Origin of the sequence: Bacillus sp. FSL H8-0534, assembly GCF_038005885.1 — a bacterium.
GTDB lineage: Bacteria > Bacillota > Bacilli > Bacillales > Bacillaceae_G > Bacillus_A > Bacillus_A pseudomycoides.
In genome coordinates this window covers 1-115,343 of the sequence record NZ_JBBOUC010000003.1, presented here as the reverse complement: position 1 = coordinate 115,343, position 115,343 = coordinate 1, and the positions used below count along the sequence as shown (strand labels likewise).

At 33.3% G+C, this 115,343-nt stretch carries 102 protein-coding genes and 16 pseudogenes (1 of these 118 running past the window's edge); 69 read left to right on the top strand and 49 right to left on the bottom strand.

The genetic code is table 11. The annotated features are described in order from the left end of the window. Positions 1–1,090, bottom strand: the 5' portion of a protein-coding gene (locus tag MHH71_RS28940) for a YhgE/Pip domain-containing protein (RefSeq protein WP_006097447.1). The gene continues 119 nt to the left of window position 1, outside the view; the window shows 1,090 of its 1,209 coding nt (coding positions 1–1,090); its start codon is at positions 1,088–1,090; the stop codon falls past the left edge of the window. Between the two features lie 63 nt (positions 1,091–1,153). Then, positions 1,154–1,738: a TetR/AcrR family transcriptional regulator gene (locus MHH71_RS28935; protein WP_006097448.1), complete on the bottom strand. Its 585-nt coding sequence runs from the start codon at positions 1,736–1,738 to the stop codon at positions 1,154–1,156. Positions 1,739–2,078: 340 nt separating this feature from the next. On the opposite strand from MHH71_RS28935, the gene MHH71_RS28930 reads away from it, so the two are divergent. The 5 genes and pseudogenes from MHH71_RS28930 (at position 2,079) to MHH71_RS28910 (ending at position 5,387) form a co-directional block, all read left to right on the top strand. Continuing rightward, positions 2,079–2,207, top strand: a complete 129-nt coding sequence (locus tag MHH71_RS28930) for a hypothetical protein (RefSeq protein ID WP_018765182.1) — start codon at positions 2,079–2,081, stop codon at positions 2,205–2,207. 5 nt (positions 2,208–2,212) lie between these two features. Then, positions 2,213–2,296, top strand: a pseudogene (locus MHH71_RS28925) (helix-turn-helix transcriptional regulator); the annotation flags it as partial. Positions 2,297–2,659: 363 nt separating this feature from the next. Then, positions 2,660–3,610 carry an ABC transporter ATP-binding protein gene (locus MHH71_RS28920; protein ID WP_033799483.1) on the top strand — a complete coding sequence of 317 codons (951 nt, stop codon included), beginning with the start codon at positions 2,660–2,662 and terminating at the stop codon, positions 3,608–3,610. A gap of 1 nt (position 3,611) precedes the next feature. Further along, complete coding sequence (locus tag MHH71_RS28915) at positions 3,612–4,352, top strand: ABC transporter permease (RefSeq protein WP_033799484.1); 741 nt, start codon at positions 3,612–3,614, stop codon at positions 4,350–4,352. 903 nt (positions 4,353–5,255) lie between these two features. Beyond that, positions 5,256–5,387 carry a hypothetical protein gene (locus tag MHH71_RS28910; protein ID WP_257143714.1) on the top strand — a complete coding sequence of 44 codons (132 nt, stop codon included), beginning with the start codon at positions 5,256–5,258 and terminating at the stop codon, positions 5,385–5,387. 184 nt (positions 5,388–5,571) lie between these two features. Here MHH71_RS28910 and MHH71_RS28905 read toward each other — a convergent pair whose 3' ends face one another. Both MHH71_RS28905 and MHH71_RS28900 read right to left on the bottom strand, forming a co-directional pair. Next, the gene (locus tag MHH71_RS28905) at positions 5,572–6,033 is read right to left on the bottom strand and encodes a VOC family protein (RefSeq protein ID WP_141441918.1); all 462 of its coding nucleotides are present in this window, start codon (positions 6,031–6,033) and stop codon (positions 5,572–5,574) included. Positions 6,034–6,069: 36 nt separating this feature from the next. After that, a complete protein-coding gene (locus tag MHH71_RS28900) occupies positions 6,070–6,522 on the bottom strand; it encodes a VOC family protein (protein ID WP_006097477.1) in 453 nt (150 codons plus the stop codon). A gap of 588 nt (positions 6,523–7,110) precedes the next feature. On the opposite strand from MHH71_RS28900, the gene MHH71_RS28895 reads away from it, so the two are divergent. From MHH71_RS28895 to MHH71_RS28875, 5 genes are all read left to right on the top strand, one after another. Then, the gene (locus MHH71_RS28895) at positions 7,111–7,539 is read left to right on the top strand and encodes an Imm44 family immunity protein (RefSeq protein ID WP_033799482.1); all 429 of its coding nucleotides are present in this window, start codon (positions 7,111–7,113) and stop codon (positions 7,537–7,539) included. Positions 7,540–8,177: 638 nt separating this feature from the next. Continuing rightward, a complete protein-coding gene (ltrA, locus tag MHH71_RS28890; protein WP_006096946.1) occupies positions 8,178–9,827 on the top strand; it encodes a group II intron reverse transcriptase/maturase in 1,650 nt (549 codons plus the stop codon). Positions 9,828–10,152: 325 nt separating this feature from the next. Further along, positions 10,153–10,350: a hypothetical protein gene (locus MHH71_RS28885; protein WP_006097374.1), complete on the top strand. Its 198-nt coding sequence runs from the start codon at positions 10,153–10,155 to the stop codon at positions 10,348–10,350. 141 nt (positions 10,351–10,491) lie between these two features. Next, the gene (locus MHH71_RS28880) at positions 10,492–10,689 is read left to right on the top strand and encodes a hypothetical protein (RefSeq protein ID WP_006097375.1); all 198 of its coding nucleotides are present in this window, start codon (positions 10,492–10,494) and stop codon (positions 10,687–10,689) included. A gap of 1,480 nt (positions 10,690–12,169) precedes the next feature. Further along, positions 12,170–12,856, top strand: a complete 687-nt coding sequence (locus tag MHH71_RS28875; protein WP_006097376.1) for an MBL fold metallo-hydrolase — start codon at positions 12,170–12,172, stop codon at positions 12,854–12,856. A gap of 382 nt (positions 12,857–13,238) precedes the next feature. Here MHH71_RS28875 and MHH71_RS28870 read toward each other — a convergent pair whose 3' ends face one another. Together MHH71_RS28870 and MHH71_RS28865 are read right to left on the bottom strand one after the other, a co-directional pair. Then, positions 13,239–14,120, bottom strand: coding sequence for an IS3 family transposase (locus MHH71_RS28870; RefSeq protein WP_006097496.1), 882 nt, complete (start codon positions 14,118–14,120; stop codon positions 13,239–13,241). A gap of 8 nt (positions 14,121–14,128) precedes the next feature. Then, on the bottom strand, positions 14,129–14,425 hold the full coding sequence (locus tag MHH71_RS28865; RefSeq protein ID WP_033799504.1) for a transposase: 297 nt from the start codon (positions 14,423–14,425) through the stop codon (positions 14,129–14,131). A 708-nt stretch (positions 14,426–15,133) separates the two neighbouring features. Between MHH71_RS28865 and MHH71_RS28860 the strand changes: the two genes are divergently transcribed. From MHH71_RS28860 to MHH71_RS28850, 3 genes are all read left to right on the top strand, one after another. Next, entirely contained in the window at positions 15,134–15,640 is a 507-nt protein-coding gene (locus MHH71_RS28860) for a GNAT family N-acetyltransferase (RefSeq protein WP_006097033.1), read from the top strand. A gap of 439 nt (positions 15,641–16,079) precedes the next feature. Beyond that, positions 16,080–16,682 (top strand): recombinase family protein, encoded by a 603-nt coding sequence (locus MHH71_RS28855; protein ID WP_078212112.1) that lies wholly within the window; start codon positions 16,080–16,082, stop codon positions 16,680–16,682. Between the two features lie 403 nt (positions 16,683–17,085). Then, entirely contained in the window at positions 17,086–17,661 is a 576-nt protein-coding gene (locus MHH71_RS28850) for a hypothetical protein (protein ID WP_078212110.1), read from the top strand. Between the two features lie 219 nt (positions 17,662–17,880). On the opposite strand, the gene MHH71_RS28845 is transcribed toward MHH71_RS28850, so the two are convergent. Continuing rightward, positions 17,881–19,527, bottom strand: coding sequence for a hypothetical protein (locus MHH71_RS28845; RefSeq protein WP_006096828.1), 1,647 nt, complete (start codon positions 19,525–19,527; stop codon positions 17,881–17,883). 505 nt (positions 19,528–20,032) lie between these two features. On the opposite strand from MHH71_RS28845, the gene MHH71_RS28840 reads away from it, so the two are divergent. Further along, positions 20,033–21,244, top strand: coding sequence for a hypothetical protein (locus MHH71_RS28840; RefSeq protein ID WP_006096829.1), 1,212 nt, complete (start codon positions 20,033–20,035; stop codon positions 21,242–21,244). A gap of 292 nt (positions 21,245–21,536) precedes the next feature. Continuing rightward, positions 21,537–22,424 carry a DUF4238 domain-containing protein gene (locus MHH71_RS28835; protein ID WP_006096830.1) on the top strand — a complete coding sequence of 296 codons (888 nt, stop codon included), beginning with the start codon at positions 21,537–21,539 and terminating at the stop codon, positions 22,422–22,424. Positions 22,425–22,627: 203 nt separating this feature from the next. On the opposite strand, the pseudogene MHH71_RS28830 reads toward MHH71_RS28835, so the two are convergent. Further along, positions 22,628–22,795, bottom strand: a pseudogene (locus MHH71_RS28830) (IS1595 family transposase); the annotation flags it as partial. A 192-nt stretch (positions 22,796–22,987) separates the two neighbouring features. On the opposite strand from MHH71_RS28830, the gene MHH71_RS28825 reads away from it, so the two are divergent. The 3 genes and pseudogenes from MHH71_RS28825 (at position 22,988) to MHH71_RS28815 (ending at position 26,486) form a co-directional block, all read left to right on the top strand. Further along, a complete protein-coding gene (locus MHH71_RS28825) occupies positions 22,988–24,868 on the top strand; it encodes an ATP-dependent nuclease (RefSeq protein WP_006096832.1) in 1,881 nt (626 codons plus the stop codon). A 191-nt stretch (positions 24,869–25,059) separates the two neighbouring features. After that, positions 25,060–25,857, top strand: a pseudogene (locus MHH71_RS28820) (transposase); the annotation flags it as partial. Between the two features lie 44 nt (positions 25,858–25,901). Further along, positions 25,902–26,486: a GrpB family protein gene (locus MHH71_RS28815; protein ID WP_033799304.1), complete on the top strand. Its 585-nt coding sequence runs from the start codon at positions 25,902–25,904 to the stop codon at positions 26,484–26,486. Positions 26,487–26,863: 377 nt separating this feature from the next. Here MHH71_RS28815 and MHH71_RS28810 read toward each other — a convergent pair whose 3' ends face one another. The 4 genes from MHH71_RS28810 to MHH71_RS28795 all read right to left on the bottom strand — a co-directional run bounded on the left by MHH71_RS28810 (position 26,864) and on the right by MHH71_RS28795 (position 30,600). Next, positions 26,864–27,676 (bottom strand): alpha/beta fold hydrolase, encoded by an 813-nt coding sequence (locus MHH71_RS28810; RefSeq protein ID WP_006096835.1) that lies wholly within the window; start codon positions 27,674–27,676, stop codon positions 26,864–26,866. Between the two features lie 437 nt (positions 27,677–28,113). After that, entirely contained in the window at positions 28,114–28,563 is a 450-nt protein-coding gene (locus tag MHH71_RS28805) for a GNAT family N-acetyltransferase (RefSeq protein ID WP_006096836.1), read from the bottom strand. A gap of 423 nt (positions 28,564–28,986) precedes the next feature. Then, complete coding sequence (locus tag MHH71_RS28800) at positions 28,987–29,316, bottom strand: YolD-like family protein (RefSeq protein WP_078212108.1); 330 nt, start codon at positions 29,314–29,316, stop codon at positions 28,987–28,989. 12 nt (positions 29,317–29,328) lie between these two features. Next, a complete protein-coding gene (locus MHH71_RS28795; protein ID WP_097814793.1) occupies positions 29,329–30,600 on the bottom strand; it encodes a Y-family DNA polymerase in 1,272 nt (423 codons plus the stop codon). A 476-nt stretch (positions 30,601–31,076) separates the two neighbouring features. Between MHH71_RS28795 and MHH71_RS28790 the strand changes: the two genes are divergently transcribed. Continuing rightward, entirely contained in the window at positions 31,077–31,301 is a 225-nt protein-coding gene (locus MHH71_RS28790; protein ID WP_006097506.1) for a helix-turn-helix domain-containing protein, read from the top strand. 39 nt (positions 31,302–31,340) lie between these two features. Here MHH71_RS28790 and MHH71_RS28785 read toward each other — a convergent pair whose 3' ends face one another. The 4 genes from MHH71_RS28785 to MHH71_RS28770 form a co-directional block, all read right to left on the bottom strand. Beyond that, a complete protein-coding gene (locus MHH71_RS28785) occupies positions 31,341–31,958 on the bottom strand; it encodes a replication-relaxation family protein (RefSeq protein WP_033799507.1) in 618 nt (205 codons plus the stop codon). After that, positions 31,897–33,078, bottom strand: coding sequence for an FtsK/SpoIIIE domain-containing protein (locus tag MHH71_RS28780; protein ID WP_078212139.1), 1,182 nt, complete (start codon positions 33,076–33,078; stop codon positions 31,897–31,899). The genes MHH71_RS28785 and MHH71_RS28780 overlap by 62 nt, the downstream gene beginning before the upstream one ends. A gap of 100 nt (positions 33,079–33,178) precedes the next feature. Next, positions 33,179–33,364 (bottom strand): hypothetical protein, encoded by a 186-nt coding sequence (locus MHH71_RS28775; protein ID WP_006096958.1) that lies wholly within the window; start codon positions 33,362–33,364, stop codon positions 33,179–33,181. A gap of 1 nt (position 33,365) precedes the next feature. Next, the gene (locus tag MHH71_RS28770; RefSeq protein ID WP_033799341.1) at positions 33,366–33,662 is read right to left on the bottom strand and encodes a phage protein; all 297 of its coding nucleotides are present in this window, start codon (positions 33,660–33,662) and stop codon (positions 33,366–33,368) included. A gap of 164 nt (positions 33,663–33,826) precedes the next feature. Here MHH71_RS28770 and MHH71_RS28765 point away from each other — a divergent pair, with 164 nt between their 5' ends. Both MHH71_RS28765 and MHH71_RS28760 read left to right on the top strand, forming a co-directional pair. Continuing rightward, positions 33,827–34,201, top strand: a complete 375-nt coding sequence (locus MHH71_RS28765) for a hypothetical protein (RefSeq protein WP_033799340.1) — start codon at positions 33,827–33,829, stop codon at positions 34,199–34,201. Positions 34,202–34,318: 117 nt separating this feature from the next. Beyond that, a complete protein-coding gene (locus MHH71_RS28760) occupies positions 34,319–34,480 on the top strand; it encodes a hypothetical protein (protein ID WP_167535686.1) in 162 nt (53 codons plus the stop codon). A 241-nt stretch (positions 34,481–34,721) separates the two neighbouring features. Here the strand turns inward: MHH71_RS28760 and MHH71_RS28755 are convergent, their stop codons facing one another. Then, entirely contained in the window at positions 34,722–37,601 is a 2,880-nt protein-coding gene (locus MHH71_RS28755) for a hypothetical protein (RefSeq protein WP_006096954.1), read from the bottom strand. Between the two features lie 632 nt (positions 37,602–38,233). Here MHH71_RS28755 and MHH71_RS28750 point away from each other — a divergent pair. Then, positions 38,234–39,982: a phospholipase D family protein gene (locus MHH71_RS28750; protein WP_006096953.1), complete on the top strand. Its 1,749-nt coding sequence runs from the start codon at positions 38,234–38,236 to the stop codon at positions 39,980–39,982. 958 nt (positions 39,983–40,940) lie between these two features. Here the strand turns inward: MHH71_RS28750 and MHH71_RS28745 are convergent. Continuing rightward, positions 40,941–42,641, bottom strand: a complete 1,701-nt coding sequence (locus MHH71_RS28745; RefSeq protein WP_340725680.1) for a hypothetical protein — start codon at positions 42,639–42,641, stop codon at positions 40,941–40,943. A gap of 1,196 nt (positions 42,642–43,837) precedes the next feature. Here MHH71_RS28745 and MHH71_RS28740 point away from each other — a divergent pair. After that, entirely contained in the window at positions 43,838–45,562 is a 1,725-nt protein-coding gene (locus tag MHH71_RS28740) for a helix-turn-helix domain-containing protein (protein ID WP_006097662.1), read from the top strand. 829 nt (positions 45,563–46,391) lie between these two features. Then, positions 46,392–46,949 carry an AAA family ATPase gene (locus MHH71_RS28735; RefSeq protein WP_006097660.1) on the top strand — a complete coding sequence of 186 codons (558 nt, stop codon included), beginning with the start codon at positions 46,392–46,394 and terminating at the stop codon, positions 46,947–46,949. Positions 46,950–47,306: 357 nt separating this feature from the next. On the opposite strand, the gene MHH71_RS28730 is transcribed toward MHH71_RS28735, so the two are convergent. Both MHH71_RS28730 and MHH71_RS28725 read right to left on the bottom strand, forming a co-directional pair. Further along, positions 47,307–47,798, bottom strand: a complete 492-nt coding sequence (locus MHH71_RS28730; protein ID WP_006097659.1) for a DinB family protein — start codon at positions 47,796–47,798, stop codon at positions 47,307–47,309. Positions 47,799–47,914: 116 nt separating this feature from the next. Continuing rightward, positions 47,915–48,526 (bottom strand): annotated as a pseudogene (locus MHH71_RS28725) (IS1595 family transposase); the annotation flags it as partial. A 198-nt stretch (positions 48,527–48,724) separates the two neighbouring features. Between MHH71_RS28725 and MHH71_RS28720 the strand changes: the two are divergent. Next, the gene (locus tag MHH71_RS28720; RefSeq protein WP_006097656.1) at positions 48,725–49,195 is read left to right on the top strand and encodes a DinB family protein; all 471 of its coding nucleotides are present in this window, start codon (positions 48,725–48,727) and stop codon (positions 49,193–49,195) included. A 598-nt stretch (positions 49,196–49,793) separates the two neighbouring features. On the opposite strand, the pseudogene MHH71_RS28715 reads toward MHH71_RS28720, so the two are convergent. Next, positions 49,794–50,036, bottom strand: a pseudogene (locus MHH71_RS28715) (hypothetical protein). Between the two features lie 563 nt (positions 50,037–50,599). On the opposite strand from MHH71_RS28715, the gene MHH71_RS28710 reads away from it, so the two are divergent. After that, positions 50,600–50,965 carry a hypothetical protein gene (locus tag MHH71_RS28710; protein ID WP_006097653.1) on the top strand — a complete coding sequence of 122 codons (366 nt, stop codon included), beginning with the start codon at positions 50,600–50,602 and terminating at the stop codon, positions 50,963–50,965. A gap of 271 nt (positions 50,966–51,236) precedes the next feature. On the opposite strand, the gene MHH71_RS28705 is transcribed toward MHH71_RS28710, so the two are convergent. Beyond that, positions 51,237–51,524: a hypothetical protein gene (locus tag MHH71_RS28705; protein ID WP_006097652.1), complete on the bottom strand. Its 288-nt coding sequence runs from the start codon at positions 51,522–51,524 to the stop codon at positions 51,237–51,239. A 1-nt stretch (position 51,525) separates the two neighbouring features. Beyond that, a complete protein-coding gene (locus MHH71_RS28700) occupies positions 51,526–52,347 on the bottom strand; it encodes a ParA family protein (RefSeq protein WP_006097651.1) in 822 nt (273 codons plus the stop codon). 1,616 nt (positions 52,348–53,963) lie between these two features. On the opposite strand from MHH71_RS28700, the pseudogene tnpB reads away from it, so the two are divergent. Then, positions 53,964–55,093: pseudogene (gene tnpB / locus MHH71_RS28695) on the top strand (IS200/IS605 family element RNA-guided endonuclease TnpB). Positions 55,094–55,266: 173 nt separating this feature from the next. Here tnpB and MHH71_RS28690 read toward each other — a convergent pair. Both MHH71_RS28690 and MHH71_RS28685 read right to left on the bottom strand, forming a co-directional pair. Next, positions 55,267–55,623, bottom strand: a complete 357-nt coding sequence (locus tag MHH71_RS28690) for a hypothetical protein (RefSeq protein ID WP_006096921.1) — start codon at positions 55,621–55,623, stop codon at positions 55,267–55,269. A 20-nt stretch (positions 55,624–55,643) separates the two neighbouring features. After that, the gene (locus tag MHH71_RS28685) at positions 55,644–56,867 is read right to left on the bottom strand and encodes a ParM/StbA family protein (RefSeq protein WP_006096920.1); all 1,224 of its coding nucleotides are present in this window, start codon (positions 56,865–56,867) and stop codon (positions 55,644–55,646) included. A 385-nt stretch (positions 56,868–57,252) separates the two neighbouring features. Between MHH71_RS28685 and MHH71_RS28680 the strand changes: the two genes are divergently transcribed. Further along, on the top strand, positions 57,253–57,831 hold the full coding sequence (locus MHH71_RS28680) for a DUF3967 domain-containing protein (RefSeq protein ID WP_006096919.1): 579 nt from the start codon (positions 57,253–57,255) through the stop codon (positions 57,829–57,831). 251 nt (positions 57,832–58,082) lie between these two features. Here the strand turns inward: MHH71_RS28680 and MHH71_RS28675 are convergent. Beyond that, positions 58,083–58,508 (bottom strand): annotated as a pseudogene (locus MHH71_RS28675) (TipAS antibiotic-recognition domain-containing protein); the annotation flags it as partial. A gap of 162 nt (positions 58,509–58,670) precedes the next feature. Here MHH71_RS28675 and tnpA point away from each other — a divergent pair. Next, positions 58,671–59,069, top strand: a complete 399-nt coding sequence (gene tnpA / locus MHH71_RS28670; protein WP_033797910.1) for an IS200/IS605 family transposase — start codon at positions 58,671–58,673, stop codon at positions 59,067–59,069. 11 nt (positions 59,070–59,080) lie between these two features. After that, positions 59,081–60,193 (top strand): RNA-guided endonuclease TnpB family protein, encoded by a 1,113-nt coding sequence (locus MHH71_RS28665; protein WP_006096916.1) that lies wholly within the window; start codon positions 59,081–59,083, stop codon positions 60,191–60,193. Positions 60,194–60,331: 138 nt separating this feature from the next. Here the strand turns inward: MHH71_RS28665 and MHH71_RS28660 are convergent, their stop codons facing one another. Then, the gene (locus tag MHH71_RS28660) at positions 60,332–61,258 is read right to left on the bottom strand and encodes a DUF2268 domain-containing protein (protein ID WP_018783440.1); all 927 of its coding nucleotides are present in this window, start codon (positions 61,256–61,258) and stop codon (positions 60,332–60,334) included. Between the two features lie 935 nt (positions 61,259–62,193). On the opposite strand from MHH71_RS28660, the pseudogene MHH71_RS28655 reads away from it, so the two are divergent. From MHH71_RS28655 to MHH71_RS28605, 11 genes and pseudogenes are all read left to right on the top strand, one after another. After that, positions 62,194–62,406 (top strand): annotated as a pseudogene (locus tag MHH71_RS28655) (response regulator aspartate phosphatase); the annotation flags it as partial. Positions 62,407–63,678: 1,272 nt separating this feature from the next. Further along, positions 63,679–64,065 carry a DUF1064 domain-containing protein gene (locus MHH71_RS28650; RefSeq protein ID WP_006096912.1) on the top strand — a complete coding sequence of 129 codons (387 nt, stop codon included), beginning with the start codon at positions 63,679–63,681 and terminating at the stop codon, positions 64,063–64,065. 13 nt (positions 64,066–64,078) lie between these two features. After that, the gene (locus tag MHH71_RS28645) at positions 64,079–64,267 is read left to right on the top strand and encodes a hypothetical protein (protein WP_033799318.1); all 189 of its coding nucleotides are present in this window, start codon (positions 64,079–64,081) and stop codon (positions 64,265–64,267) included. 139 nt (positions 64,268–64,406) lie between these two features. Further along, entirely contained in the window at positions 64,407–64,775 is a 369-nt protein-coding gene (locus MHH71_RS28640; protein ID WP_006096910.1) for an ArpU family phage packaging/lysis transcriptional regulator, read from the top strand. Between the two features lie 53 nt (positions 64,776–64,828). Next, complete coding sequence (locus MHH71_RS28635; RefSeq protein WP_139358609.1) at positions 64,829–65,086, top strand: hypothetical protein; 258 nt, start codon at positions 64,829–64,831, stop codon at positions 65,084–65,086. 499 nt (positions 65,087–65,585) lie between these two features. Then, on the top strand, positions 65,586–65,837 hold the full coding sequence (locus tag MHH71_RS28630) for a hypothetical protein (protein ID WP_018780430.1): 252 nt from the start codon (positions 65,586–65,588) through the stop codon (positions 65,835–65,837). Positions 65,838–66,397: 560 nt separating this feature from the next. Next, positions 66,398–66,622, top strand: coding sequence for a hypothetical protein (locus MHH71_RS28625; protein WP_033799443.1), 225 nt, complete (start codon positions 66,398–66,400; stop codon positions 66,620–66,622). A 74-nt stretch (positions 66,623–66,696) separates the two neighbouring features. After that, entirely contained in the window at positions 66,697–66,870 is a 174-nt protein-coding gene (locus MHH71_RS28620; RefSeq protein WP_006097297.1) for a hypothetical protein, read from the top strand. Between the two features lie 4 nt (positions 66,871–66,874). After that, positions 66,875–67,084, top strand: coding sequence for a hypothetical protein (locus MHH71_RS28615; RefSeq protein ID WP_006097298.1), 210 nt, complete (start codon positions 66,875–66,877; stop codon positions 67,082–67,084). A gap of 341 nt (positions 67,085–67,425) precedes the next feature. Further along, positions 67,426–68,400, top strand: a complete 975-nt coding sequence (locus MHH71_RS28610) for a hypothetical protein (protein ID WP_078212225.1) — start codon at positions 67,426–67,428, stop codon at positions 68,398–68,400. Between the two features lie 16 nt (positions 68,401–68,416). After that, a complete protein-coding gene (locus tag MHH71_RS28605) occupies positions 68,417–68,872 on the top strand; it encodes a DUF6630 family protein (protein WP_078212223.1) in 456 nt (151 codons plus the stop codon). Positions 68,873–69,086: 214 nt separating this feature from the next. Here MHH71_RS28605 and ltrA (MHH71_RS28600) read toward each other — a convergent pair whose 3' ends face one another. The 5 genes from ltrA (MHH71_RS28600) to MHH71_RS28580 all read right to left on the bottom strand — a co-directional run bounded on the left by ltrA (MHH71_RS28600) (position 69,087) and on the right by MHH71_RS28580 (position 75,483). Next, a complete protein-coding gene (gene ltrA, locus MHH71_RS28600; RefSeq protein ID WP_006096946.1) occupies positions 69,087–70,736 on the bottom strand; it encodes a group II intron reverse transcriptase/maturase in 1,650 nt (549 codons plus the stop codon). A 631-nt stretch (positions 70,737–71,367) separates the two neighbouring features. Further along, positions 71,368–71,715, bottom strand: coding sequence for a ribosomal-processing cysteine protease Prp (locus MHH71_RS28595; protein ID WP_002162212.1), 348 nt, complete (start codon positions 71,713–71,715; stop codon positions 71,368–71,370). A gap of 468 nt (positions 71,716–72,183) precedes the next feature. Beyond that, complete coding sequence (locus MHH71_RS28590; protein WP_033799347.1) at positions 72,184–73,335, bottom strand: IS4 family transposase; 1,152 nt, start codon at positions 73,333–73,335, stop codon at positions 72,184–72,186. 276 nt (positions 73,336–73,611) lie between these two features. Next, positions 73,612–74,862 (bottom strand): MFS transporter, encoded by a 1,251-nt coding sequence (locus MHH71_RS28585; RefSeq protein WP_033799348.1) that lies wholly within the window; start codon positions 74,860–74,862, stop codon positions 73,612–73,614. Between the two features lie 27 nt (positions 74,863–74,889). Next, positions 74,890–75,483, bottom strand: coding sequence for an ArsR/SmtB family transcription factor (locus tag MHH71_RS28580; RefSeq protein WP_002203041.1), 594 nt, complete (start codon positions 75,481–75,483; stop codon positions 74,890–74,892). A gap of 567 nt (positions 75,484–76,050) precedes the next feature. Here MHH71_RS28580 and MHH71_RS28575 point away from each other — a divergent pair. Further along, positions 76,051–76,503 (top strand): VOC family protein, encoded by a 453-nt coding sequence (locus MHH71_RS28575; protein ID WP_006097477.1) that lies wholly within the window; start codon positions 76,051–76,053, stop codon positions 76,501–76,503. 36 nt (positions 76,504–76,539) lie between these two features. After that, positions 76,540–76,716 (top strand): annotated as a pseudogene (locus MHH71_RS28570) (VOC family protein); the annotation flags it as partial. Positions 76,717–76,779: 63 nt separating this feature from the next. On the opposite strand, the gene MHH71_RS28565 reads toward MHH71_RS28570, so the two are convergent. Then, on the bottom strand, positions 76,780–77,484 hold the full coding sequence (locus tag MHH71_RS28565; protein ID WP_078212178.1) for an IS6 family transposase: 705 nt from the start codon (positions 77,482–77,484) through the stop codon (positions 76,780–76,782). A 102-nt stretch (positions 77,485–77,586) separates the two neighbouring features. Next, positions 77,587–77,958, bottom strand: a pseudogene (locus MHH71_RS28560) (IS6 family transposase); the annotation flags it as partial. 81 nt (positions 77,959–78,039) lie between these two features. Here MHH71_RS28560 and MHH71_RS28555 point away from each other — a divergent pair. From MHH71_RS28555 to MHH71_RS28540, 4 genes are all read left to right on the top strand, one after another. Continuing rightward, on the top strand, positions 78,040–78,588 hold the full coding sequence (locus MHH71_RS28555) for a VanZ family protein (RefSeq protein WP_006097465.1): 549 nt from the start codon (positions 78,040–78,042) through the stop codon (positions 78,586–78,588). Between the two features lie 98 nt (positions 78,589–78,686). Beyond that, positions 78,687–79,043: a DUF3221 domain-containing protein gene (locus MHH71_RS28550; protein ID WP_033799494.1), complete on the top strand. Its 357-nt coding sequence runs from the start codon at positions 78,687–78,689 to the stop codon at positions 79,041–79,043. A 511-nt stretch (positions 79,044–79,554) separates the two neighbouring features. After that, positions 79,555–79,698 (top strand): hypothetical protein, encoded by a 144-nt coding sequence (locus tag MHH71_RS28545; RefSeq protein ID WP_018783670.1) that lies wholly within the window; start codon positions 79,555–79,557, stop codon positions 79,696–79,698. A gap of 211 nt (positions 79,699–79,909) precedes the next feature. Then, positions 79,910–80,854 (top strand): phosphotransferase enzyme family protein, encoded by a 945-nt coding sequence (locus MHH71_RS28540; protein WP_006097462.1) that lies wholly within the window; start codon positions 79,910–79,912, stop codon positions 80,852–80,854. A gap of 140 nt (positions 80,855–80,994) precedes the next feature. On the opposite strand, the pseudogene MHH71_RS28535 reads toward MHH71_RS28540, so the two are convergent. Further along, positions 80,995–81,222: pseudogene (locus MHH71_RS28535) on the bottom strand (DDE-type integrase/transposase/recombinase); the annotation flags it as partial. A 106-nt stretch (positions 81,223–81,328) separates the two neighbouring features. Here MHH71_RS28535 and MHH71_RS28530 point away from each other — a divergent pair. The 3 genes from MHH71_RS28530 (at position 81,329) to MHH71_RS28520 (ending at position 84,585) form a co-directional block, all read left to right on the top strand. After that, positions 81,329–82,765 carry an IS4 family transposase gene (locus MHH71_RS28530; protein ID WP_006097460.1) on the top strand — a complete coding sequence of 479 codons (1,437 nt, stop codon included), beginning with the start codon at positions 81,329–81,331 and terminating at the stop codon, positions 82,763–82,765. 577 nt (positions 82,766–83,342) lie between these two features. Next, positions 83,343–83,912: a dihydrofolate reductase family protein gene (locus MHH71_RS28525; RefSeq protein WP_018783580.1), complete on the top strand. Its 570-nt coding sequence runs from the start codon at positions 83,343–83,345 to the stop codon at positions 83,910–83,912. Positions 83,913–84,216: 304 nt separating this feature from the next. Next, the gene (locus MHH71_RS28520; protein WP_340725679.1) at positions 84,217–84,585 is read left to right on the top strand and encodes a DUF3888 domain-containing protein; all 369 of its coding nucleotides are present in this window, start codon (positions 84,217–84,219) and stop codon (positions 84,583–84,585) included. Between the two features lie 285 nt (positions 84,586–84,870). On the opposite strand, the gene MHH71_RS28515 is transcribed toward MHH71_RS28520, so the two are convergent. The 3 genes from MHH71_RS28515 to MHH71_RS28505 all read right to left on the bottom strand — a co-directional run bounded on the left by MHH71_RS28515 (position 84,871) and on the right by MHH71_RS28505 (position 87,867). Continuing rightward, the gene (locus MHH71_RS28515; RefSeq protein ID WP_016113421.1) at positions 84,871–85,587 is read right to left on the bottom strand and encodes a DUF2812 domain-containing protein; all 717 of its coding nucleotides are present in this window, start codon (positions 85,585–85,587) and stop codon (positions 84,871–84,873) included. Next, the gene (locus MHH71_RS28510) at positions 85,584–85,898 is read right to left on the bottom strand and encodes a PadR family transcriptional regulator (protein ID WP_016113422.1); all 315 of its coding nucleotides are present in this window, start codon (positions 85,896–85,898) and stop codon (positions 85,584–85,586) included. Before MHH71_RS28510 ends, MHH71_RS28515 begins: the two co-directional genes overlap by 4 nt. 805 nt (positions 85,899–86,703) lie before the next feature. Continuing rightward, entirely contained in the window at positions 86,704–87,867 is a 1,164-nt protein-coding gene (locus tag MHH71_RS28505) for an IS110 family transposase (RefSeq protein WP_340725678.1), read from the bottom strand. A gap of 363 nt (positions 87,868–88,230) precedes the next feature. Between MHH71_RS28505 and MHH71_RS28500 the strand changes: the two genes are divergently transcribed. The 3 genes from MHH71_RS28500 to hfq all read left to right on the top strand — a co-directional run bounded on the left by MHH71_RS28500 (position 88,231) and on the right by hfq (position 89,228). Continuing rightward, the gene (locus MHH71_RS28500; RefSeq protein WP_078212270.1) at positions 88,231–88,509 is read left to right on the top strand and encodes an AbrB/MazE/SpoVT family DNA-binding domain-containing protein; all 279 of its coding nucleotides are present in this window, start codon (positions 88,231–88,233) and stop codon (positions 88,507–88,509) included. 167 nt (positions 88,510–88,676) lie between these two features. After that, entirely contained in the window at positions 88,677–89,012 is a 336-nt protein-coding gene (locus MHH71_RS28495) for a transposase (RefSeq protein WP_098624449.1), read from the top strand. A gap of 27 nt (positions 89,013–89,039) precedes the next feature. Beyond that, positions 89,040–89,228: an RNA chaperone Hfq gene (gene hfq, locus MHH71_RS28490; protein WP_006097696.1), complete on the top strand. Its 189-nt coding sequence runs from the start codon at positions 89,040–89,042 to the stop codon at positions 89,226–89,228. 81 nt (positions 89,229–89,309) lie between these two features. Here hfq and MHH71_RS28485 read toward each other — a convergent pair whose 3' ends face one another. Next, complete coding sequence (locus MHH71_RS28485) at positions 89,310–89,450, bottom strand: hypothetical protein (protein ID WP_157753655.1); 141 nt, start codon at positions 89,448–89,450, stop codon at positions 89,310–89,312. A gap of 118 nt (positions 89,451–89,568) precedes the next feature. Between MHH71_RS28485 and MHH71_RS28480 the strand changes: the two genes are divergently transcribed. Beyond that, positions 89,569–90,174: a hypothetical protein gene (locus MHH71_RS28480; RefSeq protein ID WP_078212149.1), complete on the top strand. Its 606-nt coding sequence runs from the start codon at positions 89,569–89,571 to the stop codon at positions 90,172–90,174. A gap of 119 nt (positions 90,175–90,293) precedes the next feature. Here MHH71_RS28480 and MHH71_RS28475 read toward each other — a convergent pair whose 3' ends face one another. Next, positions 90,294–90,884 carry a DUF4030 domain-containing protein gene (locus MHH71_RS28475; protein WP_006097111.1) on the bottom strand — a complete coding sequence of 197 codons (591 nt, stop codon included), beginning with the start codon at positions 90,882–90,884 and terminating at the stop codon, positions 90,294–90,296. 423 nt (positions 90,885–91,307) lie between these two features. Between MHH71_RS28475 and MHH71_RS28470 the strand changes: the two genes are divergently transcribed. From MHH71_RS28470 to MHH71_RS28460, 3 genes are all read left to right on the top strand, one after another. Further along, on the top strand, positions 91,308–92,174 hold the full coding sequence (locus MHH71_RS28470; RefSeq protein ID WP_006097109.1) for a recombinase family protein: 867 nt from the start codon (positions 91,308–91,310) through the stop codon (positions 92,172–92,174). 74 nt (positions 92,175–92,248) lie between these two features. Further along, complete coding sequence (locus tag MHH71_RS28465) at positions 92,249–93,163, top strand: Rpn family recombination-promoting nuclease/putative transposase (RefSeq protein WP_078212150.1); 915 nt, start codon at positions 92,249–92,251, stop codon at positions 93,161–93,163. Between the two features lie 402 nt (positions 93,164–93,565). Beyond that, positions 93,566–94,042 carry a hypothetical protein gene (locus MHH71_RS28460; RefSeq protein WP_033799566.1) on the top strand — a complete coding sequence of 159 codons (477 nt, stop codon included), beginning with the start codon at positions 93,566–93,568 and terminating at the stop codon, positions 94,040–94,042. Between the two features lie 277 nt (positions 94,043–94,319). On the opposite strand, the gene MHH71_RS28455 is transcribed toward MHH71_RS28460, so the two are convergent. The 4 genes and pseudogenes from MHH71_RS28455 to MHH71_RS28440 form a co-directional block, all read right to left on the bottom strand. Then, complete coding sequence (locus MHH71_RS28455) at positions 94,320–94,853, bottom strand: GrpB family protein (protein WP_006097667.1); 534 nt, start codon at positions 94,851–94,853, stop codon at positions 94,320–94,322. 125 nt (positions 94,854–94,978) lie between these two features. Next, positions 94,979–95,139: pseudogene (locus tag MHH71_RS28450) on the bottom strand (DUF6262 family protein); the annotation flags it as partial. Positions 95,140–95,335: 196 nt separating this feature from the next. After that, complete coding sequence (locus MHH71_RS28445; protein ID WP_033799565.1) at positions 95,336–95,593, bottom strand: hypothetical protein; 258 nt, start codon at positions 95,591–95,593, stop codon at positions 95,336–95,338. Positions 95,594–95,870: 277 nt separating this feature from the next. Then, positions 95,871–96,371, bottom strand: a complete 501-nt coding sequence (locus tag MHH71_RS28440; RefSeq protein ID WP_006097666.1) for a hypothetical protein — start codon at positions 96,369–96,371, stop codon at positions 95,871–95,873. Between the two features lie 137 nt (positions 96,372–96,508). Between MHH71_RS28440 and MHH71_RS28435 the strand changes: the two genes are divergently transcribed. The 6 genes and pseudogenes from MHH71_RS28435 to MHH71_RS28410 all read left to right on the top strand — a co-directional run. Then, a complete protein-coding gene (locus tag MHH71_RS28435; RefSeq protein ID WP_033799564.1) occupies positions 96,509–96,724 on the top strand; it encodes a hypothetical protein in 216 nt (71 codons plus the stop codon). A 145-nt stretch (positions 96,725–96,869) separates the two neighbouring features. Continuing rightward, positions 96,870–97,352: a PRK06770 family protein gene (locus MHH71_RS28430; protein WP_006097664.1), complete on the top strand. Its 483-nt coding sequence runs from the start codon at positions 96,870–96,872 to the stop codon at positions 97,350–97,352. Between the two features lie 105 nt (positions 97,353–97,457). Next, positions 97,458–98,891, top strand: a pseudogene (locus MHH71_RS28425) (IS4 family transposase). A gap of 407 nt (positions 98,892–99,298) precedes the next feature. Continuing rightward, positions 99,299–99,586: a hypothetical protein gene (locus MHH71_RS28420; protein WP_006097359.1), complete on the top strand. Its 288-nt coding sequence runs from the start codon at positions 99,299–99,301 to the stop codon at positions 99,584–99,586. 1,188 nt (positions 99,587–100,774) lie between these two features. After that, positions 100,775–101,428, top strand: a pseudogene (locus MHH71_RS28415) (YqeB family protein); the annotation flags it as partial. A gap of 305 nt (positions 101,429–101,733) precedes the next feature. Next, positions 101,734–102,249, top strand: a pseudogene (locus MHH71_RS28410) (restriction endonuclease); the annotation flags it as partial. 569 nt (positions 102,250–102,818) lie between these two features. Here the strand turns inward: MHH71_RS28410 and MHH71_RS28405 are convergent. From MHH71_RS28405 to MHH71_RS28385, 5 genes are all read right to left on the bottom strand, one after another. Further along, positions 102,819–104,234, bottom strand: a complete 1,416-nt coding sequence (locus tag MHH71_RS28405) for a 6-phospho-beta-glucosidase (protein ID WP_006097355.1) — start codon at positions 104,232–104,234, stop codon at positions 102,819–102,821. Between the two features lie 71 nt (positions 104,235–104,305). Continuing rightward, positions 104,306–106,141, bottom strand: coding sequence for a beta-glucoside-specific PTS transporter subunit IIABC (locus MHH71_RS28400; protein WP_006097354.1), 1,836 nt, complete (start codon positions 106,139–106,141; stop codon positions 104,306–104,308). A 127-nt stretch (positions 106,142–106,268) separates the two neighbouring features. Further along, positions 106,269–107,117, bottom strand: a complete 849-nt coding sequence (gene licT / locus MHH71_RS28395; protein WP_006097353.1) for a BglG family transcription antiterminator LicT — start codon at positions 107,115–107,117, stop codon at positions 106,269–106,271. A gap of 181 nt (positions 107,118–107,298) precedes the next feature. Then, the gene (locus tag MHH71_RS28390) at positions 107,299–107,451 is read right to left on the bottom strand and encodes a hypothetical protein (RefSeq protein WP_006097352.1); all 153 of its coding nucleotides are present in this window, start codon (positions 107,449–107,451) and stop codon (positions 107,299–107,301) included. A gap of 36 nt (positions 107,452–107,487) precedes the next feature. Beyond that, complete coding sequence (locus tag MHH71_RS28385) at positions 107,488–107,658, bottom strand: cell surface protein (RefSeq protein ID WP_244268561.1); 171 nt, start codon at positions 107,656–107,658, stop codon at positions 107,488–107,490. 301 nt (positions 107,659–107,959) lie between these two features. On the opposite strand from MHH71_RS28385, the gene MHH71_RS28380 reads away from it, so the two are divergent. The 6 genes and pseudogenes from MHH71_RS28380 to MHH71_RS28355 all read left to right on the top strand — a co-directional run bounded on the left by MHH71_RS28380 (position 107,960) and on the right by MHH71_RS28355 (position 115,025). Next, complete coding sequence (locus MHH71_RS28380; protein WP_033799453.1) at positions 107,960–109,189, top strand: helix-turn-helix domain-containing protein; 1,230 nt, start codon at positions 107,960–107,962, stop codon at positions 109,187–109,189. A gap of 93 nt (positions 109,190–109,282) precedes the next feature. After that, positions 109,283–109,615, top strand: a pseudogene (locus MHH71_RS28375) (DDE-type integrase/transposase/recombinase); the annotation flags it as partial. A 783-nt stretch (positions 109,616–110,398) separates the two neighbouring features. Next, positions 110,399–111,571: an RICIN domain-containing protein gene (locus MHH71_RS28370; RefSeq protein ID WP_078212086.1), complete on the top strand. Its 1,173-nt coding sequence runs from the start codon at positions 110,399–110,401 to the stop codon at positions 111,569–111,571. Between the two features lie 195 nt (positions 111,572–111,766). After that, on the top strand, positions 111,767–111,907 hold the full coding sequence (locus MHH71_RS28365; protein WP_167535695.1) for a hypothetical protein: 141 nt from the start codon (positions 111,767–111,769) through the stop codon (positions 111,905–111,907). A gap of 220 nt (positions 111,908–112,127) precedes the next feature. Next, positions 112,128–114,599: a M60 family metallopeptidase gene (locus MHH71_RS28360; protein ID WP_006097558.1), complete on the top strand. Its 2,472-nt coding sequence runs from the start codon at positions 112,128–112,130 to the stop codon at positions 114,597–114,599. A 114-nt stretch (positions 114,600–114,713) separates the two neighbouring features. Beyond that, positions 114,714–115,025: a heavy metal-binding domain-containing protein gene (locus MHH71_RS28355; RefSeq protein WP_006097559.1), complete on the top strand. Its 312-nt coding sequence runs from the start codon at positions 114,714–114,716 to the stop codon at positions 115,023–115,025. The last annotated feature ends 318 nt before the right edge of the window (positions 115,026–115,343 follow it).

The following is a 115,343-nucleotide window of genomic DNA, read 5'->3' as shown; positions in this document are numbered from 1 at the left end:
TATTCATATCATGTGATAGATCTGTCCCTCCAAAAATCACTGTATAATATCCATCAGATACATAAGTTGCAGGGAAATAAGAACCTACAATTTGATAAAAATCTGATAGCATCGCTTTTGGAACAATTACTCCAAAAGTAACTAATTGTAATGAAAGTGAAATAATATTAAACACCATACCAGCAGGACCAAATAGAACTACAAACATTTGTGTTACGCTTAAGAAAGAAAAGAAGACAAGAGTTTGGAACATCCATGTCTCAAACAAGTTTGTATTCAATTTAATATCAAACAAGGACATAAATAATATAGTGACAAAAGCTAAAATAACAGATGCGACAATATTAATAAATTGTCTTGTTAAAAATATAGACCATTTGCCGTGAATTGTTTTTAATTGCGTTGCAACAGTATTAAGATTTAAACTCATAATCATAGCACCAACCCATGATGCAAGAACTATCAATAATGGAAGCATGGTTGCTGCAAAACCCTCTGTATTGTTTGTTTTTTTGACAGATGATTGAACAGAATCAATGTTTAACGAATTCAAAACTTTTGTGACATTTGCTGATAACTTTTGAGCCAACTCTTCTGATGGTATCGTTGTACTTAGTTCTTTAGGTAGATTAGAAAGAATAAGTTTTTGTTTATAAGTATATACATTTTTATTAATTGTTTGCGTAATATCCTTTGTTGCTCCTGCCATGACCTGTTTTGTCAGAGATGAATTCGCTTGATTGATAAAATACTTAATCTCTGTATTATTCTTTTCTTTCAATAGACTTGAGAAATTCGCAGGAATTTGTATAACCATATCTAAATTGCGCTCATCCATATCTTCTTTGGCGTTTACTACAGAACCGTAGCTTTTAACTTTAAAAGGTAGATTTTTCTTTAAGTTTTTTTCAATGGTTGCTCCCATTTGCTCATCCTCATTGACTAATCCAATTTTTAATTGATCTACCCGATCAGTAACACCATCGTATGCAGTCATCCATACACAGAAGAAAATTAATAGAAAAGCAACCGCAGTTGCAATTCCAATAAAGGTTTCACGATATTTAAAGAAATTTTTTAAGGTTTTCATTTTTATGCTCCTTCTTTTTCTTATTGAAGCAAGTACTTACTTGCTTCGAGTGTGAAAAAAGAACTAGGGAGTTAACCCCCTAGAAAAAAGTTGAACACTATGCTTTAAAAACATCTCTTTTGAATTTAAAAGTATATCGTCACCAAAACGAGAATTAGAAAGAAAGTAACCGAAATTCATCCAAATAAAATTCATAGCCTGAGCTTCCATATCAATTTCAATGAGCTTCCCTCTTTTATTCATCTCAATAAAATACGAAACTAAACCTTCTTTTAATTGTTTAGGAATTAATGCAATCGTTTCATTAAGTTCTGGAAACATTTCAGCTTCTCTAAAACTAATCAAAATCAAATCCTTCATCTTTTCTATGTATGCATGATATCCCTCTGCAATATGTAACAAATCATGTTCAAGATCCCAAGTCATTTCTTCATGCATTAATTTATCTAGCGTTACATTTCGTGATAAGGATTCAATAGCTTTTTCCATAATCATCTTTTTGCTTCCGAAATTCCGAAAAATAGTTACTTCATTTACACCAGCTAGTTCTGAAATAGAACGAGTTGTTGTCCCCTTATATCCATAAATGCGGAATAATTCTAAGAAAGCCTCGATAATACGTTCTGATGTGTTTGTCATTTCATTCATATTTCATCCAACCTTCAACTAATCTTTGTTCAACTTTAAAACCCCGAAGCAAGTATTCACTTGCATTCATAGAGTAAATCAAAAATATAAAAAAGTCAATTTTTTCCCTTTAAAAAATATTCTACGTAAAAAAACTAGAATAACCGGTCTCTTTTTGTTATTCACCAATGTAAATTTTAGGGTAAAAGTTTACTTTCATGAATGATAAAAAGGTCTAATTATTTAAGGTTAATTTAAGGTGGATTTTATAGGTATTTTCAGTTTATATATTATAATTATGATATTAAGTTATATTTATAGAGTTGTTACAAAGTGAACTATATAAAAGGAGATGGGATAAGTGAAAACACATGAATTAATTACTGAGATACAAGATGGTTATAATAGTGATCCTAGTCAAGATGCTCAAGTTTTTATTTTATTTAGCCTTTTATTATTAGTATTTAAGTTTTTAAGACCGACAAATTAGTGTAATATAATCGTTCTTTGCAATTAACTCATGATATAGCAAAAATTTTAGAAACAACTATTGATGAAATATTTATATTTGAAGATTAGATAAACGAAAAAAGAGTCCTATTAATTTAGGACTTTTTTTCGTTTTGGGGTAATTCTGAATTCTTAAGTTGATGGCAATGGGTCACCATATCATTTCGGGAAAATTGTACGTTTAGACACATTTTCGACAAAACTATCTATTTTTTCTCTTTAAGAAATAGATAGTTTTTTTATTTCTATACATCAGTTGGATAGTGTTTGTTGCCTAGACTTTGATTGAAAACATAATACTCATTACACCTTACAACATTGTAAGGCAAATGTAAGAATAATACATGTCTTCTTTAAAACATAATAGCTAAACTAACAATATATGGATCAACTTGAGATTACATTTGGGACTAATTGTAAGGAGTGGGACAATTGAAAACGGTATTATCGGTGCAACACCTAACGAAAGAAATCAAGGGCAAGTTGATTGTGCAAGACATATCGTTCGATGTGGTAGAGGGAGAGATTATTGGACTACTTGGTGCGAACGGAGCGGGCAAGACAACCACGATGAAGATGATAGTTGGTCTAAGCACAATAAGTGCCGGGGACGTGCATATTGCAGGTTACAGTATTAAGAGTCAGTTTTCTAAAGCACTCTTCAATGTAGGGGCAGTGATTGAAGCGCCTGCTTTCTATCCTTATTTGAGTGGGTACGAAAATTTACGTCAATATCAGCGTTTGCACAAAAATGTGAGCAAGGATTGGTTGCTGGAGGTAGCCAGTCTGACCGGGATAGAACATGCGCTTAAGCAGCGAGTAGGCACGTACTCCATGGGAATGAAACAACGCTTGGGAATTGCACAAGCACTACTGCGAAAGCCAAAGTTGCTTGTGTTAGATGAGCCGATGAATGCACTTGATCCTGCTGGTGTCCGTGAAACCCGGAACTATTTAAATAGAATTGCAGCAGATTTGGGCGTAGCAATTGTGATCTCCAGTCATCAACTGTCTGAGATTGAGCAGATGGCACGCCGAGTGGTTATTATGCAAAATGGCTGCTTAGTGACAGAGCAGCGGATTGATGATGGGTTAAATGATGGAGAATTCTGTATTACTCTTCACATTGATAATATTGAGCTTACAAGCGAAGTTTTGATTAACTTGTTTGGGGATGATCATCATGCGTTGGGTTATATGCAGACAGAGAAATTATCTAACGGTTTGCATACTATGACAGTAGCTATTGATGAAGGTCAAGTTCCAAAGCTGATTCGATCATTGTGTGATGCCGGGGTGGAAGTTCATCGGGTGTTGTCGGCACATACGAGTTTAGAGGATAAGTTTTTAAAATGGACAACTGCGCGCGGTGAGGTGAGTTAAGTTGTTATGGAATGAATGTTTGAAGATAGTGAATAAAAGAATCTTTATTCTTTCACACATTGGTTTTATTGTGATGACGGTACTGTTCTCTTGGGCATACACCAGTAATCTCAAGGCTGATGATACGGTGGCTCAAATGGTAAATGCTTTGCTTGGCCTATCGGGAATGCTTGTTATTCTACCTTGGGCGATTGTTTTGTCACCTCTTATTTGGACGGATGAGTATCAATATGGTACTCTGAAACAACTGTTTCTGCATACGTCCTCGCGCTCAAGGTTGTATGTTGCAAAAATTGCTGCGATGATTTTGCTCATCATTACGGGTGTTGTTAATATATTCATTGTTTCTTTGTTAGTGAATCTTCTGATGGCTCCAAAAAACATACAATGGGGCGACATGACGGATGTTATATACTCTATCGGAGCAATCGTATTGCAATGTTGCCTATATGCAAGTCTAGCATCCTTGATTGGCGTGTGGACGAGATCAGCTGCTATCGCAGTAGGCAGTAGCTTAGTGCTATACTTTTTACAAATGATATTTGGAGGTAGTCTCTTATCTACATCATGGACACACATTCTATTCATTCATCATGATGATTTAAGTGTTTATTGGAGCACGTCACAATATAAATCGGAATTAGTTGGCTTACCTATGTCGTTAGCGATAGATATCGCCTATATTTTGTTTTTCTTTGCAATTGGATTATGGTTGTTCGTCAAAGAGAGAGGAGCAGACTAAACATAACACCGAGCTAAGAATGAGCAAATTAGGATACAGTTATGTCGCTTATGCCGATACTCGGGATAACGGTATGGAAGACAAAATAATGAATGTGAAACTGAAAGTAGCCAATAATGATAAGTGACAATTGATTACGCTAGTCCAATAAACCAGCAGCAGTCTAGGACTTTATTTTTTATGTCAAAGACTACCGCTGGTTTTACATTAAAGTCAGTCTAACATTTTATATTTTTCGGAAAGAAACAATAAAATCAGCATCTGCCTTCCGTGCCTACATGCTCGTAAACTAGAATTTGAAGCTTACTTTAAACATAGACGACGTATGTGCCATCGCCACAGGGTGCCGTTCGTTTTGAGGCAGATCCAGGCAAGCAGACTCATGTGCATCAACTGTAAAAGAAGATGATTTGTGTATTCGAGATTTGGGCTATTTGGAGTCACACGACTGAAAAAAGAAAATTATACGTTAAGGAATTTTCTTACATTTTCAATTAATAGATGAACCAAGCCCTTGTGTAGCAATAGAACAGGATAACGCAACAAGCATTAGCGGACATTAGAAATGATAAAAATGTACTTTTTATTTGAAAATGGCTTAATTTTAGATACATTTTCATTCTTATGAAGCAAAAAAATAGAATTTCTGTACAAAACATAAAATTATGTCTAAAAGTACAGAGAATCGGTTATTTTTTGTCTAAAATATGTCTAAACGTACAATTTTCTTTTTTTGATATGGTGACCCCTTTTAGAGAAGGGATCAATGTATGTAAAGCTTATGGTATACCTACAAATAAAATATTTCCGTCTAAATTCTTTAACTTTCCCCTTTTTATAGTTTCACATTTAATACAGAAAATGTTTTTATCGGAGAATACTATAGAAATGGTGGAAAATCATATGAAAGAAGGCTTATCAGAATGGGTATATGGATATAACGAAGTTTTGAAAGAAGGCTTAAAAAAGGAAATATCTATGCCTGTTTGGGCTTCATATGAACCATATATTCAGTCATGGCTAAAAAAATCCTAAAAACGTTGTAAATCCGCATTTTCCTAATGCTCCCCCATAGCCATTAAGCTAAAATTTGATAGTACCCCCAAAATGAAATTTTGTGCTAACTTGTAACAAAAAAAGCTCATTTTTTCATTTTGGGGTAATTCAGAATTCTTAAGTTGATGGACATGTGGTGCTACCCCATTTTATAGATACAATTTCATTCATTTTTTTGGTGTTCCGCATCCCATTCACTTAAATAGGATGCATATTCTAATTCATCTGGATTATCATGTAACATAGAAATAAATTCTAATTTATTTCCATCACAGTCCAGAAAGTATACACTTGCAGCGGGCATCCATCTTTGGACAATTGGCTCTTGATTTCCTTTTCCCTGACTTCCTATCACTTCTATTCCACGCTTTTCTAACCACAATTTAGAAGTCTTTAAAAACTCTAGATCTACACCAAAAGCAAAGTGTTTCGTCTCAAAGTCTTCAATATTATGTACTTCCCATAGTCCAAGCATTTGTTTTTTATTTTCTCCTACCCAAAAGAAAGCCACTCTTCTTTTAGATAGTTTTCTTGCTAATGCTAACCCTAACTTATTTTGATAGAAATCTATCGCCTTTTCTAAATTTCTTACATGTAAATGTGTTTCGTATATGTTTTGTATCATTATGTTTATTCCCTTCTTTATTGTAATTTATAATTATCATCCGTGTATAAATTCCCACTCTTTCCAGGACATAATTTCAAGTTCCGGTCTTGGTTTATCCTCTAACATAGAAATAAACTCAACTGAGTGACCATCTGGATCTGTAAAATAAATCGACACAGCAGGCATAAAAGGGAATACCATTAATTCTTCGGAATTTCCACCAAAGAAATTTGCAGATTCAATTCCTAATTCATTTAAATAATTTCTCGCTTTAATAATATCTTTCACATCTACTCTAAAAGCGAAATGTTGACGCTGAACCTCCGGTGAAGGATAATTTTCTCTAATGCCAAACATAGCTTCTCCAGGTTTTCCGATCCAGTAAAATTTAGATTTTCGATTAGAGTCTTCATACAAAGGAATAATATTAAATAATTTTTCATAGAATTCAGCGGATATTTTATAATTACTTACATTAATATGTGTTTCAAAAATCCCTTTAATCATCAAAACTCCTCCTTTTATAAGTATTTAATTATTACCAATATCATTTTATATCTTTTAAGCTCAATATACCTAATCACTATTTTATTAAAATAAACAGCTAAATGAATCAATCTAAAAGATGAAATTCAAGTGGAAATCCTACTACTTTTGTCGTAGAATCCCCACGTATCACCACATCCCCATCAAGTTACTATCTTTAAAAAGGCCTACACAAAAATTCTGTTTTTCTACAGTTAGTTATAAGGATTCATCTTACTTTTTCTTTTTGAGATTGCTCTGTTTTCTTAAGTTGATGGGCATGGGGTACCGCCAGCATTTCGGAAAAAAACCATGCTAAGAGCATACAAGATTTTATACAGTTTTTCGGCTAATCCATTAACAAACGAGAACCCTAAAACCCATGTTAGGATAGGGATGTATAAAAAAATGAATAGAGTCATAGAAAATGAAAAAGGCGGATTCCTTGTAAAAGTAGGGATCCGCCTTTTTCATTGCTACCGATAATAGGACGTTATGTTAACCAAACATGTATACTATATACATAGAATTAAAAAGATAAAAAGGGAATTTAACTTTGGAGGACATACAATGGATTTTTTCATGACTTGTGAAGTTGATAAGACAGTTAAATATAGTGATGTAAAGTTAATAATAGAAGTAGAAAAAACCTTAAAAAAACTTGAAAATAATCACTATGGTAATGAAATTGAAAGCATAAGTATTATTCCAATTATTATTGAAATAATACCAGAACTTGAGGACGCAAGCTTTTTCAAAGAAAGAAAACTCTTCAAAAGAAAAAACAAAGAAGCGGATATGAGACTAAGAATTAATATTGAAACGTTTTTAAATGCCGATCGTGCCAGAAAGAAATTGCTAATCGTTAAAAATGTCATTGAGTGTGTAAGAATATTAGGAACAAAGGCCAAGAAAGATTTTGATGCTGAAAGATTAGAGAACGACATTCTAAATTTGTTTGAAGTTGAAAAAGGCGTAATTGATAATATTGATATGTAAGCGAATTACAAATTACTTCCAATAACGACAATTATGGTGCGACAAGAAGTTGCATTCCCACAGTGTAGCTTACGCTACCCCTCTAGACGCAAAGAAGGTCTCCATCCGAAACTGTATTTCTGGTAACGGGAATGTAGGTTGCATGAGGAAATGCGGAAACAGAGGACAAATGCATGGTCCGGAACACTGCTAGGAGAAGATAGGTATGGTAAACGAGAGTGAAGGTTTGTAAGCTTCGTAAACGTTAGCTCAAGATAATGCATGGCTTTGCTTGGGTATTGGCAAGAGGAAAAGTAGGGTCATAATACTACTGTGCTGCGTCCCGCATCTTGCTCGGAGTAAAGAACCTGCCTAACCCTATCGCATCTGTGGAATGTGGAACTTGGTAAGCCCTATGTTATCTGTATAAACAGTAGAGAGATCGAAAGGTCAAACGATGTAACAGAGGGTATGGGATATGGGAGAAAGCAAATGCCGTTATACCGAAAGGTAACAGGAAAGCAAAAATGTATAACTGAACGGATACTGTCGTCCTTTTGAACACATTATGACAGACTTGAAAGAGGGCCCACTTCCCATAGGTCTTCAACACATAAATACATTTGTGGTTAACTTTTGATGAAAAGGAGCGTGCAGTTATGAACACCTCAGAACGAGCGTCGGCGCACGCTTCATATACAAATTGGAATTCAGTAGATTGGCATACAGTCCAAAAGTATGTGATGAAGCTACGACAAAGAATTTATCGTGCCGAACAACAAAAGAAACTTAGAAGAGTCAGGAAACTTCAACGATTACTCCTACGGAGTGAAGCTAACTTACTGTTGTCCATTAGAAAAGTAACACAACAGAATAACGGAAAGCGTACCTCTGGAGTAGACGGTTATACAGCACTTCATTCTGGAAAAAGAAACGAATTATACCGACAGCTAAAGAGGCTCAGTATATTTCAACATCTTCCCAAGCCAGCGAAACGAACCTATATCGCTAAAAAAAACGGAAAACTGAGACCTCTCGGTATTCCAACTATCAAAGACAGAGTCTATCAAAATATGGTGAAAACGGCGCTAGAACCGCAATGGGAAGCACGATTTGACCCCGCCTCATACGGGTTCCGACCGAAGCGGAGTACACACGATGCCATTAGTAATATCTTTAATAAGATTAACACAAACAGTAAGAAAAAGTGGATATTTGAAGGTGATTTTAAAGGATGCTTTGACCATCTAAGTCATCATTGGATACGAAAACAAACTTACAGTTTTCCAGGAAAAACACTGATTCAGCGATGGTTGGAGGCTGGATATATAGATCAACATTCTTTCTCTGAAACAAAGGAAGGAACTCCGCAAGGAGGAATTATATCCCCGCTTCTAGCTAACATTGCATTACACGGAATGGAGGAGGAACTTGGCGTTATATATCGAAAGACATATAAATCCAATGAAAGCTACGCAATTCATCCTAAATGCAAAATAGCGATTGTTCGATACGCGGATGATTTCGTTGTCTTAACAGAAACGAAACAACAGGCTCAATCCATATATGAAAAGATACAACCGTACTTGAATAAAAGAGGACTTGAGCTGAGTATTGAAAAAACAAAGGTGACTCACATTGAAGAGGGATTTGATTTCCTAGGTTTTTCCGTACGTCAGTACAAAACGTGGAAAGGGAATAAATTACTGATTAAACCCAGCAAAGATAGCGTTAAGAAGGCAAAGGAAAAGATAAGGAATACGTTCCGCATCATGAGAGGACAGCCTATTGGGGAACTCATTAAAGTGTTAAACCCAATTATTAGAGGGTATGGACAATATTGGAGACATGTCGTATCTCAAAAGACATATGATAAAATCGGTCATTATATTTTCGAGAAAATATGTAAACATCTTATCCGATTGCACCCTAAGAAATCATGGAAATGGATAAAGAAGACTTACTTCAAAAAGCCTCATCACGGAGGCAAGGAATCTTGGACTCCGACCTGTCCTCTAACAAATATCCAGCTCTTACAAATGCCTTGGTTTAAAATTAAACGGCATGTGATGGTCTTATATAAGAACAGTCCCGATGACCCTACTCTTAAAGAATACTGGGAAAAGCGAGACCGTAAGGTCTTTGATGGAACAAATACCTTAGATAGAATTAAACTGGCGAAAAAACAAGGGTATCGTTGTGCGTTATGCAGACAACCACTACAAAATGGAGAAAAGGTTATTATACGTGATTTACCAATACACTCAAATAAGGTTACAAAGCTAGTACATGTACCTTGCATCAAGTAAGAAGTTGTTTGGATAAAAAGAAGGCTTGAGCCGTATGACGGGAAAGCTGTCACGTACGGTTCTTAGGAGAGTTAGGGGCAGTGATGCCCCTCGCTTATCCGACTAAATACAAAACCTCTTCAGCAAGTAAAATGAAGGGGTTTTTTCTAGATACAGTGACTACTGATAAGTGGGGTTATGTTAACTATCGATTTAAAACAAAGTCATACCGTTTATAAAAAAATGAACTAAAATAATTTAATTATGACCTGGAAAATTACCCCCAAAACTAGAAATTACCAATTAAAATTATGATAGAATTTATATATAGGAAAGGTGGGAGATTATGAAAAAACGTTCATTATTAGGAAAGATATTACTTTTTCTCGGGCCAATTTTATTTGTTTGGGGACTAATTATGCTTAATGTGATTACAGATATTATACAGTTTGAAAATACAAATAAGGTATTATCATTTAGTGTTCTTATTGCTGGAATAGCTTGTTTCATTGCGTCTAACTTTTTTAAAGAGCGCAAAGTATAAAATATTTTATGTATATAAAAATTAGACTTCTATATAAGTTTTTATCAAACTTTTTTACAACCAAGATTAACTGATGTAGGCGCTTTATTTAAATACCTCGATATAGTGTAATTTGATTATGAAGTTAAAAGGGGTTTGGGTATGGAAGATGTATATGGAGGACTAAAATATTTTGGTTTGTTACTTGTATTAGTATTTGGTGTGGGATTTATTATACGTTGGATTTTTCGTGATGTAATTTCGTTAGATCAATTACTTGGTTTAAGTATAGGAATTATTACGTTAATAATGGCGTTTTTTGTAAAGAAATACTGTAAAGAGCTAAATACTAATAGTTAATTTATGCTTTCTTTGGATGAGTATCTTAATAGTGATGAGATACTCGTTTTTTCTTGTTAAGATTTAATCCCTTTATTTATAATGTTTTGAATGTATACTTTCATTATATAAATTGAGTATATCAGAAGATTTGGCGTGAAGTTAATGTTTACGGCAAAACGAATGTAAACAAATATTCAAAAGTTTACATTGGAGTATTTAAAAAATTTAATCTCTCAGACGAACTGAGCGGTTTTTTGATATTATTATGTTTATTTTTATAAGGGGATAGTTCCTGGCTTCACCCTAGCCATTGCACTCACACCCAAAAACAAGAGGATAATAAAAAATACAGGAGGGCTATATGAAGCCAAGTCGAACATATAATAATAATTGGTATTAGAAAAATTTGTAATGAGAGGTACTCATCACGAAAGGGTGGAAATACTTGAATAAAAATCATATATGGTTAGCTTTATTATTATCTTTGTTAATAGTAATGCCTTGGAATTTACTTTTCTTTTATACACCTATCCTTTTACCAATTATGGGGTTTATATCTAAGTTCATTTTATATTTTCTCTTAGTGTTAGTAAGTCTTCGATTTCTTCAATATTTAAAACATAAAACTAACTATGAAAAAGAATTAATAGAACTTATTAAAAAATCTAATCACCTAACAAATAAAGAAAAATAATGTAAATTTTAAGAGTTCTCTCAGCTTATCTGAGGGATTTTTTTATTTGGGGTAGCACGCACATTTTAACGTTTTTATACGCTAAGGGATTCTCAAAACTCAATAACACGATTTGAATTGAGATTTTGATTTAAAGATGAGTTTTGAGACACTGTTTAGGCTCTTTTCAGTACCTTCTACATTGAAGTACATTTGTCTCAAATACCTATGTTTTTGAGATTGGTGATACCGCTTAGAGTAGTAAAATCAACGTTTTTTCATGTCGAATTTGCTTAGCGTATATTTTCGTTAAAATGTGGATGGGACCCCATTGCTATCAAGTTAAAAAATCTGTTGTTCCCCAAAACGATAAAAATAAACTTCGGTACTATAAAAACACAAAATTTCCATTTAGGGGGTACTTTAAAATCTTAGCTTGATGGGCATGGGGTAATGCCAGCATTTCGGAAGAAAAACACGCTAAGCAAATTTGGATAAAAAAGAGCCGAATCTTACCCCGTTAAGAGTAAATTGGCCTTTTAATATTTACGGAACGTAAGCAATGTAAACTTGTTGAATGAACTCCTTCAAACTTATATTCTCCTAAGAAATTAATGTGCTCCCAACCTAAAGGCCATATATACGGCATTATATCCTCCCTAATTTCAAAATTACTATATTAAAATATAGATCGGTGAGAGGATGGTTGATCAAACTTTATTTCAAATCTACATTTATAACGTCTTTTTTCATATCATGTACAATAAGTGTATAGAATATTCGGTTATCAAAGGTTTCACAAACATACCGTATGGAGGAAGAAAAATGAAGATAATAGAGCTACCAATTGAATTTGAATTTAATAAACAAAAAAATTACATTTATCCTAGCTTAATTATATTGAATGATGAACTAACTCTGGTTGATACAGGTTATACAAATTTCTTACCTTTAATTGAAAATGAAATTTTTAAAAATGGATATGAAGCGAAGAATATAAAAAATATAATCATTACTCACTATGATGATGATCATATAGGTTCCCTATATGATTTCAAAGAGAAGTATCCTTGGATTAACATTATTGCTAGTGAAAGTGAATCGAAATACATTAGTGGTGAAATGAAGTCAGAGAGATTGGTTCAAGCTGAAGAAATGCTAGAAAATATGTCAAGCAAAGAAATCAAATTTGGTAAATGGTTTACACAACAATTAAAGAATTTGAAGCATGTCTCGATTGATGAAAAGGTACATGATGGTGATTTGATTTTAGATAACAAATGTAGAGTAGTAGCAACACCAGGGCATACTTCAGGACATATTTCATTGTATTTTCAAAGTTTAAAAAGTGTAATTACAGGTGATGCAGCTGTTAATGAGAATCATGAATTAATCATTGCTAATCCACACTTTTGTTTAAATGTTGAGAAAGCGCAACAATCTTTAAGAAAGATTAAAAACCTTAAAGCAGAAACTTACTATTGTTATCATGGTGGGAAATTTACTTTATAATTGGGAGATAAACGTAGATATTTAGGCTTGACGGTGGATTCACTCATTAATTTCATCCGAAGATTTAACATAATACAGTAAGCGGTAGTGAGCATATACTTTTATTATTTGTATTTAGTTTATGAATTTTTTCATATCTAACAAACCTTCATGTTAGCATCCAAAACGGGTGCTTTTTTCTTTGTTATATAAATTTTATATAATAAACGTGAAATTGAACAAAGTGGACAATTGAAAATATAATACCTCAGCCAAAATGTTTTAAAAAAATGTTTGTTTAATTTTTCCACAATTGATTTCTTCATCATATAAGTAAAAAAAGAGATAAGAACACTTTTTATGAAGTGACCCCTGTCAAGTAGACTGTATTCAAAAAGCACAACTAAGTAACCTGAGTTCTATATTTATATGGACTCAGGTTATTTAATTTCTTTTGAAATCTTTGGTGATTATAAAAGTGTATATATTTGCGCACGGCAAATTTAACCTCATCAGCTTTGCGGAAAGAGTATAAATGAAAACACTCTGACTTAAAGTGGCTGAAGAAGTTTTCTATACAAGCATTGTCCCAACAGTTTCCCTTCCGAGACATACTAGCCTTCATCTGATATTTTTTTAGTAATTGATTATATTGACGGGATGTGTATTGGAACCCTTGATCACTATGTAGGAGAATCCCTTTCGCATTTCGCTTTTTCCTTGCCTTCTTAAGTGTATCTAGCACTAATTTAAGGTCGTTTCTACGACTGATTTCATAGGCAACAATTTCATTGTTGTACAAGTCTTTAATAGCGGATAAGTATAATCTCTGTCCATTGAAAATCAAGTAGGTAATATCTGTTACCCATTTTTCATTCGGTTTTGAAGCTTGGAAATCCCTGTTCAGATGGTTATCTGAAATCACATAAGCTTCTTTTTTTCCATAATAAGGTCGTTTTCTCCTAATAATCGCTTTGATACCTAGTTCACCCATCAACCTCTGTATACGTTTGTGATTAACGTGAAGGTTATAGGTGACTTTCAGCCAAACTTGTACTCTTCTGTATCCATAAATTCCCCTAAGTTTTTTATGGCACTTCAATATCTTTTTCTTGATTTTGACATCCTCCGATTGTTTTTCAGAAGGCGTCGAGTGCCGTTTTATCCATTTGTAGTACCCACTTCTGGTTACACCGGCAATATCGCATAGAACGGTAACCGTAAAACCTTTTTCCGACATCTCGTGGATGACTTCAAACTTTCTCGCTTTGGATACAGCTTTCATTCCTCCTTTTACATCCCTAAGAGCTTTTTTAACATTTCATTTTCCGCTTCTAATCGTCTGATCTTAGCTTCTGGATCTTCTGGCTTGATTCTTGGCCTACCTACACCTGGCCCTTTCGCTTTACCACGTTTTTCTTCTAGTCCTTTGATACCTTCAGCCTCAAAGTGTTTCACCCAACGTCTTACTACTGAGTGATCAATTCCTAGTTCTTTAGCGACCGTTTTGTATCCCATTCCTTCTTTAAGGTATAAATCTACTGCTTTTTTCTTAAATTCTATATCGTAAGTTACTCTAATTTTACCCATAGAAAAAATCCCCTCCATAGTAAACAGATTAATGTGCTTTCTTTTTACTGTCTACTATAAGGGGATCATATCATTAGTGCATTATCTCTTTTCGAATATGCATTTCATATCCCATGTAAATTTACCACATATTTCACTGGGACTTACAAATTGCTCTTCAATAATAATTATATCTTATTTTTGTAAAAAATATACAATTCCAAACCTTTTCAAAAATACATGGCCAGAATGTCAGTGCTTTACATGTTTTTAAGAATTATAGTCGGTTGTAACATGAAATTCATATTATTATAATTTATTAAACATGAATATAAATATAGTATGTTAGGTAATAATGAGACATTCTTCTCTATTTACCTATAACTATATTTTTACTAATTTATTATGATATCGATGTTGATTTAAAGCGTTTTGTACAAAATAAACAAATGGATTTTTTAGGAATACAAACTCAATAAATCGTTCCATTTTCTTAATTCACAAAATATTCAAAATTGAAATCTCCAAATGTTAATATTTGTTATATAATGAAATTGTCACATCAGTCATTAAGTAGTTTCCCTATTGTGTCTGTTAAGATAGTTTGTGTTACCTTTTTTGTCACCTTACCTTAAAAAGAACTTGTAGTGATTCCTACAAGTTCTTTTTGTTTTTGGGGTTAAATGTGGATTTGAAATAAAGTTACGATTTTTTGAGGGGGAAAAGTAAATGTTTGTAAAGACAGAACGATTATTGATACGAAAATTTGAGTTCAAAGATTGGCAAGCTGTCCATGAGTATACATCAGATATCAATGTTATGAAATACATACCCGAAGGGGTTTTCACTGAAGAAGATACAAGAAACTTTGTGAATGAAAACATTGGTGAAAATGCTAAGAACTTTCCTGTGGTATTAATAGATGACAATATCCTAATTGGTCATATTGTTTTTCATAAATATTTTGGTGAACATACTTATGAGATTGGTTGGGTGTTCAATCCTAAATATTTCAATAAAGGATATGCTTCCGAAGCAGCACAAGCTACATTGAAATATGGGTTTAAGGAAATGAAATTACATAGAATTATAGCTACATGTCAGCCACAGAATACCCCATCATATCGAGTGATGGAGAAGATTGGAATGAGAAGAGAAGGCTATTTCAGGAAGTGTATACCACATGGTAATGAATGGTGGGATGAATATTATTACTCTATTTTAGAAGAAGAATAGTGTCTCAGAACGCATCATTTAAATCAGAATCTCTTGGCTTATAAAATCGTTAAAATGTGGGCGGTACGCCATGCCCATTAAGCTAAACTTATATAATTTTAATTTCATGTGAGATTTTTTCTTTATTGATAAAAGAAAAATTACAGTCTTCAAATCAATTTCAAGAATTAATTCCATATTTTAAACAAGTTGAAAAATACTTTTTAAGAAAGTGAGCTGTTTCATAAAAGCATTACAAAACAAAAAGGAATCCATAACGGGTTCCTTTTTCTACGCGTTTCAAAAGGTACACCTTTTGGAACTATCAAAAGCACATGAAATATACGTTCCAAAACCTCAAAAATGCATTTTTGAAACGTCTCTAAAAAACAGACACCTTTTGGAACTGTTTTGCTATAATATGTATTATAAAACATCAAGAGAAGGAGATTCTGATACCTTGAATAACAGAAAATTCGGATACATACGTGTAAGTAGCAAAGATCAAAACGAAGGTAGACAACTAGAAGCAATGAAACAAGTTGGTATTGACGAAAGAGATATTTTCATTGATAAACAATCTGGTAAAGATTTTAATCGTCAAAAATATCAACTTGTAAAAATGATGTTACGGGAAGGAGATATTTTATATGTACAATCATTAGATCGTTTTGGGAGAAACAAAGAAGCGATTTTAAATGAATGGAAGGATATTACTAAAAATATTAAAGCCCACATCGTTGTAATTGATATGCCTTTATTAGATACAACTAAGTACCAGGACAACTTAGGAAATCTCATTACTGACCTAGTACTTCAAATTCTTTCGTGGCTTGCTGAAGAAGAACGAACAAAAATAAAAACCAGACAGCAAGAAGGAATTCAATTAGCTAAAATACAGGGAAAACATCTTGGAAGACCGAAGACAGAAATTACAGATGAATTTATCACTGCTTATAACGCTTGGAAAACAGGTGCAATATCCGCTGTTGAAGCAATGAAACAAGCGAATCTATCAAAAACTACATTTTACCGCCTTGTAAAGAAATATGAAAAAAAATGAAAAGCGTTTGAATCAAACTATTTAAGGGGGATATTATGAAAAAAATTTGATTAGGGAGCATCACCTTATGTTTTTTATTAATTGGAAATAAAAGTAAGCCTAATGCTCAAAGTTACATGTATCTCGGCTGTATCCCTATATATGATGATAGTCAAGAAATGTGGGAGTTCAATACCTACCAAACAAATTTAGAAACAGGAAATGCTTCACAAATTGATTCGAAAAAACTTTCTCTAGAAAAAGGTACAGAGTATGTACAAAATAATTTTTGAAGTTTCTCACCTAGAAGTTTGAAAACAACTTTCTCAACACCAATAAATGCAATCTAGATATAGCCGATATACGTTTAATTTATTTTAGAGTTAGATACACGTATACAAATCCCAATTTACGAGGTCTAAAAATGAAAAAATTTATTCTAAAAACTCTTTTTAAAAAAGAATTATCCTTAATTCATAATAACTACCAACGACAAGTATTACTTATTAAAGATGAATTTGAAACTAAAATAAACAAACTAAAAAAAATATATGACATACCAAAAGAAATTTTTTCTAAGTATCCACAAGCTGAAATTATTGGCATTGAAAAAAATAAGAAAAATGATGAAGTATTTGTATTTAGAGCACCAATCGGACAGTCTTTTGAGATTAAATTGTATACACGAAGATCCAATTATAATTATCAAATTCCTACACTTTTTGCAACTCTCCATAACAATTCACCTCAAGAGCCTGACTATATATGGATTGGAGGTATAACGAGTCCGAAAGAAAACATCGGGAACGGCTCTATTACAATGAAATATCTTATTAAAATGGCTAAAGAAATGAAAGTTTCACACATTTCTGGGTGGCTATCACCAGTAGACGGAGACCATTTCGATAAATTAGAACATTTTTATAAAAAATTTGGTTTTGAGGTGAACTTTAATTGCGACAGAACAGAAGGCAGTATAAAAATGATATTAGATAACTAAACCCTAATAATATTTTTTATAGCAACTGATTTTGATAATACCAAAAGAGGGGATAGGATTTATGCAACCTCCCTCATTAATAACTTATCCAATAACTGATTTTGTTAAATATATTGCGAAAGTTTGTCATGAAACTATAGAAATAGAGTCCTGATAACACAGGACTCTTCTTTATTTTTATTAACATATGATGTTTGTTAGAGATGGTATCTTTAAACTTTAAGCATAAATTTTTTTATTTCTTTCTTTATTATCAGCTTCAGTCACAACACCATTATTCCACTGAGCTTTAATAAATTCAGTCCAATATGCATTATTTCGACGTATTTCTTCATTATTAAAGCTCGCCCTATCTTCAATGTAAGCTGGACTTTCTTCAAATCCAGCTTCCTCTTCTACTTTTTCCTCTAGCAACTCTTCATATGCCTGTAAAGCATCTAAATCTTTTCCATCGCTGTCTCTATTGAAAATTAAACCTTCACCATTTATAGGAGTACCTTCATATATCTCTCCTGTAAACTTCTTGATTTGGTTTGATAAATTATAGTTGTTAGTTATTCCATTCCATGGTTTCGAGTATTTATATTCACCCTTAAAGGATTGTATGCCGTTAATAAATTCGATACCATTAATTTTAAATCCATTTTTCAAAATACCTACAAATTCTACACTTCCATGCTCATTATAATATGTTCCTTGACCATCTATACGTCCACCTTTAAGTTCTCCTTGATATCTAATCTTCTTGTTCTTATGAAATAAGGTTGTAATTCCATTAAGAACCTGACCATCTTTAAATTCACCGTTATAAAAATATTGATTATTATCATCAGGTAATTTATATAGAATCCCCTTTTTAATTTCCCAAATTGTAGTATTTGTATCATAAGTAATTTCATAACATTCTTTTGTAGAATTATAATATCCATAGATAATTCCTGGAATGAAATGTTCTGAATCGAAACGACCAGTACATTTTATTTTTCCATCCGTATTATAAAGTTCTCCATCACCTACAAATGGTTCTTTAGTATCTCCTACGAAGAAAAGAACTCCATTTAAATAAGTTTCATAAACAGTTTTTCCGTTTACTACTTTTTCCATAGGTTTCTCTTTAGAAGAAGCAAATGTTAAACAATAGATCTTTTGTAAAATGATATACAAGTCAATACCGACTAGTTCATCAAATGAAGAAACTTTAAGCTCACCCAATAATGGAAATGGAATAAAATCAGCGAATACTTCCTTGGATAGTTCATCAAGGTACTCTCTTAATTCCTCATTGGGTTTATCCATTTTATGTTCTTCTAATATATTTTGCAAAGCATAAAATTGTTCATATAATTTGTAAACCCTATTCAACTCTTGACTTGTAAGACCATCTCTTAGATTAGCTACATTTTTAATCCAATCCGCACTAAAATATATTCTATTGGGTTTAGCATCAATTCCTTTTAATACATAACTAGTATATAGATCTCGTAAATTTGAAATCCCTCGTTGTAGATCATAATAAACAATAAGAGCATTTTCTCTCACCATTTCTTTATCACGGTTGTCCTCCAAATCTCTTAATTGCTGAGAAACCTGTAAGCTTCCCTTACTTACATTCCACACTAACAAACTAAAAAGTGTTGTGGCGAGTAAGGCATAAATCGCAACTAAAATTGTAAAAACGTAAGAAAGAGATGTTACAGCACTAGCTGTTTTATTAGGTTCTCCTCGAAGCTCCCACATTTTGAAAAGGGCTTCAAATATATTTCCAAAAATCATATAAGAAGCAAATAGACTAAAGCCAAGTGGCAATGTAAAAACCCAGAAAATAATTTTCTTCTCTTTCTTAGTAAACTTAATTTCGTTTAGCATGGCACTTCCCCCGGAAAATTACTTGTGTATTGCGTTCAACTAACATATACAATACTCTTCATTAAAGCACAGGAAAAGGTCTGCAAAGACAAGCAGACCTTATTATAGCTGAAATATTCTATGCATATAAAATATTGCATTTATTAGTTATACTTCCTTATTTTATGGTATTTCTTGTAAAGACACAATTCTAAGGGTGAGTTTAAATGCTTAATTATTTTCAACTTTATTTAATATATCTATCTCACATTCAAGTTCAAAAGTAAGTATATAACCCAAAATTACATGAATCTCGGCTGTACCCCTTGTCTCTATTATTTTGATAAGCAATGATCAAAATGAACTACAGTTACTGTGTGATGATTTATATAGGGTGTTTTTGCCCATCCCCCTTTTCGAGGGATGGGCAAAAACACCCATTTATCAATATCAATTGCTAAAATTATTATGATAAAATCAATTTATAATAATATCCTATAAAGATACCGTATGGAGAGTGAATTAATTGCTAAATAATATCCTTAATCCATCTATTTTAGAAAACTTTTCACAAATCATTAGTGACCACGATGATTTTTTAATAAAAAAATATAGTAATTTCAAGGGTAAGAAAAAAATTAGTGTAATCTTCTCAGCAAGGGATTGGTTACATAGTATAGTACATGGTCTACCTAACATTGACCTTACTCATCCTAATCAAGATACTCAGTCTTTAAATGTTTTTCAGTTTGTATGTACAATTGATTTATTGACAGAAGCCATTCAACAACTTTATAGAGTTCTTTATGATAAAATAAATTATCCACTTTCTCAAGACAAAACAGTATTCAACAAAAACATTTCAGATGATCAGTATTTTACACATATTAGAGCTGTTTTTGGTGCTCATCCAGTTAACTTGAAAAGTTATGATGGAAACTCTAATGGTAATACTCAATACTTTGCTTCATGGTCTAGTAGTCATGGTGCAGGTGATTTTAGTGTTTATCTTTACAGTAACGACCCTAAGGAAAGCGATAAAGAATTCTCTATTTCCTTTGACTTACTAATAAAGTATGCTCAAAAACGTTATCACTACCTCGAGGAAATAAGTAAAGAAATCCAACGCCAACAAATAGAATTCAATAACCTCTGGATAAAAACACCTATTGAAAAGAATAAAGAGCCGCTTGAACAACTTTATATATTAAAAACAGAAAATGAAAATAGATTCGGTAACAGTGGTTATAAATATGAAATTGGAACATTAATAGATCTTTTTAGTGCACCTAGAAATTTTCCTAAGGATTTTGAAATATATGATAGATTTCTTAGCAGTTTAAAAGAATCTATTAACGATATTTATTACAACTTACAAAACATGCAAATTTTAGACTTAAGTATATATCCTGTTCCGGAGTACTCAGGGATAAAGAGCCTTAGGAATTTTTTTTACGATATACAAAAACTAAATGAATATCTCATTAAAGAAGCTGACTTGAATAACAATTTGAATTATGTAGAAATAAATATAGCCGATCATATAAAACGACTAATTTTAGCAAACATTTTACCTGATTATGCTGTAAAAGAGTTGGATAGAAGAGATTTATTACTTATATTGTATACTTGCTTGGTAGAAAATGGAGCAAATATTATAAGGGAAACTTCCTCTGAACAAGAGGCATTCCCCGCTGATATAGAAATTATATTTATTGATGATTTAGATGCAGAGTGACTACAATATACTTATTGATCAACTCTCTTTGTACTATTTCAATTAAGAATGTAAAAATAATAAATAGCACGTACAATCTTTATAAAGATTGTACGTGCTTAAAGAATCTCCAAAAATTAATAATGTTTTTTTACACCACCTACCCATTAAATACATGACTTTTATATTAATATTGGACTCTTATTACTATCTCCAAGGAAGTTATGAATGAACTAATATTAAAACCATTAATTTCATTTTTTATGATAAGATTATTTCCCTAAAGATAACAGGAAGGATTTGTTACTTTAACATGGCAGAAAAAAAAGATTTTGTAAAAAAACAGCATTATATCCCTCAGTTCTCTATAAAACCATTTGAAATTACTGAGGGTTATTGTCGCACAGTAATTTTAAAAACGACTCCTTTTAAAATTACGAAAATGAGTACCAGAAATATTATGCAAGAAAATGATTTATATGAAGTAAAGGATCTTGACGGAGAATATGTAAATAGAAATGAAATAGAGGACATTTATAGTGAAATTGAAAATTCAATAGCACATAGTTTTCATGAATTTGTTCCCCTACTAGCATCTGATGAAGTAGATGTTGAGTTCAAAAAGAAATTTGCGACAATAGAATGGCAAAGGAACGAGACTAATCTACTTGAACATTTAATTTTCACATTGATTCGCAGTCCTCATTTAAAGAATTTGGTTTATGACAATAAGGAAACTCCTGATTTTATGAAACCAATATTCTATCGTCTTATGACCACTACTCGAGAAAATGCTGTAAAACTTGCTAAGAACCTTCTTAAAGGAGAGGGATTGGAGATAGCCTTGCATTCTTTAAAAACAAGTCCAGAAGGTGGGATTCCAGAATTATACAAACATCTAATGAATAATTTTCAATTACGAATTTACAAAACTCGAGGAGAGAAAAAATTTTTTCTTTCTGATAGACCTATTCTAGTCAACAAATTTGAAGAAGCTGATTATGTACTTCCTATTTCGCCTACTATCTGTATAGGTGCAACCCTCTTTGAAGGTGAGTTTTCTCCATACAACCAAATTACATATTTGTCGGATGTTGATGTTAACAGAATTAACAAGAGGATTATAGAAAATACAGAAAAAATGTTGATTATTCAAAGTGATGCAGATCTAGAGTTTGTGAAAGAATGGGGAAAAATATAAAAAGCATTATATAAGACAAAAAACTTAAAAGAACATTCTAATCGAGGTCGCACTACACTTTAAAAGTAAGCGTCAAATATTCCCCACCTACTATTTGTAAATAACCCATGAGATAATCTCCTTACATACTATATGTGGAGGTTTTTTATGGAAAGACACCGATTAAAGAAAGAATGGGAAACTTATATTCAAGACTATAAAAACAGTGGATTATCAGGTGTTAGCTTAGAGCCAATCATACTCTCTACCTTTGTTTTCACAACACGCCCCATACAAGCAACCTTGGAGACAGTTGCTTTCGTGCGGTCTCTTGCAACAAGCACACAGACATGTTCGTGACTAATCCCTCTGTGCTTAAACTTCCCACCACGGTTACCTTGTGTTGAATGACAAAAAAGTAGGGAACTAATTTAAAAAGTTTGATTAAGTAAGACTCAATCCTATTTCGGGATTGGGTCTTTTTTATAAATTAATATGAGTTGTCTCTTTTGATATTTTTTTATATTTATTCTAATATTTGCTATTATTAATTTATAAATTAATAATACTGGAGGAATTAGTAAATGAATATCCCTGTTACTATTAATATCCCATATCTTTGGAATGGAGAAATTATTACAAAAAATGATTGGGCTCCAATCACATTTCTTGTTGGTCCCAATGGTACGGGAAAAACACAATTTGCTGAAAATATTAGACACCAATTAAATTCTAATGGGGTTAATACAAGATATTTAAATGCAGAAAGACTAGCGGGATTAGAGAAACAACATTATACATATTTTTCACACGGGTCACCACTAGAAAGAGGGCTTGATATTGCTCAGTTCAATGATCTGAAGTCTTATGGGAAAGATTATGGTCTGGCTGCTGATGCTTGGATTATTCTAAAAGAGAAATTAGATGTTAGATTAAGGATAGAGGCTGTTTTGTCACAGTTTTTTGGGAGGACTCTAAGATTAAGTGAGGAGGGTGGATTCCTCAATCCAAAATTACAACTTCAAGGCAGTAATGGTGAATATGGTTTCAGAAGTGGCGAGAGCCATGGACTTAAAGAACTTATCTCAATTCTTGCTTTTATTTACGATGATGAACATTCTTGTTTAATTCTAGATGAACCAGAACTACACTTACATCCTCAATATCAAAGTTTTTTATTATCCGAAATTAGAAAGGTATCTGGCGATCCGCTTGTGAATCCTGATAAGAAATCGTTTGTTATAATAACTCACTCTCCCTTTTTCATTGATATAAATAATATTGATGATTTGAAAAATCTTCTCATTTTTCAGCCAACAAAGAAACCAGTGTGGATTTCGGACTTAGACGAAGATGACGTTTATAGAATTAATAAGGTTTTGCCGAGACTAAATACACATCATAAACAATTTTTCTTTGCAACAAAACCAATTTTTGTAGAAGGATATACAGATCAAATATTACTAAATACTATCCAAGATAAAAGAAAACAGGGTATTGGTGTTCGTGGAATTTCTATAATAGATGTTGGTGGGAAAAATGAAGTAGATGCCTTCTACCGTCTTTCAAAAAAACTGAATTTGGATAGTAGAGCTATTGTTGATTATGATGTCATCTTTGATGGGAAATTAAAACAAACAGCCAGCCAAGATCCCCAAGTCATTAATTACTTAAGTAATGAAGGTATTGGACAAGATTTAATGCAGGTAATCGGAACCCTTCTTAACACAATTGACCCATTGACCGATAGTTTACTTGAACTCGATTTAGATTTACTAGATCAGTACCCTGAGTTGAAGCAACTGATTGAGAAGATTTCAAATGTGACGAGTGTAGAAGCAAAAAGACGAGCAACGTTACTGGGGGTATTAAGGAATGAGCTTATTATAAGAGACTTAGTGCCTCATAAAATCCAGAATATCAATTTGATTATTGGTAAAACACGGAAAATTATTGATGCATTTAAAAAAGCAAACATATTTGTTCTCCCAAAGGGAGAGCTAGAAAACTACCTTCCGTCATACGAAGGAAATCCATATAACATTTCTGATAATGAAAAATCTAGATTATTGGAGTGTGAGAGGGAATTTTTGCTATCAGCAACATTAGACGAAGATACATTTATTGAACGCTATGGCGAATTAATAACAATTATTGATGAAGCATGTGAAACTATATCCATTGATTTGGGACCTCTAATAAATGCTGCTCTTGGTGATTTTATTCATCATATTCAAAAAGAATTCAAGTTAAAGAGAATAATGGATGTAGAATCGATAAAAACAAATAACATGTTATCTTGGCAATTATATAGTAGGGTAATCAGCAATATTACTTTTACTAGAAGTGATGATACGTCTTTTGTTTGTAGAATTCAACTTAATGAAAATATTGATAGTAGTCAAACTCTATACTCCTTTACAGAAACAACTGTTCCATCAAATTTTAATATTAACGAAGAGTAGCAGCTAATTTTATTTTTTCACTAAAAAAACTAATAACTTAAGCCACTCCTTGTTTAACTCAAGGAGTGGCTTAAGTTAAACAAGGAAAATCGCTTATTGAGAACAATAAATAAGTAAAAAGGACCAAAACACTTGTCCTTTTACTATATTTAAAATTTAATAATTCTATTGTCATTCTACACTTGTAGTGAACCGGTAAAGATCTAAAGCTAGCCACACAAGAAGAACTACGACAAGCAATGATTGAATCTGGGGCAAAGCGAATAGCTACGAAGGCGTCTAAGGCACTAGCAGAAGTAACAGCAAAGTCTATAACAATTGATGTCCCTCATTTAGTTGGAAGACAAAATTGGGTAATTGAGGAAGCGTTACGTATTGAAGAAAGTATTAAAGGGATTGACAATCACATCCAAGAACTACTTCACGGAAATTCAAGCAAAGGTATTAAACCTCATCCTTATACAGAGTTATTATACTCTTTCCCTTTTATGAGCGATAATTGGGCCTGTACCCTTATCGGAGCCATTGGTGATGTTGAACGATTTAATACATATAAATACCTTGGTGTTTCGGCTGAAAATAAACAATCAGGGACATCAGTAAAGGGTACGAGAATGACCTTTAGTGGCGTTCGGGATGCACGTCGTGTTCTCTTTCAAATGGCGATGATTATCATTGCGATGAAAAAGCAACCGTCCGTATTCAGCTCCTATTATCATCGTCTAGTAGAACGTAAAATGAATGGAAAAACAGCAATTGGGCATATTTGTGGAAAGATTGCCAAAATCCTTTATATGATGCTTAAAACGGGGCAAAAATATGACCCTATAAAACACGCACAAGCAACAGGTATTCCTTGGGATTCTGTTTATGACAAAAGAACAAAAAATGTCAACTCGGAGAAGTTTTATCAAGAAGCATTAAAGCTTGCGGGAGATTCAACATCTGACGATGTTGAATTAATTGAAACAGATGTTGATTTAAAATAAAGTTTGATAAAAACGACTTACTAAGTAAAATGGAGGAATATATTGTGGGTAAGAGTTTATCAGAAATGTCACTTGAGGAATTGTGGGAACTGTTTCCGATTATACTAAAAGAACATAATCCAATATGGAAAAATTGGTATTTACAAGAAGAAAAACTACTTAACAACATAATCGGTAATCAATATGTTGAACGAATCAATCACATAGGAAGTACTTCTGTTAACGGGTTATTAGCAAAACCAACGATAGATATATTGCTTGAAATAACAGCAGATTGTGATTTGAAGTTTTTAGTGAATGTGTTGGAGAAAAAGGGATATATTTTTGAAAAGCAACCACAAAAGCCTTCACCTCATATGATGTTTATGAAAGGTTATACAGAAAAAGGATTTGCCGAAAAAGTATTTCATCTTCATGTTAGGTATATAGGGGATTGGAATGAATTATATTTTAGAGATTTTTTACGACTGCATAAAGATGTTGCCCAAGAATATAGTAACTTAAAAGTGAGCTTAATGGACAAATATGAACATGACAGAGACGGATATACGGAAGCAAAAACAGAGTTTATTAATACATACACTAAAATTGCAAAAACGGAATTTGAATACAAATATACCCCAAACTAATAAGCATTTTATTTCAAAGCTCATTAAGACATAAAAAATACTAATCTCCAGTAAGTGTTTTAAAAGGTAAAAAACAGCTATTTCCAAGAGGAATTTTTTATTTTCCTTTTTTTAAGCACTACACTACATTAAAAAATAGTTGTAGACTGAAAAGGTGTTTTCTGTACAGAATTCAATAACATATGGAAGAATAAGGAAAAAGTCTCGGTGACCAAACCGAGACTTTTTTGACCATGTGATAGAACGTGAATTAGAACCATCAAATTCCCTATTCTTTAGGATATAGTTATTTCATATCTAGTATGCTTAACGATGTATATGTAAATAATTGCTCCACAAAACATATATAAGTTTATTTGTTAGATAAAATCTAACTATTATCCATACGAAACTTCCTCATACTCATGTAGAGAAGAGTCTCTAAGAAAATCGAGGACCATCTCATTGAAAATATCTTTTCTCATTACATTAAGTGGATCGAATGCATCTTGGAATAAAGCAAGTGTGCTATTTGGGATATGCTGGTGAATTGTTTTAGCTGCTTTTCCTTCATCAACACCTGTTACAACTTTTCCTGCTCCAGATAGAATTAGAGTAGGGGATTGAATGAGATGTAATAAAGAAGTATGAACAGGAAATTTTGCTTTTTTCATCATTAATAACATTTTTTTGTCTATTGAAAATGAATCGCGTAGTATTTGTTGCGTGTACGGTTCGTGTTTGTAAAATTTCATCATTAAATCAATAATTGTTGAATAGGGCAGCAAACTAAAGATGAAATTGGAAAATTGAAGTACCCATTTAGAAGTTTTAGTTGGGAATTCACTATAGCTATTAGAAATGACCAATTTTTTTACATAGGAAGGATGATGAATGGCTACTAATGTCGCAAGAATTGCTCCTTGTGAAACGCCGATTACATGAAGAGATGTGTGACATAGTGTATCTAAAAATGAAATGATATCAGATACGATTAAGTCGTAATCATATACATTACCAGGAAAGGTTTTTATCGATTCTCCATGACCACGATAATCGAGAAGAATCATCTGATATTCTTTAGAAAATGATTCGATTTGTGGTTTCCACATCTTCCAAGATGCCCCGCTTCCGTGTAAAAAAAGGATTGGTTCCCCTTGTCCAAAAGACTCGTAGTGAAATTCACCGTTTTTTGTTTTAATAATTGGCATGAATAAGCCCCCCTTTTTTCAGTTAACAAAAGTAAGATTACTTTTAAAGTACAATATATGGAATATATAATCAATATAATTTTGAAATATTTATCTCATCTCATTTCAAAATTTCAAAGTGTGTCCGCTTTAATCGTGAGATGCGTTTTCATACGTTTGATAGAATAAACCCTACTATCTAGTCTAATACTTTATTTTAATAAAATTTCTTTTCTCTAAATAAAAACTATTCATTAGTCTAAATTCTTATTTAATTAATACAGGAAAATAAAAATAAAGGGATCCTATTAAACCAGCGATACTCAGTCTAGAACATTTTTTTAATCAAACACACACAAAAAAGCTTGGGATTTCCAAGCTTTTTTGTCTTTAATGAGTTGTTCTAATTTAATTAAAAAATCCTGTTAAAGCAATAAGGATTTGATTTCAACTGGCTCTCATTTAATTGTGTACTTAAATAAGAGTTCTCCATTATTTAGGTCTCTTTCATTCATGAATTCGAACCCTATACTTTCGTATAAGCTATAAGCTGTTCTGTTTTCCTCAGTGATACTTAAATATATAACGTTTACCCCATATTCTTTTGAAGCTATATCAATAAGTTTCATCATAGCAATTTTCCCATAGCCTTTGCCTTGATATTTTTCATCTATCATTATTCTATCAATCCAAGTATCTTTATTAGGACCAAAAGAACCGTACATAGCAAATCCAATAATTTCTTCATCATAATATATAGCTACTGGATGCCATTCACGATGGGTATTAGCTTCATTTAAACATTCATCTACGGTTTCAATAAATTTTTCTTGTCCAGACTTTAATTTTATATTTCTAACTTTGAATTCATTAGTATCATCTATATTTTTAAAATGCACATTACTCATGTATTAACTATACCTCCACCACTTAAATCTTATTTAATTATCTGCCCGTTTGTTGAAGAATTAAATTTTCTAAATCTTTGACTATATTTTACCATAAAATGATACAAACCCTTGTGTTTTCTCATAACAGACTAAAATTGACATACCAAGAAACAAATGAAATAGCACCCTAATTCGCACGATGACAATATCTATTGTCAAGATGCTATTTCGGGTGCTATTTTAAGTCTAACAGAGGAAAAATAAGATTAGCCTGTAAGTGTTTTAAAAAGTAAAAAACAGCTGTTTTCGGCACAAAAATAGTGCTATTTCCAAGAGGACTTTTTTTATTTTCCTCTTGGAAAACACTACACTACATTAATATAACTTAATCATAATAGCATGAAGTGTTCACATAGTGGATGCTTTTTATTTTGTAGACGATTATGTATATTTTATATCTGTTACATGATTAACTTTTATATAAAATACATTATCATGTTGATTCCTAATTCTTAATTCATTACAAATCATGTCGTAGTAATGAATATAACCCACTTCGGAATATACTTTGTTCTTTTTTTGGTATGAAATACTTACTTGCTTATTTTCAGCCATTGCACAACACACTATTTCATTTATAAGTTCTAATTTTTGCTCATCTAAAATGGGCATCGGTACTTCATTTTGTTTTTCATACAATTCATTTAATCCTTCAAACTGTTCTTTTATTGCTGAGAATGGCATCCATCGCATCATACCTCTATCCATGATGTGTATTCCCCCTTAGGCTTTATGCCCACCAATTTTATTGTTTCTCTCACGTTGCGTAGCTCCTTGAATGTAACTGATGCCTCTCATAATCGAGTTTTTACCATACCTATTCCGGATACTATCCATTGTTTTTGCTAATTTCCTTTGAGTATCTTTTCTTGAAGTATCTTCAAACAAAGACATTTGAATTGCATCATCCCTGGTCAAATTCTTTAAAGTTATATGTATTTGTCGTACTGGATGACCAGAATGAAACTTTTTTAATATCTGTAAACACGCTTCATAAACCTCTTCAGTTAAACAGGTTGGTTGTTCCAAAGTAATTGCTCGCTTAAACCCTCCACCGATGTACTTACTGTAACCTATAGCAAGTTCAACCGTCCTACAACATTTATCCATAGATCGTAGGCGAAAACAAGTCTCCTCAATTTGTTCTAGAAGTAGCAATTTTAATTTATTAAGACTAAAGCAATCTTCTAATAAGATTTGTCCTTTCGTTATAGAAGTACTTTTAGGAACGTATTTATTAGCAATACGGCTTTCATCTATACCAAATGAAAAACGATGTAACTCTTCACCTTTTACCTTTCCAAATCGCTTTATTAAACGCTCTTTGGGTGTATTTGCAACATCCTTCAAGGAAAACAGTCCCATGCTATGCAATAATTCCTGTGTAGCTACTCCAATTCCGCAAATTTTTTGGAGCGGTTTGATTTCCCATAATTTTTTGGGGACATCATCATATGACCACATAGCAATCCTTGATTTTGAATGTTTACTTTCCACATCTAGAGCAACTTTCGAGAGAAATAAGTTAGGTGCTATCCCAATTGATGCGGTTATGCCTGTTTTGTCATAAATTTCTTTTTGTACCCTCTTAGCAATTACAATTGGATCACGCCCAAATAAATGCGCTGTCTGTTGGAAATCAAGGAATACTTCATCTATTGAAAAAACGTGTAGGTCTTCCCATGCTACATACTTTGTATATATCTCTGTGATTTGATTTGAAATTTCAACAAATTTTTGCATTGTCGCATTAACTACAATGATTTCTGGATCTTTTGGCAGTTTGTGCAACCTAGTTGCTGTAGAAATGCCCAATTTTTTCAGTTCGGGAGTGGCAGCCAGCACAATAGACCCTTTTCTATTTACATCCCCAACGACAGCTAATTTTACTTTTAATGGATCTAATCCCCTCATGACACATGCACAACTGGCGAAAAATGAACAAAGGTCTACACACAAAATAATTCGGTTAGGTAATAAAGAATAATCATACAAGGTAACCCTTCCAAATCAGAACGTTTGTTCTTATTATAAACCTTGTTTTTCGGTTTATACAATCATTTTGTAAATAATTTTTAATATCAATGTGATACGTGAAATTATATGTAATTCTTCAAAATTCGACCACGAAACACTTTTATATCTCTTAACTTAAGAAACTCGCTTTTATGTCTTTATAAATTAAGAAAAGCTCAAACCCATATGTACCAATGGATTTAAGCTTTTTATTTTATAGGAATACTCGTTGCAACAAGATGCAATTATATTTCAGCGTATTCGCATCTTGTAGCTATTATTATGTATGCTATATTCCACAAAATAATTACAAAAAATCTGTTATTCTCCTTATCTATTTATATTCTATGCACCACAAGAAAGACATATGCACCATTGAAGGTGAGTGTGTATAAATTAAATTGAAAGTGTCCAAAATAAAAGTTAAATAGGGTAAAAGAAAGGAAGGCACTTTCATGAAAGGAAATAAAAGAAATCGTACAAAATTAGGGAAGTGGTTAGACCGTAACGGAATAGAACAACAGGAATTAGAACAAGAAACTGGTGTTAGTCGTAATACAATTTCAAGATTATGTAATAATAAATCTCACACACCAAGTTTACCAGTTATTCAAAAAATCCTTCGAGCAATTAAAAAGGTGGACAGAAGTGCCAAAATAACTGACTTTTGGGACATGTAAAAAGCACAAGGAGGATGATTCACCCTGTGCTTTTTACTTTCACAATACTTCTTTTAATAAAAATGTCCGTACATACACATCATGTTTTATCCCGTAACTCTCTAACTTCTTTTCACGATAATCAGAAATTGTAAAAAATAAAATGTTGGGTATTATATCTCTTTGTTTTTTATATATCTTTGCAATCAAACCATAATATTGTACCTTTTCTTCATTTACTCTCATATGTTGCAACCTATCAATCTCAACAAAATGAGGTACTTGATCTATTACATAATAAGCATCTGGTACGATTGTCTTTTCTTCACCTTGATATCTAAATTGTATAACTTGCTCTGTTTTCCAATCTGGAAAATCAAGCCACATCCACGCTTCATTTCTTAACAGAATATGTTCAAGTTGATGTTTCTTTTTTCGTTCATTGGGATCCAATCCTAGCAAGGCTAAACCTTTTTTGTTGAGATAATATACATACTCCCGATTATGCGAAGTGACATGACAATATTGGCGCAGATCCTTCAGAACACGATTTGCATTTCGAATACTACCTAGAGCATGAATCGCTTGCAATTGCCTCCTAGAGGCAAATTCCAGCTTATTTAAACTGGATAAAATTTCGATCTGTCTGGCTTTCTGTTTGAGCTTTTGATGTCTCATACTCTTTCACCACCTTATATTGCTTCAGTAAATCCCACATGTCTTTATCCTTTAAATACGGTACCTGGATTTCCTCTGTCCGATCAGTCTTAAATAATGCTCTTCCTGGAAGAGAAGGCAGATCCTCAAGACCTGGTTCATCCAAAGCAACTTGTGAAGCAACCGCTGTTGGTAATCGAAAACCTAGCTTTGCATCAGCATTTTGTTTGATTTGTCTTGGCAATGTATCAGAGGTTGGATATTGGGTACAAAATATAAGCCGGAATCCTAAACCACCTCCGATTCTTGCGATTTCAGATAACATCTCCTGGCACATAAATAATAAATCCCGTTGTTTTTTAGGTAAACCTTGTGTCGGACAAAGATTCGCTCCTTCATCTACTATGATGAAACAACGTTCTCTAATTGGTGTGTCTATAACATTGGTAAAATAGGACTTTTTCATCATCTCAATCTGTTTTACCATCTTTTCACGTACTCTCACCAACATCTCTAACGCCTGTTCCGGGTTTTCAGCTACTTCTACTACTTGGGATAGCTCTTTGTAAGGACTAAATTCTAGCCCTTCCTTCAGATCGATAATAAAAAAATTCACGTGTTGAGATTGTTGTAAAATTAAACTAGTCATCACATTTTTTAAGAATACTGTCTTTCCAAAACGAGTCATTCCACTTACACACATATGCGGTGTTTTCTCGAAATCATGATACACGTGTTTATCTAATGCTTTCCCCATCATAACTTTCCATGTGTGCTCTTTTAACAGCTCCTTAGACCAATTCCATATTTCAGGTATTCGTTGCTTAAATACTCGAATATGAAGCTCTCTTTGATGAAACGATATTTTAACAGGTTTATATAGTCCTTCTTCTAATACTTCAGCTAACTTTTTGATAAGTTGACTAGGTACGCCGAGCGGTAACTTGTAAACATAATTCATACTTATGTCATCTTCTATTTCTTTTATAAAAATAGGGTATTGTAATTCACCTTTATGTTGAACACATATCTTTGCAATTTCAAAAAACGTTGCAATTTTTTTCTTATCACTCATTCCTTTACTTTGATAAAAGTAAGCTACTGTTATAAAGGTTGCTGGTATTAACAAAAGTGATATCATATCCTCCATACCTCCTTTAGGTAGTTGAGCCTGTATGGAAGGTTAGAAAAAACAGATTAAGGCGCACTATTACAATTTTTTTCAACTACCAGATGTAATACTAACGTAGAAACACATCTAGTACATCCATTAGCACGTACCAAACACTCCCAATTAATAAGCATTTTAGCCCCGCACGTAGCAACCAATCTGGAAGGTAAAGACCTTTCTTTTTTAGTAACTTAATTCCCAAAACTGAAGCACCAGTAACGGCATAAACTACCCCTAGCTCTCCAATGATCGTCACTTTAGTCCCATCCCTTCGGTTTAATAGATAAGTTCCCTTTACGATCCCTGTATAGTTGGTAATCATCTAATAACTCATTCCAACTTACAGCATGTTCATCACCATATAGATCTTCTTCAATTTTTTGACTTAAATAATAATATCCTCGGTACTGTGGGTCTAAATAAACTTCATGTCGTTGCATATGCTCTTGTATAGCGCATATGTTTTCTTCACTTTTAGTACTTTTATACATTTGATTCAATGTTCGAGAGGAATAAAGATACGGTGTACTATACAACATTTGATATTGATTCATATGTCTCACCATCCATATAAAATTCTAAGTACACTAATACATATGAGTGCTATCCATATTATTGAATTTGTACAAAAAATATAATATCTACTCACAAAGGACAGTTATGTATATACGAAGAATGTATGTTGCAACAGGGAAAAAGAGGAAAGAGGTGACGTTGCTTGTTAAAGTCAAAAAAATTCATCATTCCGTTATTAATATTTACCTTGTTGGCTATATTCGTTATCGAAAAAAGAAGAGTTATTTTTCAAGAAGAGAACCCCATACCATTAGCCATAGGAATGTCAAAAATGATTTTTCAAGGGAAAGAAATAGTTGAAATAGAACAAAACGAAGATCGATATTCAGATGTTTCTCTTTATTTGGTAAAACGTAGGAAAATGGAGCCCTTCATAAAGATGCTGGAGAAAGATGGTTGGACATTCGTTGAGCAATTAGAATATCAAAATGCTTTAATTTTTGAAAAGGGGAATCAGACTCAAAGTATTTCTTATAGATACTATACAAGATATTACACGATACTCGACTCTTATTAAGATGAGGTGTACAGTCTTCAAACGGAGAAGACTATGCTATAATATGAAAAGATAACTGTGAAGTTAGGGTGGCTATCCCCTTTTTTCCATTTGGAAAAGAAGGGGGGTGAATACGCCATGGATCTTTTTCTTGAGTTTCTAAAAGAAATTATAAAAGGTGTCGTTCGTGAATCGATTGCACATCTTTTTAAGAGAAATATTTTAGAAAACAAGAAAACCACCCTTTCTTCACGCCGTCGCAAGCAGAGAAAGAGTGGTTTTCGTAAATATAAACGATAATCGATAGCCACCACCTGATGGTAGCAGTTATCCAAAGAGGAGCACATGTTGGTAGCATGTTGCTCTCTTTTTTATTGTATGATTTTATTGACTGAAGTATACCTTAGTTTGTATCTATATTATAGCATGTACAATGAGATTTGCAATCTAGACAAATAACAATGGTTCCTTTTAGTATCGTCATGGTTACAAAAAATATTTCCTTTTGTAATAAACTCTGTATTCTTAAAAAGAAGTGATTCTAAATATCAACATCTGTAATGGTATTATCAATGTTTATTTCCATCACTCTAGGTTCTACAGTTTCCGCTTCACTTTCTACACATACTTGTCTGTTGTGGTCACTCTCTACAGGTATTTGTCTCCCTGTAATCGGGTTGTAGGCCACCTCTACAGGAACCACTTGATCAGTAGGCAGGACTTCTATCCATTGGTCGAAAACTTGGAAGTTCTTATCTTTATTGTTAGGATCTCGATTTAAATCGTTTGGGTCTACACGGAAGCCACCTTGCAACGGATAAAAACCATGCTCAAAGACCTTTTCAACTGGAGTTGAAGTAACTTTGTTATCATCATTAACTTCAGTTTCCGGAAATGTCTGGACTTGATTAGATTCCTCATGTTTCTCAGCGACTTGCATACAAAGAAAATCGATTGCGTTTTTTATGGTAACTGTTTCTTCAGGCTCTAATCCTAAATTTGTTTTGATTTGGTTTAGTTCATCGTCTGAAGCAAGATACTCAGCATTCAGACCATCAACTCCCTCAATATTAGTGTTTTGTAGCCAATTCAAAGCAGCTTGCTCCTTCCCAGGACGAATAGGAATAATTGCTTTAACCCAAGGTGCGTTGAGGAAAGCATTTCGTAAATTGTCACCGTCTAATTGTAAAAGCCAACCTAACGAACTACCCATGGGCGCAGGATTGGACTTTTCCGTAATCAAGTAATTATCTAGCCGCACAGGACTTTCAGACCAAGTAACAAGGTTATCGTTAAGCTGTCTCTTAATTTCCTGTATGTTAACTTCCCTTTTATACGTACGGGGCTTCCACCACTCTGGAGCGACAAAGTACAGCATCTTATCAATATCAAAGATAGAATTAATCAACTCCGAAAGAACGTGACGGCTGCTGTTGGTGGCATTAATGTAATGATCATTTGTCATCAAGGAACTTATCAGCTGACGGTAAATAATAATACGTTCTTCTTCACGTAATTCTTCAAATTTACGCTTATGGATATCTCTGGCAAACTCAACACGCTCCTTAACAGCCTTGTAAAAAGCTTCTTTGGATTTGCGTATATTTTCCTTGTTTGCTGTCTCACCAGCGCGTTTCTTCTCTTTGTTGGCATCACCAATTTCTCTTCTTTTGGCCTCGGTGACTGTATATGTCAATGTAAAACCAACCACGAAGTCTACGCGGTTAAACTTAAGACCACCAGGTTCTGTGATCACACCTACTTCAATCCGTTTATTATCCGTAAACCGAGCACCGAAACGCCAAGCACCTTCGAAGTCTTTACCTGAAGCAGTAATCTGTGCAGCTGGAATAATTCTGTCATCAACGACAACTTCAAATCCTTCTGGCGCCGGTGGTGGATCAATCGTTGTAAGTGTTACGAAGCCGTACATTCTCGTATCATCACCGAAATTCCAGGTCGCATTTGTTTTACAAGGGATCACTTGGTCGGGAGGAATGGGGATTTCCGTTTGATCAGGCACTTGGACGAGATCGGTCGGTTGTGCATAATGAACTAAGTCCGCGAGTCCAAGGTCTTCACCCGGGTTATCAACAAATGTTTCCCAACATAGATAAGTACCGACATCCTGTACTTGTACACCAACCTGTCTCATTTTTCTGCGCAATTCATAGTTAATTAGTTTTTCTGTGTTGTTAGCTAAAATATGACGTTTACTTGACGTGTCTGTGACCTCAGTTACAGTTTTAAAAGTCGTTTTATAATTTTCACGTATTTCGCTTGATAACTTTTCACTCTGTGTTCTCATTCTTTTGTGAGTTGTTTCCCTGGACAACTGTTGTGTCTTGTCCATGTTCAGACTTGCTGTTGCGGAAGCGTCCCCAGTACCCCATGATTGATTCACGGTGGTTGTAAAACCTAACTTAAGATCTTCTTTGTTTTCTTCCTTCACCGCTTCACTTATGTCATCCTGGTCCGTTTTGGCGGTCTCTATTTTTTTCGTTTTTTCAATAAGTGTTTCGATTGTTCTCTCGGTGGTAGTCTTTCGAGTACTAACCTCAATTAATTCTACTGTTGACCCAGGGCTTAGCCACACGTGACTTGTTGGAGTCCCAAGAAATGTATCTAACTCAAAGAAATACTGTCGGAATAAATGAACCATGCCAAGCGGCGACAAGGTCGCGTCTTTCACATCTTTTCTTGGATCGAATGTCAAGTAAGGATCCGTAAAACCAATGTCCTTCCTGTTTAGTGCTTGGAGGAAAGAGTGTCTTGAATCTACGGCCATCTTATCAAAGAAGATATTGTTTAGCTCATTAACGCGACCATTTGCAACTAGCTCTTTGATGACACCCGCGATTTTTGCTTCATTGGTGATACCACTCCTTACTTCCTCTTTACAGTGCTGTAATTTTTCAAATGGCAGTAAAAAGTCCTCTGTATCCGTGTTTTCTTCAATCGGAACAATCTCATTTTGCTCGCAACAGCCAATTGAAATTTCATTGTAATGCTCAAGAACTTTTGTTCTAAGAATTTCCGATAGAAGGTCGTTGTTGACAAGGCGTTGCCAGTCATCTTCCGTAACTGGTATTTTCCCAAAATCTTGAAGTATTTGACTGATTTGCTGAAGTACGATGGAATCCTGAGGAATTAACTTGGGACCAGCAAACCCAGCCGGCCCTAAGTTAGGAGCTGAAATTGTACAGTCATCATTAAAATCAATAGTTATATCATCTTCAAGGTATGGACCTAATCGAGAAAATAAACTTTTATAATCATTGTCGGTATTTTTTTTGATTCGATCGTGCTTCCTTTTAGAGTTCCAGCCAATTAAGGAATGATAAACACCGAATAGCTCACTAGCGTAAGGTAGAACCGATTTATAGGCGAATAAATCAGTTATTCGCTTAATGTTTGACATGTTATGTACCCCTTTCGTCTTAGATAAAGATTATTTATTATGTGATGGCTGTAAATAACTTAGCCGTCTTCAGACTTAAATATCCCCAAATTTCATGGGAGATATGTATTTTTAAACCTATTAAGAGGTTTAATGTAATAGGCTTTTGTGAATCTAAAATAAAGTTTAATTGTTTGTAAAAAAAGGTTGATCAAAATATGATTCATGTTTTGATAAAAGCATTGATAAATCAAGATTTACAGAACATTTTTGATTAATCTTTTTACAAAGCTTCATGTTAGTATCCCATGTCAACACTAATTCCATTATGGTTGCTCAGATAAGCACACAAGGTTAAGATTTGCAAGGGAAGGGCACCTGAAGCATTAGCTAAAGAAGACTTGCAAACTTTCTTTAAATTATAAACAGGTCAAGTTTAACTTCCATTAGTTCAAAAGTATAAAGCTTCCTTACAATTCACAAATTATGAGTACACTACAGAAAAAGCATTGAATTTATTTTCCCAAGACAAGTAAACACTCAAACACATATCGGAGGGATGAAAGTTGAGAATTAATTTTGCAAAATTTAAAGGTATGCTATCCTATGCAAGCGAAATTCACGACATACAATTGGCTATGGAGGCGGCTTAGATGGGGAATAATGATATTGTCAAACCAGTGAAACCTACCCCTGGCACCGTAGCGCCGCCAAAACAGCTAGAACCGCCAACAGTCCTACCACCAAGTAAGATTACACAGCCAGGACAACCATTTACAAATAGCTGTAGCACTGACGCCACCGAGATCGCTAAACTTCCGCATCAAGGAATCGATATTGGGTGGCCCAACGAAGGAATGAAGCGAAAGAAGCTAATCGACAATGCATTGAAATGGTTTGACGGCGCACCCGAGCCTTCGTCAGGTAATATTGTCGTACCCTACATCTATGGCCGTTGTGCATTCGATGACATCGCTGAAGCTCTTGCCACAGCAACATCATCCGACCATCGTATCTATCTGATTGGTTGGCATGTCGAACCGTGGACGCGTATGAAAAATCCACTCAGTGGCACTCCTCCCGTGAACACACTTCTTCAAGATTATTTGAAGAACACGAAAGCACAAGTCCGTGGTTTGTTTTGGAACACGCCGTTCAAAGGTAAACCTGGTGACAACAAGGCGATTGCAGACTTTATTAATAGTCTACCAAACGGCGTCGCTCTTGAAGACGACCGCTTAGTTCCAGGCGATCTACCCAATCGAGGTCCGAACGCTCACCATCAGAAACTCGTCGTCATCAGCGGAAACTCTGGTCTTGTGGCTTTCCTCGGTGGAATGGACTTGAACAATACACGTGTTGACGTGGGCGGGATGTCGCCCTTGCATGACGTACATATCCGCTTGAACGGCCCATCCGTAGCCGAAGCCCTCAGCGTCTTTCGCGATCGTTGGATGGATCATCCATCAACGCCCGCGCTGGATAATATTAAATTCCAAATGACTCCGAATGCTGTGAGGAAAGATTTTTCACGTGTCGCCGCATTACAATCGAGAGACATGGACACGTGCACAGTGCTAGGAGGAAAAGTCAAACCGAGAAGGATGCTAGTTTCAGTCGGGCGAACCTTTCCAAATCTCACGAAATTCAAACCTGGAGACTCATATAAGTTTAAAAATCCCGACCAGTCTGCTTGGCAACTTGTCAAAAACGGCATCACCAATGCACGAGAGTACATCTATATCGAAGATCAGTACCTTGTAAGTCGCCGTGTGAAGGACGCTCTTGTCGCAAAATTGAAGGAGCCAAGCTTCAAATTTCTCCTCATCCTGATGAGTAACTCACAACATTTTGAGAGCAGCGACAATATTGATAAGAACGAATTTCCCTATCTAATTGGCGTGCGCAACGAGTTTCGTACCGACTTAAAGAAAATCGACCCACAGCGTAAAAAATGGCGCATGTTTAGCCTAAAAGAAACAAAGGATCCGGGCCGTAGACCCTGGTGCGGCGACTTTGTACACTCGAAGCTCTGGATAATCGACGACGAGTATGTAGCTGTTGGGTCAGCAAATTGCGATGATCGTGGATACACTTACGACACTGAGATTATGGCAGGCATTACGGAAGAACCATTAGAACGTGCGGCAGGAGGAAGATTCGCTCGCGATCTTCGAATCGCACTCTGGCGTAAACATCTAGGCCTTCCTCATGCCCAGTTCTTTGATATAGCCACCGGGTTGAAGCATTGGCTGAACCCTCCCCCATCTGCTATGATTTATGATTCCTCTGACCTTGAGGAGAGCCCGCTCTTAGACAATACAAAAGGACTAACACGAGAGGACTCAAATGCAAACTTTGCCTGGACCCATTTGCTAGATCCTGACGCGGACAAACTCTGATTTCTGATAGCCTTTATAAAGGTGTACCACTTGAGATGAGGGCGCAATATACTAAAAAAACATTAGAAAAAGAGAAAACCACTCTATTTTCACGCTATCGCAAGCAGAGGAAGAGTGGTTTTCATAAATATAAATGATAAGTTGATTCCCTTTCACTTCAGAAAAATTTAAACTTTTTGTATTTATATTTGTACTTCCATTTAACTCAATTAAAAATATCTTATATAAATATATATCTTATATATATTTAAGATATAAAGATAAAACTTATATAGGGCTAGTAAATATGATTTTATCCTTACTGTAACAAGGGATTTGAGCATACCATAGCACAAAAAATCATAAATAGAAGAATCTAACAACACAAAATTAGCTATTAGTACGGTATAAAACCTACAAATAATCATAAATAGTATCATATATTTCTACATAAAAAATGAAACAAATTGATGCATTGTTAAATATATTTATTCAAGTAATAAATTTTCAATTTATCCACCGTATGTCCACAATTTCTTAATATTTACTCACAAAACATTCACAATCTAGGCTAACTAATCAACATAATTAGAATTTGTCACATTACTCACATAAATATTGATGATTTTTGATAGGTGAAGTACTAAAATCCATTTATTTCAATAATAATTGCATCATATTATTCACATTAGGCTCTAATTATCTACTTACCCACAAAATTTAATATTTTTCTTATTATTTTTTGTAGGTATTTGAATGTATTTTAGATAAAAATAATGTGTTTATTTAAACATAGATGTGGAAAATTAGTTAATTGCAGTACAGTTTTGTATAGGAATGTATAAAAAAAGACTCTATTATGAATAGAATCGAGTAAAGGTGTCTATAAGGAGAAATCAGTGTAGGGTTTTTAAATAATGGAACCAACACGAATAGCCCTCTATTTATATTTTTTTCAAAAATAGAGAGCGGAGTATCGTTAATTTGTTTCTATCACCTCAAGTACTTGTTCAGCTGTCGTTACTTGAATACCAGCGCGTACTAATTGTTCAAATGCACGAATAAACGTAATCAAGTTGAACTCATTCGGCACTTCAATAACGCGAAGTGTTTCTTTAGGTAATCTATCTATCTTTTCAATGAACAATTCGCGAACATCACTCGGAATAAAGCGATCTTTATGTCCTCTTGTTTTTAGAAGTTCACGTATTTCTATTTCTAAAGCTATATAAGCATTTAGATTTGCACCTTGTTCATAGGCGTATTTTCTAAACAATGTTTCTTCTTGATATTTTAAATAGTTACGGTGATACGATTCCTCTGTAACTGGTACAGCGAATTTGGATTTTAGTAACTCATATGTTTTACGGAACAACTTTTTGATGTTTCGAAGAGAGTACATAGAGAAATGCAATCCAAAATCAAATACAGCTTGTTCCTTTTGTTCTTTTGAAACATGTTGTGTAATAAGAGGGTAAATGCCTTCTTTTGCCGCTGTATCAAGAATTTGATATTGTGATGTTTGATTTAATATTTTTTTCAGCGTATACACTAACTTACTTGGATATTCTTCATTACGATCTATCATGTCACGTAAGCTGCGAATGACACTTCGAATTTGTCGATGACAAGTATACTTAAGTACATGAATAAATTTATTCATGTCTTGTGCAAATTCACCGATATTCAGTTCTTGTAGCACAGATTCAATAAAACGAGCTTTCCGTGCATACGTAACCTTTGGTGTGAATGGATCGCGATACTGTACTTCTCCAGCTTCTTTTGTACATAAGAAATCTGTATGTAAGGATAGATATAACGTTGTATATCTTTTTGTATTTTTAACCCCTTTTTGTAATTTGCAAATTTTGAATAGGGGAGTCCCTGTACATGGCAATGCAGTTGTTAATTCTGTCATAACCGCACGGATTTGATGTGGGTATTTCTTATGTAAAAAGCGGTACATTCCGCCAAAATGAGTTGTATTTCCTCTTTCATCCTGTTTATCTAAGGAACGTTTAAGCGTCGTTTCGCTGTACTGTTGCATAGCAATGTCCAAGAATAGTTTCTTAGCCGCAACTGAAAGCTCAAAGAAAGCTTTGGTAAATACGACTGGGCTAATATACACATAGGAATTTACCTTTTCAGTTTCTTCATTCATAAAATGAGTTAACTTAATGGTATAGCGACCATCTAATTCATTTTCTATTGTAATAATGTTATGTAAACTTAATTTCTTTAATGCAATATAGAATTGAGAATGTTGTATATAAGCAAATTCCTCTTTATATTGCTTGTAATCTTCCCACATCATATGTACTGTTACATTTGGAATGATCCCATTCGTGTAACATTTCTTGTGTAGATATAAGAAGACTTCTAAATCTGCATTTGTAATGCCATATAATTTATGTTTTCGTCCCATTGTTTCTGAAATAGCAGATAGTGTACGACGTGAAAAAGATGGTTTCGCCTGAGCCACAAATCCGTCTACATCAGCAATGCGTTCTTCATATGTCATATGATCCAGAATATCCTCAAGGTATGTATCTTTATAGCTGTAGTATTTTTCTTCAAAAGCTTCAACAAGTTTCTGCCAAGATTTCAATGTTACTAAAACTGCATTTGTATCTTGTCCATTTAGACTACGTTGATTACGAATAATAAATGATTGTCCCATCTTTTTCACCTCCTACATATAAATCCAGAAATATATGCCAAAACACTATAAAATATACCAATTATGATTATATCAAATCGAAATTTAATGAAATATGCCCCTTTAAGAGAAAAAATGAAAAGATGAAATGCACGTTAATCCCTTGTGTATCAAGGGATTTGAAGATTTATCGATTTTTTTTTATGGACATCATACCGCTACAGATTTTCATCTTTCTAGAAAATCAATAAATTATTAGAAAGAACCTCATAAACATTGATATAACAATGTTTATGAGGTTCTTTTATAAATACGAAAGGGACATCATATAGCTGTAAGTTTTCATGTTTTCAGATATAAAATTATTTATAGAATAGCCTTTAAACGTTGGTATTAAAGCGTTTGAACTCAAAATTTCAAATTTTATAAGGGACATCATATAGCTAAATCCTTTTCATCTTTTTATAAAAAAAGGGACATCATACCGCTACAGGTTTTCATGTTATATAAATAGCCAAAAATACGAACAAAAGGCAGTGAATGTATGATGTCAAAGGGTTTATAGAACATTCACGTCATTCAAAAGGGACATCATATAGCTATGAGTTTTCATGTTTTTAGATATGAAATTATTCATAGAATAGTCTTTAAGCGTTGATATTAAAGGATTCAATCTCGAAATTTTAAATAGTAAAAGGGACATCATATAACTAAGACCTTTTCATCTTTGTATGAATGAAGGACATCATACCGCTACAGATTTTCATATTATATAAATAGTTGAAAATGCGAACAAAAGGTAGTGAATGTATAATATCAAAGGAGTTATAGAACATTTTCATTATTCAAAAGGGACATCATATAGCTCGAAATTTTCATGTTCCATATTGGAATTACAAAAGAACCTCTTTTTTAACATTTTTGTGCAGTTAAATGGGCAATGATAGAGCTACAGATTTTCACGTTTATGAAAAAAGTTAGGATATTACATTAGCCTTGGAATTAAGTTGTATTAGGATTTTACAAATTAAATTGGTCTTGTATAATCATTTACAGGGATAGGTATGAATACTAAGACCCTGTAAAGGTGTAACGTAGAAAATTTAAAATAGAATATTCTAATTACCTTTCTTGTTATTTAGAAAGGGACATCATATAGCTAAGTATTTTCACGTTTAGATAACATTTATTAAATTTATGTAAGGAGCAAAATATATATGGAAGACGTTCTACAATTGTTTAGAGATGCATTATCAATAACAGAACCACTTTATAAACAGAACGAGCAATTGTGGCATAAATGGAATTCTTACTATGTAGACGTTGAAGCAGATAATAGTAAAATTGTAACTTCAGAATACCTTTCTCCATCATTCTCAATGCTTGTACAGTGGGTGAAGCAGCAACAAGGAAAGGGCATTTCAGCTTTAGATATATTCAAAAACATAGATGCTTACAAAGTAAAAATTCATGAGACAATAGATGTCTTTATAGCCCAAGAGTTTCGTAATGAAGAAACAGTTAATACAATAACACATACACCAGTGATTGAACCTACTGCGAATATAGCGCATGAAAATTATTTAGAAGTAAATAATTCCGCCGTTTATTATAAGTTAAGAGATGGGATAGCAAAGAATCAATTTGAAGAAGATGAAAATACAAAATTAAAATCATATCCCATTGAAGCGAAAGATAGTAATGGAGTAGCACAGCTTTCATCTCATAAAGACGAAGATTTAAGGTTAACAAATATTGAAGAGGCCGCAAGATGGAACACATTAGTAGATGGTGTAATGAGTAATATGGATGATTTAACAGCGGACGTATTAGATACCATCACAATTCAATGGCTAAATGAAGCAAATTCACCTGATGAATTTATTGATTTTTCATATGAACAAGTTTTAGAAATGTGCAGTATTTCAAAAGCAAAAGCAAATGGTGTTGAATATTATAGAGTGGAAGATAAGATTAAGGTAGCTAAACGTATAGCAGCTCTAGCAAGTATTTTTATATACTTAAACGATGAGAATGAAGTAGTTGTACTAAATGATCGCGCTGAAACAGGTAAACATTATGAGGTGAAGCGTGAAGTCATTAAACGGTTATTTGTATTAGATTCTGTAGTGCTTTGGAGGGATAAAAATACAAATGAATACATGGGTATAGAATCGTGCCGAATTAAACCGGGCAGTTTCTTATCCAGTTATCTATATGGATCTAATAGCACTACAGCACTATTATCAAAAAAGGCCCTTGAATATAATAGCTATAGACACAAATATCATAAAAGATTAATTCGTTATTTGACATGGCAGTGGAGAATTCGTCAAATGTTTTCTAACTTAAAAAGGCCATATTCTATAGGGGGAGATAAAGGGTTATTAGCAGTAATGGGCATTAACCAAAAGCAAAAGCCTAACCGTATTCGTGATCAATTAGAAAATGTTTTAAGTGATTTAGAAAAAGAAGGTGTAATTTCTCATTGGGGATATGATAAGGAGTTAGATGAGGATCAATTGACGAAGAAGAATTGGTTTAAAAAATATTATTCACAGTTAGGAATAGTAATACTACCACCTAATGAATTAATTCGTTCAATGGAAAACTTAGCAAAGAAGAAGGATACTGATGTAATTCATTCAACGGAAAGCCTAGTAAAGAAGCAGACTATTGATGTAATTCATAGGGATAATCAGCCAGTAAAAACTGAAGAAAGGCCCTTAGATATAAATAGAAATGAACAGTTAATTCGGGATAAAATAGAATTTATGCATCGGAGAAAGAACATAACTATGCGGGAGCTCTCAGCAGAGATAGGCATATCACAGCCCACTCTTTCAAGATTCTATAATAAAAAAACAAAGCGTCTCTCTGGAACTGCGAGAGACAAATTAAATCAATGGTATAAAAGACAAATGATCATCGATAAAATGTAAATTTAAGCTAAAAATTAGTATTGAAAAGAGTCCTAGAAATAGGACTCTTTTTAATGTAGTTATTGAATTTTCCGGTTTTAAAACGAAATATAGAAATATCCCTTTTTAGAAATAGGGATATTTCTATATTCTAAGTCTTTGTTAATAATTTGAATTTCTTTTCCTCCTGTAGATTCACTTGTTTTTGCTCATTATTAGGTAAAGAAACAGGAGTATCTTCGCTATTTCTGATAACAAAAGTAGGGATATATAGAAATATCTACTTATAGAAATAGGGATATTTCTATAAGTTGTATAGAAGATTATAGCAGTGATATGTGGTACATGTAATAGAGTTATAGAATTAACGGATAATGCCTAAACCATTGATGTCAAAAGAGATTAATTACAATGAAAATGAAACTAAAGAATATTCCTGATTTTGAATAGATCCAAAGAATGGCGCTACTAGCTCAAAAACAATGGGGTGTTACTACTAATTAGTGGCGTAGTGTTATTGTAGCTAAGTACAAGGAAAATATTAAACAGTTAGCTGTAGAGATAAAACGATTGATGAAGGTGTTAAGTGACAAAAAAGTTGTTTAATTTACAATAAAGTCATTTAATTCTTATTGGACTAACAGGCAGGTTAGTTGAAGAGTGTTAGTTAACTTGTGTTCAACAATTGGGCCATTTAACAGCATAACTTTTTCAGGTAAACAAATTAAAAACGTTAATGTGAAATGTAGTTACTGAACAACCTAAAATTTTTCAGATAGTATGAAGTTTGTGAAAAAGGGTACTTGAAATTATTGGTATAATAATAAAAAATCATTAATGGAGGAAGTCTATGAAATTTGTACTTATATTTGGTCCGCAAGCAGTTGGTAAAATGACAGTAGGGCAAGAGTTAGCTAAAGTAACTGGATTGAAATTATTTCATAACCATATGACCATTGAATTACTTGAGCCCTTATTCAGCTTTAGCCCGGAAATGTGGAGGTTGTCAACTTTATTTAGAAAAGAAATATTCAAGGCAGTGGCTGAGAGTGAACTGGAAGGTTTGATCTTTACATATGTGTGGGCTTTTGATCAACAAGAGGATTGGGACTTCGTAGACCAGACATGTGAAATCTTTGAATCCCAGGGTGCCACTATATATTTTGTGGAATTAGAAGCCGATATGGACGAGAGGCTGGAACGAAATAAAAGTCCGCATCGACTTGAGCATAAACCTACCAAAAGAAACGTTGATTGGTCGGAGAATGAACTAAGGGATTCAATGGAAAAATACAGATTGAACTCCCATAAAGGTGAAATTAAAAATGAGAACTACATAAAAATTAATAATACAAATTTGAGTGCTGCAGAAGTAGCTGAAATAGTGTCAAAAAGGTTTGAATTATAAAATCACGTGAATGATCTTCAATTATCGGGCGCTTTAATGGAGGAAATATCATAGAAATGATCAAACTTTTTTATAAAAATCTCATACTTAGTTAAAAAGAGTAACTCCATTTTGATCAATCTTTTTTTCAAAATGGAGTTTTTGTTGTGGCTGTTAAATAAAGCTTTGTGACTTCATTTTTATCAAACTTTATTCCAAAGCAACACAATCTTTATTCTAAAGCTACAATTAAAGGCTTTGTTAAATAGTATTGTTGTTTTTCAGGTATAAAATATAGGAACGTCCGATTTGGACGTTCCCGTTCTTATTCCATTAAAGCCCCCTATAATGAAATAACTGTAAAGCTAATGAAGCTTTTTAAAAGCTGCGTTTCCCTGCCCAAGCTCCTTGCATTTTACTTAGGAATACAATTTGCCCAATATGATATGCGTCGTGCAATGCTAAACTCTTCAGTTCAATCACTAATGATCTTTCTCCAGGGATCTGTCTATACAAATCTTCTTGTTCTGATTTTGCTAGTATTTTTTCAAGTTCACGATGAACATAAAAGTATTCTTGTTTTGTTTCCTTCCAATTTTGAAACGTCTCAGTTGGTAATCGAAATGTAGATTTATTATCTTCTGCCTGTGGCTCATTCGCTGTTTCACCAAGAAATCGCACCAGAAGTCTCTTTTTATAGAAAAGTAAATGACAAACTAATTCCCAAATGGAATTCATTGCCCCCTCAACTGGTTTCCAAATTGCCTGTTCAAAAGTAATATCCTCTAGCACTTTTTCAAGTGGTGGAAACCAGTCTTCTTCATCTAAGCAGCTTGCCCATTGTTGTAACAATAGTGTCTTTACATCCATTTTCTATTCCCTCCAATTTAATCCCTTTAATAGATAATCCCTTTGGTCAAAATCCATTTGTGGCGTGTTGTAGATAGCTATTAAACTGGTCCTTTAACGGAACAATGAACGTTCTATTATTCGTAAAATTCTAATAACTTTAGTTTATCATAAGTTGTGTTAACTGAGAAAGAACAACTGTCTAAAAACATTTTGGTTATCGTAAAGTTATCTTTTATATGTTTGATGGTGTCTAAGAATTGGAACCAGCTCAAATAATGGTCTAGATATTTAGTCGCTACACTATTAAAACGCTTCATCCAGCTCTTTAAACGGCTGTGATAACTATTTACATTCTGGATGTAATAAATCCCTTTAAATCGCTCCCTTCCATTTGCTTTCAAGCGATGATGCTCAATTCCTTTTTCTTTGGCATAAGTCATAAACACCCGCCAAGCATCCGTACACAGAACATTTTGTATTGATAGTTTGGAACCTAACGCTTCGTCCAAACTCTTTGTTATAATACGCCCTTTTCCTATTGTTTTGGAAAACGTTCTCTTTTGGCGGTCTCTGGCTACAAGAACGCATACTTGGTCCCTACTTATTCCTCTAAACTTTGAATTACCACCGCATAACCTTGGTTTTCGACCTTGGATATTCCGTTTTCTTTTCTCGGAATAGAGGAAATAGGTTTCATCCATTTCTACTATGTCTTCGAAAAGTTCAAAATCCATCTGTTTCAATGCAAAATCAAGTGGTGTAGTTATTTCATTAAAGGGCGCTTTTCTGAAATAAGGAGAGCGTCTTTCTTCATGAAAAGGGCCAGTTTGTGGAATAAGATTAGCAGGGTAGTTAAAAAGCAGGAAGTTTACTTAAAAATGTAGAATCTCGATAGAGTTATAAGGATTTTTTTGAATCTTTAACTATTTAGGGGGGAGATTACTTTGAAACGAATTGACTTGCTTTTAAACGTACTAGATTCAACATTCGATAAAGAGAGTTGGTATGCACCGTTTAAACATGCTATAGAAGGACTTACAGCCGAACAGGCTATCTGGAAACCATCTGAAGAGGCAACTAATACCATTTGGGAAAACGTTAATCATCTCATTTATTATAAAGAGAGACTTGCTGCAAACTTGGAAGGCCGTGAATGGACACATAATCTCGACGGTGATGAAACCTTTTATCTTACCAATCAATCTAATGATGATAAGGAATGGAAGAAAGTCGTTGAACGTTCTGAAAATGCTCAACGTAATTTAAGACAGGCATTGAGTGCAATTTCCGAAAAAGAGCTTGAGCAAAATTCACTTGAGGAGAAATTACAGGACATCATGCTTCATGATGCTTATCATACAGGCCAAATTATTCAATTAAGGAAAATGCAGGGGTCATGGCCATCAAATAGTTGACTGAATCTTCTAGTTATTTCATTAAAGGGCACGATTGTGGAGCAAACACAGATAGAAAATGATTAAACTTTTTTATAAAAAATTATTCACTAGCAACAAACAACCTAAGCATTTTGATCAAACTTTATTACAAACCAACAGTATCTTCGCTATTTTTGATAAAAAAAGTAGGGATATATAGAAATATCCACTTATGGAAATAGGGATATTTTTATATCATAGGAAAAGAGCACGGCGATGATATGTGGTAGATATAATAGAATTAACGAATAATGCCTAAACCATTGATGTCAAAGGCGATTAACTAAAATGAAAATAAAGGATAATCCAGATTTTGAAGAGATAAAAAGAATGGCGCTACTGGCTTAGAAACAATGGAGGGGTTAATACTGATTAGTGGCCCAGTGTTATTGTAGCTAACGAAGTACAAGGAAAATATTAAACAGTTAGCTTTAGAGATAAAACGATTGATGAAGGAATATCATGAGGAAGTTGCAGCGGAGAGAGAAAAGAAAAAGTCGTGGAGGAAGTTCTGGTGACGATATTTTTTTTAACCACAAAAATATAGAAATATCCCTATTTCTATGTAGGGATATTTCTATATCTCTTTTAATAATTTAAATTTACTTTTCTGTTCGGGAGTTAATTGATTTTCTACATAATGATGTATAAGTAAATCTATTATTTCATGAGCATATTTCTGATTAGTGAGCTTCATTAGTGCTCCAAGCTCTTCATGAGATTGGCTAGAGATTTTAATACTGCTCTGTTGGTTTTTAAATTCCTTTTCCTCTTACTCATTTTTAGGTGAAGAAACAGGAGTATCTTCGCTATTTTTGATAAAAAAAAGTAGGGATATATAGAAATAGGGATATTTATATGGTGCGGGAAAAGAACACAGCGATGATATGTGGTAGATGTAATAGAATTAACGGATAATGCCTAAACCATCGATGTCAAAAGAGATTGACTACAATGAAAATGAAACTAAAAGGATACTCCTGATCTTGAAGAGATAAAAAGAATAGCGCTACTAGCACAAAAATAATGGGATGTTACTACTGATTAGTGGCGTAGTGTTATTGTAGCCAAGTACAAGGAAAATATTAAACAGTTAGCTTTAGAGACAAAACGATTGATTAAAGTGTTAAGTGACAAAAAAGCTGTTTAATTTACAATAAAGTCGTTTGAAAAATAATAAAGTTGTTTAATTCTTATTGGACTAACAGCCAGGTTAGTTGAAGAGTGTTAGTTAACTTGTGTTCAACAATTGGGGCGGATTTTTGAGAATCCCTCTCAAAGAGAGTTAGTTATGGTAAAATATTGCGAGTGAAATCAGGTTCTTAACGATTTTATCAAGTATCAGGCAAAATAATTCAGAAACGAAGAAGGGACAGTACTAACATGGAAAACGTATCAAATGTAGATAAATTGGTAGCAATAAAATCTTTACAATCGACAATCAGTAAACTCGAAAATGCCTTGTCACAGATGACTCAGAAAGGCACAAATACTACCTTAGTAAAGAAACGACTCAAAGCTGTTTGCATCGGCTTAGCAATGCTAGAAAACGTTTGGAATCAAAGGCCCCATCATTACACCCAGGAAGAATTAGCAGAAGCTCGCAATGTTCTTACTGGTTTGCTTCCATCAATTGATAACATTTATGATAAGTCAAAGGCTGGTAGTCCCCAAAGAACGCTTTTAGAAAGGAGAATAAAAGCGTTGAAACTAGCTATCCAAGTGATTGACAATTTTCCTAATAAATAACTTATTTAACTAAATAGAGTAACGAGTGCTTTAGTTCCATAAGAATTAAACAACTTTAAAGAGCTTTACGACAAAAAAATGTAGCAAGGCTCTTATATTTTTATATCGAAATTAAATAACTTTATTATCACTTTACATAAGGAATATCATGAGGAAGCTGCAGCGGCAAAAGAGAAGAAAAAGTCGAGGTGGAAGTTCTGGTGACGGTATTTTTTTAAACTACGAAAATATAGAAATATCCCTATTTCTTAATAGGGATATTTCTATATTTCTAGATCTCTGTTAATAATTTAAATTTCTTTTTCTGTTCAGGAGTTAATTGATTTTCTACATAATGATGTATAAGTAAATCAATTATTTCATGAGCATATTTTTTATTAGTGAGTTTCATTAGTGCTCCAAGCTCTTCCTTAGATTGACTAGAAATTTTAATACTGCCCTGTTGGTTTTTAAATTTCTTTTTCTCCGGTGTTACAACTGAATCCTCGTTTGGGATATAAGGATCTGTTGGATTAAAATTGCTCTTTTTTCTGACTAATAATCCAGGAGTTTTTGCCATGTTATACACCAACCTTCAAACTTTCAAAAATATTGATACGAGACAATAATTCATCACTAATCTTTTCGTATAGTTCTATTACATTTAAATCATGTCTATCATTTTCAGTAATACCGTTTACATCAAACCTTTTAATACGTTCCATCTGTGGAACGATATTTTTAAATAGGTTTTCTTCACCAAAAATTTCACGAGCATTTTCCATAATGTATTCATCCACTTTACCATTATTTTTTAATAGCACTGGAAGAATACCTACAACTTCAATATCAAGATCATATTGCTCTTTTAATTTTATTAGTTGGTTAATGTAGTTTTCTGCACCTGTAAGAGAACGTTCTTGTGTTTGTAGAGTTATAAGAACATAATCAGAAGCTACAACTGCATTTTTTGTGACTTCAATTGACATAGGTGGAACATCGATAAATATGTAATCGTATTTATGTTTTATTTTCTCAAGTAATCCCTTAAAGTAGAAATCTTCTTCTGCTTCCGAAGAACAAGATTTATATAGAAATTTTGCGAAATCTTGAAAATCAACATAAGAAGGAATTAAATATAAATTTTCCATTATTTCAATTTCTAATCCATCTAAATTCCCATCTTGAATTCCTTTCATTAATGTTTTATTTAAAGTTACCTTTTCATCAGGATTAAGGATAGATTTTGTTAACATTAGAGATTTTGTTGCATTACTCTGCGGATCAAGGTCAACGAGTAAAGTTCGTTTCCTCTTTTTTGCGAATTCATAAGAGTTTAATACAGCATTAGTGGTTTTACCAACGCCCCCTTTGTAATTCCCAACAGTAATTGTAATAGCCATTTATACCACTCCATTTATTATTTGAAAAACCCACATATATCCCTATTTCTATATTTTAGTAAAAGAATTATAGAAATAGGGAAGTATCTATTTATAGAAATAGGGATATTTCCCTATGTTATATAGAAGATTATAGCAGTGATATGTGGTACATGCAATAGAATCTGTCATTTATACCGCTCCATTTATTATTTGAAAAAGTCTTTATATCCCTTTATTTCATGCCCATCAAGTTAAAAGAAGCAAATATCTCAAAATAAGAGAATTGACAACTTCAGGTGAACTGTACAATTCTTTTTGTTTGGGGTGTTATAAAAAAGAAACAACCTTTCCTATAGTCGATGTTGTATGGGCTTAACTTGAAGGTAAGGACCTATTTCAATATTTTTGATAGCAAAGGTAGGAGTGTATAGAAATATCCACTTATAGAAATAGGGATATTTCTATATTATAAAGAAGGTAATACGGAAATATTTGGTACGCACAAAAGAAACAACTATTTGTACTACTCAGCTATTTTTTCAAAAGATCCTCCAATATCGCTATTTTTACATTGTAAAGAAGGTTGTAGCGTTGATATTTGGAACATGTAAAAGAAACAACCATTTATACCACTCCAGTTACTTTTCAAAAACTCCCCTATATCCCATTTCTGTATGTTTAATAATAAAAAGTAGGGATATATAGAAATATCTAATTATGGAAATGGGGATATTTCTATATTGTAAAGAAGGTTATAACAATGATATGTGGTACATGCAATAGGAGCATAGAATTAATGGATAATACCTAAAGCATTGATTTCAAAAGGGACTAGTTGTCTTTCATTCTATAATTAACAACGATCATTAATAGTGTAGAGTTGAAATAAAGTTTAATTGTTTATAAGACAGTTTAACCATTTATGTTGGAGGATTAGGCGCTTGCACACTTATTAATCGAAAGGCCTTACAAGCTGGAGTTAAAATTTCTCCCCAATTAAAAATCTTTCTTTTTGGGGAGAAGATAGGCACTTTTGTATTAGAGCAGGTGCTTTAGGATTTGATTATAAATCAGATGGTGTTCTCTAAAAGATTTTGATTCCCCCTCCTTTGTACGAAGGTTAGCCAAAATATCGATTAAACATTAGGATACTATCTCTCTTTTTTTCTATTTCTATATTTATGATAACTAAAGCAAGGATATATAGAAATAGGGATACCTCCCTATTGTGAAGAAGGTAAAGTAGATATATGTGTTATATGTAATAGAATCTTTCACTAATCCTACTCCAGTTATGTTTAGAAAGTCCCCCCTATATTTCTATTTCAATATTCGTGATAAAAAATAGGGATATAGGGAAATATCTAATTATAGAAATAGAGATATTTCTATATTGAAAAGAAGATTATAGCAGTGATAGAGGTGTTACATGTAATAGAATTATAGAAATAACGGACAATATCTAAACCATTGATTTCAAAAGAGAGTATTTATCTTTTTCCGACAGAAGACTCCTTCCTCAAAAATGGGAAGGTGTGAAACACCAATTTTAGGTGGGAGATGAATGGCGGTAGGCGTAAGCCTACGTTTTTTAGTATACTGTAGGCATCATACAATAAAGTGAGGTGCAACCCATGTTAGTAAATAAAGCATATAAATTTCGTATCTATCCAAATAAAGAACAAGAAATATTAATTGCTAAAACCATTGGGTGCAGTCGCTTTGTATTTAACCATTTTCTTGCTCTTTGGAATGATACCTATAAAGAAACAGGAAAAGGATTAACCTATCCTTCTTGCTCTGCCGAGCTCACCCAATTAAAGAAAAAACAGGATACGATTTGGTTAAAAGAAGTCGATAGTGTATTGCCCTTCAATCCACATTGAAAAACCTCGCAGATGCTTTTTCACGTTTTTTCAAGAAACAGAATGATATCCCACGATTTAAGTCTAAAAAGAATAAAGTTCAATCATACACAACCAAGCAAACAAACGGAAATATTGCAATTGTAGGTAACAAAATGAAATTACCGAAACTTGGCCTTATTCGCTTTGCCAAAAGTCGTGAAGTAGAAGGTCGTATTTTAAATGTAACGATTAGACGCAACCCAAGTAGTAGATACTTTGTATCTGTCCTTGTCGAAACAAAGGTACAAAAAATGCCTAAAACTGAATCCAATTGTGGAATTGATGTTGGATTAAAAGATTTTTCCATTCTTTCTGATGGTACAACATACAAGAACCCTAAATTCTTCCGTATATTAGAAGAAAAGTTAGCGAGAGCACAGCGTATCCTTTCCAGAAGAACGAAAGGTTCTTCGAACTGGAATAAACAACGCGTGAAAGTTGCACGAATCCATGAACATATTGCAAATGCAAGAGCTGATTACTTACATAAACTCTCTACTGAAATCATCAAAAACCACGATGTCATCGGTATGGAGGACTTACAAGTCAGTAACATGCTCAAAAATGGAAAGCTTGCAAAAGCGATTAGTGAAGTATCTTGGTCACAATTCCGAGCTATGTTGGAATATAAAGCAAAATGGTATGGTAAACAAGTTGTCGTGGTATCTAAAACATTTGCTTCTAGTCAACTATGTTCCAATTGTGGATTCAAAAACAAAGACGTTAAAAATCTAACAATTCGTGTGTGGGATTGTCCTTCTTGCGGCACACATCACGATCGAGATCGAAATGCAGCACTCAATCTGAGAAATGAAGCAATTCGTCTCTTAACCGTAGGAACTACGGGGATAGCCTAATCCATTAGAGTTCAGTAGAACTCTAATGGATTAGGCTATCCCACTTCAAACAGTCCGCAAGGACGTTAAGTGGTGAGTAGTTCAATTTTCATTCTATAATTAACAACTAGTATTAATAGTGTGAATTTGAAATAAAAGACCTTAGGATTATACCTAAAGGTCTTCTTTACTAATTAGAAATCAATCTCTTCGTTATCTTCTTCAGAAATACCACCAAGTACTTCCTTAGCATCAACAATTTTACCTTCTTGGAGTACAGGCTCTTCCATTTTTAAATCTTCTTGTTTCTGTATGGGAACAAATCCATTAGTAAGTAGAAGATCCAATTTATTTTCAATTGTATCTAAAAGATTTAATCTCTGTTCTACATGATCTAATTTCCGCAGTAGTTGCTCATAACGTTTTTCATTTTGTACCAGTTCAACAACAAATGCTGTTAATTGTCTACTATTAGCTTTTTCATTAAGAATTCCATATACATCTTCAGGCATATTATCAGCATGTAATGCCATTTTTCTATTTTTAGCCATTATCAGCACGTCCCTTTATTTTAGGCTAACTGTCCCTTCATTTCATCAATTACTTTTAATTCTAATGCAGTTAGATTAATTGTCCGTGAAGTTGGAGCAAATACTTCTTTGTCGCTATTTTGAATAATATCGTTCAAGAAGAAGTGATTGTTTTTAGCAGCCATTTCAGACATATGATTCAATAAAGCTAGACGGATGTATGGTTCTAAAACGGGTGCTTCGCCTCCAATATAAATGAATTTCAACACTGTATTCGTACTAGATGGGATGAATACATCAAGAATTTTAGCAACTAAAATTCTTGCATATTCTTTCAGTGCCTCTACAATTTCATTTGTAAAATCATATTCTTCACCAGTATTTTCATTCGATAGTACGTACTTTTGTACTTTATAATTATTGACTATAAATTTCTCTAATGTTCTTAGATCCTTAAAGTATTGAATCAATTTTTCTTTTCTAAAGCGTTCTAGATATCCTAAGAATGGCTCAATATCGATAACTTGGAAAGAATCTCTGTGCTTAGGTGTAGTAAGTCCTTTACCTAATCGCACAGCATCTGTAGAGCCGCCACCAATGTCAGTTAAAACTACTTCATAGTCATCGAATCTCTCAGATTCATATCGCTTTTCAATACTAATTACATTTGTATTCTGATCTTTTGAAACCATTTTATATTTTAAAGAATGTCTAGCAACTTCTGATTCATTTCTACATTTGGCTGAATTGACTCTAATAGTTAGTTCTTTCTCCATTCCTGGTGTTAACACTTTAACTTTATGTTCACCAATAAATCTTTCTTCCATTTTTTTATGAGCAATGCTAAATTTCTCTTCACGTTTTAAAAGCCAAATTGGAAGCATCATACTCATGTGTTCAATTTCAACTTCATTATCTTCTTGCTCAGCGTTAAGCGCATGATAATATGCAATTGCTCCTAAAAAGCTTACGTATGGGATAGGACTATTAATTTTATCGTGCATCTTATTTACATGTGAGTTTGCCAACTGATTATCTTCAGCTAATTGCCCAACTAAATAGAAAGACTCTTCACCTTCGATTTCAGTGGAAATTAGTAATCTATCTAGTAAATCTTCTGGTCTAGAAATACGATCAACAAGTAAATCCTCAGCTTGTTTCTTTGAAATTTTAACTACATTCGTTGCAAGTTCAATATAATAACCATCGACCATGAAATTATTAAAACTATTTCCGAAATCCGCTACTTTTCTTCCAATTTTCATTTATAATTCCTCCTTTATACATTAAGTACGACTTAAGTGATACTTTTAATTATACTTTAGCACATTTAATCAAAAATAAGAATACTTTAAATAATAAGTACGACTTGAATCGTACTTATTATTTAATTAACCTATATACTTAAAAAATTCAAAATAAACAAGGAAATACCTTCTTTCAAACGAATAAGACACATAATAGTTAGACGCCGACATGTCGGACATAAAAGATGATGAATAACAGTAAAACAACAACATGACCGACATAAATGATAATCAATAACAATGTAATGACAACATGACCGACATGGATGATAATCAATAACAATGCAATGACAACATGTCGGACATCGATAACAACAAATAACGATGAGGGGAGGACGATGGAATGGATAGGGAAGAGCCTTATAGGAAAACATATTCCCTTGCAGATATAGCAAGAATGCTTGGGAAGCCACGGACAACCCTTCAGGCCTGGCGGGATCAATTCAAACCATATTTACCAACTGTCGCTGGGACGAAGGGGCGAACACTGAGATATGAACAGGAAGCATTAGAGTTGTTTAAATTAATTGCTAATATGAAAGATGCACAAGAGCCACCAGAAATAATAGAACAGATGTTAAAACAAAACGTAGATTATATTGTAGTAGAAGAGAGCGATGAAGACGACGAAATAACGAAGCCAATTATTCAAACGATGTATGAAAGTATGAAAGAGGTTTCTATATATTTTCAAGAACAAAAAGCCATGAACATGGAGCTTTTACAGCGCATAGATCATTTAGAACAAACTAATCATATGTTATTGAATAAGATTGATGAACAACAAAAGAATATTGATGGGAAAATAAATAACAGAGATCAGCAGCTATTAGAAGTGATTCGTGAAATACAAGAAACTAAGAAGTTAGTTGCCTCTAGTCAACAAGAAAAATCATGGTTCGCTAAATTATTTAAAAAATAACTTAAATAATACGTAAAAAGTAGGGAAGCTTGTATAGTTTTACAAGTTTCCCTACTTTTTTATAAATTTGATATTGTGGATTTGAAATAAAGTCGCCACGTTTTGAAAAAAGTTAAGATGGAGTCGAAAATAGAATAACTTTAGGCAACCCCATGAAGGTGTGCAGTGACAATAAAGTTATTTAAAAGGATGGTGTGAAATTTCAATTAACACCATCTCTTATTTATATGTTGTATTATAAAAATATGAAATTAATGATTCTGTCTATTAGTATAATGTATAATATCGTTATATAAAAATTCAGCTAAGTCTTCATTACTAAATTGGTTTATATAATTTTTGAATCGATTATCAAATTTATACGTATTTGCAATACATATCAACATTTCAGAGTCACATACAATAGATTGTTCAAGATAACTTTTCCATTCTACAATTAATTTCTGTACCTCATCAGAAGAAGGGGATTGATTAATACAGGATGCAATTTTTCTAAATACTTTTTCCATGTTTAGTTCAAATTCAGAAAATAGGTTCGCTTTTTTACTAGGAGAGAGTTTTTTCAGTTTCGCCTCAAATTCTTTGTATTTTTCAGTTTCTCCATAGATGAATTTCGCTTCATGAGCATATTGTTCTTGTAACGGTGAAATGGATGAATTATTAAAAATATTTAACGAATTGCCCGAAAGAATTCTCCTTCCTCAAGTGTGTGGAGGGCAATAGCCCAACGGTAGGTGGGAGATGAATTTCGGTTTGGCGTAGCCAAAAAGCACGTAACTGTGCTTTTTATTTTCTCTATGGTATAATCAGTCTTATGAAACAAAAAGGTTGGTATATAAGTGAAATTAGATAGTAATAATCATTCAGTGTTCTTGTTGTATTATCATCTTGTATTGGTCGTGAAATACAGAAGAAATGTATTTGATGATGATATGTCATACTATGCAAAAGACATGTTTGTAAGACTTTCTGAGAATTACAATATAACGTTAGTCGAGTGGAATCATGATGTTGACCACGTACATATATTGTTCAAGGCACATCCTAATACAGAAATGACAAAGTTCATTAATGCTTATAAGAGTGCGAGTTCTCGATTAATAAAGAAAGAATTTCCACAAGTGAAAAAGAAACTTTGGAAAGAAATGTTTTGGGCAAGAAGTTTTTGTTTACTAACTACTGGTGGTGCACCAGTAGACTTGGTGAAGAAGTATATCGAAAATCAAGGGGAGAAGTGAGGTGAAATGATATGACAAAGCATAATAAAGCATATAAATTTCGTTTGTACCTAACAGAAGAACAAGCATATCTTATGCGTAAAACCTTTGGTTGTGTGCGCTTCGTATATAACAGAATGTTGGCTGAACGTAAAGAAGTGTATGAGAAATACAAAGGTGATAAGGAACAACTAAAGAAACAAAAGCTTCCAACTCCAGCAAAATACAAAGAAGAGTTTGAATGGTTGAAAGAAGTTGATTCATTAGCTCTGGCAAATGCTCAACTAAACTTGCAAACTGCCTATAAGAATTTCTTTAGTGGTCAAAATGACTTCCCAACATTCAAAAGTAAAAAAGACAGAAAGTCTTATACAACGAATGTAGTAAACGGAAATATTATGTTGTTAAATGGTCATATCAAATTACCAAAACTGAAAATGGTACGTATCAAACAACATAGAGAAATACCACAAGACCATATTATCAAGTCGTGTACAATCTCCATGACACCTACTGGTAAATACTATGTGTCCATCTTGACTGAATACGAAAAAGAGATTGTACAAAAAGAAGTAGAAACAGTTGTTGGATTAGACTTTGCGATGGATGGATTATACGTTAGTTCTGAGGATGAGAGAGCCAATTATCCTAAGTTCTACCGTAAAATGTTAAATCAATTAGCAAAGGCACAACGAGTATTATCAAGACGTACTAAAGGTTCTGAGCGTTGGAATAAACAACGTTTTCGTGTAGCTAAGTTACATGAAAAAGTAGCTAACCAACGTAAGAATTTCCTTCACCATAAGTCTAAAAAGTTAGCTACTAATTTTGATGTTGTAGCTGTTGAAGACCTAAACATGAAAGGAATGTCGCAAGCACTTAATTTTGGAAAAAGTGTCGCTGACAATGGTTGGCGTATGTTCACTTCTTTTTTAGCTTATAAACTACACGAACAAGGCAAACAACTTGTGAAAATAGACAAATGGTTTCCTTCCACAAAAACATGTAGCAATTGTGGAAGTGTGAAAGATATGCCATTGTCTGAACGAGTATATTCTTGTATATGTGGTGTAAATCTCGATAGAGATTATAACTCAGCCATCAATATCAAAAATGAAGCAATACGCCTAGTAGCATTAGCATAAATAGCAACAAAATAACCTTTGGAACAAGGGAGTTAGCTCGGCTGTTTTAGGACTAATTCGTTAGCTATCAAAAGTAACGACTAACCGAGAAGCCCCCACTTCAAGTAAGCTCGTAAGGGCTACTAAGTGGCGGGTAGTTCACCCGTTAATAATTGTTTCTTCATCCCAAAATCCTTTTATTTCATCTAATATTAGATTAGCAGGAGTTATTGTGGCTTCAAAGATATTTTTACCTGTTTTTTCTAAATAGTATTTAATTAAATAGTACCCACAGGCATAACCAGCAGCATAAGACATATTGACTGGCATATAGTTTTGAAGTTTTGCTAATTCATCACCATAAAGATACGGTGCAATTTTATCAAAGCCTGTTAATTGTAATTGTTCCTTGAGCACAGGTTTAATATGTCTATTAAGCATTTCCATAGTTGTTTTCGATACCCAAGGACCGAGTAGATCTTCTCCAAAAATAGAAGTAGCAAAGTTCTCTGCTAACCCTTCACTAACAATTAATTCACCTAAAGTAACAGTATAATCCCACTGAATAAATTGATATCGAACATTATGATTACATTCATGTGCTAAAGCAGCTTTCATTCGAGGTATTGTGTATTCATTTGGGACAAGTGTACACATAATATAGCCAGGGATACCTCCATCACCACTATATCCTTCATTTAACATTAACGAAGGGCTATTGGGATCCCCTAATAGAATCGTGAATAAGTAATCGGATACACGTAGGTTCACATCATGCTCTTTAAATAAATGAAGGCTTTTCCTAACAGCTTCTGTACACTCAGACCAAAAAGAATCAGATGAAATCAAGTCTAATTCTCGTGTAATCTCATTTGTAATCTGAGTAGGAGAAATGCTCATTATATTATTCAATGTAATAACATCAAAACTATTTGGCTCCTCAGCTTTAAAAGGAACATGTTGAATTTTCCATTTCCTCATAAACGGAGCCAACATCTCTTGTCTGTATAACTCAACCTTTTCCTCTTTTGGAGCTTGTGAAATTTTTCGATATATTTTATCTGAGCGTAATGATTTTATATTCATTTCTTTCACCCCTTATTTAATATAGTTAAAATTATGCACTATGACGTAGCGTTATAGTCAAGGGGGTTAACTAAAAATATAGTAGGAGGATGGGATTAGGTGTTTTTTGAAATATTAATAGGACCCCTTCATTTGTAAGTACCTTAGCTTAGTTTGGATGTTGAACGTACTTAAAAATACCTTCAAAGCCGAATGGTGAACAACTTTATTGTAATTAATCTGTGGGCTAATCAGACTATATAATGAATGGTTGCAAAGTGACGTTAGGTGAATATAAACACGGGGATGTAATTGGTATGCGAGTGATTGTACCAGCACAAGATAATAGAAATGAATATCAAATTTTCGTCACAAATAGTAGGTTATCAAAAAAAGGCTAGAAAAATTCTTATTTTCAATAGTGGAATAGAAAAGGGATATGTTTATGATTATATATTCGGGCAATCTGATAGCCATTATTTTTTGTTTAAATGGGGGAATCTCTTAATAACAATAAGAGAGAAATATAATATAAAGGATTAATTTACTCCTTTCCTTGATTAGCTAAGAGCTTTTCAAGGTTTTTTTATGATTTAACAATTTTATGAATGTATTAAAAAGAATCAAAGAAAAAAAGATATAAATCTTAGTCTTATTTCTATACATAAATATAGATTTAAAATAAAGTTCAATTTTTCTGTAATAAATTACGATTTATAAAGAGATAAATAGTATTGCAAAGAATTCGAATTGAGGAGGGATACTTTTATCCCTCCCCTATATCTCAAATATCTCTAAATATCGATATGGATGTATTAACGATAAAACGATAATTTCATAATGTTCAGTCGATTATTGGAACATCTCTCTTTTCCAGATTAATATTTTGTTTATCTGCTATTATTTTATTGTGAGAATATTCCCTTTATTATTTTATGGGGTGATGGGAGGATTATATGAACATACAACTAAAGGGGAATGAACAGTTGACGGAGTTATTAAATGAGTGGTATTTACAAATTCGTGCAAGAAATAGAGAGAATTCCATACGTCTAAAAAAAGAAATTGAGCAACAGCTTCATAATCTTATAGGTGATCAAAATTTACTTTTTTATTATTCACTTTTAGATTTCCGTTTTAACTACTTACTTAACAACCAAAATTTATCATCCCTTTTTATACTAATCGAAGAGATATGCTACAAATCCAATAGCAGCTATAGCACTTCCAATAACAATAAATAAACTAATAATCCCAAGAGACAGAATTTCCTATTAAAATTTAAGCTGGATTTAAGAGTATCTTATTTATTAATTCTTGTTTTAAAAAACTTAAACTCAATAAAAACATTAGAATCTATTTTAGGGATGTTAGGCTAATTATACCAAGCGATTCAAGACTTTATCTTAGTAAATCTCAAGGTTAATTTGTGAGTAAATAAGTGAATTTTCAGTTTCATATATGTGTAAATTTTATAGCAGAATAGTCTAGAAAATGAGAAATAATTATAGGAACTGAGAGATGTTTTGAGTTTCCTTGTGTCGAAAAAGGATAGGTTGCTTGGAGGGTATAAGAATACATGACAAATAGCCTTGCTAATTAATTTTTTTTAAGCAAGGCTAAGTTTTAGATGTTTTTTAATTAGGACTTTAGAACGCCCATTTTTTGCAAAACGGAATCCATTTTCTGGTTCTGGTGCAAAAGTTTTAGAGTTTTTGCACCAGAACCACTTTAAGTTACATTTATAGTATAAACAGGATTAGGAATATTATGCAGATTAAAAAAGAGCACTGTATATAAGTGCCCTTGAGAGGTAGGCGTAATACCAATCATAATCAGTATTAATATACGCTTAATATAATTAAAATGTGAAAAAAGCAGCTAGCAAAAGCTAACTGCTCAGCCCTCGGGGAAAGGGAGAAAGAATATTACAGAGGTCACTGTGAATTCAAGCTGTATCAGCCCATTTATAGTATTGGACAAAATTTAGAATTTTATTCGGACAAACTCAAAAAGAGCAGCTAGCAAAAGCTAACTGCCCGCCCTCAGGGAAAGGGGAAAAGCCTAATATCACAGATGAGAATCTGGATGTAAGTATAGTATGATCGAGGTTTTGAATTTTATTTAAACAACCAAAAGAACAGCTAGCTAAAGCTAACTGCTCTCTCGGGATGGGAACTCAGGTTGCTGGAGGCTCATTTAAATGAGTTATGGCTATCGCCTATATACATTATATACAGAATATTGAGATTTATTTGGAGGATGAGGAAATGATTAATGAATTGAAAGTAGGAAATGTATTCCCATTTTGGGTACCAGTTAACTTAGGGTTTGCATAATCTATACAAAGAGTCGAAGGTGAATACCTAGGAAAACACAATGGGGTGTTTCAAAAGATTATGTAGGAAGCATTCCATATTAGAAGGAAGTGAGGAAACAAGTTGTTTAAGCGCAAAAAGAAGACAGGCCGTATTAATAGTAGAAAAACAGTCGTACTAGGAATTGAGTTTGATAGTAAAACAGAAGCAGAGTATTACCTGTTCTTAAAGAGTAACCCTGAGGTTGTTGAGATTAAGCTACAACCTCAGTACATGCTCCTTGAAGGGTTTTATATTACTACACGAGATGGTAAACGGAAGAAGCGAAGAGATTGGAAATTCACAGCAGATTTCTTAGTTACTTATAAGGATGGAACACAGGAAGTGATTGATGTCAAAGGTTATGCTAACGATCGCTTTCCATATATGAAGAAGATGTTTGAATACCGATATAAGCAGGAGTTAGTTGTTGTTATGAAGGACAAACAGAAAGGTTGGATAAGAAAATAAAGGGGCTGAATAGATGATTCCAAGATACAAGGGTATAAGAGAATTCATGCTGTATAGAAAAGAACCAGGTTTTGGGAGTAATCAGTATGTTTGGATATTCGATGTATTTAAGTATCACGAGCTAATGCAACATTTTAAGGATGGATGGGTAATCCATGATGAGGATAAACAAATAGAAGCATTCAATAGAACAACAGCTTAATGGATAACGGAACGATGATGAGTAGATTGGTGGGGGCTACTTTACTAAGCATCGTTCCCTTATTCAGAAGATAGGTATTAAAATTTCACATACCTAATGTGAGTGTAAAAACTAAAATTCGAAATAGGGGGATTCCAACTTGGAACAATTATCTTTATTACCAGAAATCGATGATAAAAAGGTGCAGAAAGAGGTCGTGAGCATCTTGAAAGAATACAGAGCGCTGAAAATGCGATTCAATAATGAAGTGGAACAAGAAGGAATCAGTCTGTTTCCAGAATTACGTGATTCGAGAGTAACAAGTAGGATGAAGGTGCAACAAATCGAAAAGGCATTAAACAATATCCTAGATGATGATGAAAGAAACATCATTACTATGAAGTTCTTAGATAATAAACCAGTGAAAGATGCATTCGTACAAAATGAATTGATGATGAAGAACTCATACTTTTATGAGAAGAAGAAAAGTGCTATTAAATTGATTGCTACTACATTAGGAATCATTTGAAAATGGCAGAGAAAACGCAGAGATATAGCGTATTTTTTGGGGAGTTTTTGCAAATGGAATCAACGGTACGATTATCTCATGAAGGTTCTTTGAAAAGAGAATACGCTTCATGGGATAGCGTGCCCATTATAATTACGTTACTCGGTGACGCGGAGGCTAGAGGGAATAAGAGCTTCCCAAAATTATTTTGTATTTATCATTCAGCTCAAGAGTCGTCGCTTGGGTTGAAAGTAAACATAATACTAGATGTCATGTCTATGATTTCTCCACATTTGAAAATGGAATGGGTGATGGTTTATATGATTGAATGAATCGCACATTTCAAAACAAGTAATACGTAATAAGAACAAGAATGCATCGTTATTTTGAGCACATTACACTTTTATCGATTACTCACGAATTTTTGATAAGCAGAGAGCTTCCGCTCTTTGTTTGAGCCAATACAGTGGTTATCCCCTCCGCCTAAATGTGTTGGTTCACGCAAGGCGTCGGAAGAAATGATACGTCTTGATATAGGTTAAAGGACCTTTATAAGAGAGGACCCATACCTCTCGAAGTTTACGGACTATAAACGAGAAGACTTTCGTTCTTCTCCAAGTTACTGACACGATATAGTATTGATGCGGTGACTTGGAGAAGATTGAGAGTAATCTTGACCTTGAATTGATTTATTTTCGAAATTCTCCTTTCGTGAATGTTTCTCCCATCCCTTTGGAAAGCTGTCACTTCGGTGATAGGTTCTTATTTATTTGAATAAAAGGATAATTATGGTTTTTGTTGAATAAATAGAATGGGAAAGGTGGAGAAATTATGCAATATGTAGAAATGTTGAAAGAATTAGCGATTGGAGGAATATATACCGAAAAACAAATTTCTAATTTGTTATGCAATAATAGAAAAGAATTAACTATTTTATGCGATTCTGTATCAAAATTCGGTGAATCTGAAACAGAAAGATTTCAAGTGATGGGTAAATATGAAATATACGTTCATAGAAATGAAGGTTACTCTTATCATGCACCATCAAGAAAGACAATGGTTTATGTTATAGAAAAGATTTAAAAGCATCCATAACGGTTGCTTTTTTATTTGTTATATAGAAATTACACAATAAACGTAATTGAAGAATGATTTAGGTATAACGCTAATTGATAAATCATACAATGATACAGAACGGTTTCCAACATGTTACCCCATCGATTTTTACGAGAGAGCACTTAACTTGGGGGAGTGTTCTCTTTCGTTTGCACACAAGGAAGTTCTCGACATACAATATCAGGTCAACATAAATACACCATTACTCGCATAACGAGCTCTATAAATAGGTATAGAGCTCTTTTATTTGCACCTTTTGAGATGGACAAGCATATATTATAGTGTAGGACAACCTCTCTCAGGTCCTATTCAATACTCATTGAAAACTCCTACACGTTTGGGCATCTACTGATGTGGATGCTCTTTTTAATTGAACAAAATGGACATTTGAAGAGATAGTACTTCCGCTTCCTTTTCTTAAAATATTCTTAAATGCATCTAGATTTAAGGATATAAAAAAATGAGAATGGTATAATTTTCTAAAACGAACTAAATAAAGTTGATTTTAGAAAAGGGGTAGAGGAAAAATGTTTCAAAAATTCAAATTTTATTTAATCAGCATTGTGGTCAGTTCGATATTAGGGGGAATTATCTTAGGTACTAATTTCTTGTTCCAAAATATATACGGATTAATTGCAGGTAAAGGATTTTATTTTAATACGTGGCCTTCTATTATTATATTTTGTATAGTGTTTATTTCTAGTTTTGCATATATGTTGAGGAAGGGTCCAGATATACTTATTAATGATTAATTCTATAGTTACTTCGTTAGGCGCTACCGTTATCGGTTTAGCGTCTTATTTTATTTTGAGAAGGAAGAGATGGGATGTTTTGGTTAGGAAGCTTAACGGGATACTTTCTAGGTACACTTGTTACTTTACTGGTGATTTACTTTGGATATCGGATTGGTGAGATGAATAAGGTGGAAGAAGAATGGATTGAGAAGTCTGCTGAGAAGGAAATGGAGCAATTGAAAGCGATAAGGGAAGATAAGGGATGAGAGGATGTTAGAGTTAACTGTGAAAATGGTTGATGGACAAGAGTTATATGTGAGAGGTTATGAAGCACAACGAATAAAGGAATTAATCGATAGACAAGGACTAGCATTTTTTACTCCTGGGTCGTGGTTTGAGTTAAATAAAATGAGTAACAGTAAGGCGATTAGATTTGTTTCTATTGATAAGGTAGTGACGATTGAATTTGACGAATCCTAACAAAACAAACAAACTCAACGAACAAAAATAGAGATAGCTAACTAAAAAACGAGGTAGTTCTGTAAATTCTTTAAAGACAACGTTTTGAATGTATACTTTTGTTAGTGTTTTTGCTTAAAATGGTTAAAATGCTATAAAGTCAGTAAAATCAATGTTTTGAATGTAAACTAATGGGTGTTAGTTTACATTCGATTTTTTAAGGTAAAAGGCTGAATAATTAAGAAAAGTGAATTTAATAAGTTACTATAATTTACATTTGAGTTAAAATAAGAGTGGTTGAAACTGGGGTCTCACTTATGTTTAGAAACAGAAATTAGAAAACATACAAATGGGAGGATACAATGATAAACCAAAAAAAGTTAGAAATGGCTTTTAAAAGATATAGCAAAAATTTTGTGGATGGAATCAAATTTGAAGATGTTAAAGATGAATATAATGTTAGTAGAAGAGAGAATGAGGAAATCGTTGAGCAAAATGAAACAGATAAAGATCACATACTATTAATAAATCTAAACCAAATTTCTTCATATCACTTGTCACTATGGAAAAATGATGTATTGATCAGCGGTGGAAACAATGTAGAAGGATTAAAGAACATGCAGAAGGTCTTATTTTACCAGTGCATGGGACAGGATCTCTATACAATCAGGTATCCTGGGATGATGTTGGAATATTCGTTTAGAGAAGTCGTCCTCACATTAGTTCATTTTGCAATGTATGGATGGGAGAAAGAAGAAAATATATTATATGATTTTATGGCTCATCACTTCGGTGGACATTTAATAAATGCCAATGAAAAGGATAGACATATTTGGTTTTTGCTAGAGCTGTACTTGCAGTATAAAAATAAAACCATCATGGGAACGAATGAAAAATTGCATCTAGCCGTAATAAATAAGTTTAAGGAAGCTGAACTACGATGCGACTTAATCCCTGAAGACCTGAACATTTATGATGAAGTGCTGGGACGTTGGTCGACTGGTAATTTAGAAGAAATAGAACATCTAATTTCGATAATGTCTGAGTATCATTCTGCATTAGCTTCTGAAATCGGACAGTTCGGTGAATTTGGTGATTTCAGATACGGATTTTATCCTTTTGAAATCTTATTCTTGATCCATGTAAGAAAACAACTAGGATTGCCAGTACCTACTCAATTCGATAATTTTCTGATGAATACTCCAGAAGCGAAAATGGTATTTGGAGAACGTGAGCCATACCCTGAATGGGACCCCGTGCTTCAAATGATTGATCAATTTTATCGTAAAAACTACCCGGAATATATTCCTAACAAGCATGGAGAATTATTTCAATAAAAGGGAGGAAGCTAATATGCCTGATCAAGGGATAGCGCAGATTATATTTCCTGATAGCAAGGATTTGGAAACGTTTTTGAAGGAACAAGGAAGTTATGACTTACATGAAGACCTATTAAAATATGGATTGACGACGAAACAGTTTTTATACGTTGACTATAAAGGTGAGCAATACCAAGAAATTGTCAATTTTATTCTTGATTACGAATTTGCCCACCAAATTGAATTAGCAACACAAGAAGAACTCGAAAAATTAGAAGCATTTAATTATGAATTTTTACCTGAAAAGATTAAGGAGGCCAACAAAATACTGTCACCAAAGGGGTATGGACTATTTTCATATCCAAATTCGGGAGACTTCTTCGCACTATTCATTGTAAAAATAGAGAATATAACAAAATTGCTGCAAGAAGAAGTGCTGATTGATGATAGAATCCCTTTTCAAGAAAGGTGTATCAAGTATTATAGATAGACCGGTTCTGGTACAAAAACCTCAAGGCAATTGCAATTTGGGGTATCGCCAGCATTTTGGAAAAAACCACGCTAAGAAAAAAATAAGCCATCCATTTGGACAGCTCATTTAGTCGGATAAGCGAGGGGCATCACTGCCCCTAACTCTCCTAAGAACCGTACGTGACAGCTTTCCCGTCATACGGCTCAAGCCTTCTTTTTATCCAAACAACTTCTTACTTGATGCAAGGTACATGTACTAGCTTTGTAACCTTATTTGAGTGTATTGGTAAATCACGTATAATAACCTTTTCTCCATTTTGTAGTGGTTGTCTGCATAATGCACAACGATACCCTTGTTTTTTCGCCAGTTTAATTCTATCTAAGGTATTTGTTCCATCAAAGACCTTACGGTCTCGCTTTTCCCAGTATTCTTTAAGAGTAGGGTCATCGGGACTGTTCTTATATAAGACCATCACATGCCGTTTAATTTTAAACCAAGGCATTTGTAAGAGCTGGATATTTGTTAGAGGACAGGTCGGAGTCCAAGATTCCTTGCCTCCGTGATGAGGCTTTTTGAAGTAAGTCTTCTTTATCCATTTCCATGATTTCTTAGGGTGCAATCGGATAAGATGTTTACATATTTTCTCGAAAATATAATGACCGATTTTATCATATGTCTTTTGAGATACGACATGTCTCCAATATTGTCCATACCCTCTAATAATTGGGTTTAACACTTTAATGAGTTCCCCAATAGGCTGTCCTCTCATGATGCGGAACGTATTCCTTATCTTTTCCTTTGCCTTCTTAACGCTATCTTTGCTGGGTTTAATCAGTAATTTATTCCCTTTCCACGTTTTGTACTGACGTACGGAAAAACCTAGGAAATCAAATCCCTCTTCAATGTGAGTCACCTTTGTTTTTTCAATACTCAGCTCAAGTCCTCTTTTATTCAAGTACGGTTGTATCTTTTCATATATGGATTGAGCCTGTTGTTTCGTTTCTGTTAAGACAACGAAATCATCCGCGTATCGAACAATCGCTATTTTGCATTTAGGATGAATTGCGTAGCTTTCATTGGATTTATATGTCTTTCGATATATAACGCCAAGTTCCTCCTCCATTCCGTGTAATGCAATGTTAGCTAGAAGCGGGGATATAATTCCTCCTTGCGGAGTTCCTTCCTTTGTTTCAGAGAAAGAATGTTGATCTATATATCCAGCCTCCAACCATCGCTGAATCAGTGTTTTTCCTGGAAAACTGTAAGTTTGTTTTCGTATCCAATGATGACTTAGATGGTCAAAGCATCCTTTAAAATCGCCTTCAAATATCCACTTTTTCTTACTGTTTGTGTTAATCTTATTAAAGATATTACTAATGGCATCGTGTGTACTCCGCTTCGGTCGGAACCCGTATGAGGCGGGGTCAAATCGTGCTTCCCATTGCGGTTCTAGCGCCGTTTTCACCATATTTTGATAGACTCTGTCTTTGATAGTTGGAATACCGAGAGGTCTCAGTTTTCCGTTTTTTTTAGCGATATAGGTTCGTTTCGCTGGCTTGGGAAGATGTTGAAATATACTGAGCCTCTTTAGCTGTCGGTATAATTCGTTTCTTTTTCCAGAATGAAGTGCTGTATAACCGTCTACTCCAGAGGTACGCTTTCCGTTATTCTGTTGTGTTACTTTTCTAATGGACAACAGTAAGTTAGCTTCACTCCGTAGGAGTAATCGTTGAAGTTTCCTGACTCTTCTAAGTTTCTTTTGTTGTTCGGCACGATAAATTCTTTGTCGTAGCTTCATCACATACTTTTGGACTGTATGCCAATCTACTGAATTCCAATTTGTATATGAAGCGTGCGCCGACGCTCGTTCTGAGGTGTTCATAACTGCACGCTCCTTTTCATCAAAAGTTAACCACAAATGTATTTATGTGTTGAAGACCTATGGGAAGTGGGCCCTCTTTCAAGTCTGTCATAATGTGTTCAAAAGGACGACAGTATCCGTTCAGTTATACATTTTTGCTTTCCTGTTACCTTTCGGTATAACGGCATTTGCTTTCTCCCATATCCCATACCCTCTGTTACATCGTTTGACCTTTCGATCTCTCTACTGTTTATACAGATAACATAGGGCTTACCAAGTTCCACATTCCACAGATGCGATAGGGTTAGGCAGGTTCTTTACTCCGAGCAAGATGCGGGACGCAGCACAGTAGTATTATGACCCTACTTTTCCTCTTGCCAATACCCAAGCAAAGCCATGCATTATCTTGAGCTAACGTTTACGAAGCTTACAAACCTTCACTCTCGTTTACCATACCTATCTTCTCCTAGCAGTGTTCCGGACCATGCATTTGTCCTCTGTTTCCGCATTTCCTCATGCAACCTACATTCCCGTTACCAGAAATACAGTTTCGGATGGAGACCTTCTTTGCGTCTAGAGGGGTAGCGTAAGCTACACTGTGGGAATGCAACTTCTTGTCGCACCATAATTATCGTTATCTGAAGTTCTTCAGTTATATATTTTTTGTAGTAATACGTATATGTTTCGCATAAGTTTTCTCTAAATCTCGAAGCGTATATGCCATAGACTGTAATAATAATTGTATATCATGACCAGACTTAGAAAATCCTTTTTTATCATTTCTATCAATTGGTATTATTGCTTTTAAATATCCATCGCGTACCTCTGTTTGCATTTTTACTTGGCAAAACCTTTCTATAGCATTCACTGTACCAATAGTTATTGTTGAAACACTAGCACAAACAATATCTTCACCATAAGAGGAATAATTCGCATGACCATCAACAATAAATCCGTTAATGTGATCCAAATTGTTATGTAATATCGAAATAGAAATCATAAAAGATCAATCACCTTCTCCCTTTTTAATTCATGATAAATCCCCATCTTTTTCTTTATTGTATCATTCAGAAGAAAGGATGTATTGCGAAATTTTGGTTGTATAAGATATTCATGCAAAGCTAACATAAAGTCTCATTATCGGTAGCAAGGACAAGGTGGAATCCTACTCTCACAAGGAATCCGCCTTTTTCTTTTTCTATGACTCTATTCATTTTTCTATACATTCCTATCCTGGCGTGGGTTTCAGGGTTCCCGTTTGTTATTGGATTAGTCCAAAAACTGTATAAAATCTTACATACTCTTAGCGTGGGTTTTTTCCAAAATGCTGGCGGTACCCCATCGCTATCAAGCTAAGCTCATACAACGTCAATCATAGTAGAGATTGCTTCTTTTTTCTAAAGGCTACGTGTAGTAAATTTAAAGATTTGCATACGAAATAAACCCTAACGGGTTTCATTTTTTTAAATTAAGCCGCTTGATTATCAGACATGGTACAATTGTAAACGACACCTAATATATCAAAGACTGTTTTCTTCTCATATCGATGAGATTTTCTCCCGTTTTGCTGTAGGAGGTTGAACAGGCGAATTAGAATCTTTGATAGCTCTTGGGTGTCTTTCTGTATAGCTTGGAAAAGAAGAAGAAAGTAATCTTTAATCATATATATGGCCTTATATTCACTCAGTTCTCGTTTCTTTTTCATAAGAAGTAATTGCCGCATTTGAAACATGGTAGAAGAACAGAGCAGAATGGCAATCAATTGCCCATACAAATGGCATTCCAATCGTTCTCGTTTTATCTTTTTACAATGATGAATATAAAAGAATGATTTCCACGTTTTAAATAAAATCTCGATTTGCCAACGTAAAGAATACCAATCATGCAATTGTCCCATTGGGACAATATCTGTAGGAGTATTTGTCATATATACATTGATACCGCTAAGTCGTTTACTACGAGCGGAATACTTCATTCCTTTCTTTTTTTCTCTTACAGTTTGATCTTGTAATCGTTTTTGTTGCTGTTCTTTTGTTAGTCGATGAACAATCACACGAGTTGGGACACACAAGGAACCGTAGGTTCGATCATGTTGTTTACCTGGACCTGTATGAATATGAAGGAACTGTCCACTTAATAAATCATACTCAAGCTGAATCTTTACTCCCGCTGTATGGCTGCATCCTCCTGCACCTGGATAAACGAATGAAAAAGGATCTGGAAGTTGAAATGCAGTTGAATCTAAAATACGAATACGCTTGAAAACAGAAGTATATGGAGAAGAAATCGGCATAGATGAGGTCAATTTTTGGTTTAGTAGTTCAGCTAATATGTGTTGTAAAAATTGGACGGCTGATTTATTAAATCGTTGATTCAGTCCCTCAGGACTGATGAGCACTTCTGTTGATGCTTCTAAACAGCTAGATAACTGAGTTAAAGAAGTCGTAGCAACATTTTGGCTCATCCATACACATAAAGCGACTAAATCTTTTGCTTGGTACTTACTAGTTCGTTGTACAAAACCAACATCTCTAGCAAGATCTCTTAAGATATGTGGGGATAAAAAGCTTTGAAGTTCTTGACCAAATAGTTGTAATTCATCAGATACAGAAATAGACATACAAAACGCCATCCTTTCCTATGATTCTACAGAAAGAATAGCGTATTTTTTCATTTTATGGAGTATTTTGTTTTGGGGAACAATGAATTTTTTAGTTTTAATGTATTGTATTAAAAATCAATATGCTAATACCGAATAATATACTTATTTCCAATAAAAATAAGATACCTCTGTACACCCAATACGGAAAAAATTTTTAGTACATTTATAAATAGCATCGCTCCACCTGCTTAACCTGAACCAACATTTAATTTCTAGAAATACTGCACTGTTTAGTTAATTTGTATCACGTACAATTTTATATTTTGTTATAAAAAGAATGGATAAGATAGTTATGAGTAGGCCACAACATAGTAGAATGTTAGATATAGAAGTGCCAAATGTTAAGCATATAGATACAAAAGCATAAGATAGCGGAACTAAACCGTTCGAAGAGGCATTTACGAAACTCATAACTCTCCCTAGCTTATCTGTTTCACTGTTTTCTTGAATAATAGACACCAGTGGTACATTAATCATAGAAGACATGAAACCCATCATCACAAGTAAAAGGATTCCTTGCCATAAAACATACATTTGACCAAGGAGAGAAAGAAAAATACCAAGAAAAGAAATAAGTATTAGAATAGAAAGACCTCTATTTTTCCTAATATTTAAAAGCCCAATCAATAAAGCGCCTCCTAGCATTCCTCCTTGATAAGAGCTTTGTAAAAAACTTACCTCAACTGCCTTTCCATGTAATACCTCGCTCGCTAATAATGGAATTCCCATAAGTAAAGGGCCAAAGAAGAGGACGTTTATTGTCATTAAAATAAAAAGTATAGATTTTAAAAAAGGCATGTTCCATACATATTGAAAACCTTCTAATAGCTCTTGTCTGGTAGATGCTTGCTTAGAAGACGGTGAAGAATTTTTTTCTTTAATACATAAAGTGAAAGCGGATGTAATTAATAAAAAGCAAGCAACGAAGAGAAATAAAACCGAGAAAGAACTAACTGTAATAATCCAGCCGCCTATCATTGGTCCGGCAAACATTGCAACTTGATTGGAAGTTTGAATAAAGGAATTAGATCGAGTTAACATCTCTTTTGGGACTAGAAGAGGAAGAAGAGACTGATTCGCTGGTGAAAAGAAAGCATCCAGAATTCCAAATAGTAGTGCAAAAAACAGTAACGACCATAAATTTAATAGATGTAAATGTAATAAAGTAATCATTACAAAAACCAGTAAAAAACGCGTGAAGCTAGAAACCAACATAATTTTTGAACGTTTAAAGCGATCTGCCCATACACCTCCAACAGTCATTAGGAGGACTCGCGGGATTAGAGTTACCATCATGACAATCCCAAGTGTTGATTCCTGACCTAAAGATCGAATAACATACCATTGCTCTGCAAATAGGTAGGTTGAAAGAGCAAGAAAAGAAGAGGTACTAGATAACCAAAGAAATAAGAATGCACGATTTTTAAATAATGACATGCTTGTATACTTAGGTTGAACTTGTTGTGATATAAACGGCTCACTCAAAGAATATTCCTCCCCACAAATAATGAATTATAAATCTTCGTTAAAGAGCAGTTGATCAATTTCAAAACCTGTGATTGTAACATAAAAGTTTTTATTAGTATCAGTTTCTGTGGAAGCTGCTAAAGTTTCTTTAACAAGGTTTCTATACTGATTTAAAAACTTTATAAATTGTTCTTCTGTTAATGAGAATTCTGTTTGCATCGAGATACTTGGCCAATCTTCAACATGGGAAGATGTTAAATCGAATGAGGTATCTGGAGCAGTTAATACTCTTGTTTGTGCACGATGTAATACTTCTAAATAGGATTGTCTTGTTGCCTGTTGCGATTCAATGTAGTGAAGTAAGTGATTTGCAGGAATAAAGCCACGCGAAACAGCCTGATAGTACTTTAAAATATTCCCTCCCTGTTCTTCTTTTTTTACTAATTGAATGATGTTGTGTTTTTCTAGTTCGCGGAGGTGATAGAGTATTTTTGCGCGAGAAAGATTTAAAAGCTGAGCAAGTTGATGACCTGTATATGGCTTTTCGACTAAGTATATAAGCATTTTTGTACGTAATGGATCGCTTATTACTTTTAATTGTTCATATGTTTCGATAATGGAAATGGCTTTTTGTTTCATTATGCATCATCCTTTTTTTAACCAGTTAAATTTATTTAACTCAATTGTATTACAATTTTAAATAAAAAGAAAGTTAATTTAGAAATTTCTGAATTAAAACGAAGACAGTAGGATTCCATGTAGGGGGCCTACCACACACATCCATCAACTTAAGAAAACAAATCCACCCCAAAACGAAAAAATGAGCTCTTTTATTACAAATTAGGACAAAATCTCGTTCTGGGGGAGTTGTATTTTCTTAGCTTGATAGCCATGTGGCGGTACCCCATGCCCATCAACTTAAGAAAACAGAGCAATCTCAAAAAGAAAAAGTAAGATGAATCCTTATAACTAACTGTAGAAAAACAGAATTTTTGTGTAGGCCTTTTTAAAGATAGTAACTTGATGGGGATGTGGTGATACGTGGGGATTCTACGACAAAAGTAGTAGGATTTCCACTTGAATTTCATCTTTTAGATTGATTCATTTAGCTGTTTATTTTAATAAAATAGTGATTAGGTATATTGAGCTTAAAAGATATAAAATGATATTGGTAATAATTAAATACTTATAAAAGGAGGAGTTTTGATGATTAAAGGGATTTTTGAAACACATATTAATGTAAGTAATTATAAAATATCCGCTGAATTCTATGAAAAATTATTTAATATTATTCCTTTGTATGAAGACTCTAATCGAAAATCTAAATTTTACTGGATCGGAAAACCTGGAGAAGCTATGTTTGGCATTAGAGAAAATTATCCTTCACCGGAGGTTCAGCGTCAACATTTCGCTTTTAGAGTAGATGTGAAAGATATTATTAAAGCGAGAAATTATTTAAATGAATTAGGAATTGAATCTGCAAATTTCTTTGGTGGAAATTCCGAAGAATTAATGGTATTCCCTTTTATGCCTGCTGTGTCGATTTATTTTACAGATCCAGATGGTCACTCAGTTGAGTTTATTTCTATGTTAGAGGATAAACCAAGACCGGAACTTGAAATTATGTCCTGGAAAGAGTGGGAATTTATACACGGATGATAATTATAAATTACAATAAAGAAGGGAATAAACATAATGATACAAAACATATACGAAACACATTTACATGTAAGAAATTTAGAAAAGGCGATAGATTTCTATCAAAATAAGTTAGGGTTAGCATTAGCAAGAAAACTATCTAAAAGAAGAGTGGCTTTCTTTTGGGTAGGAGAAAATAAAAAACAAATGCTTGGACTATGGGAAGTACATAATATGGTTCTGGTGCGAAAATGTTAGTTAGAAACATAGAGTAACATTTTCCTCTATATTTCTAGCTTATGAAGATAAACCAAACAATTTATGAATAAATTGTTTTTGATTTTGGACAGACTTGTTCTGAACAAGTTGTCCTTTTTTCATCATATGCATGGCTTCGACACCACTCAATATAGAAATTGCTGTTTTAAATGACTTGAATCCTAACATAGAGTGAACTCGCCTTTTAATAAACCGGTGATCTTGCTCCACTATGTTATTAAGATATTTCACTTGTCTAATTTGGATGCCTTCTGGCATCCTTTTTTCTTCTTTTAACTCCTCAATTGCTACAGGATAAGCGGGGTTCTTATCTACTGTTATCACGCGGGGTTTAGAAACGTACGAAAAAGCCAAGGCTTTCTTGAAAAAGCACTTGGCTGCTTGTTTATCTCTTGATTTACTTAGATAAAAATCAATGGTATTTCCTGCTGAATCAACGGCACGATATAAATACATCCATTGCCCTTTCACTTTAATATAAGTTTCATCGACTCTCCATGAATCATTTGTTGTTTTAAGATGATGTCGTAATTTCTCTTCTAATTGAGGTCCATATTGATGAACCCATCGCATAATCGTTGTGTGAGCTATAGATAAGCCTCGTTCCTCCATCATTTCCACCAGGTTACGAAAGCTCAAATTATACCGTAGGTACCACCTTACTGTTAATAAGATGAGTTCCGGCTGATAATGCTTCCATTTGAACAAATTTTCCTTTTCCATATCGATCACACACCTTTTTCTAGAGTAATACTATCAGTATGTCCAAGTTTAAGAGATTACTTGCAAAAGTTTTAGAGTTTTTGCACCAGAACCCGAAAAAGCCAAGGCCTTTTTGAAAAAGTGCTTGGCTGATTGAGTATTTCTATTTTTACTTAAGTAAAAATCAATCGTGTTTCCTTTTGAATCGACAGCACGGTATAAATACATCCATTGCCCTTTTACCTTAATATAGGTTTCATCGACTCTCCACGAATCATTTGTTGATTTAAGATGATGTCGTACTTTCTCTTCTAATTGAGGTCCATATTGATGAACCCAACGCATAATTGTTGTGTGAGAAATGGATAAACCTCTTTCTTCCATCATTTCCACTAGGTTTCGAAAGCTTAAATTGTACCGTAGGTACCACCGTACTGTTAATAAGATTAGTTCAGGTTGATAATGCTTCCATTTGAACAAATTTTCCTTTTCCATACTGGTCACGCGCCTTTTCTAGAGTAATGCTATCAGTATGTCCAAGTTTAAGAGATTTTTTGCACCAGAACCGGGAAAACTATGTTTATAAATTTTAGGTTACCAGCCCTTTTATTAATTATAATTTGGGTTCTTTATAAAGTTATCTATTATAGCTTAAACAGAAATAGGTTTAAATTACATAGGGAATTACTCTCTACTTTATGTTTTATATATGCTGTAGGAGTAATAAGTGTAACTATTTTCCCTTTAGCAATAGGTCTTCAAGAGTCGTTCCCAACGAAAAATAATTATGTTCCTTTTGCGAGTATAAACGAACTACTACATCATTTTTACTTTATGGTCCCTTTGCGCAATATAGGAGGAAACATTCTACTGTTTGTACCTTTTGGAATTCTAATACCAATGAAATTCAAAAAAGTAAATAAAGGGTTTAAAATAGTATTGTTGGGGTTTTTAAGCTCTTTGACAATTGAATGTATCCAGTTATGGCTTACTTTTAGATCATTTGATATTGATGACATTATTTTAAATAGTTTTGGGGTATATATTGGATTCTTAATCTATAAGTGGATCACTCTGATTTTTATGAGTAGACAATCCGATGAAAAGATACATCAAGGGCTTTAATCCAACTTCTAATAACGAGAATAATGTTAACTAATAACACTTAAAGTTAACAACTGCATTTTCTCCCCAAGTGATACGAAATTTAATGGAGGTTGATCATGTTTAACAAATCATCTTACCATGCTCTAATTTTGATACTATTGGCAATACTACTTCTTTCTGCTTGTAATAAATCAATGGTAAATAATAAAAGTGAAGGAAAAGACACATTTACCTTTCAAGGAAAAATTGTCAAACTAGATAAGGAACATAAACGAATGCTCATCTACACTGAAGATCATGGAAAGGTATGGGTGCGGATTCCTAAGAATGACGAGATACAAAACTATGAATTGGATCAAGAAGTTGGTGTTTGGATAGAAGGAGGAATAGAAGAAAGCTCTCCTGCTAAGGCAAAAGCGTCACGTATTGAAAAGATTGGGAAATTGCTTTTGCCTAAAACCTCCAGCGAATAATTACTTCCGCTAACGAAAATTATGTAAATGAGCTGTCCAAATGGATGGCTTATTTTATTTTTAGGTTAACGTGGCTTTTTTCCAAAATGCTGGCGGTACCCCATGGCTATCAAGCTAAGAAAATATAACTCCCCCAGAACCAGATTTTGTCCTAATTTGTAATAAAAGAGCTCATTTTTTCGTTATGGGGGGTGACCTGTTTTCTTAAGTTGATGGATGTGGGCCTCACCATACATGCCCATCAACTTAAGAAATTAATTGTTCCCCAAAACGAAAAAAATAAACTAAATTCCCATGGATACCTATGAAAAGAAGAAATTTTTGGAACTATAAGAGTTAGTAATGAATTTCTCGATATGGATATTAATACCATTGTTGGTTGTAATATTCAACAGTTAATGTAATATGATGAAAAAGTGATGGTTATCACCCTATTTGTTTCTCCTTATGCCATAGATAAGACCGAGCTCCTGGTCTTATCTTTTTTTGCATATTTTCTTAGGGGGGAAGAGTGAAGAAATACACGGATAAACATCCTGACATGAACCATGCAATTAAATTACGAAAACATACCAATAAAACAGTAAAGGAAATATGTCAGATTACAGGAGTGAGTCAGGATGCTCTATATCGTAGATTAAAAGAACTTGAATAAAGTCCTTTTTTGATTTGTAATTAAACCCCAGAGTGGCCCCTCATACCCTGAATCGTTTCCGTACCTCTTATGGAAAAGTTTCCCACATTCGATATACTATTAAGTGCGAAGGGGTTTTTTTGAAGCTGGAAGAATTACCTTATTATTAAACTAACAAAGCAGGTTAGTTTTGTAAGGAAGTCATTATCTATATTGAATTGGAGGAATTAAAATGTATATGGAACAAAAGATACTTGAATTACTTAACGAATTATATCCAGTGAATTTTATTAAAGTCGAATCAGTAACAAATGAAATGTATCGGTGTATTGCAGAACAAGGTGACTTCTTCGCTAGAATAACGAACTATAAAACATATGATGAACAGTTAGAAGAGGTTAAATATACAAACTTTTTATATAATGAAGGATTTGGTGTCCCGCCTGCCATATCTTCTTTAAACGGTAAATTAGTAGAAAATATAACACTTGATAAGGACGTTTTAACTGTTTTATATAATGCAGCTTCTGGTGTACATTTACCAAGAAGTCAATGGAATGCCAATGTATTAAAAGAATTAGGTCGGCAAATCGGTAGATTACATCGTTTATCAAGGAAATTTGAAGATATAATGCCGACTAAATATATCAACGATTGGCATGATAATGAGGAATATGATTTTCATAAATATATACCTAAAGAAGAAAGTACTATTAGAGAAATAGCACATAAGGTGTTATCTACAATTAAAAATTTGCCAAAATGTAATTCTACATATGGTTTACTACACGGGGATTTATGGTTAGAAAACATATTAGTAGATAGTGATTCGAAATTGACAATGGTTGATTTTCAAGATTGTGAAAAACATTATTATATATTTGATTTAGCCGTTCCAATATATAGTGCGTTGGAGTATTCGTTTGTAGGGAATGGCAACATAGTTGACTATGGACGTTCTATTACGAAAGCAATAATCGACGGATATCAAGAGGAAAATGATATATCTCCAGAGATGTTAGAGAAACTTTCTCTATTTATTAAATTGAAGGAAATATTTGAATATAACTTAATGCATATGTACTGGAATAAAGAGAGGTTAACTGAAGAACAAATACGAATAATGAACCACTTTAGAATAAGGATTGAACATAATTACTCTATTCTTAATATTTAACCAACTTTTATTATTAAACTAAACTACGTTAATCATGTTTAGGGGCATAGCGTGAAATTTCCTATGGCACTTGCGGTTCTGGTGCAAAGATAAAATAAAAGAGAATATAGCGCATATATTTCTAGTGGAATTGTATTTGATGCTGCTAGCCCGAATAATTGATGGATGAATTCTTTCTGGTTTTGAACAGACTGATCCTGTAAATCAATCTGTTCTTTTTTAATCATATACATGGCTTCTACTCCTGCAAGAATGGATGTAGCTGTGCTAAAAGACTTGAACCCTAACATAGAACGCACACGTTTCTTAATAAAACGATGATCTTGTTCCACTATATTATTGAGATATCTAACTTGTCTTAGCTTTATCGGGTCACCTTACATGCCCATCAACTCAAGAGATTTTAATACTCTCAAATACCAAAAAACGTTATCCTTTCTAAACAAGATAAATTAGAAAGGATGACGTTTTCTTATGAATCCCTCGATTCAAGATGAACTACTACCATTTGCAGAAGAATTACAACGATATGTTACACCTGTATTCTTAGAAGAACTTGCAAGAGAAATCGGATTTATAAAACGAAAACGTAAGTTCTCTGGATCAGACTTAGCTACCATTTGTATTTGGATCAGTCAACGGGTGGCAAGTGATCCCTTAGTCCGATTATGTAGCAGGCTTCATGCAGCTACTGGTACTTTACTCAGCCCTGAGGGCTTAAATAAACGTTTAAATGCTAAAGCAGTTTTGTTTTTACAACATATTTTTTCTTTACTGTTACAACAAAAAATATGTGAACAAACGCAATTTTCTAATCATCTCTTCTCTTATTTTGGGCGAATTCGTATCCTAGATGCTACCTTATTTCAAGTGCCAAATGCTTTAGAGAATGTATATCCAGGCTCTGGAGGATGTGCCCAAACAGCCGGAATCAAAATTCAATTAGAATACGATCTACACAGTGGGGAATTTCTTAACTTTCAAGTTGGACCAGGAAAAAATAATGACAAAACTTTTGGTACAGAGTGCTTAGATACCTTACGACCAGGGGATTTATGTATTCGTGATTTGGGTTATTTTTCATTGGAAGACTTAGATGAAATGGATCAACGAGGTACATACTATATTTCTCGTTTAAAATTGAATACGAATGTATATGTGAAAAATCCGAGCCCAGAATACTTTAAAAATGGTGCAATTAAGAAACAATCGGAATACATACAAATCGATGTAAAACAGATTTTGAAACAATTACAGCCTGGAGAAACATTTGAATTAAAAAATGCTTATATTGGTGATAAACAACAGCTGTTTGCACGCGTCATTTTTAATCGATTAACAGAAAAGCAACTTCAAAAACGACAAGCGAAAATCGCGGAAAAAGAAAAATCACAAAATAGAACGTACTCAGAGAAAAGTAAAATGGTAGTGGGATTAAACGTATATGTGACGAACACACCTTGGGAATGGGTTCCGATGGAACAGGTACATGAGTTATATACTTTGCGTTGGCAAATAGAGATTGTCTTTAAAACGTGGAAATCACTCTTTAAAATAGATCATTATCGCAATGTAAAACAGGAACGATTAGAGTGCCAACTATATGGAAAGCTCATCGCCATTTTCCTGTGCTCCTCTACTATGTTTAAAATGCGTCAACTACTTTTACAAAAGAAGAAAAGAGAATTAAGCGAATATAAAGCAATAGGAATGATCCAAGATTATTTATATCTTCTGTATCAAGCTATACAGAAAAACACCCAAGAAATAACAAAGATTCTAATCCGCCTATTCCACCTACTACAGAAAAACGGACGGAAATCTCATAGGTATGAGAAGAAGACAGTCTTTGATATTATGGGTGTTATCTATGAATATAGTGGATTTAGAAAACAAAAGAAAACTGCATAATCTTTAAAAATAATACCTATTTAGGTTTATTTGGCATACTCATTTTTACGGATAAAAAGTGTTTTAAGAGTTTTTTAGTATATTTGAACGGAATTTCATTTTGTTTCTGTTCTTAAGTTGATGGGTATGGCCTCACCATATCATTTCGGGAATTTTGTACGTTTAGACACAATTTAGACACATTTGAGCGGTTTCCTGTACGTTAAATTAAAATGAATAATTACTATTTTTCAGCATATCCTAACTCTTATCCTATAAGGGGTACAGCCGAGATACGTGTAATTTTGAGTCATAGGCTTACTTTTATTTCCAAACGCAACCTATTGAACTTATAACTAGGTTTCGTTACGTCTGTTTATAATAAAGAGCTTGTCATTGTCTATTATGGGTTAACCCTAATCATCCATTAGTTAGTTACTGAAAACACTTTGTTCCAATTGTATGATTAGGGTGTATGATAATAAGTTAAAAAATAAAAGATTAGACATACGAAGGATTTTTATAAAACTAATAGTGTGGATTTTAAAAAAACTTGGCGGGAGAAACAATATATAAATGATTAAGGGGAGGAAGAGTTATGTCCAATAACGTAAGACAAAGAAGAATAATTTTAGATTTAGCAGTTACTTTAGATGGTTTTATTGAAGGGAAAAATGGGGAAGTTGATTGGTGTATCATGGACTCTGAGATGGGGTTTATTGATTTCTTAAATCAAATTGATACTATTTTATATGGAAGAAAAAGCTACGATTTATGGGGACAATTTACTCCAGGAATTGAAGGTACCAAAGCTGAAAAAGAACTTTGGGAATTAGTTCACAGTAAAGAAAAATATGTGTTTTCTAGAACACAAAAAGGGATTGATAATAAAGCAATATTCATAAATGATAATATTCTTGAAGAAGTAAATAAATTAAAGAAAAAGTCTGGTAAAGACATTTGGCTATATGGCGGAGCAAGTCTAATTACAACATTTATCAGCTTAGGGCTTGTGGATGAATTTAGATTATCTGTTCACCCTGTTATTTTGGGAGAAGGAAAACCGTTGTTTATTGATATAAAGCAGAGGTTGAATTTAAAAATGGTTAATACAAGAACGTTCTCCTCTGGCGTTGTGCAACTAATCTATCATTTGAATGAGAATTGATAATATTGCACATTCCAAAGATAAAATACAATAAATATCATTAAGAAATACTCGATAGTAATTGTCATTTCTTCAACAATAAGGCGCGATTCTTGAATAACATAGGTAGAAAATAATTGAACTTTTTTATAAAAACCCAAACATAAATCTGCTAAGGAAGAATCCTCTTTAATCAAACTTTATTTCAAAGCTACAATAGATAAAAAACTCGATTTAAAATCAGGTTGGAAATAAAAGTAAGCCTATGACCTATTTTTTCACGTATCTCGGCTGTACCCCTATAACATAGGTTGGAGAGGACTTTATGCTAAAACATAAATTATCCATAATAATTTATGGAATTATAATAACATTTTTCTTTATATCTCCATTGAAAGGGAAAGCAACCAATGTGTGTAATAAGGATTTTTATGATTCTTATAATACTTTATTGGCTCCATATGCAAGTCAAGTTATTAGAAAGCAACTTGGAACATATCATCAATATAGTTTAACAGAGACAAAAGTTATAAAAGTTGAGCGATATCCAAAAGGAACTTTTAATTTTCTTGTCACAGTTGAATATCATACTTATGTAAATGCTCATAATCCTCCGAGTTACAAAGTAACAATTACTTTTAATATTGATCCCAGTGGGGTAAAAGTTAAAGAAGTGAAACAACAGCAAGAATAGAAAAAACAGTGAAGTATAAACTCACTGTTTTTTTATGTACGTTAAGAGATATTTGTTCAGAAAACCTTATGTTTATGAACAGAGGCTAAAACTCAAGATGTAAATTTAGGAGATAAATTGCACTTGTTTTAAGTGCTATTTTGCACTATAGGTAAACATAAAAAAGCTATCAATTCCATGATAGCTTTTTTATAACTAAGTACGATTATTTTAATACTCTTTATTCCACTAACGCACCTTTTAGCTCAATAACAATGTCTAAAACTTTATTATTCGAATCCTATACTAAGCTTTCTTCCCCCTCATTTTATGACAAAGAGACATGATAAGCCAAATAGCAGTTGGAAGTGCGATTGCTCCAATAATCATAGACGCTAACATGTTAACTGCACTGCCAGCGGCGTATAACAATATAAAAACAGCAATTAAGAAGAGAAGGGCTCGTATAGTTTTCAAAAGATTAACTAAGCCTTTTTTTTCTTGTACCTTCCATTTGTTATTATATGTTGCGATTACAGTCCAAGCTGTTGGAAGTGCAATGACAGTGAAAATAACTGCGATTGCCAACAATATGGATTGTAATGTTCCAGAGCTTATCATTGCTCCAACCCATGCAAGTACTGTTATTAAAACGAACGGAATGGCAAAATAATTCATAGAACGGGCTAAATTCCCATACTTTTCTACGGATGTGCCACGGTCACTATAAATTGGTTTTGTATTAGGTTGTGCTCGAAATAAATGAATATCTCCTTCTGAGGCAATATGCGACCAGCCAGAGAATGAAAAAAAGTCCAAGTATTCCTCTGCTTCCCCCTCTTTTAATGAACGATAATCTACACTGTAGATATAATCTGAGCATTCTCCTTTTTCAAGCGTATACCCCATAAACTTAAAATCACTGACATGCCACCCCTTCAAAGAAAATCGGCGTAATTTTTCCATGTCCTTTTCCTCAGAAAAAGCTAACCCGCCTGACGTAATATACTTTGTTTTTCTCATTCTTTAACCTCCTTCAATCCCGTTTCTGCTAATTGAATCATCAGTTTCCTTATCTTCACATCTTCTTCTAATACTTCTCTGCCCTTGTCAGTAAGCAGATATGTTTTACGCCTTGAATCCGAACCATCATGCAAATAAATCCATTCTTGTTTTAATAACTTTTTTATAATCGTGTACATTGAAGCAGGACCTATAGTAATTGCCCCATTTGTTGTTTCTTCAATTAAGCTCATAATTGCGTAACCATGCCCTGGTTTAGTTAAAGCAGCCATAATATAAAACACTGAATCCGTTAGCTCAGTTTTTTTCAACCCATCACCTTCTATATCTCTTTAATATGTATCGCAAAACGATATATCTAAAAACAATATATCATGATATGATATATATATCTAGAGTTATATCATAATTTGATACATCAATGGATAATATTTATCCTTTATAATCAAAAAAATCCTTGCAAAATGGTCTCTTCGCCAAATCGAAAAACAAATGATGTTCTTGTCCATCATCCTTCTATAACTATACTGATCCGTTACTTTAAGTGCATTACTTCACATTCTCTATATTTATATTGTTAAAAGAATAGCATTATCTGTTCCAAAACTCGTGCAAAATAGCACTTAAAACAAGTGCAATTTATCTCCTAAATTTACACTCAAGAATATCAACATTTTTTAGCTATAATCTTGTTCATAAAGTGTGTAAATAATTCAATGTTCATTTAATCTGTTGTTTTTATCTTTCTAAACACATAATCATCCTCTATGAACGCTGTCATAGTAAGGATTTTCAGTCCTTAGCGTACAATTTTCCCAGAATGATATAGTGACCCCTTTAAGCAAAGGTTTAAACACATTCTTGTTATGATTGTGAGTTTTTGGGTCATTATGTTTCTCATGTATGGTGAAAGCCTGTTACAATGAGAAAATGGCATAGGGTATGAGAAATATAGAGCTATAGAATATAAAAGACCTGTGGTGTGATGTCAAGTAATGATTCTAGTAATTTAAACACTTAATTTGCTATTTCAGCTTAAAAAAGGCAATACGAAACTAGACCATTAATAATCTGTAAATTAATGGAATATAGAAGAAGGAAGAATGTCAGTAGACATCATCTATCAACGCTCCTTCCGGGCGTGTAAATTTGGTTGTTGCGTAGTAGCGCATCCACCAAACGAACAAATTTTCTTGCGGTTAATGCGAGGGCTCGTTTGTGCTTATGCTTAGGTACTTCGGCAGATTTTTTCACATAATAGTCACGATATTCAGGGGCATGACGCCTTACAGAGTTGGCGGCTTCAACTAAGTAATAACGTAGATACTGATTCCCTGATCGTGTTAATGACGTGTTTTCTGCAGTAAAGCGTTCAATTTGACCAATTTCAGCCACAATACCGGCTGCGAATACAGGACCTATACCTGGAATGCTTTCAAGCGTTTGAGGTAGCGATGACATCAAACTTTCTATACCTTTCTCAATCTCTTTAATTTGAGCTTGATACGTGCGCATAATCTGGATAGAGGTGCTTAGTAGAAGGTCAATAGAATCTTCTACCACTTTACTTAAACGATAGGATCCTCTGACAGCTTTTTGAATGGATTTTGCTATTTCTTCTGGATTACCAAAACGATTTTTTCCTTTTTCCTGAAGAAAAAGAGCGAGATCTTGTAAGGGCATTTGAGCGAGTTCTTCTAAGCTGAATCGTTCTAAGAATAATTCCATCATGGCATTTCCGAAGACAGAGGACCCAACGTCTTGTGTAAATTGACTACACTTTAATCCTAAGTGTTGAAGAAAATGTTGTTTTTCTTTTGTTAAGGCATGTACGAGTTGATAACGAGAACGAGTTAACTGTTGTAAGGCAATGTATTGCTCTTCCTTCACAATCGACATCGTATGACGTCCAAAACGAACATAGTCTGCAATGACAAATGCATCAATGGCATCTGTTTTATCCATCTCTGGATAACTTTTCTTAAAGTTTGCAATTTGTTTTGGATTAATCATAAACACTTGAGAACCGTAGGTTCTTAGCTCCTTATCATTGTGAAGAAACATAGCTGGATGGTAGCTATAAATCGACGTAGATTCTAAGCCAATCTTAATCACTTCACAGGTTAATTTGGAAGCTGTGTTCAGAATTTTTTCTTTTAATATTATGGCTCCAGGTAAGTCATTTGTAATGGTGAACGATTCTAATCGATCACCTTCACCATTTAAAAAACAAACTTTTGCATCTTGAGAGCTCACATCTAAACCAACAAATAGTTTCATGAGAGAGTTCCTCCTTTCTTTTAGAATCATTGGAAAATCTCTTTCTTGGACGTCTGGGGATATCCCTAGTGTGAACGCTGACCAACATCCTCGTGTATAAGAACTTACCCTTGCTTCAAAAGCCGCCCTAGCGCTACTAACAGCTAGGTTTGAATCAAGGAGAACAGCCTGTGAGTAGGAAGAATAAAGCGAACACTGGGAAACAGTCTTTTAATGTAGTTAAAGCCTACAGGGAGAGGGAGAATTGTCCCAAATGATCCTTACTTTCATTATCTAGGAATATCCTCGGACGTCCAAGAGAACATTGTGTTAAATCGTCGCTTGAAAGAGTAACTAAAAAATAATATACGAGGGAGAGATTTCATGAAATCAACAGGAGTAACTCGAAAGTTAGATCCATTAGGACGTATCGTTATACCAATGGAGTTAAGACGCACGCTGGAAATTGAAGAAAAGACACCATTAGAGATTTATGTAGAAGGTGAAAAGATCATCTTGAAAAAATATGAAGCGCATGGTGCTTGTGCAATAACAGGAGAAGTATCTGATAAAAATATTTCTTTAGCAGACGGAAAGATTACGCTAAGCCCAGCAGGTGCAGAGCTTATAATAGAGGAATTACAGAAGAATCTGGTTAAATAATCGGCTCCTTTTAGAGGAGCTTTTTCAAGATGAATATTAATAATTTCACGTACCATAATTATTAATAACTAAAACAAAAATCTTCATCAAGGGATTCTTTCCCTCTTTTGAAGTCGATGTACTACGATAGTTATATATTCGCTTTGATAGTAATAGGGGGCGTGTCTATGAAAAATCATATAAAAGTTAATGGACAGATCCGTCAAACAAATAAGAAATGGTCGCATCTCAGACAACAACAAAAAGAACGCATTTCTAATTGGCTTCGTAGGGAATATACAAAATTTGTACAATTGAATCATAGAAGACCTAAAAAATACGAGCATGATGAGATTCTTAGTGAAGTAATGGATCGAATAGAAGAACGTGAAATTTGGATTCCATATGGGGAAGTAAAGAGATATTATTTAAGTAAAATCGGTAAATGGTTTCGAAAAATCAAAAGCGAATGGGAATCACAAATACCTAACAATGAAAAGCAGATGGTATTAGAAGAAAAGTAACTACAAACAAACGAGGGGGCACATTCCATGTTTAATTTACAAGAAGGCATGTATGAACAATTGAAAGGTAAAAAAGAGGAAATCACTTTATTTTTAAAGAGTGGGGTTCCAATACGTGGGCAAATCCTTGCAACAGATAGATTTACCGTCCTAATGATGGTTGGTGGTAAACAACAACTGGTCTATAAACAAGCCATTTCTACAATTGCCACGTAATACATACTGGATTTATGTAAATATTTCTCAATATTATGTTATTGCTATATAGACTATAATATAAGTAATTCTTTTTATTATTTATATTTTTGTTATTCCCTGTTGCAGAATCCTTACAATAAGGATTCTTTTTTTATTGTATTTCAACAAAAATATTTTTGCCCCCATAATTTTTAAAATTTCTCTTGTAACCCTTATCCCTATTATTCTCTTGCAATTCATAAAAATGCCCCCATAATTAAAAGATGAAAAAATATTCTGAAAACATATTTACACATACAATATTTGTAAGATATGATGACATTGTTCTACAAATTAAAGACAATAGGGGGATGATGTTATGAAAAGAAAATATTTAGCTAAAGCAGGGGTATTTGCATTAGCAGCAGGAATAATCTTACCTTCAACTGTTGCACATGGAGAAGCTTTGCCTTCTTCTGTATCTGCATCTACAGCAAATGTCGATAATGCAGAAATTGATGATGTATCTGTAGAAGTTTACGATAAAGATGGGAATTTGGTTAAAACATATTCTAAAGAGGAATTAGAAAAATTTAATCAAGACATGGCTAAAACTCCTCTAAGGAGTTCTAAGTTTGGTGGCAATGTTCAAAATAAAACAGAGCTTACTCCTCTTGCTATGAATGTTCATAATTTTGGATATATGGAATTTAGTAACTATCAGTGGATTGATGATGGCACATCATTTTACCTACCTCAAAGTGTACAGGTAGAACCACTAACTAGGACTACTGGATTGGCAGTACAAATATATCATAATAGTACGAAACATGCAGAATATAGAGTTAAAGGTTCCTTTTCAAGTGGATTAAACATTCCTATTTCTCACCTTTTAAATGGTTCTGGTAATTATTATGAACTTAGACTTAAAAATTATGGTGGGGGAACTATATATCTTGATAGTGGACAAGTTTATTATAAATAATACAATTTCTTAAATTTAATAGTTATATACATGTAAAAAAGACTGGGTATGAATCCAGTCTTTTTCATCAAATACTAGCCTATTAATACTACGTTTCCAATATCCTGTTCATAGATTTGTTAGTTGATTCTTTGATTATCTTGACTATAAACTTCAATAGTATATAAATCATTTTCAATCCATTTTTGTGCTTGCTGTGTTTTAAGTAGGTCATCAACTTCTTTCTCGATCTTCTCCCCAAACTCTTTAGCTCCTGAATCAGCACTATTTATAGGCGTATATATAGCAAATGGAATAGGTTGCCCTGATTCTACATAAGCCCGCATTGAAAAACCTTTGTATCCTTTTTTATGGAACAATTCTTCAAAAATATAACTCCAAATTCTGTCCCACCTGTCCTCTATTTTTACAATGTTCATATCTCTTTGACTAATATTAATAGTATATGGTCTAATATCTTGGTTCTTTAACTGAATGTTAATCTCTTTTTTTAATTTACTTGTATTTACAGTATCCGCTATTTCTAGGTCTACAACTCTCGCTTTATCATCCACAGACGAACTGAGAAAATCTTTTTTATTCACTGTATTCCTAACAGTATCCATAACTTTTGAACCTTCACTTTTTGCTTCTTCTATATCGCTCTGTTGGCAGCTACTTAATACAATAGTTAATAAAAGAGGTAACAATAGCCCTTTTTCTTTCTTCATTCCAATTCCCTCCCTATTGTTTTCTTTGTCTTATAGTAATAAATTTAGTATCCAAGCACACCACATCTAATTTTTCCATATTGGATAATCATTCTCTAATACAAATGAAAAACCTTCTTCTATTTTGTTTGCACCGTTCGTAAAGGTACACCTTTTGGAACAGAGGGATTTCTATAAAAAAAGCAATTTGTCAAAAGGTTCGAGACAACATTTTGAAACACTTCAAAATCATATAAACCTTTTGAATCATTCATAAAGTGTTACAAAATAACGTCTCAAAAACGATGGTTTTTGATAAATGCAAAACGAACAAAATATAAGCCTTGTAAATCGCTTAACTACGTTATCAAAACTATTATCAAAATCAAATTAACTTTAACTACCCTTTATGATAAAATTATCGTGTAAAGGGTAGGTGATTATATGAATCCATATGTTTATGGTTATGCAAGGGTAAGTACCCAACAACAAGATTTGATTCGTCAAATAGATATGCTTCAAAATTATAACTGTACTGAAATTTTGACTGAAAAAATGACAGGTACGAAAAGTGATCGTCCAGAGCTTACTCGGTTGAAAGATAAAATTAGACCTGGTGATACATTAGTTGTTGAAAGTTTTTCTAGATTAGGACGAAGTACAAAGGATTTAATCGAACTTGTTGATTACTTTGAAAATAAAGGAGTCAAACTGATTAGCATTAAAGAACAATTTAATACGAATACCCCTCAAGGAAAATTAATGTTAACTGTATTTCAAGCATTCAGCCAATTTGAAAGAGATTTAATTGCCCAACGAACACAAGAAGGTCTTGTAAGTGCAAGGGCAAGAGGGAGGGTTGGTGGTCGTCCTCGTATTAGAGATACGTATATTCAAAAGGCATTAAATTTATATAAGTCAGAGCAATATAGTATTCGAGAAATTATAGATATGACTGGCATTAGCCAAGCAACACTGTACCGATACATACGAGAACACAAGCAAGTACAAAAGAATGGGGAAACAGAAGAAAAAACAGCAACTATTCGTATGTTGTTGCGTGTAGAAAATAATAATAAATTTGTACGGGGAAAGGGGAAAGTTCGAAAGAATATCGAATCCTTTCTCATATCACAATATAATATGGAACAATGTTCGGGAGAATATATATTTTATGTTCCTTACACCACAATTTCAGATTTAGAAAAAAAGGTAGATAGCATAGTTCATGAAATTGATTTTGAAGCGGATTCACAAAACTGTTTTACGGAGTTAGATGCGTACTGTGATGAATTGGAGCTACAGTGGTAAAAGTAGCATTTGCTTATATAGAGAGTTCAATTATAAAATAAGAAGAAGAACAGAAAGACAGGGAGAGGAAACCCATGTCCACAAAATTAGTAAATTTACGAATCGATTTTGCTTTTAAACAGTTATTCGGAACGAAGGGGAACGAAGAAATTTTAACCGGATTTCTAAACGCCATTCTAGAAGAATCTTTAGATGCACCTATTACATTTCTACAACTAGAAGATCCACATCTTCATAAATCTTATGAAGATGATAAGTTATCAATATTAGACTTATTAGCAACGCTAGATAATGGGACACAAGTAAATATAGAAATTCAGCTTCGAAATACACATGATATGGTAAAGCGATCTTTATATTATTGGAGTAAACTCTATACGTCCCAAATGCAAGAAGGGATGCCGTATCGTTCCCTTCGGAAAACCATAACCATTAACTTATTAGATTTTATCTTGTTTTCTCACGATGAAGCATTTCATACCATCGGACAATTGTGGAATACAAAATTGCAACAACTATTAAGTGATGACATTGAAATCCATTTTGTAGAGATACCTAAATTGGTCAAACAGTGGCGTGAAGAAAAAGTAAACCCGTGGGAAAATGCATTTGTTCGATGGATGTTATTACTACCAGCACATGAAGATGAACATTTAACTCAAACATTGGAGGAGATTGCAATGAATCAAGATCCAATTTTACAAAAAGCAATCAATAAATGGGAAAATATGAGCCATGACTCCTCTTTCCGAACAGCTTATGAGGCTCGCGAGAAGCTACTTCTTGATGAACAAGCTAAGCTGGCTCACGCTCGTGAAGAAGGCTTAGAGGAAGGTTTAGAAAAAGGGATTCAAAAAGGACGAGAAGAAGGCATTGAACAAGGGAAAGTTCAATTAATACGTGGTATGCATAAGAATGGTATGCTGTTAGAAGACATTGCGAAATTCACTGGTCTAAGTACAGAAGAAATACGAAAACTACTATTATAATACGTACTATTACAAAAGCTTTGCGAAACAATTCGCAAAGCTTTTTTTTATTTCATTCTCATTCTTTTTTCCTGGAAAGGTTGAATATAGGGTATCTTTGCACAACCCCCGAAAAAGGGGAATAAGCTTAATTCATAAGAATTTTAAACGTAATGTCAAAAAGTATACTTTTTGAAACTGAAATTTTTAAAAGAAACCCACAATCTTTATTTATAAGAGTTTTTGCAGTGATTTTTTGTTATTCCCCCTTTTCCGAGGGGAAGGGCAAAAACACCCTATTAAAGGTTTGATTGTAATTTCTCAACTTATACCTAATTTTTATTTGTATATCTTTCTTTACTATATGATATTCTTAAAAAACATAGTAAAAGAAATAAATTTTTAGATTAAGGAGATAACATTATGAAACTCTGGATTACTTTACTACTTTCTTTTCTATTGCTTGGCAATTTAGTGGGATGTACTACTCAATCTAACACTTCTAAAACAATGGAAAGTCAAGATACAAAAAAATACACTAAGGCATCCTCTATACAGTTTAAAAATAAGGAAATAAAAGAAATTGAGATTACATCTAATAAAGACCAAACATCAAAAATCCTTAATAACAGAGAAAATGTAAAGGATTTTGTGGATGGAATCAACCATGCGAAAGAAAAATCTTTATCAATAGACAAAGAATCGTTATCTTTTGTAGAGAACAAGATAAATGTGAAATTCCAAGATGGATCAGATCAAAAATATCTAGTTTGGATAACCGATAATGATACGGTTGTTACATTAGGAGAGCAAACGAGCATGGAACAAGTTCAAGTTCCAGGATACAAATTAACAGATAGTGATTCAAAGAAGTTAATAAACTTACTTAAAAATAAATAAAAGGTGGACATTTTGTCCACCTTTTATTTATTTTAAACGAAATTCAACTAAAATCTCCAGTTGGACCAATAAACGTATATTTGTTTTAAGACAATTTGTATTAGTCTAGTTAAATTACAAATCCAGTACCTATTGGCTTGTCCGCAAATGGTGTGCTAAATCCTTTAAAGACTAATTCAACTCCTGAAGTATCATCTGGCAAAGGTGGTGAAATCACGAAGTTGAAGGTCATATATCCTGTTGTACCGCCTCCTTGGGACCGACAATCGTATATAACTTAGTTATCTATCCTTTTTTCAAATATGCTTTTCACAAAACTTTCCTTGTGGTTGGTATATTCATTTATCCCCGTAGAATGCCTCTTTAAATAATCCAATTTTATGTTGATATATTCTTTGTGTGCATTTTCATTCGCATTTAAATAATCTCTAAAAAAAATTAAGTTTTTCCATAGTTCTTTTTCAAATTCTACAAGGTGAATATAATGGGTTCTTTCTTCATAAGTGTTATCTGTAAATTTCGCAAATACAATTTCATTAGGTTTTTCTACTCTTAACCGAAGGAATCCAATGCTCTTTAGCCCGTTTATAATGGAAGAATTTAATGTGCCTAAATCATCTACTGCTACTAATATGTCCAAAATGGGTTTTGCTAACATATCTTTGATTGCTGTACTACCGATATGTTCAATACGATTTTCACTAATACCTGTACATTGGTATATTTCCTTTTGTACTTTTAAAAATTCTGTACTCCAATCAGCGGTGTATGGAACCACTTTTACTTCATCTTTTTTTAATCCTAATCCCATTCTTTTCTCCTTCCAACATTAGAGATTATTAAATTAATTCTATGATTCATGGTTTAACCCTTCTCAAACTAACCCGCACCTTTTAGTTGAATAAGTATGGGTATGACATTCCCTTATAAAATGATTTATATTTTTTTATAAACTTCTGAGTAGACCACTTTTAACTGTTCTCGTAATTCCTTTTTTATTCTTCCAACTTCTTCATGCGACGTTGTAATGAAGCTATAATGGCATCTTTGTTATTATCATCCAGCTCACGTTTCACTTGTTTCGGTGTAGGAACTTGCATAATTTAAACATGATCTACATAATGAACGAATTATACTAAATATGTAAGCTATTATTTATATTTCTAATATCTATAAAAAGAGAGGATATTCGTCTCTATATTGAACGAACAATCCTTTCTTCATAATACTCTAATTAATGTACGTTTAGACACATTTTAGCCGGTTCCCTGTACGTTAAGGAATTAGTTTGTATTATTTTTCATTTGATTTATCCTTAAAAAGAACGTTGTATGTTTCATCTTTTTCACTCAATGTAGCGAAAACAGGAAAAATCCACAGGAATAATGGATCTACGTTGAGTAATCTCGTTCCTGAAAATTGTCTTAATGTATCAGCTGACAGATATTGAGTTTGAAGACAATACGGGCAGTCTTTCCCTTCTCTTTTAAAGAACAATGACCATACCTGCAAAGCATTCCATCTTCTTTTGCAATTTGTGCAACACGTCATAAAAACTTCCCCCTTCTATATTTATCGCTTAAAACTTATAGTTAGAGTGTTTAAGTCTACTGTTCCTATATGCTGTACAGAGGTTTATATACTTATACCGCTTCCTTAATTGCAAAACATAACTAAAAGGTAAAAGAAAAGACACCTTAAGGTGCCTTTCTCCGACTTGTTAACCACTTTAATTTTAATAATATGTATTGGACTCCCATCCAAATATAATTTTACCATATTTATCTATATTTTTATTGAGAAAATACCATTCAAATCAGTATTTGGTTTATTCGGGTTTCTTTTGTTTCAAGAAAGATGTTAATACAAATTCTTTTTTGAATACATCATAAGAAAAACGGCAAATCACTTCTTCAGTATATAGATCCCATATAAAAGTTTTGTTTTTTGTATTGTTTATATTTTCTGTTGTTCCTTCTCCTTTTTCCCCGTCAAAAGCAGCGATAACTTCATCATAAGTCATATATTGTTTCAATGAATTATATGATTTAAGTTTGTCATAATAATTTTTATTGGATTTGAATTCCTTTAATTCTCTTACCCCTTTTTCTAGGTCTTTTACTTTTTTATCGTTATCATCAATAATCTTGTCTACTTCATCCTCTGAAAAGGTTTTAACATCATTATTACTTACAACAGATTCAGTAAGTTGTGATGCAAGTAATCCTGTTCCAAAGAACAAACAAATAGAAATTAAAAGGAATCTACCTGTAAAAACGAAGCTTTTTTTAGTTGGTAGTCCCTTTTTTAATTTTGTAAGTGGCTCCAAAAAGAAGGAATCGTTGCCGTACTCCCTAAAAGGATTTGCGCAAATATTAAATTGTTTAAATTTATTAATATGTTAAAATGGAATAAAAAGGATTAGTATATAATTAAAATATAGTTCTAAAAAAGAAGGTGTAATATATGCAAAGATCTACATTTGGTTTAATTAAATCTTTTACAACGCTTTTTTCTATTTTTCTGTTAGTCCAAAATGGATTACTAATGTTTTTAGACTATTGGAATGGACGAGAAGTATCTCAAGGTAAAGTTATTATGTTTGCTGTAGGAATATTATTGTTAGGAATATCTATATTTCTACATAAATTTAAAAACATTCCATTAAAAAACAGTAATTAAATTTTTATATTCAATATTTGTTTATCCCTAGCTTATTGCTAGCTTTTTTACTGCTGATAATGATGCGTTATGTAGACCTCACAGATAGATATGGGTATACAGTTCTTCTTTTATGGTACACTTCAGTAAAAGGGGGGTAAGAGGTTTGAAAAAGTGGATTAAAATCACATCAATCTTAGTTATTGCTATAGCAGTTGGTATTTTTACTGGTTACAAAGTCAGTACGTATGCAGGTTCAGACGTTAAGGAGAAGCAGACTGAGAGAATTAAAGGGGAAGAGGTAATACTTGACCTCAATTCTGATCGTCATATAATCAATGCAATGCACAAAATGACTCATCAAAAAGTATTATCTCACGAAAAGCAAGGATTTATCAAAATGACTCCAGAAAACATCGGAAAAGTACGTCGAGCGATTGATGAAAGTAATAGTGGAACCTTACAACATAAAGAACAGTACCTCAAGATTTTGGTTCGTTGGTATGAAGGCGATTTCTCTCAATCGGTTGAGGAGCATAATTTATTATGGGAATGGGACAATAACAGCACTGGTAAAGCATACGAATTAGCGACACCGGAACAAGAAGAAGCATACATTCTAGAACAAGCGAAGTCTGAAAAACAATAAAGGGTATCGTCACATCGGTATCAAGCTAATAAAAAGAAATGCCCTCTAAAATGAAAAAATACGCTATTCTTTTTGTAGAAATATACAGAAAGGATGGCGTTTTTTATGCGCTTTTCGATTCAAGATGAGTTTCATTTGTTTGCTGAAGAACTACAGCGATATCTATCTCCACATATTCTTCAACAACTTGCACAAGAGACAGGCTTTGTAAAACGTAAAAGTAAGTATGGCGCACGAGATTTGGCTGCTTTATGTATTTGGATCAGTCAACATGTAGCAAGTGATTCCCTCACCCGATTATGTAGTCAACTTTATGCAAATACAGCTACACTCATGAGTCCAGAAGGACTTAATTAACGCTTTAACCAATGCGCTGTTTTATTTCTACAGCGTATATTTTCTCTTTTAGTCAAAAGCCAACTAAACGATTCGTCTCAGATCCAAAACCAATATACTTCGTATTTTCAACGTATACGTATTTTAGATGCTACTATTTTTCAAGTACCCAATCATTTAGCTCCTATTTATCCTGGTTCAGGAGGATGTGCACAAACAGCCGGTATTAAGATTCAACTAGAATATGATTTACATAGTGGGAAATTCCTCAATTTTCAAATGGAACCAGGTAAAAATAATGATAAAACCTTTGGTACAGAGTGTTTAGATACCTTATGCCCAGGAGATTTATGTATTCGAGATTTAGGATACTTTTCTCTAAAAGATTTAGACCAGATGGATCAACGAGGGGTATTCTACGTTTCACGGTTGAAATTAAATAATAGAGTATATGTAAAAAATGAATCGCCAGAATTCTTTCGGGACGGGACAGTTAAAAAGCAATCTTTATATGTTTTACTTGACCTTGAAGATATCATGCATCAGATAAAACCGGGAGATACTTATGAAATTCGGAATGCCTATGTTGGACAACAAAAATTACCCTCACGAGTTGTAATATACAGACTTACATCAACTCAAATTCATAAACGTAGGAAACAGCAATCTTATGTTGAAAAGAAAAAAGGAGTTACATACTCTGAAAGAAGTAAACGTTTAACAGAAATCAATGTTTATATTACCAACATACCATGGGAAATTGTTCCGATGGAACAGGTCCATGCTATCTACTCACTACGTTGGCAAATAGAAATTGTATTTAAAACATGGAAGTCTCTTTTTGATATCAATCATTGTCACAATATTAAGCGAGAGCGTCTAGAATGTCATCTTTATGGACAGTTAATCGCTATTTTTCTTTGTTCTTCTACTATGTTCAAAATGCGACAGTTGTTACTACAAAAAAAACAAAAAGAATTAAGTGAATATAAAGCAATTTATATGATTCAAGATCATCTATACTTAGTATATAAGGCTATCCAACAAGACACCCAAGAAGTATCAAAAATTTTCCTTCGTCTGTTTGATCTCTTACAGAAAAACGGACGGAAATCCCATAGATATGAGAAAAAGACAGTCTTTGATATTTTAGGCATTGTTTATCAGTGCACTGTATCCAATCTAAAGCGGAAAACTGCATAATCTTTAAAAATACACCTAATCAAGGTTTATTTGGAATGCGTATTTTTAAAAACAAATAAACAAAATATCAAGCATGTGGGCATCAAGAACGGAAGTTCATGGAATACCCAACCTTAGCTTGATGGGCATGTGGCGATACCCCTAATAGCGGTGCGACAGTAAAGTATGGAGATAACTCAATCGAACTAGACTTTAATGGTTTACAAACAGCAATCCGTAATGGAGATGTAAAAGATGTAGCAATCTTAAGTCCAAAACAAATCGAGCGTTTAATTAAACAAGATAAAATAACGACACCCCATTGGAAAAATCTTGCTCTAAAGTGGACTAAAAGAGACAATGAGTATTTGATAAAAGGTGAAATACCAAAAGACTATTTCAAAATTCATGAATAAGAAGGTGCAAATATGAAATTATACTTTAAAGATACTAAAATAGGCGAAATCACAGATGTTTTTGTAGAAACACCATGGATGTATGGAACAATACATTTAAATGATAATAGTAAACCATTTCAGGAATATTTTCGTGAAATGGTAGATGAGGATAGTACATTTGATTTTGAAAGTATCAATCCTGAATTTCTAGACGATGAAAATTGGTCTATTTTCGATGAAAATGAGGGGAAATATCTAGGAATTGATATTCCAGCTATTCACATCGAAGATACAACAATCGCATGGCGATGGAGATAACAGCTACTCATTTATTGTACAAAGAGAATAGTAAATAAAAAAGCCAACTCCAAATGAACTGCCCTCCAATTGTTAGACACAGTCTAACAATTGGAGGGCAGTTCAATGTATAGTGACCCCGTAAAGCAAAAAAAGAATCCATAATGGGTTCTTTTTTTTTGCTTTACACAATGTAAAAATATGGTTCTTAAATTTACAATGAAACGTAACTTTATATTGTTTTTTAATGAAATTAGAATTGAGATTTATAGAAACCGAATAATAACTATAGAAAAATGTATATTTTCTATGGTTATATTTCGCTTTCTTTTAATGGAAATGAATTTTAAAAGTAATTAAAATTAAAATTAGGTATAACTTCAGATGTAAAATAAATGGAAATTCACAAATGAAAAATAACGGCTTCTTTTATAAATAAAGGAAGCCGTTATCTGGATAAAGTTACTGGTTTTATAGATGATGAATACCCAGCCTGTAGATACTATCATATTTATTTACAGAAGACATTCTGCAATAAATTCCAAAAACCATCTGACATTTCTATTTTTAAGTTTTCAACAACCAAGCCCACAACCACAACACGTAAAAATATAGTATGTATCTTTTTATTATGTAAAAATTAGTTATCTAGGTAATATGAAAGGCCTTGATGTGGGTTTGGAACAAAGGCACGATGTTTTTAAGAAAGACGCGAAGTTTTGAATAAAGTTGCGACGTTTCTAAAAAAGATAAGATGCTTTATCTTTTCAATCAAAGACTTCTATATTAATAAAGGGGTTTAAAAGTAATGAAAAAAGCCTACTTTTTATAAGAAGGTGTCGGTTTAAAATAAAGATGTACTGTTTTGAAATGATCAATACCTAAAACGTAAAAAGTCATAAAAAATAAAGGGTGATACATATTAGGGGTCACCATATCATTTCGGGAAAATTGTACGTTATCAAGACCTAAATCCCCAAAAAAACTTAAAATAAAAGGCCCTACATATTATATATGACTAATATGTTAGGACCTTTTATTTTTGGTAATGGGGTGCTACCCCATCGCCATCGAGCTAAGGTTTTGAAGTACCCCCTAAATGAAAATTTTCTTTCTCTACAGTTAGTTATTTTGAGAAATCAGCTCATTTTTTTGTTTTGGGGGTGTTTACTTTTCTTAAGTTGATGGGCATGACATAGTAAGCCCCAAAAAGTAATTATTGTTTTAGTACCCATGATATTAGGTGGTTTGATTGGTTGGTTTGTTCCCATCATTGCCAATTGGATACTAAAACTTCCAGTAGTTCCAATGGAGAAGTTAATTTTACTCATTACATTCTTTAACAGCTTATGGGTTTCAAGTATTGCCACCGTTATTGGAACAATAGCAGGTTTATTATTAGGCTTTATTATTTTAAATGAGAGTCTCGAAGTCACAATTTCCTACAATAATTTACAATTAAAATTTGGAGAAAAAATAAATGTCATTGAGAAACAGGATATTTTAGCAATCTATATAGAAAATAAGCATTTAATTATCCTTGGGCAAAAGAGTAATGAATTATATAGAGAAGTTATTGAAGTGAAGAAGGATACTGTACGAGAAGCTTTTAATAAGCATCAATATCCATGGTATGAAACTGATCCATTTAGTAGCGAATATGAGCGATGGGCTTTAGGACATACTGATTTTCCCGAAAAAATTAATGTATTACTTTATGCTAGAGACCGTGCATTGAAAGAAAAGAAAAAGGTAGATGCTAAATATCTACGAGAAGATTTAGCTCAGTTAGGAGCTGTCATTAGAGATGAAAGAAATGGTCAGTACGTGAGACTTGCCCAAAATGCTAATTTTGATGTTTAGCATTTGACTCGAATTGTATGCTATTTTTAATCGAACTTTATTTCAACACAGCTGATTTTCCATGGTAATAGATAAAGGAGACGGGTTTATCGTCTTCTTTTTTGGAATTTGTTACTATGTAAATAATCCTAATCGTGGCTATTCTCCGAAATGCTGGCGATGCCTCATGTTCATCAAGCTAAGGATTTGGAACCACCCAAAAATGAAAATTTCACCTTTTAATAGTTATTTATAGAATTCAGCTCATTTTTTTGTTTTGGGGGAACAATTAATTTCTTAAGTTGATGGGCATGATATGGTGAGGCCATATAGACAAAATGGACGGACATCAATTCGAAGTATACCTAAAAGCTCTCTTTCGAGTGTTGGGTTATTCTCCAACAGTCACAAAACAGTCAAATGATTTCGGAGCGGATCTGATATTGAAGGGGAAAAATCGTATTGTAATCCAGGCAAAACGCTACGGGATGAAAAATAGAGTCGGCATTAGTGCCGTACAAGAGATATATGCAGCACAAGCCTATTACAAAGCAAATGAGGGCTGGGTTGTAACGAACAGTGTGTATACAAGGCAGGCGAAAGAATTAGCGGAAGCTTGTCATGTAAAACTAATCGATCGTGTAGAACTTCAGAAATTGATTAATAAAATCAATCCCGAATATTCGGCTGAAGATGTGTATCAAGGGGTAAAACCTGCAGAACGGAAATGTCCAACATGTAAACATGATTTAGTCGTTCGTAATTCAAATAAAACAGGAAATAAGTTTTTTGGCTGTTCACAATATCCCACATGTACACATACAGAACCAATTCATACATGAGCTGTGATGAAAATCCGGCTCTTTTTTCATTTGTTTAAAGAATACATGAAAAAAATCAGTTTAACTGAAAAATGACCCTTCAGATTTAGTTGTATGGCGTTTTGATGTAGTTATTAATATAATAAGTCATATTTGTTATAAAAACGCATGTAAAGGGAGAAAGGGAATTTAAATGCGTTTTTAGGTTTTTTAGGGAAAATAAAAAGGGTAGCCAGTATTTACGACTTAACCCTTTGTCTACGATCTGACGAATTGCTTCGTTTCGATTCTTCAGCTTATTTTCATGCCAATAATTTTCTATTTGCTTAACTTGTTCTTTTGTAAAAGTAACTAAAGAGACATATATCGATATAACTCTTCGGCAAATAAAGACAGCTCTTGTTTTTGATGCATATTCATAAAAAGCACGTCACCCTTTCTCATTAACATAAGAGAATAGTAACGTGCTTTTAACTTCAAGAATAGTCTAAATCCTTAAGTTGATGGATGTGTGGTAGGACCTCTAAAGATACAAAATATAAAAGGATGATCGTAATCAATCTTTGATTAAGACCATCCTTTATACATTCTTAATTTAAATCTTCACCATTAGAAGCAATGACTTGCTTGTACCAGTTGAAGCTTTTCTTTTTGTAACGTTTTAATGTTCCATTACCTTCGTTATCCTTATCTACATAGATAAATCCGTAACGTTTTTTCATTTCAGCAGTAGAAGCACTTACAAGGTCAATAGGCCCCCATGTAGTATAACCGATTAAGTCCACACCATCAGCGATAGCTTCCTTCATTTCAGCAATATGATCATGGAAATAGCTAATACGGTAATCATCATTTACGGACTCATTTTCTAAAATATCAACAGCACCAAAACCATTTTCAACGATAAATAAAGGAATTTGGTAACGGTCGTATAACGTATTTAAAGCAATTCGAAGGCCTTTCGGATCGATTTCCCATCCCCATTCAGATGCTTCTAAGTATGGGTTTTCTACGCCTCCTAATTGTAAGTTACCATCAGAAGTCTTATGTTCTTCAGGAGTTGCAGAGGCCGTACCGCTGTTATAATAACTGAAGCCTAAATAATCTACTTTATGAGTACGAAGAATTTCTTCATCACTAGGTTCCACTTTAATTGTAATATTATGTTCAGCAAAGTAGCGCTCCGTATAGGAAGGATAGTATCCACGTACTTGTACATCTGTGAAAAACACTGTTTCACGATCTAACATCATGGCTGTCCACACATCTTCTGGATTACAAGAATAAGGATAAGTTGGAGCATAGGCAAGCATACAACCAATTTTGCTATCCGGAATAAGCTCATGACCTGCTTTTACTGCTAGGGCACTGGCAACAAATTGGTGATGAGCCGCTTGATATTGTATGTGTTTTACATTTTCTCCTTCCTCAAACTCAAGTCCACCGCCAGTAAATGGGGCATGGATAACAAAATTAATTTCATTAAATGTCATCCAATATTTTACTTTATCTTTGTAGCGAGTAAAAAGAGTTCTAGCAAAGCGCTCATAAAATTCTATTAGTTTACGGTTTTTCCAACCACCATAATTTTTCACCAAAGCGAGTGGCATTTCATAGTGAGAAATGGTAACAATAGGCTTAATGTTATATTTTGCTAACTCAGAAAATATGTCATCGTAAAATTTTAAGCCTTCTTCATTTGGTTCTAATTCGTCACCATTTGGGAAAATACGAGTCCATGCAATACTCATCCGGAAGCATTTAAAGCCCATTTCAGCAAACAGGGCGATATCTTCTTTATAGTTGTGATAAAAATCAATTGCAGTGTGGTAAGGATAATAGCCTTCCATTGAATAATCTTGTGGGCTAAAAACACCATGTGGTAATATGTCTGCTGTAGAAAGGCCTTTTCCTTTTTCTTGGTATGCACCTTCTATTTGGTTTGCTGCCGTTGCACCACCCCATAAAAAGTCTTTTGGAAACGGTTTTGAGAAGCTATTCAACATTATGTGTCCCTCCAAAATATGTTCAACCAATTGGGAATAAGCATAGTTCATTCCCAATCAGCTAGATATTATTAAAATATTAGAGTTAATAAATCTTCATTTTTAGTAATTTGTTCTTTATTTGTTTCAATGATATCCGTATACTGTGCAGTATTTGTAATAATTACAGGTGTTGTTACAAGGTAGCCAGCCTCTTTAATTTTTTCCATATCAAAGTCGATTAAATGTTGCCCTTTTGTTACTTTGTCACCCGTTTTAACATGTGCATTGAAATATTTTCCTTCTAATTGAACCGTATCAATTCCAATATGAATAAGAATTTCTGCTCCATCATCTGATGTAATACCAACAGCATGTCCAGTAGGGAAGAGCGTTGTAATGACACCGTTTACTGGTGAATGGACTTCACCAACAGTTGGCTCAATCGCAATCCCTTTTCCCATTGCCTCAGATGCAAATACAGCATCTTTTACTTGGTTTAAAGGAGTAATGGCTCCTGTTAAAGGACTTACAATTCCTTCTTTTTTTACAACCGTTGCACCAGCTTCTTTAGATGTTTCTGTATTTTGTAGTTCCTCTTTATTCTCGTAACCTAAGAAATATGTTAAGGCTGCTGCTCCCCCTACTGTCATGATAATCATTAAGAAATATGGAAGCCATGGTGTAGTTGTACCACTTAGTGTAAATATAGAATGAAGGGCAAAGGCATTGTTTTCAGCTTTAAATGCCCCAATGAAAGCACCACCAATTGCTCCGACAATAACAACATATTTTAATGTACGTTTATGAGTTGCAATTAATCCGTATAGAATTGGTTCTGTTACACCTGCAAGTATCCCTGTTAATGCTGTTGAACCGGCAAGAGATTTTGTTTCTTTGTTTTTTGTTTTTAAGAAGATACCTAGTGCGATACCCGTTTGAGCAAATGTACTTGCAGCCCACATTGGGTCGATTGGGTCTCCACCGTTCATTAAGTTTTCGATACTCATTGGAACAAGAGCCCAATGTAATCCAAACATAATAAGGAAAACCATGGTACCACCAACAACAGCCCCAGTTAATAGTCCGCTATGTTCACTTAAGAAATTAATTCCTGTAGCAACCGATTTACCTACATAGGTTCCAAAAGGGCCGAATGCGATAGCAGCTAATGGTACGATAATCATTAATGAAAGCATTGGTACTAAGAACATTTGTAAATCTTTGTATATAACTTTTTTCAAGAATTTCTCTAATTGAGCGTAAATAAGTACTGAGATAAATGATGGTACGATTTGAGAAGAATAGTCCATCAAGATAACTGGTATTCCTAGGAATGAGCTTGTATCTCCATTAGCTAATAAAGCTGTAAAGTTTGGTTCTAATAGAGCGGCTCCAATAATACCACCCATGTATGGGTTAGCTCCTAATTTCGTAGCTAAAGTAAAACCTATCATAATAGGCAAGAAGTATAGAATAGCATTACCAGCGGCAGATAAAATAGCATACGTACCACTTTTATCTGATAACAAATCAAACATGACTAATACGCCTAAAAGAGCCTTCAGCATACCTGCTCCGGCAAGCGGTGCTAGTAATGGAGTAAACGTACCAGAAATTAATTCAAATATTTTTCCAGAAAGCGATGTTTTTTCTTCAGATGTTTCATTAGCATCTTTTGAAAAGTTACCGATTTTATTAATTGCTTTAAATACATCAGAAACATGGCTACCAATTACTACTTGTTGTTGGCCACCAGTTTGAACAACGCTAATAACACCTTTCACATTTTCTAATGCTTCTTTATTTACTTTGTTGCTGTCTTTTACTTTAAAGCGTAAGCGTGTAGCACAATGTTCTAAACTATTGACGTTATTCTCTCCACCAATATGTTGGAGAATTTCTTTAGCTAAGCTTGTATAGCTCATTTATAGCACTCCTTTAATTTTATTTTTATAAAAAAAACCTGAGTTGATTTTTCTTATTCGAAATAATGAACTCGAATAAGAAAAATCAACTCAGGTTTTGCCTGCCGAACAGTCACAATCCTGTGGTTCAATTATTATGTCTTTCTCGTGATTTAATACGGTTAATGTGAAGCATTAAATAAAGCATTTCATCTTTGTTTGTTTTTTTACCATAAGTAGACTCAATATAAGCTTTTACCTTTTGGGTACATTGATAAGCTTCAGGATATTTTGCCTTTACTTGTTCATATAATTCTTTCTCACCTTCAATAGTAGATTGATTATGAGTCAGTCTATAGGCAAAATATCTTAAATGAGTAACAAAGCGACTATAATTAATTGAATTTTCATCTAGCTCTAAACCGTAATGATATTTAACGATAGTAAGAACATCATTTACCATTTTCGTCATATTCATCGTGTCTTCCATATCATTTTGGTTTTGTTGAGCATTAATGAGGTGAAGAGCAATCGAACCAGCTTCATCCTCAGGTAGCTTATAACCAGTTTTCCTTTCAATGATTTGTAATGCGTGTAAGGCAACTTCATATTCATTGCGATAGAATTTCTTTACTTCCCAAAGCAACGCGTTTTTGAGTATGAAACCTTGTTGAAAGCGAGAAATTGAAAAACTAATATGATCGGTTAAGGTAAGATAAATATTATCACCAATTTTTCCAGGTAACTTTGATTTAGCGTAGGTGATAATTTCATCCGATAAATCCAAATGTTCGGATGGAATTTCGTTAATGAGATGGGCTAATTTATCTGTTAAACCTTTTGCTTCTAAAACAAATGTTTTATCAACTTGGGAAGGATCAATATCTTCGCCCGATTTTTTTTTGAAAGCAATACCTTTACCCATGACAATCATTTCTGTATTATTATCATTTTCTACTAAGACTACGTTATTGTTTAATACTTTTTTGATTTTCATATATCATCACCTACTTATTAGCCTAAATAAAAAACCTAAATTCATACCAAAAATACAGCATAATTGTATTCTTGGTATGAATTTAGGTTTTGCCTGCCGAACAGTCACAATCCTGTGTGAAAAGTATTCAATTACTGTTTATCTTTATCCACTTGTATTATAACTATGTTTGATAACGTTTTCAAGAGTTTTTTTGAATGAGGTTGATCTTTTTTAACCATATGCATAGCTTCGATACCACTGTATGCCACTCTGTATTTGTCACATCTCCAAATTTTCCGTTTGCTTTTCCTGCATCAAATTCACCCTTGTCTGTGTCGAATGCATCTGTCACTGTTTGGCCATCTAACTGTCATGTGCCTCGGACATATTACAATCCTTCTGGAAATGTATCCGCAATGGCTAGATTTTTCACAAGACTAGCAAGAAGCGTATTTCTTGTTCGAATCGTATACGCCAGTTCATCCCCTATTTCTGTAATTGTATTTTGTAGGTTCTTCACTGTTTTATCGGATTCTATGATTTGATCTTGTAGAATCAAGAAACTATCTCCGCTCATTTCACTGTCGTTTAGAAAATTACAAGAAAAAGATTTATTTCTTTCCACGCAGATAAAGTGTCTCTCACCATTTTCCTATCTATTTCGATATTTAGATACTAATTACAAATAAATAATATATGATTCTCACAAAAAATATAGTGATATTTTGTCGAAAATTGTACTATTTTGATATTTTATAGTAATATTTTGTCTTGAGTTATACCTGACGGCAAATAATTTATGAATCTATAAAGGAACAATGTGAAAATTTATCATTTAATCTAATTAAAAGGAGAAGGTAATGAATAATTCCATCGACATACAACACTTGTGTGATCTCGCACATAAAGCCTTTAATGTACCTGTTCATATTTTATCTACAGACAAAAAAATCTTATATCATTCTATTTCTGATGATGTCTGTAGTCCATTTTATTCTTCTAAAGAAGAACATCTTAGTGACATTTATCAAGAAAATGATCCCAATAACTTCCCACTTTTCAGATGTAACAGTTATCTTGAAAATTTCGTCCTAATTCATATAGTAAATCATGATTATATAAAAGGGTCTATTATAATCGGTCCCACTATACATCCAAAGGGCTCAAGTGATATAACCTTTAAAATTCGGAAAGAATTTAACTCAAATAATAAAATTCAAGAAAGGCTAGCCTATTATCAGTGCCTACCTGAGATTAAAAAAACTACTTTAATTGATATCGGAATCTTATTACATTACATGATTTTCAATGAAAAGTTAGATGTAGGTATCGTTTTAGAAAAAAATAAATTGCTAGAGGAAGTTCCCTATAAAATTGTGAAACCTGATTTATATATTTTAAAACGCCGACAAAATAATCCTGAAACTCACAACATGGCATTAGTACATAATTATTTTTTAGCAATCAAAGAAGGAAATAAAGAAAAGTTATTACAATATATGTATGCAATTCCAAAAGAAGGTGATGGGATTGTTTTAGCAGCAGATCCACTCAGAAACCAAAAGGTTCTTGGAATTATTGCGATTACTCTAGCTACTCGATATGCGATAGATGGTAACCTTCCATCAGATATTGCTTTTTCTCTTAGTCTTTTGTATATACAAACTATGGAACAACTAGATAACGTAGACTCTGTAAAGCGATTGTCAGGAGACGCTTTACGTACTTTTGCAGATCGTGTGAAAGAATACAATGCGCAAAAGTATTCAAAAACGATTACTGCATGCCTGAATCATATTAGAAAAAATGTTTACAATGAAATATCTCTCAATGAACTCGCTGATTATTTGGCGATTACCCCTACTTATTTATCTAAATTATTTAAAAAAGAAGTGGGAATTCCTTTAAGTGAATATATTCAAAGGGAACGAGTAGAAGAAGCAAAAAAATTATTAACACTAACTACATATCCATTATTAGATATTTGTACTTTGCTTAACTTTCATGACCAAAGTTATTTTATAAAGGTTTTTAAAAAAATTACAAACATGACTCCTAGACAGTATCGTGAAAAATATACCGTAATATAAGCTTAGAATCTGTTTCTGGTGCAAAAACTTTAATATACGTGTAAGTAATCTCTAAAACTTGAGCATACTGTTTCTATTACTCTAGAAAGGGTACGTGATTTTGTGAAAATGATGGAGAAACGGGGTTTATCCATTTCTTATACAACTATTATGCGTTGCGTTCATCAGCATGGTTCTGAATTGGACAAATGAATCTGATTTCACCTCAAACCAATGACTCTTGAAGAGTCCATGAAACATATATCAAAGTAAAAGGGCAATGGATATATTTATATCATGATGTTAATTTGAAAGGAAACACAAACCAATTTTCTTCAAGTGAAACAAGAAACCAGAAGGCTGCAAAGCGCTTTTTCAAGAAAGCTTTGCGGCCTTTTCATGTTTTAAAACTTCTTGTTATAACGGATCGATAAGAATCCATTTTATTATTTTCATGTTAAGTATTGAGGTGGTTGGAATGAATTGTATTTCAGAGGTTTTTTATGACTATATAAAGATGTTTTTGAATAATATGGTAAATTAAAGAGCGTGATAAATTAAGTATTTATTAATAGTAATATTGGAAATTATTCCATAAAACTTAATAATATAACATATATTACTTAATATATCTACATTTTATGCAATTATACATACCCAAATAAAGGTAAAAAAGTATAAGTAATACCATTAAATTATTCTATAAGTATTTTTCTAAAATAAAAACTAACCTCCTCTAAATTAATATAGTTATTTTTTCATTGTATATATTAAGTTGTAATCATTATAATTAATACAATAGAATTCATCATTAATTTTATTAGTATAATATCCTCTCACTCATATTAAGTATGTAACAATAAAATCATCAAATACATAAGATAAAATTCTACTATTTACGACAAAATCTTACTATATACGCATCGGAAATTTAATGTTTTAATAAATAACATAACTGGTACGACCACTAAGAAAGGGGCAAATTACACTAAATAGGAGTTTAGTAAAGTTGCAAGTAACATTATGTTGGCTTTAAAATTCTTAATATTCAGTTACTTTTAAAAAAGGGATCTCGAATCACAAAAGTATCATATTTGTACAAAATTGGTTTTAAGTTTCTACATAGCAAAAGTGATTTTATTTCGCAATAAAAGTATAAGCAATGTACAGTATAATTTCATCTTTTGTAATCTTGTAGGGATTTTACCGACAAAACTAGGGGGAAATATTATGAAATCAATATCAAAAAAAGTCATGGCAGGGTTAGGTGTAGGAGCAATGAGTCTATCTATCTGGGCTCCTTCAAGTCAAGCAGCAGCTCCAGCGAATAATGAATATCATACTATTCATTTGGCAGCTAATACAAACATAGCTTGGGATGTATATAAAGGATGGAACTCTGATGATGCAGGTATTGTTCTATGGGATGGAGCCCGTGGTGACAATGAACAATTTGTATTTTTCCCACTTGATGGAGGAGCATATGCAATCGTAAATAAAAATAGTGGGAAACCTGTAGGGATTGGTAATGCTATCATTGGTAGTGATGGTGTTCGTCACTTTCCCTCTATGAATAATGAGGGTTTGCGACAAACGAGTTGGACTGGTGCCGCTAATGAACAATGGTATTTACGAGACAAGGGAAATAATAATTTTGAAATTGTAAACCAAGGATCTGGGAAAGTTGCATCTTGGGCGGGGATGGAATTGTATGGATATAAAGATTATGTAGATTTGGATGAATCAAATCCTTCTGATAACAACAGGTTATTTCACATTCCAGCTGCTCGCAGTACTTTTTCATTACCAACCTTACCAACTGTAGGTACTAGACCCAATGCTCCAGATTATAATACAAGTGGGGCTATTGATCAACAATTACCTCAAACGTCAAATTCTGTTGTTGTTGGGGCATCTTTAATACCATCTATCATGGTAAAGGATAATGGTGCGAGTGATTATACAAAAATACACAATTCACCATATTATGTCTTAGTAAAAGAAGAATATTGGGAGAAAGTACGCTCAGAAATTATTCCTGCTGGTGCCACTAGTAAATATACAGTTAAATCAGGTGTAAGTGAGATAGATCAAAAAAAGATGTCTGATACGCTTGCAATGAGCTTTGGATCAGACTTAGGATTGAAATTTGGAGAATCATCTCTATCAATTAAATCGAGTGTTTCAAGAACAATACAAACAGAAGTTACTAAAACTTCTACGAATGCAACGGAAGAAACAGAGGAAAAGAGTATTCCAAGTATATCTGGTAAAAACACAGGATTTACAGCATATCAACTGGTAACAAAATATACAGTAAAGAGAACAGACGGTTCAGTTGTTACAGATCCTTCGATTGTAAGAGACAGTAAGCAAACAATAGCAAGAACAATAGCTAAATAAATAAGAAATATATTGCGATATAGGTTAACAGTAAGTGGACAAGCAAAGCGAAGTGATGGAGCCCCCTCAAAAAATGAGGGGGTTTCCCTTGTTACAATTATTTGTTTACTTCAAATGATAAAATAAGTATTTTTATTCCTATTAAATATTTCCCCTGGCTATATTTAATAGGAATACATGTGGGGAGAGAAGAAGATGCAAAAAATTTTTTTAGCAAATTTAGTAGCCTTTGCAATACTAACGAGTATGTCTTTTGAACATAACGAGGTCGTAACGAATTCTAAAGAAGAAACTGAAGAGGTGGATTTAATGTCTATCTTTCCATTTGAGTATTAAAAAATTTGGGTCATGTGAATGATGTACTTACGTTAGATCTCATTTATGAATTATAGTAAAATACAGAACTATTTAGACATGTTGTTAAAATATTAAATTTATCAAACTAAAGGAAGGTTTGTGACACAAAATGAAACAAAATATCAAAAAAAGAAATAAGGAGATAGCAATAAAAGCCTTTATAGCTGTGAATGTACTTACTTTTCCCTTTATAGGAGAAATGACTTGGATAACAAAAGTTTCAGCTGAAACACAAGAAAAAACCGTAAAAAAACAAGTATCCACCAAGCATGTTTTTCAAGTTATGGGTAAAGGGAATGTAGATCAAATCAAAGATAAGGATAGACGTCAGTTTAGATTTAGTCCATATGAACCAACTGGGTTATATGCAAGTCCAAATGAAAAAATAACGATTCTTGTAGAAGGGACACAGAATATTCAAGCTTACATAGGGACATTCTCATACGATGCCGCTTGGAATCAAGATTCGTTAATAAAGTCGTTTACCTTAAAACCAGGGGAAAATACAATTGAATCTCCAAACGGTGGGATGATTTATTTCTATAATCCTCAACAAGGTGGTACAGTTCGAGCTGAAATAACAGCAGGAGGATCACCTACTCCGTTTTTTGAATTAGGTAAACATACGCAACAAGATTTAGTAAACATGCTAGATACATATCCTAATGCACATGCAGTTGAGTTAAAAGGAGAACGAGTACTCATCACTGCAAGTCCTGAAAGAGTAAAAAAATATTTAATAGGTTCTAATACAGACCCTGTACAACTCTTAAAAAAAATGGATGAATCTATTAGAATTCAAGATCGAGTTTCAGGGTTATCTGAGAAAGAAGCAGACAAGCATTATGTGCACTTCGTAGAGGATAATCATTCTAAAGATTATTATATGTATTCGTATTCTAGTAGAACAGCATATGTTGGAGATGCGATTCAACATGTATTAGATGTCAATGATTTTATCAAAGACGGATGGGGGCCTTGGCATGAAGCTGGTCATCAGAGGCAACAAACTCCTTGGACATGGGATGGATTAGGAGAGGTTACTGTAAACATTTACAGTATGTCTGTTCAACGGGCCTTTGGAAGTAAATCGAGATTAGAGAAGGGAACATATGAAAAAGCATTCAATTATTTAAATAAGCCTCAGTCAGAAAAAGACTACAATAAAATAGATGATCTTTTTGTGAAATTAGCAATGTTTTGGCAGCTAGACTTAGCATTTGGGGAAGAATTCTATCCTAAACTACATCAAGAGTATCGTTCGCTTTCTAAAGAAGAACTCCCTAAAAATAATGAAGAGAAAATACAAGGTTTTATTTACAATACATCCAAGGTGGCAAAACAAAATTTACTTCCATTCTTTGATAAATGGGGGCTTGTGGCTACACCGGAAACAAGACAAAAAGTAGAAGCATTAAATGATCCAATTATAACCGCGCCTATTTGGGAAGCCACCGATTCTAAACCTATTAAGGTGAAAGTCGAGGAACCAACAATTACAAACCAAGTAAGTGACACTGATGAAAAGGATAAAACAGATGTTACATTACAGAAGAAAAACGAAGACTTTATATATAATGTGAAGGTGACACTTCCGGCAGAGGTAGCTGGATATGAAGCGTTACGTATTTATGATGATATCGAAAATGTGATTGATATAGAGAAAGTAACGGTAGAAGATGAAAAAGGAACAGACATCAGTGGCTATGGTGAAATCAAAATAGATAAGGCAACAGGTAAAGTAGAATTTAATTTTGCGAAAGACAAGATTACAGAAGTAGCCGGAAACAATGTTTTCATGAAGGTTACAGGCAAACTGAAAGACGAAGTGGACCTCTCTAATTATGAAAAAAGAACCGTTTCAAATACAGCAAAAGTACAATGGAATGGTAAAGAAAAAGAAAGTAATAAAGTAACAGTGCAAGTTCCACTCCTCAAGTTAGGTGACCGAGTATGGGAAGATAGTAACCGAAATGGCATTCAAGATCAAGGTGAAAAAGGAATAGAGGGCGTTCGTGTTCTACTGCTAGATAAGGAAGGGAATGTATTAAAAGAAATAAAAACAGATAAAGAAGGAAACTACTTGTTTGATGGGTTAACAGAAAGCATATACCGTGTACAAGTAGAGGCACCGTCCGGTTATGTCTTTACACTAAAACAAAGTGGACAAGATGTAACGGTTGACTCTAATGTAAATGAGGCTGGGGTAACAGATGATATGGCTTTTTCAAATGACAATTTAACATTCGATTTAGGGATAACTAGAAATAATAACAATGGATCAAGTAACAATGAATCAAGTAGCAATGAATCAAGTAACAATGAATCAAGTAACAATGAACCAAGTAACAATGAATCAGGTAACAATGAACCAAGTAACAACGAACCAAGTAACAATGAATCAAGTAACAATGAACCAAGTAACAATGAATCAGGTAACAATGAACCAAGTAACAATGAACCAAGTAACAATGAATCAGATAACAACAAAACAAGTAATAAGTCTTCCAATACTGAAAATAAACCTATAGACCCCACGGTAAAGCAAATGACGAACAAAAATGGTGTATTACCAAATACGGGTTCTAAAATATCTATTTTAGGTTTAATTGGTGTTATATTATTATTGATAAGTGCTATTCTTTGGAAAAAATCTATTAAAAAGATATGAACTAATTTTGTGAAGTTTTACCAAGCTGGCAGTAATATTACTAGACACCTATAAGTTTTTAAAATGTAATTTCAATATAGGTAAACGATAAAAATATATAGGAGAGTGTCAATCATGATTGTAACAACAACTTCTGTTATTCAAGGAAAAGAAATTATTGAGTATATTGATATTGTAAACGGTGAGGCAATTATGGGTGCAAATATCGTACGCGATCTATTTGCTTCTGTTCGTGACGTTGTTGGTGGCCGTTCTGGTGCATATGAAAGTAAATTAAAAGAAGCACGTGATATTGCAATGGAAGAAATGCTAACTCTTGCGAAGGAAAAAGGAGCAAATGCAATTGTTGGTATTGATGTAGATTACGAAGTCGTACGTGACGGAATGTTAATGGTTGCTGTAAGCGGTACAGCAGTACGTGTATAACATATAAAAAAGAAGAGGAATTACTAAAGCACCTCGTTGAGAATCGAGGTGCTTTTATTTTTTTAGCTATGTCAAAAAGTACACCTTTAGCAACTACATGAACCCACAAAAAAGTAGCGTTCCAAAATATCAAAAATATATTTTATGAACGTTCAAAAATAATAAATACCTTTAGGTACATGTTTACTTTTTTCATAAAAAAACAAACTGTTTGTAAAGGTATACTTTTATAGACACGTATAAAACTATAAAAAAATACGTCTGTAAATGTTGTTTTCAAAATTTACAGACGTCTATATGGGGTCACTATACATGCCT

Excerpts from the sequence above, each read along its gene's own strand:
- MHH71_RS28935 (WP_006097448.1), bottom strand. The coding sequence starts at position 1,738 with ATGAATGAAATGACAAACACATCAGAACGTATTATCGAGGCTTTCTTA.
- MHH71_RS28910 (WP_257143714.1), top strand. The coding sequence starts at position 5,256 with ATGAAAGAAGGCTTATCAGAATGGGTATATGGATATAACGAAGTTTTG.
- MHH71_RS28905 (WP_141441918.1), bottom strand. The coding sequence starts at position 6,033 with ATGATACAAAACATATACGAAACACATTTACATGTAAGAAATTTAGAA.
- MHH71_RS28900 (WP_006097477.1), bottom strand. The coding sequence starts at position 6,522 with ATGATTAAAGGGATTTTTGAAACACATATTAATGTAAGTAATTATAAA.
- MHH71_RS28895 (WP_033799482.1), top strand. The coding sequence starts at position 7,111 with ATGGATTTTTTCATGACTTGTGAAGTTGATAAGACAGTTAAATATAGT.
- ltrA (WP_006096946.1), top strand. The coding sequence starts at position 8,178 with ATGAACACCTCAGAACGAGCGTCGGCGCACGCTTCATATACAAATTGG.
- MHH71_RS28885 (WP_006097374.1), top strand. The coding sequence starts at position 10,153 with ATGAAAAAACGTTCATTATTAGGAAAGATATTACTTTTTCTCGGGCCA.
- MHH71_RS28880 (WP_006097375.1), top strand. The coding sequence starts at position 10,492 with ATGGAAGATGTATATGGAGGACTAAAATATTTTGGTTTGTTACTTGTA.
- MHH71_RS28875 (WP_006097376.1), top strand. The coding sequence starts at position 12,170 with ATGAAGATAATAGAGCTACCAATTGAATTTGAATTTAATAAACAAAAA.
- MHH71_RS28870 (WP_006097496.1), bottom strand. The coding sequence starts at position 14,120 with ATGAAAGCTGTATCCAAAGCGAGAAAGTTTGAAGTCATCCACGAGATG.
- MHH71_RS28865 (WP_033799504.1), bottom strand. The coding sequence starts at position 14,425 with ATGGGTAAAATTAGAGTAACTTACGATATAGAATTTAAGAAAAAAGCA.
- MHH71_RS28860 (WP_006097033.1), top strand. The coding sequence starts at position 15,134 with ATGTTTGTAAAGACAGAACGATTATTGATACGAAAATTTGAGTTCAAA.
- MHH71_RS28850 (WP_078212110.1), top strand. The coding sequence starts at position 17,086 with ATGAAAAAATTTATTCTAAAAACTCTTTTTAAAAAAGAATTATCCTTA.
- MHH71_RS28845 (WP_006096828.1), bottom strand. The coding sequence starts at position 19,527 with ATGCTAAACGAAATTAAGTTTACTAAGAAAGAGAAGAAAATTATTTTC.
- MHH71_RS28835 (WP_006096830.1), top strand. The coding sequence starts at position 21,537 with ATGGCAGAAAAAAAAGATTTTGTAAAAAAACAGCATTATATCCCTCAG.
- MHH71_RS28825 (WP_006096832.1), top strand. The coding sequence starts at position 22,988 with ATGAATATCCCTGTTACTATTAATATCCCATATCTTTGGAATGGAGAA.
- MHH71_RS28810 (WP_006096835.1), bottom strand. The coding sequence starts at position 27,676 with ATGCCAATTATTAAAACAAAAAACGGTGAATTTCACTACGAGTCTTTT.
- MHH71_RS28805 (WP_006096836.1), bottom strand. The coding sequence starts at position 28,563 with ATGAGTAATGTGCATTTTAAAAATATAGATGATACTAATGAATTCAAA.
- MHH71_RS28790 (WP_006097506.1), top strand. The coding sequence starts at position 31,077 with ATGAAAGGAAATAAAAGAAATCGTACAAAATTAGGGAAGTGGTTAGAC.
- MHH71_RS28785 (WP_033799507.1), bottom strand. The coding sequence starts at position 31,958 with ATGAGACATCAAAAGCTCAAACAGAAAGCCAGACAGATCGAAATTTTA.
- MHH71_RS28780 (WP_078212139.1), bottom strand. The coding sequence starts at position 33,078 with ATGATATCACTTTTGTTAATACCAGCAACCTTTATAACAGTAGCTTAC.
- MHH71_RS28770 (WP_033799341.1), bottom strand. The coding sequence starts at position 33,662 with ATGAATCAATATCAAATGTTGTATAGTACACCGTATCTTTATTCCTCT.
- MHH71_RS28760 (WP_167535686.1), top strand. The coding sequence starts at position 34,319 with ATGGATCTTTTTCTTGAGTTTCTAAAAGAAATTATAAAAGGTGTCGTT.
- MHH71_RS28755 (WP_006096954.1), bottom strand. The coding sequence starts at position 37,601 with ATGTCAAACATTAAGCGAATAACTGATTTATTCGCCTATAAATCGGTT.
- MHH71_RS28750 (WP_006096953.1), top strand. The coding sequence starts at position 38,234 with ATGGGGAATAATGATATTGTCAAACCAGTGAAACCTACCCCTGGCACC.
- MHH71_RS28745 (WP_340725680.1), bottom strand. The coding sequence starts at position 42,641 with ATGGGACAATCATTTATTATTCGTAATCAACGTAGTCTAAATGGACAA.
- MHH71_RS28740 (WP_006097662.1), top strand. The coding sequence starts at position 43,838 with ATGGAAGACGTTCTACAATTGTTTAGAGATGCATTATCAATAACAGAA.
- MHH71_RS28735 (WP_006097660.1), top strand. The coding sequence starts at position 46,392 with ATGAAATTTGTACTTATATTTGGTCCGCAAGCAGTTGGTAAAATGACA.
- MHH71_RS28730 (WP_006097659.1), bottom strand. The coding sequence starts at position 47,798 with ATGGATGTAAAGACACTATTGTTACAACAATGGGCAAGCTGCTTAGAT.
- MHH71_RS28710 (WP_006097653.1), top strand. The coding sequence starts at position 50,600 with ATGGAAAACGTATCAAATGTAGATAAATTGGTAGCAATAAAATCTTTA.
- MHH71_RS28705 (WP_006097652.1), bottom strand. The coding sequence starts at position 51,524 with ATGGCAAAAACTCCTGGATTATTAGTCAGAAAAAAGAGCAATTTTAAT.
- MHH71_RS28700 (WP_006097651.1), bottom strand. The coding sequence starts at position 52,347 with ATGGCTATTACAATTACTGTTGGGAATTACAAAGGGGGCGTTGGTAAA.
- MHH71_RS28690 (WP_006096921.1), bottom strand. The coding sequence starts at position 55,623 with ATGGCTAAAAATAGAAAAATGGCATTACATGCTGATAATATGCCTGAA.
- MHH71_RS28685 (WP_006096920.1), bottom strand. The coding sequence starts at position 56,867 with ATGAAAATTGGAAGAAAAGTAGCGGATTTCGGAAATAGTTTTAATAAT.
- MHH71_RS28680 (WP_006096919.1), top strand. The coding sequence starts at position 57,253 with ATGGATAGGGAAGAGCCTTATAGGAAAACATATTCCCTTGCAGATATA.
- MHH71_RS28665 (WP_006096916.1), top strand. The coding sequence starts at position 59,081 with ATGACAAAGCATAATAAAGCATATAAATTTCGTTTGTACCTAACAGAA.
- MHH71_RS28660 (WP_018783440.1), bottom strand. The coding sequence starts at position 61,258 with ATGAATATAAAATCATTACGCTCAGATAAAATATATCGAAAAATTTCA.
- MHH71_RS28645 (WP_033799318.1), top strand. The coding sequence starts at position 64,079 with ATGATTCCAAGATACAAGGGTATAAGAGAATTCATGCTGTATAGAAAA.
- MHH71_RS28635 (WP_139358609.1), top strand. The coding sequence starts at position 64,829 with ATGGAATCAACGGTACGATTATCTCATGAAGGTTCTTTGAAAAGAGAA.
- MHH71_RS28630 (WP_018780430.1), top strand. The coding sequence starts at position 65,586 with ATGCAATATGTAGAAATGTTGAAAGAATTAGCGATTGGAGGAATATAT.
- MHH71_RS28625 (WP_033799443.1), top strand. The coding sequence starts at position 66,398 with ATGTTTCAAAAATTCAAATTTTATTTAATCAGCATTGTGGTCAGTTCG.
- MHH71_RS28620 (WP_006097297.1), top strand. The coding sequence starts at position 66,697 with ATGTTTTGGTTAGGAAGCTTAACGGGATACTTTCTAGGTACACTTGTT.
- MHH71_RS28615 (WP_006097298.1), top strand. The coding sequence starts at position 66,875 with ATGTTAGAGTTAACTGTGAAAATGGTTGATGGACAAGAGTTATATGTG.
- MHH71_RS28610 (WP_078212225.1), top strand. The coding sequence starts at position 67,426 with ATGATAAACCAAAAAAAGTTAGAAATGGCTTTTAAAAGATATAGCAAA.
- MHH71_RS28605 (WP_078212223.1), top strand. The coding sequence starts at position 68,417 with ATGCCTGATCAAGGGATAGCGCAGATTATATTTCCTGATAGCAAGGAT.
- ltrA (WP_006096946.1), bottom strand. The coding sequence starts at position 70,736 with ATGAACACCTCAGAACGAGCGTCGGCGCACGCTTCATATACAAATTGG.
- MHH71_RS28595 (WP_002162212.1), bottom strand. The coding sequence starts at position 71,715 with ATGATTTCTATTTCGATATTACATAACAATTTGGATCACATTAACGGA.
- MHH71_RS28590 (WP_033799347.1), bottom strand. The coding sequence starts at position 73,335 with ATGTCTATTTCTGTATCTGATGAATTACAACTATTTGGTCAAGAACTT.
- MHH71_RS28580 (WP_002203041.1), bottom strand. The coding sequence starts at position 75,483 with ATGAAACAAAAAGCCATTTCCATTATCGAAACATATGAACAATTAAAA.
- MHH71_RS28575 (WP_006097477.1), top strand. The coding sequence starts at position 76,051 with ATGATTAAAGGGATTTTTGAAACACATATTAATGTAAGTAATTATAAA.
- MHH71_RS28565 (WP_078212178.1), bottom strand. The coding sequence starts at position 77,484 with ATGGAAAAGGAAAATTTGTTCAAATGGAAGCATTATCAGCCGGAACTC.
- MHH71_RS28555 (WP_006097465.1), top strand. The coding sequence starts at position 78,040 with ATGTTTATAAATTTTAGGTTACCAGCCCTTTTATTAATTATAATTTGG.
- MHH71_RS28550 (WP_033799494.1), top strand. The coding sequence starts at position 78,687 with ATGTTTAACAAATCATCTTACCATGCTCTAATTTTGATACTATTGGCA.
- MHH71_RS28540 (WP_006097462.1), top strand. The coding sequence starts at position 79,910 with ATGTATATGGAACAAAAGATACTTGAATTACTTAACGAATTATATCCA.
- MHH71_RS28530 (WP_006097460.1), top strand. The coding sequence starts at position 81,329 with ATGAATCCCTCGATTCAAGATGAACTACTACCATTTGCAGAAGAATTA.
- MHH71_RS28525 (WP_018783580.1), top strand. The coding sequence starts at position 83,343 with ATGTCCAATAACGTAAGACAAAGAAGAATAATTTTAGATTTAGCAGTT.
- MHH71_RS28520 (WP_340725679.1), top strand. The coding sequence starts at position 84,217 with ATGCTAAAACATAAATTATCCATAATAATTTATGGAATTATAATAACA.
- MHH71_RS28515 (WP_016113421.1), bottom strand. The coding sequence starts at position 85,587 with ATGAGAAAAACAAAGTATATTACGTCAGGCGGGTTAGCTTTTTCTGAG.
- MHH71_RS28505 (WP_340725678.1), bottom strand. The coding sequence starts at position 87,867 with ATGAAACTATTTGTTGGTTTAGATGTGAGCTCTCAAGATGCAAAAGTT.
- MHH71_RS28500 (WP_078212270.1), top strand. The coding sequence starts at position 88,231 with ATGAAATCAACAGGAGTAACTCGAAAGTTAGATCCATTAGGACGTATC.
- MHH71_RS28495 (WP_098624449.1), top strand. The coding sequence starts at position 88,677 with ATGAAAAATCATATAAAAGTTAATGGACAGATCCGTCAAACAAATAAG.
- hfq (WP_006097696.1), top strand. The coding sequence starts at position 89,040 with ATGTTTAATTTACAAGAAGGCATGTATGAACAATTGAAAGGTAAAAAA.
- MHH71_RS28485 (WP_157753655.1), bottom strand. The coding sequence starts at position 89,450 with ATGAATTGCAAGAGAATAATAGGGATAAGGGTTACAAGAGAAATTTTA.
- MHH71_RS28480 (WP_078212149.1), top strand. The coding sequence starts at position 89,569 with ATGAAAAGAAAATATTTAGCTAAAGCAGGGGTATTTGCATTAGCAGCA.
- MHH71_RS28475 (WP_006097111.1), bottom strand. The coding sequence starts at position 90,884 with ATGAAGAAAGAAAAAGGGCTATTGTTACCTCTTTTATTAACTATTGTA.
- MHH71_RS28470 (WP_006097109.1), top strand. The coding sequence starts at position 91,308 with ATGAATCCATATGTTTATGGTTATGCAAGGGTAAGTACCCAACAACAA.
- MHH71_RS28465 (WP_078212150.1), top strand. The coding sequence starts at position 92,249 with ATGTCCACAAAATTAGTAAATTTACGAATCGATTTTGCTTTTAAACAG.
- MHH71_RS28460 (WP_033799566.1), top strand. The coding sequence starts at position 93,566 with ATGAAACTCTGGATTACTTTACTACTTTCTTTTCTATTGCTTGGCAAT.
- MHH71_RS28455 (WP_006097667.1), bottom strand. The coding sequence starts at position 94,853 with ATGGGATTAGGATTAAAAAAAGATGAAGTAAAAGTGGTTCCATACACC.
- MHH71_RS28445 (WP_033799565.1), bottom strand. The coding sequence starts at position 95,593 with ATGACGTGTTGCACAAATTGCAAAAGAAGATGGAATGCTTTGCAGGTA.
- MHH71_RS28435 (WP_033799564.1), top strand. The coding sequence starts at position 96,509 with ATGCAAAGATCTACATTTGGTTTAATTAAATCTTTTACAACGCTTTTT.
- MHH71_RS28420 (WP_006097359.1), top strand. The coding sequence starts at position 99,299 with ATGAAATTATACTTTAAAGATACTAAAATAGGCGAAATCACAGATGTT.
- MHH71_RS28405 (WP_006097355.1), bottom strand. The coding sequence starts at position 104,234 with ATGTTGAATAGCTTCTCAAAACCGTTTCCAAAAGACTTTTTATGGGGT.
- MHH71_RS28400 (WP_006097354.1), bottom strand. The coding sequence starts at position 106,141 with ATGAGCTATACAAGCTTAGCTAAAGAAATTCTCCAACATATTGGTGGA.
- licT (WP_006097353.1), bottom strand. The coding sequence starts at position 107,117 with ATGAAAATCAAAAAAGTATTAAACAATAACGTAGTCTTAGTAGAAAAT.
- MHH71_RS28380 (WP_033799453.1), top strand. The coding sequence starts at position 107,960 with ATGAATAATTCCATCGACATACAACACTTGTGTGATCTCGCACATAAA.
- MHH71_RS28370 (WP_078212086.1), top strand. The coding sequence starts at position 110,399 with ATGAAATCAATATCAAAAAAAGTCATGGCAGGGTTAGGTGTAGGAGCA.
- MHH71_RS28365 (WP_167535695.1), top strand. The coding sequence starts at position 111,767 with ATGCAAAAAATTTTTTTAGCAAATTTAGTAGCCTTTGCAATACTAACG.
- MHH71_RS28360 (WP_006097558.1), top strand. The coding sequence starts at position 112,128 with ATGACTTGGATAACAAAAGTTTCAGCTGAAACACAAGAAAAAACCGTA.
- MHH71_RS28355 (WP_006097559.1), top strand. The coding sequence starts at position 114,714 with ATGATTGTAACAACAACTTCTGTTATTCAAGGAAAAGAAATTATTGAG.